Genomic DNA, 114764 nt, shown 5'->3' with positions numbered 1-114764 from the left:
TCGGGGTCTGGCTCGCCGGCCACCGTCACTTCCAGCTCGTAGTTGTGGCCGTGCCAGTTCGGATTGTTATCCTTTCCGTAGGTCTCCTCGTTCCACGCATCTGACTTCTCAGGATTATGAAGCCGATGGGCGGCATTGAAGTGGACCTTACGGGTGATGTAAACGGTGGACATAGCAAAAGGATGTTCAAAAAGAGCTGAGCGCAATCACCATGCCCGTGCGTACCGACCACTCCGCTTGGTGTTGTTTAGCAGGAATAAACGGGTGCATAGTTGTCAATCTGTTCGCACATGTATCGGAGGCGTCGCAAAACGGGCCACTCTGGGCCGACGGGGCCCTTGTGATTCGGCCGCCGCATCTATATTGTGGTGGCACGGCATCTGCACAAGAGGCCGTCCATTCGATCCCGCTCACGGACTGTGGACCGATCCCATGTCCGAGAAGACCATCTTCCAACGCATCATTGACGGTGAAGAAGACGCCGATATCGTCCACGAGGACGACCGGTGCGTGGCCTTTCACGATATCAATCCGGAGGCGCCCACGCACATCCTCATCGTTCCCCGCAAGCCGATTCCGTCGCTCGACGACCTGGACACGGAGGACAAAGACCTGGTCGGGCACCTATTTGTAGTGGCCCGGGAACTGGCCCAGGAGGAAGGGCTGCGTGATGGCTACCGCACGGTCATCAATTGTGGAGACGACGGTGGACAGTCGGTGTGGCACCTCCATCTCCATCTCCTCGGAGGGCGCCGCATGAGCTGGCCCCCAGGGTGATCGGGCGACGGCACCCCGCGAGAAGAGCGGGCGGCCGTCCGTCATTCGAGCGTCGATGTCTGTACATTTGTGCTTTGTCACCGTGACCACCTTGGGTGTGACAGGGGGCATTGGAAGTGGAAAGACAACGGTCTGTGGATTTCTGGAAGAGAAAGGAGCCCGCGTTTTCTACGCCGATATTGAGGCGAAGCGGCTCATGCGCGAGGATGCCGGCGTGCGGGCCGCCATCGTCGATGAATTTGGGGCCGAGGCCTACCGTGAAGATGATGCCCTGAACCGAGAGTACCTCGCCGAGCAGGTCTTCGGAGATGCCGGGCGCGTAGAGCAACTGAACGCCATCGTCCACCCCCATGTCTTCGACGCGTTCGAGGCGGCAAAGGAGCGGGCGATAGACGAGGAGGTGTCCCTGCTCGTCCACGAGGCAGCACTTCTCTTCGAGGCGGGTGGCGATGAGCATGTCGACGTTACGGCCGCCGTTGTGGCCCCGGAGGCCGACCGCATCACATGGGTGACGGCCCGCGACGACGTGTCTCCGGGGCAGGTCCGGGCCCGCATGCAGCATCAGCTCTCCCAGGACGAACTTCGCGGACGGGCCGACCACGTGCTCGAGAATGACGGAACCCTTAATGACCTGCGCCAGAAGAGCACAGAGTTATACTGGGCCGTCGTGAACGACCAATGAGCGTTTAAAAGTTCTCGTCCGTCTTCTAGAGGCGGGCAATCCGACCCGATGCATGCCCGGCCGGGTCGAGAACGTTCCCCTCACACCCGTGATGGACATCAATTCCGGACCGGTTAAGGAGGTATTATCCGAAAACCCGTACCTTGAAATCGAAAAGTTTACACGGTACTTTACATCAGAATCATATATGGCCTGCCATACAAGAGCCTTTGAGCGCCTGAAGGGCTTGCCGAGCCGCCAGAGACCCGTTCAGGAATGTCGAGCGGGCGAAGCTTTAGAAGCTGTTCGGCTCAGAGGGTGGCTTCCCACAAGAAATACTCATATCGGCCCGTGCAGGCATTTGTGGCACATTGTTTTCGGACATAGTTGTGGGCGGACGTCCGGCGCTCGTTCGACGAGCAGAAGCGCATGACTGTTGTTTTTTTGTCGTTTCCCCATCAAGGTATCTGGGGTACGGCGAGAGGCCCGCGTAGGCTGTAGACATTGACGGTTTCCAATTTCAGGGAGTGCGATGAGTAACGATTCGAGACAGCTCTCCGCCGTACTGCACGAGTTGAAGAACCCCATTCTGGCCATCGAGCGTCTGTCCGATATTCTGCTTGAGAACGATCAGCAGTTCTCCAGTGATACCAAGCGCAAAATTGAGTTGATCTACACGTCGGCGAAGGAGGCCTCCAGTTACCTTGACGATCTGGACTTTTCCTCCCCGCCGGTCCTTGCCGATGATTTTTCTTTCGCGCCGGTCGACGTTTCGGCCCTGGCCGAGCAGGTGGTCGAAAGCTTCCAGCCCCACGCCGAGTACAAGGATCAGACGCTGCGCCGGGCCGAGTTTGCCGACGACGCCATGGTCATTGGGGACAAGGTACGACTCCTGGAGGCCATGAAGAACATTGTGAACAACGCGCTCAAGTACTCGCCTCACGGCGAGACGGTCGACGTGCAGGTTCAGAAGACCGAGGAGGAGGTGCGTTTTGCCGTGTCCGACAGCGGGCCTGGACTCCAAGAAGACGACCTGGATCGACTGTTCAAGCCGTTTCAACGCCTTGGCCAGCAGCCTACAGACGGAGAGGTGTCGCTGGGGTTGGGGCTCTACCTCGTGAACGAGATTATTAGTCGTCACGACGGAGAGGTAGATGTCGAAACGGAGCAGGAGAGGGGGAGCACCTTTACCCTCATTCTTCCGGCGGCGTCCGTGTCCGCGAATCATTCGTAGGGGCGAGGCGGCCATGCCCGTGTCGGTCTCGAAGTCGAGGTTGTGCCCGTGCACGCCCGTACATACGTTTAAAAAAAGCGCACTTCTTTACCGCAGTTCTGAAGGTCGGGCATTCGTGTTCTGTCCGCGTCGTCTTTCTCATTGTCTCCGCGATCCACATGTCGGATCAGTCTACAAACCACATTCGGACCTTCCTCGTCGACGACCACCCGGCGATCCTGGAGGCGATTCGCAATCGCATCGACGATACCCTTGACGTAGAGGTGTGTGGAATGGCAACCTCCTCGGACGAGGCATTCCGAAAGATTGAGGACATGGCGCCGGATACTGCCGTCGTCGACATTTCACTGGAGGACGCCCATGGGCTGGACCTGGTACAAAACCTCCAGTCGCAGTGTCCGGAGGTGCAGGTCGTGGTATATTCGATGTACGACGAGATGGTCTACGCGGAACGGGCCATCCAGGCTGGGGCGTCCGGCTACTTGATGAAGGATCAGCCCACCGAAGACCTCATTGAGGCGATCCGGGTGGTGAACGAGGGGGAGGTGTTCCTGAGTCGAGAGATGGCCTCACAGATTCTGAACAAGGTGGCCCGTGGAGAGTCCTCCGAGCCGAGCTTCCCAATCGAGGAGTTCACCGACCGGGAACTGGCCGTCTTTCAGATGCTCGGGGAGGGGTGCAGTATTGAAGAGATTCAGGACCGGCTGAACTTGGCACGGAAGACCGTGGAGACGTACCGGCGGCGGGCGAAGGAGAAGCTCGGGTTTGACTCCGTGTCGAAGCTGCTCCAGTTTGCAGTACAGTGGGCGTCCGCACCGGGGGCTGGTAAGAAGGTCTCGGGAATGCCCGACGGAGACGAGGACACGTCTGCCGATGAAGAGACTTCGGGCGAAGACGCAGAGAAGAAAACCGACCAATAAGTTCGGGGCTCTGGATTCAGCGGGAGGCCTCCAAGAGACTCCCCGCCAAAGTCTCTGCGGTCGCCACCCCACCAGAAGTGAAAGGCTTGGCGCCCGGCAACGACGCATGGTGCTCCAACAGATTAAGTCAAGATAATCCGTTTCCGCAACATGCGCCTGCGCCGATACGGTAGACATTCCAGGCGCATATCTCTGTACTTAGATACTGCACCTGCCTTGTCTTCATGAGGGAGCACTCTACCAAAAATTTTGGCACGGTGCTCCGGTAAAGACAGTGCCATTGGATGAGCAGTGGCGTTTGCACGACGGGACGCTACGTTTTTCGCGTGCCACGTGAAAGGCTATTCCCCACCAGTAGACCCGCGGCCCGTTTGCAAAGCCCTTACAGACCCGTTCGGGCGAGGTCGGGTGGAATAGACGAGACGCAGACGGGTCGTGTATAGGAGGATGTGCGCGAGACGAGGGGCATTGGCAAACGTCCCTGAACGAGGAAGACCTGTACGCAACCCGTTCGACGTTACTCGCTTTCGCCGTCACTTGGGGGAGGAGCCACCGAGGCATCCATCCCAGTCTGAGATTTCCACATCACCAGTCATCCCAATTCTAGGCGAATGAGCTCCGAAGCGGTCCGCGATAAGACGCAGATTATCGTCGTTGACAAGCACCCAGCCATCCGGGAGGTTCTACGGTCCAGGATTGAGGACCGTCCAGAGATGCAGCTGGAGGCGGAATCTGCAAATTCGAAGGAGGCCCTCACCCTCGTTGAGCAACACGATCCCGACGTGGTGGTCGTGGAAATTTCGCTGGGCGACGCCGACGGGCTGACGCTTATTCAGGAAATTCGCTCCAAGGTGCCGGAGGTCCGCATCCTCGTCTTCTCGAAGTACAACGAGGACCTGTACGCGGAGCGCGCCGTCGAGGCAGGAGCCTCAGGCTACATCATGAAGACAGAGCCCACCGAGGAAGTGATGCGGGCCATCGAGCTCGTCAGTGAGGGACAGGTGTTTCTGAGTCGGCACGTCTCGTCCCGCATCCTGAGCCGGTTGGTGCGTGGCAGCGGCGATGCGGAGACGTCGCCGCTCGAAAAACTTACCGATCGGGAGTTGACCGTCTTTCGGAAAATCGGCGAGGGACACAGCGTGCGCCAGATTGCCGGCCAGCTCGACCTGAATCGGAAAACGATTGAGACCTACCGGCGACGCGCGAAGGAAAAGCTCGGCCACGACACCGTGGAGGACCTGCTACGGCACGCCGTACAGTGGGTGGAGCAGGGAACGCGCGAGCAGACAGACACAGAATAGTGCCCGCGACGGGGGGCAGCCCATCCCGCGGTGGCTCGTTCTCGCGGTGCCCACGCTCTTCTCCGAGGGGTTCGTTCACGTAGGCCTCAAGCAGGGTGGGCCAACATGAGGCTCGCAGGCTCACTGCACGCCGCTTGAGGCCAGAAGCAGCAGAAGGCTACACGTCGAACAGCGTGTCGAAGTACTGCTCGCCGCCGTCACAGACGATCATGACAACCGTTGCGTCCGGCTGCTCGTCGTGAATGTCCTGAGCGACGGAAAGGGCGGCCCCGGCGCTTGGCCCGATGGGCATTCCGTGGGTCTGAGCGGCCTCGCGGGCCTGTCGGAAGGCCTCCCCGTCGGCCACGTCGCGCATCTCGTCGACGTGATCGAACCACATGGTGGGAAGTTCGCCGCCCTTGCCCAGCCCCTCCACGCAGGTGTCGTAGGGAACCGCGTCGGCGCCATAAAACGAGGTGGAGATGTTAGAGTGCTCGGCGTCAACGCCCACAACGGTCACGTCTCGCCCCACGTCTTCGGCCTGCTCTTTAATGTGCCGGGCCGTTCCGCTCACAAGGCCGCCCGTGCCCATCGCGCTGACGAGGTGAGTGATGTCGGCGCCGGCCTGCGCCCAAATTTCGGGCCCCGTCCACTGGTAGTGGACCCCTGGATTGGACTGGTTGTGGTACTGGTCAACCAAAAACGCGCCGGTGTCCTCGGCGATGCGCTGGGCGACCGCTCGGTAGTGGTCGGGATGGTCCGAGTCCACGTCGGGACACGTTCGCACCTCCGCGCCGAATGCCTTCATGTAGCCGATCTTGTGCGGACTCGTCCCTTCCGGACACGTCAGCGTGCAGGGAAAGCCCAGCCGATTCGCAACGAGGGCGACGGCGCCCGCCGTGTTGCCGGAGCTAGCCTCCACGACCCGGTCGTGCGCCCCATTCTGAAGTGCCTCCGTCAAAATGCCCATGGCGATCCGGTCCTTCATCGAACGGGTGGGGTTCGCCGACTCCATCTTGCAAAGCAGTCGGCCATCCTCCGCCCCAGGATACGACAGCATGGGTGTGCCGCCGATCTGTCCCAGGATGGGATCGTCGGTAGGAAACGGGGACGGCGGTAGGGTGTCGGGCTGCGCGGAGCGGAGGGTCGCGTCGGTTGGCATAGAGGAGAACGAAATGAGCAGGAAGGCGGCGAAATGCTGCGAATTGGACCGGTCGGCCCGCCACGTGTTCGGTGCGGGGGGAAAATTCGGGGCGCATTTGTTCGGGGACCGGGACGACGGGCAGCAGCCCTCGTCGATCTGCGCGCAGACCTGTTCCAGGCGTGGACGGCCATTCGGGTACGCCCGGAACCGACGCGGGGTAATCGGGCCTCCACACGGTCTCCGTCCGAGAGCTGATCGCCCGGGTGTGTGACAACCGGTACCCCTTCACGGACCCCCTCAGTGATCTGTGCCTGAAGGCCGATCCACGAGGACTGTGAGCTGCGTGATCCCCCCTAATCCCGATGATCTGCTCGTTGCTCCGTAGAGGTCGCCGTCCGAATGAACGACTGGATGTTCGTCGTGACACTGTCTGGTCGATCATTGTCAATGTGTCATCGACGAAGCACGTGGCGGGAATGAAGCCTTCGAAACAGTATGTCAATCCAGCCAAGTGCTCGCACGCACATGGCCATGCAAGTTCTCTAAACCTAATGAGGAACTTCGCCTGGAAAACGGTGCTCCTTCTCCACTCGACACGACTGAGGGAATATCCGAAACCAGCTGACGCTATGTCAAAGTATTGAGGTGCACCCGAGAGGAGAGCAGATCGGTCCTCAGAGATCAGTCGGAAGCCATGACGTAGCGTCAAGACGGATGGATGTTCGGCGTGAGTCGAAGCGTCAGAACACCTGTACGTTGACAGCGTGTCGTGCGATTCTAGTGTAATATGTTCAATACTGCACTCCCCCCATGTCCATCGATGACCGACAGCGCGAAGACAAAAGACAGCGCCGCCACACCATCCTCGATGCCGCTGGGACCGTGCTCCGGGAAAAGGGACGGGACGACATGACGATGGCCGACATTGCCGAGGAGGCACAAATAAGTCGAAGTCTCCTCTACGTCTACTTCGAGGACATGGACGACATCGTGCTCGGGGTAACGCACCGGTGCTTCCGCGCAATGCGGGAGCGATTTGAGACCGCTGCGCAGCAACACGAGACGGGACGTGCCCAGATCCGGGCGATCGGTGACGCGTACGTCCGGTTTTCCCGAGAAAAGCCCACCCACTTTCGGCTCGTTGCCCAGTTTGAGTCTCGTGCCGCCGACCCTGACGCGTCCTCCGAGCGGGTGCGCCAGTGCCTTGCCGAGGCAGACCGGGGCTTACAGGTCATGAGCACCGCCATCCGGGCCGGCATTGATGACGGCTCGATTCACCCAGACCTTGACCCGCGGCAGACGGCCGTGACGCTCTGGGGCTCCACGCACGGGCTTATTCAACTTGCGGCCAACAAAGGAAGCGGTCTCGAGAAGCGATACAACTTGGATCCCGGCTCCCTCGTCGACAGCGGGCTTGACTTCCTCGGCCGAGCCCTTGCGGACTCTTCCGACGAAGACTCATCGTGACGAGTTGTCAAGTGAGCTCGTCGGTAACAAAGTGTCAACGTGCATACTGTCTGCTTCAGAATGGCGCGGGCAAGAGCCGAGAGGGCAAATATCTTATGCTCGTCCCGTGAAGCTGAAACTTGTCACTCTGTCAAGACATGGGGATGCAGAAAGCCCGGACCGGTCCGGGTCCCGAGCAGAAGGAATCTATTTCTCTTCGCCGAGCAAGAGTGAGAGCAGCGGTTTCGAGGTGCGTCTCGAGCCCTCTTGCTCGTCTGGAGGACTTTTCTTTGACGGAGTGTTATTCATGATGAGTCCTGGGTGCCGCGTCCCGAAGATGTATACCCCGGATGGATATAGGCCCTTTTCCCACAACTTGCCTTCCCGGATGTAGTACGAATCCGCCTTTCATTCTGTACAGGGAAGCGCCATGCTGTGTAGGCCCTGTCCGGATTTCGTGCTGGCTGTGGGGACCAGAGATTTCGCGCGTCGTTCACCAGGGTGGACGAGGGCGGCTCCGTGAACACGGGTGACGGTGAGATGCTGGACGCCCGACGCCGCTGTGCTTGGGGGAGTCGTTCCGGAGGCAACTCCGGACCGAAATCTGGACGAGCCATACCGTTGCCGCTGCGGGACGTAGCTGCGTGTGCCGCCTCAGAATGGAACAGGGCAACGATCTACTGTCCGTGAGGGGGCGGCTCTGTGCGATCGTTCAGGCAGAGGCTCCCACCAGGGGGCGAACAAAGGATCCCAACCGGACACGGGGGCTCTACTGTCTTCTGGCATCTACACCGGCTGTGCCAGAGAAGGAACGAGTCGATAGCACCTTCCAGAAGCCCCAACCGTCTTCGTGGACGATTGCGGAAGTCTGAGGGGCGGAACGAAATAAAGATCACAAAGTCGATGGACAGTGGGAGACCGAGCCAGACGGGCCGTGAACTCTCCCGAAAACAGTGATCTTCCCGTAGGCCTTGAGGACCGGGCACTCCAAGATTGCTTGCGCCCGTCGCCGGCAACGAGTACGTTTGAGATGCTGGAGTCTTGCTCCTCTCGCCCACGTCCCCCGAACCCACCCGTGCGGACATGATCCCCTCAATGGTTTGGACGGCCCTCGGCGCCTTCCTCGTCATCAACGCGATGCTGCTCTCGGCGTCGCTGCTGGTATTTGCGGAGCGGCGCGTCTCGGCCTTCATTCAGAACCGTCCAGGGCCGAACCGGGTGGGGCCGCTCGGCCTCCTGCAGCCGTTCGCCGACGTGCTCAAGTTTGTGCTAAAGGAGGACGTTCAGCCCGCGCAGTCGAACAAGTTCATCCACTCGATGGCGCCCGTCGTCATGGTCGTCATCGCCATGACCACCGCGGCACTGATTCCGTTTGCCGAGGGAGTCGTCGTGGCCGATCTGAACGTGGGCGTTATCATGCTGCTGGCGCTCACCTCCATTAGCGTCTACGGCGTGACGCTGGCGGGCTGGAGCTCCAACAGCAAGTTCTCGCTGCTCGGCGGGCTGCGGTCGGCGGCACAGATGGTCTCCTACGAGCTCTCGATGGGCCTGGCGGTCATCTCTGTGGTTCTCATCGCCGGGTCGCTCAACTTCATGGAAATCGTAGAGCACCAGAGTTCGGGGGGCGCGCTGCTGGGCTGGAACGCGGTGCGCAATCCGATCGGCTGTCTCATCTTCATCGTGACCGCCTTCGCCGAGACGAACCGTGCGCCCTTCGACCTGCCGGAGGCGGAGGAGGAACTGGTGGCCGGCTACCACACCGAGTACAGCGGGATGAAATTCGGCATGTTCTTCCTCGCCGAATACGTGAACTGGTTCATCGCCTCCTTCTTTATCGTGACGCTCTTCTTTGGGGGCTACCTGGTGCCCTTCGAGCCGCAGCTGATTGCCTTGTTTCCGGCGCTGGAGGGCTCGACCCTGCTCACCCTGCTTCAGTTCGTGAGCCTGATGCTGAAGGTCGGCTTCTTCTCCTTCCTCTTCATCTGGGTGCGGTGGACGTTCCCGCGCTTCAAGTACAACCAGCTCATGAAGGTGGGCTGGAAGTACCTGCTGCCCATTTCCCTCGCGAACGCCATCCTGATCGCCCTCGGCGTCGTGCTCTTCGGAGCGGTCGGCCTGTAGGGCCCAAGAGGCAAGAGAGTGACTGGGCGTGCAGGGGTCGGAATGCGGACTCCGGTCCGTACCTCCCTCTTCGACGGACGGCCGCTACCCGCGCTCTTTGGCGGTCGTTTCGTCCCACTCGTAGCCCGAGGTCAGCGACTCGTACTGCGGGTCCCGCTCGGCGGCCTCGTCGTGGGGCAGGCTGCCACGGTGCGAGCGCAGGTACGTGAAGGGCGTGTGGTGGAGAAAGTTGGAGACGCGCCCGGTGTAGACGTCGGCGTAGCGCTCCACCTGTCGCGCGAAGAGGCTCTTGTCCTTGCCGGTGCGCATGAGGGGGCCCCAGTTCTCGTTGACGAGTTGGCTGGAGGCCTTGGCGAGGGGGGCGATGTCCTCGTCGAGTGCGGTGAGACGCGTGCGGAGGGCCGACATCTCTTGTTCGAGGGCCTCGACCTCATGGCCGTCCGTCTCGCCGTAGCTCTCGTGCAGGCGCTGACGCTGCAGGCGTTTCGCCGAGAACTCCGCCTCCAGCTGCTCCTTCTGCTCCATCAGCCGCGAGAGACGGGCCTGCGCGTCGGCGAACGACCGGAACGCCTCGATCTCCTGCTCCAACTCCCGCACCACGAGGGCCGTGCGCCACCGCAGCACCTTCTTCGATACGTTGACGTCCACGAACAGGTGGTCGCCCACGTAGAGGATCTCCTCGCCCCGCAGCCCGAGAGTCCGCTCCACGAGTGGGGCGTTACCGCCCACGTACACGCTGTCCTCCTCCAGTGGGCCGTTCTTGTGCTCCCGCAGCAGGCCGTCGTCGCGCTCGATGCGGAAGGCCGGCATGTCGACCGAGAAGAAGTCCGGCTTCCGCGCACCCACGATAGACAGGTCGAAGAGGTCCCGCCACGTCATGTCGTCGGGGAGAAAGTCGTCGAAGGCGTACGCCAGCATCGGCTGGGCGTAGCTCCACTCGGAGTTGGTGATCAGCAGCAGCTTCTTCCCCGCACGCTTCTGGTCGAGAAGGGTGAGGGGCATTTGCGGGTCGAGGTTCACGAAGCGCTCCGGGTGCTGGACGATGGCCTCCTTGAGCCGCCCCTCCATGTGGGCCTCGTCGAGGGTCCGCTGTACGCGCTCCCACAGATCGGTGTAGCCCATGGAGCCCTCCAGCGCATTGGCGTCGAGCAGGTCCACCAGCTGCATGTACATGCAGGCCGACGAGATGGAGAAGAGGGTGTTGAGGAAGTGCCACCGGTCCTCCCCGAGGTCCACGAGCGTCCGCTGATACTCGTCGCGTTGCCGCTCGTAGCCGAGAGGATCGGTGCCGTGGAAGGCCCGCTTGACGTATCCGAAGCGGTTGGCCTTCACGACGTTGCCACGCTCAGCGTCGATCACGAGGCCGCGGATGGCCAGCTCCGGGTCGAACTGCAGATCATCCACCGGCCAGCCCTGTTCCTGAAGGCCCTCCCGGATGAACGTGTAGGCTCGTTTCTCCCACTTGCGCATGTGGTAGTGGATGAGCGTGTAGTCCATGTCGTACCCGATGGCCTGAATCCCCCGCAGGTTGAGGGTACGGTTGCAGAAGAGGCCCCGGGAGGAATCGGTGGCGTCCATGAAACGAAGCAGGTCGGAAAAAAGGCGCGGCGATGGGGTGGAACGTCTGACCGGATCTCCCACAAACGCGGGGGTCTCCGGATTGCTTCGTTACGAAACGATCAGGCGGGAAAATACAGGGCATCTCGGCGTTGACAGAATGTCAAAACGCCGTGCACTGGTCTGGCCAATCCGCACTGGGGCGCTCCCGGATCGGGCACCCTCCGCGGACGTGCTGGTACGATCCCCAGACTTCAGGGAAGGCCTTAGACCCTGTACCCCACGTACGTTCGGTCCACCGCCATGCACCGCCCCTCCGTCTACCTGATTGCCCTGCTCTTTACCACGGCGGGCACGGCCCACTTCGTGTGGCCGTCGGCCTTCGTGCGCCTCGTGCCGCCGTACCTGCCGGCCCCCCACGCGCTGGTGTACGCGAGTGGAGCCGCTGAACTGCTGGGGGCCCTCGGGGTGGTTGTCCCTGAACTGCGCGGGTACGCCGGGTGGGGCCTCATCGTGCTCCTGCTGGCCGTGTTTCCCGCCAACGTGCACATGGCCCTCCACCCGGCGGACTTTGGGCGCATTCCGGCGTGGGCGCTCTATCTGCGCCTGCCGCTCCAGTTCGCTCTCATCGGCTGGATCTACTGGGCCCTTGGGCTCCGAGTTGAGACGTGACGGGCCGGGGGGCTTGGGGGCGCCGGCGCGCCTACCCCTGCTGGTCGGTCGGCATCACGAGAAGCTCCTCCACGTCCACGTGCTCGGGGGCCGTCAAGGCGTAATGGATCGTGTCCGCGATGTCCGCGGACTCCATCATCTGCATCTCGTCCTGCATGTCTCCCATCCCCGCCAGAATGTCCTCGTCGGTGATGGTATTGGTTAGCTCCGTGTCGACGGCGCCGGGCTCGATGGACGTGACCCGGATGTTGTGGGTGGGCGCCAACTCGTTGCGCATGCGCTCCGACAGCGCCCGAACGAAGAATTTGGTGCCCGAGTACACGGCGCTTCCGGGGAAGGTGCGGCGCCCCGCCACGGAGGAAATGTTGACGATGTGCCCCTGCTCCTGCTCCATCATGGCGGGCAGTACGGCGCCCACGGCGTGGAGCACCCCTTTCACATTTACGTCTACCATCTGCTCCCACTCGTCCTCGTGGAGGTTCTCCATGAGGGAGAGGGGCATGATGCCGGCGTTGTTGACCAGGATGTCGATGCTCCCGAACGCGTCGAGGGTGGCGTCGGCGAGGGCCTGCACCTGGTCCCGGTCGGTCACGTCGGTGGGGCAGACGATGGCGGTGCCGCCCTCGGCTTCAATGTCGTCGCGGAGGGAGTCAAGGCGTTCCTCGCGGCGGGCGGCGAGCGCCACGGACGCGCCGTCCTGGACAAGGCGGTGCGCGGTGGCTTCGCCAATGCCGCTCGACGCTCCTGTGACGATGGCGGAGGTACCACTAAGGTCGGTCATGAAGAGAAAGCTGGAAATGAGTAAAACGAGCGGAGGGCACGTTCCTGGGCAAGATACCAGGGACAGAAGTACTGTAAGGAGAGATGGTAGCGGTAGGATCCGGCAGTGCCCGGACTTTGTGCAGGGATCATATCAGTGCGACAGGCCCCGGACGACGAGGCATTCCTCCGTTCCCCTGAGCCGGTGAGGCATGGCGGCGGAGCGGTGGTGCGGGAACCGTCGTCGGCGTCGAGTCTCGTTACCAGGGCCCAAGCGACCGTCGCTTCGCAACCGCTGGCACGATTGAGAGAGCCAGGTCCGCTCAGCGAAGATGCCGAGCCCACCACGTACCCCCGTCCCGGCTCGTGCCATCGAAGATGGATGCCACCGGGGTCACGAGGGCGGGCATCGCGGTTGGCCTCGCCCCAGGGGCATGAACGCCCCGGGACTGGAATGTCCCGCGACAGGAGCGCGACCGCAATGTGGATGAGTTCAGTGGGGCAATGCCCGTACAGACGGGGGCATGAGCAGACACACCCGGTAGTGACGCTGGGGGACGGGTCACCGTGGCGTAGGCGCGCCCCACGAGTCAGCGCCGTCCCCCCACCGACCCCCTATGCGGAGGGAGCCGCCGCGGCTTTCTCTCGCTCCTCCTTCTCCTCCTGCTTCAGCTGCTGGTTCAGCTCGTACATCTCGCGGCGCCCCGAGTAGTACTCACCATCGTAGCGCTCCAGCACCCGATCGCTCGGGGGCTTGCCGAAGGCGATGCCGACGAAGATGCCCACGATGGAAAGGGCGAGCCCGATCACGCCGTAGGCCAGGCCCGAATTGGTGAGCCACGTTGGCAACCACCCCAGCATTTCGTACTTGCCGAGGAAGAAGAACAGGAAGATGCCGACGGTGCCGAAGATGATGGCCAGGTAGGCGGAGAGCGTCGTCGGCTTTTTGGAAAACGCGCTGAACGTGGCGACGGCCGTTGTCGCCGAGATGAGCGCGCTCGATAGGAAGTACATGTCGAACAGCCCCGGGAACTCAAACGCCCAGAGAAGCGAGAGCCCAATGAAGCCGGCCGTGACGGCCCGCCCAGCGTTGAGGCGAGCGTACCCGCTCACGTCGTACCGCTCAAAGACGAGCGGCTCCAGCACGTCCTTCGTTAGGTTCATGGCGCAGACGTTCACGTAAGTGTCGACCGACGAGAGCGCCATCCCCATAAGGGCCACGATGAGCGCCCCGGCAACGATTGGATTGCTAAACAGCTCCGTGATCATCGACGAGAAGATGAAGTAGCCGAAGCTCCCGACCTCGCTCGGAATTTCGCCGCCGACAGGGGGGAACACGACCAGGGCAGAGATGGCGATGATGGTCGGCATGAGAACCACGATGGCGATGTTGAACGTCACGTTCCACCACATTCCCTTCTGGGCCTCTTCCTCCGTGGAGGTGGCCATCACGCGCTGCCACGCCCCCTGCAGGGTGATGAAGCCGGGCGTGTAGATCAAGACTGCGGCGAACATGTAGGAGTAGCCCGGCGAGTCCCAGTCCCAGAAGTGGTCGGCGTAGATGGGGGGCGTCTCGTTGATCTGAGAGACGATTTGTCCAAACCCGCCCGAGATGGACGCGGCCTCCATGATGCCAAACACCGAGAGCGCCACGAGCATGATCGCCGCGCAGACGAACTGGATCAGGTCCGTGCGCAGGACGGAGCGGAAGCCCCCGAGCGTAACGTAGATGCCGAACGTGATGCTCACGATGATGGCCATCGTCACGATGCCCACCTCCAGCGGCTTCGACAGCACGGCGCTCAGCACGTAGATCTCGGCGGCCAGCCACGTGAGGTACGCGAAGCTCTGCACGGGTCCCAGGAGCGTCTGCGTCATGCGGTTGAAGCGGAAGCGGAGGATCTCGGGAATCGAGACGCCTGGGAACCGCCGAAACAGCTTGGGCACGAACAGGAGCCCGACGGTGCACAGGATCCAGGGGATCGTGAAGATCCAGATGGCCCCGAGGCCGTAGGCGTACCAGAGGTACATCTGCCAGGTCATCCAGCCGAGCAGGAGCCATCCGGCCGCGAGGGAGGCCGCCGTCCACCAGCCCGGCACCGTTCCCTCGCCGATCCAGAAGTCGAAGGCTCGCTCGCCCCGGTCGTCCACGGTTCGGAGGCCAATGAACTGGTACGCGCCGATGGCCACCATGCCCGCCAGGAAGGCGCCCGCAAAGATCCAGTAGATCGCTAACTCACTCATCCGTTGAGAGTCGGTATGATTGGAAAGAATCCGTGCCGCACGACTGCTCGTGGTCCGGCGTACGCGGTCCGGCAGAAGAGGGAACCCCCATCTCTGCGAGACCACAACCAAACGTATAGGTTCTCTCGACGAGTAACCACCGTGTCGGGCGACTTGTCTCCCATATCTCGGATTGTTACAGACCTTCATACAGGTGTGAATATGAAGTGAGAGAATGGTAGGCTCAGTACGAGGTCTCGCTGCACAGCGTTATAAAAATATTCAACGTTTTCCTGCATCCGACTGCTCTGCTGCGTCGTCTTCGGTGTCTCTGACACGGAGGCCCCGGCTCGTTGACCCGAACCGTTCCAGTCGGTACGTTAGGAGCACACGCACTACTGCACAGACCCAAAATTCGACCGCCATGCCCACTGCAGCCATTACTGGTGCCGCCGGCGTCATCGGCTCCGTGACCGCCGAGGTCTTCGACGACGCGGGCTGGGACCTCGTCCTCATCGACTACGGGGAGGAAAACCGTGCCACCCTGGAGGCGTCCTTTCCGGATGCGCAGGTGTTCGACACCGATCTGACCGACGAGGACGCCACGATGGAGACGTTCGCGGATCTCTGGGAGGAGCAGGCGGCGCTCGACGCCGTCCTCGCCATTGCGGGCGGCTTTGCGATGCAACAGGCCGTTGAGTCGACGACCGACGACTACGCTCACATGATGGAACTCAACTTCCGCACTCTTTTCAACACGGCCCGTGCGGCGGTGCCCTTCCTCACGCGGGCGGACAGTAGCTTTCTGCTCGGCGTGTCCGCGCCAGCGGCATTAGAGGGCCAGGCTGAGGCCGGCCTCTACGGGGCGTCGAAGGCCGCCGTGGCGTCCTACATCAAGTCCCTGGAGCTGGAGGAAAAAAGCGCAGGCCTGCGCACGACCGTCCTCTACCCGATGGGGGTCGTCGACACGCCGGACAACCGCGAGGCGATGCCGGACGCCGACCCGTCCACCTGGGTCGACCCGCGCGAGTTGGCCGACGCGATGCTCTACACCGCCACCCGCAGCCCGCGTGGTCATGTGCCGGAGCTGAAAGTCCGCGCAACGTCATAGCGTCTCTCGTGACGGTCATTTGCCTCCTCGCTGACCCCGGCGGCACTGGCCTCGTTGACGGGACTCTTCCACGGAAGTAGTGTCTGAATGGACTGGATCGTTCTGCTGCCGCCCGTCGTGGCGATTGGACTTGCGATGTGGACTCGGCAAATCTACCTGTCGCTCTTCGCCGGGCTCTGGCTGGGCACCACCATCCTCACCGGGGGCAATCCGGTGTTGGGCCTCCGCGAACTGGCCAGCCAGATCGTGACGGTCTTCACGACCGAGAGCAACGCCCGCATCCTTGTGTTTTGTCTGCTGGTGGGTGGGCTCGTAGCGCTGGTTCAGGCCTCCGGCGGGGTGCAGGGCTTTATCAAGTGGGCGCGGGCCCGTGGCTGGGGGGAGAGCCGGCGCGGGGCCGAGCTACTGGCGTGGGGCATTGGCATGGTCATCTTCGTCGAGTCGAACATCTCGTCCCTCACCGTCGGGGCGGTAAGCCGTCCGCTGTTCGATCGACTCAATCTTCCCCGCGAGAAGCTGGCCTACTACTGCGACGCCACCTGCGCGCCCGTCTGCATGTCGATTCCGCTCAACGGGTGGGGGGCCTTCGTCCTGGGCCTGGTCGGGGCCCAGGAGCTGTCGCAGAACGCCGTGGCCGTGCTGGCCGAGGCGGTGCTCTTCAATTTCTTTGCCCTCTTCGCGATTGGGTTCTCGCTCGTGCTGGCGCTAACGGGCTGGGGCTTCGGGGCCATGCGACGGGCGGAGGAGCGGGCGGCGGACACCGGGCAGGTCCTCCGCCCCGACGCCCAGCCGATGATTGAGGAAGACGTGGCCCGCATCGAGCCGCCGGACCACGTGACGCCACAGGCGCGCAACCTGCTGCTCCCCGTCGCCGTCATGGTGGCGATGATCTTCGTGGGGCTGTACGTCACCGGCGGGGGCAATCTCATGGAAGGGAGCGGCTCGACGGCCGTGCTGTGGGCCGTGGGGACGGCCCTGGGGGCGGCGTTGCTGCTCTACGCCATCCCGCGTCCGCTCCGGGAGGGGCGCGCCACCCTGACGCCGGGCACGTCGATGGACTGGATCGTGAAGGGCGCGTCCGGCCTCGTACCCGTCACGCTGCTACTGGTGCTCGCGTTCGCGCTCGGGCAGGTGTCCCAGGCGCTCGAGATGGGCGACTACGTGGTGCAGATTGTCGGCGAGCAGGGCCCGGCCTGGTGGATGCCCGTGCTCGTCTTCGCGGTATCGAGCTTCGTGGCGTTCACGCTCGGGTCGTCGTGGACCGCCTTCGCGATTCTCATCCCTGTGGTGATGCCGCTGGCCGTCAAGGTGGCCCTCCCGTCGTCCCTCATGCTGGGGGCCGTGTTGTCCGGCGGCATTTTCGGGGATCACACCTCACCGCTCTCCGACACCTCCATTATCTCGTCGATGGCGGCGGCGTCCGACCACGTGGACCACGTCAACACGCAGATGCCCTACGCCCTTGTGCAGGCCGGGCTGGCCGCCGTCGCGTTCGTCGTGGCGGGCCTGCTCGCCGGATGATCTCGCCGGACGAGGAGGTTTCACTCACGCCCGATGGCGATCCTCCGCGATCGTGCGGAGCGCCTCCGTCGCCTCCGTGGGCAGGCCGAGGCGGGACGCGTCGTCGTCGAGCCGCGCCGGGGCCCGGTGGCCGCCGATGTAGCCGTTTGCGAGGGCCGCGGCGGGCGCGTCGGCAAAGGCCTGGTCCTCCGGATAGACGGCCCGCAACGGGTCGGCGACCGCGGAGTGGCGGCGGAGCTTGTGCTTCTGATGGTAGGGCTCGGCGCGGGTGAAGGAGGCGTCCGCGATGAGTTCGGTGCTGAGGGGCCCGTCGTGTTCGGCGGCGACGTCGGTCTTCGATGCACGAGCCTGCTCGGCCTGCTCGGGGGTGGCCGGGAAGAGGGCCGACTGGTACTGCCGCTTGAGCGGCGCTCGTGTGGGGGCGTGCGCGGCCCAGAAGAGGTCCAGCAGGTCCGTATAGGAAATGTGGGCCGGATCGTACTCCACGCGGACGGTCTCGATGTGGTCACCAATGTCTTCGTAGGTGGGATTGGGGGTCCCGCCGCCGGCGTATCCCACCGTGGTGCGCACCACCCCCTCCTGGGCACCAAAGAGAGCATCCGGGCCCCAGAAGCATCCCAGCGCGAAGGCGGCGTGGGCACAATCGGCTGGGGCACGGCGGTCCATGGGCGGTACGTCCATCGAGGCGTCGACGGGGGAGGTTGAAGAAGACATGGGGAATGGGGAGGGATAGGCAATAAAATACGAGAAACCACCGCGGCGGTCCCGGCGAGAGGTCGACGAGGCCACGGAGATGAGAGGGAGAAGCGCCGGCGCTACGCAGACTGGTCCGCCCGCACGAAGACGTTCCAGTTGCCGTGCCGCCGTGCTGCTGCCCGCAGCGTCGAAAGGGCACTGTCGGGCAGCCCGAGGCGGTCCCGATCGTCGGCGAGGCGGGCTGGGTCGCGGTAGCCCCCGATGTAGCCAGTGGCGAGTGTGGCCGCGGGGGACCGGGCCAGCGCTCGCTCGCCCGGAAGGCGGGCCCGGAGTGCGGCCGTCACGTCGTCGTACCGGCGGAGCACGTGCTTCTGGTGCCGGAGTGCGGCGGCACAAAAATCACCATCATCAACGATCTCGACACGCCCGGCCCGTTCGTCCTGCGCGACGGCGTCGGCCCGCGAGGCCCGCGCGTGATCCATCTGTTCTGGGTTCTGGGGCACGAGCAGGGGCTGGTATCGACGCTTGGCGGGCGTCAGGGTCGGATCGAACACGGACCAGAAGCGATCCAGGAGCGCGGTGTAGCGGAGCCGATCCGGATCGTACTCGACCTGTACCGCCTCAGCGTGGTCCCCAATCGTGGCGTACGTCGGGGCGGCAGACTGCCCTCCGGCAAAGCCGACCGTGGTGCGGACCACGCCGTCCAGCGCCCCGAAAGCGGCCTCCACGCCCCAGAAGCACCCAAGGGCGACGGTAGTGGCCTCGGTCGCTTCGGGGGCCGTCTGGTCCATCGGGGGCGGCTGCATCGATGCGTGGGGCGGGGGCGGCATCGTAAACGATGATCTACCCGTCGAACGTGCGAGCGGTGACGTTGATTGCACGGCCCGGCCGGAGTCCCTTCCGCCCGTGTGCATTGGTCGTTGTCCCAACAAAAACGCCGGCCCCTCCTAGAGGAAGGGGCCGGCGCACTCGGTCGGCGGCGATTCATCGCCGCCGTCTTGGTGGGGGCGTCAAGTGGCTTCCGACGCAACGTGTCAGGACTTGGACTTATGCCTGAAACGGTTCGTCGACTTCTGTGTCGGCAATGTGGTTTACGTAGTTGCTGATCGTCTTGATGCCGACGAGCGCAACAATCTCGTAGAGTTCCGGCCGCTCCAGGCCAAGATCGGCGAATTCCGCCTCGTCGGCGTCGGAGAGCCAGCCGCGCTTGCCGAGGATGCGGCGCGTGGCGCGGACGAGGCTCTTCAGGCGATCATCGGACGGAAGGCCGCCCTCGTTGATCGTTTCGGTCGTCTCGGCGTCGAGCCCAGCCTGCTGGCCGGCTACAGCGTGGGCCTTCGTGCAGTAGTGGCAATCGTTGTAGCTGGACGCGGCGAGAACGACGGCCTGCTGCTCGGCGCCGGAAAGGACACCCCCGTCCTCCACGATGCCCGTGGCGGTCAGGTAAGCGTCCGCGACGGCGGGGTTCTCCCCCGTGATTTCTGTGATGAGGTTGGGCACGAAGCCGAGCGCCTGCTCAGCCTTCTCGTGCACCTGTTCGGTGGCAGTCTCTTCAGCGGTGGTCGTAGCCATAACGCGGTTAGAGGAATGAATTTGTGGACGTGTGCGCGGGTATCGGAGCGTCTTCACCAATATACTTACTAGTAGGTAAGCACACTCAGGGCAACGAGAGGTTTCCTCTTCCGTTCGTCGGTGGAAGAGCTGCCGGCTACGTTACAATCGAGTCGACGAGACGGCGGAGCGTGTCGGCGTACGTCTCCGGATCCCGATGTGGGGTCGTGAGCATGGCGCCTTCAACCGCGGCCAGGAGCACGCGGGCCACGTCTCGGGGAGAGGTGCAGCCCTGCAGGCCCGCCCCGCTGGTTGTGCCGGCCCCGATGATCGTCGTGAGCCAGTCTTCTTGTTCGGCAAAGAATTGCTGGACCTCCTGGCGCACCTCGTTCGGAAGCGTCTCCGCGTCGGCCGCAAGAATCCCGCAGAGGCAGAGCCCACCGTCCTCCATGATGCCCGAAAAGAGATCGACGTACGCCAGGAGCCGCTCGCGGAGAGCCGCGTGCTGCTCGTCGAATGCCGCTCGTTTCTGGAGGCTCCCCTGGCGGTACCGGCGCACCAGTGCCTGTCCGAGGTCGGCCTTCGAGGGAAAGTGATAGTGAATGGCCGCCGTGGTGAGATCCAGTTCGTCGGCGAGGTCCCCGTAACTGACGGCGTTGTACCCGCGGCGCTGGATATGCGCCTCGGCCACGTCGAGAATCTGATTGGCGGTAGTGTCAGATTCTGTCGGCGCGCTGGATGGGGTCTGCATGTCGGCCGCGATTTTGATTTACCAGTCAGTAAGCTCCACGGCAGTGGACGTGCAGGTGTTGAGTGCGGTTCCTATGATGCGTGTGGTGCCGGGATCGTCCGTAGAGCTGCGAGGGAGCGTGCGCCCTCTGCTCAGGGAGACACTCGAAGGGCCGTCCCCCAGGCGTCACGGTGTAGGGCCCGTGCTCCTTCAGTTGACTTCGAAACGGTTGAAGAGCCGTTCCCGCCATCGGAGAGACCGGTGGAAAACAGATGCAGTGGGTACCGCCTGGAAAAGACGGTGCCGCCCACGAGTACTGCGAGGCCGACCATAGCGAGGAGAAAGACAGTTTCCCGGACCACTCCGTCGGGGACTCCAGTGCGGAGGAATGGCCGGAGGCGTCGGGGAACAGATCCTCGGGGCGTACAATCTCGTCGTTCTCGGCGATCACGACACACTGATCCACAAATTCTCGGCAGTTGGAGAGGGCAATGCTCCAGGCTTTTTGGGGAGACGGCTGTCTGTGGGCGCCTCCCCATCCGTCACGACCTGAGGCAAAGGCGCGATTCGGCGCCTGTTGGGTATATGCGGCGAAGTCAGGGCGGATCGTTTCGGGATGGTACGCGGGGGCGCTCCGCCCAAAGAGCGGGAGCGGTCCCCCGCAGACCATCACGAGGAGTGTGACGCTGAGATGCCCTGATAGACCCTTCGTTGTCGGTTTACTATCAGCCTGGATGCCCCCGCGTGGTTGACGAACGGCCCGGAAACGTGCCCACAAGAACCATACGGGGCACAATCAAGCCGGCGTCGGGGGATGCATTCGGAGACGAACACCGTGGCTCGGTACTCGGCGTCCGCGGGCGGTGCCGCGTGGGTCTTGCCACAAAGAGGTCTGGCTCGGGGGCCCCACGCGGAGCGGGGGCCTGGAGGCCGTAGAGGCGACATGTATGGATGGGGGCCCGGCCGGGACAAGGAAAATCAGTAGTTGTAGCCGGTCGCTTCGTCCTCGGTTGCCTCCACGCCGAGGCCATTGGTGATGCGGTTCACGAAGTTGAAGTACGACGTCACGAGCACAATGTCGAGCACGGCACGGTCGGACCACCCGACGTCGCGCAGGGTGTGCACGTCCGCCTCGGCCATGGCGCCGGGAGCGGTGGTCAGCTTCTCGGCCATGGCGCACGCCGTGCGGAGCCGATCGTCGAGGTCGTTGAGCGCGGTGTAGTCGTCGGCCAACTGGTGTACGCGATCCTCGTCGCGCCAGTAGGCCTGGAGTGCCTCGGCGTGGTGCCGTACACAATAGTCGCATTCGTTGGCGGCGGAGACGACCACGGCGATCGCCTCGCGGTCGGCCCGGCTCAGGGGAGAGGACCCAAACAGGACGGCGTCGTAGAGGTCAAGGTGCTCCTTCAGCGCCGCGGGGTTCTGGCTGTGTACCGTCAGGACGTTGGAGACCTTGCCCCGCTTTTCGGCGATCGTGTCGTAGAGGGCCTTCAGGTCGCCGGTGGCGTCCGCGGGGTCAATGACGTCGATCCAGGCCATGAGGTTGCGGGGGAGGGGGAAAGGGCAAGCACGCGGGGCCATGTGTTCCGGCTACGCCTTTACAGTTACGAGGCCCCGTACCGGTGCGCCGGGCAGGGAAAGCGGTGATTACCCACTCTCCAGAGCCCCGCCTGAAATGTGGAGGTCCGTCAACCGATCGTCCAAATGGTTCTCCACGATGAGCGCCCCGATGTTGAGCGCCGAGGTCGCGGCGGGCGAGGCGGCGTTGATGACGTTCACGACCCGGTCGGTTTCCCGGATCAGGAAGTCGTCGACGAGGGTGCCGTCGCGCCGAAGGGCCTGGGCCCGCACCCCGGCCCACGGGGCGGTGAAGTCGCTCCGTTGCACCTCGGGGATGAGCTGGCGGGCGGCCCGCAGGTAGACCCGCTTGCTCATGGACTGAAGCAACTCGCGGAGGCCCTTTCGCCAGTGGCGCGCGGACAATTTCTGGAAGCCCGGATACGTGAGAATCTCCAGGAGCTCCCCCCAGTCAATGTTCGTGAGGCCGTACCCCTCGCGGGCGAATGCGAGAACGGCAGTCGGTCCACACTCCACGCGCCCGTCGACCGTCGGGGTAAAGTGAACCCCCAGGAACGGGAAGGCCGGGTCGGGCACCGGATAGACGAGGCGCTCGCAGAGGGACCGCCGCTCCGGCACGAGCTCGTAGTACTCGCCGCGAAACGGCACGATCTTCGTGTCCAGGTCCTGGCCGCTCATCTCGGCGATGCGGTCGGCGTAGAGGCCGGCGCAATTAACGGCGTGGCGGGCCTGGACGGCGCCGGTCGTGGTGTCGACCGTCACGTGGTTCGGGGTCACGTGCAGGTCGCGCACGGCAGCCCCGGTCTGGATCGGGTGCCCGCGGGCCTCGACGCGATCCGCCAGGGCCTCGGCCGCTGCCTCGTAGTCGACGATGCCGGCCGCCGGCACGTGGAGCCCCGCCACGCCCTGCACGTGGGGCTCCAACTCGTGCAGGCGCTCCGGGCCGATGCGGGTACAGTCCACCTGGTTCTGATGGCCCTTCGCTTCGATTCGCTCCAGTTCGGGCACCTCACTCTCGTCGGTGGCCACGATGACCTTGCCACACATTTCGTAGTCCACGCCCTCGCGCTCGCAAAACTCGACGAGGGCGCGCTTGCCGGTCCGGCAGTTCTCCGCCTTCAGCGAGCCGGGTTCGTAAAAGATGCCCGAGTGAATGACCCCGGAGTTGTGGCTCGTCTGATGGGCCGCCACCCGGTCTTCCTTCTCCAGTATGGTGACGGCCGCGTCGGGGTACTGCTCCGTGAGGCGGTAGGCCGTGGCGAGGCCCACGATTCCGCCCCCAATGATTGCAACGTCGTAGGTCGGCATACGGCAACGATCGATGCTGTGAGAAGACCGTGAGGCGCCCCCGGACGGCCCCGAGGACGTGTTCCTCAAGGTACAAAGACGAAGCAAACTGAAAAGTGCGTGGCGCCCCGCGACGAGTGCCCATCGGTCTGCCGGGCGGGAGCGACAGAGGGCTACCAAGGAGGCAACACCCGAGCCCGCGGAGAGTTTAGACGGCGTGTCTTCGAATCAGCGTCCTCCGTCCCGTGCGCCAGCCTCTTCACTGCCTGTGTCTCGCGACTGGGCTCGCCTTCGGCGTGCTCTTCGCCGGCGGCGCCGGGTGTGGTACCACGGATGGGGCCCCGTCGGCGACCGCCGATACGCTTTCGCCGTCGGAGCCCGTCTTCGACGTGCGCTCCGTGACGCTGGATGCCCGAACCCGCCCCGACTCCAGCCTGCTCGTGCGGCTCCGCGACCTGGGCGTGACGCACCTTACCTTGGTGGCATTCGGGTGGCAGAAGGCGCCCGACGCGCCCACCGTCCGGGCCGACACGGGCGACGGCTGGTACAGCGAGTCGCACCGCGGCATCCGCACCCTCGCCCGCCAGGCCGACGCGCTGGGGATGGGCGTCATCCTAAAGCCGCACCTCTGGGTGGGGGGGTACGATGCGGCCCAGGACCGGAGCGACATCGGCTTCGATACCGAGTCCGGGTGGGCGGAATGGGAGGCCGACTACCGCCGCTTTCTCATGCTCTACGCCCGCCTCGCCGCGGAGGTGGACGCCGATGCGCTCGTGCTGGGGACCGAACTTACCCGGTCGGCGACCGAGCGCCCTGCCTTCTGGCGGGCCCTCGCGGAGGAGGCCCGCACCGTCTACGACGGAAACCTCACCTACGCGGCCAACTGGCACGAGGCGTACGAGAACGTCCAGTTCTGGGAGGTCCTCGACTACGTCGGCGTGCAGGCCTACTTCCCGCTTACAGACGCCGCGGACCCGTCGCTCGAGATGCTCCAGGCAGGATGGGGGTCCCACCGGGCGGCCCTGGCCAAGATCCACGAGCGCACCGGGCGCCCCGTGCTCCTGACGGAGGTCGGCTACCGGAGTGCTGAAGGGGCGGCGGCGCGGCCCTGGGAGTGGCCGGAGCGCGACGACGGCGCGGCGCCCGACCCATCCCTCCAGGCTCGCTGCTACCAGGCCTTCCTGTCCACCGTGGGCCGGGCGCCCTGGCTGAAGGGCGGCATTGTCTGGAAGTGGCACCCGCCGGCCGAGGTGGAGGGGCCAACCGCCTTCACCCCGCAGGGCAAGCCCGCCGAACAGGTCCTGCGCCGCTGGTTCACGGGCGCAGCGCCGCCACAGTCATAGACGGCCCCTCACTGGACGGCGACGCGTCCGCTCGACGCATTCTCATCTGCACAAACCCACAGTCCCGCATGGAATCTGCCCTATTCGCCCCCGACGCCTGGACGTCCGTCGACGGGTTTGACTTCGACGACGTGACCTACCACCGATCGGTCGATCACGGCACGGTGCGGATTGCGTTCGACCGCCCCGAGGTGCTGAATGCCTTTCGCCCGCCGACGGTCGACGAGCTGTACCAGGCCCTCAACCATGCCCGCCAGAGCGCGGACGTGGGCTGTGTGCTCCTCACCGGCAACGGCCCGTCCGAGAAGCATGGGAAGTGGGCCTTCTCGTCGGGCGGGGACCAGCAGATCCGGGGCAAAGATGGATATCAGTACGAGGGCGAAGAGGGGGACCCCGACGAGACGCGCCCCGGGCGCCTTCACATCTTGGAGGTGCAGCGCCTCATCCGCTTCATGCCCAAGGTGGTGATTGCCGTGGTGCCGGGGTGGGCCGTGGGCGGCGGGCACAGCCTGCACGTCGTCTGCGACCTCACGCTCGCTAGCGCCGAGCACGCCAAGTTCAAGCAGACCGATCCCGACGTGGCCAGCTTCGACGGCGGCTTTGGCTCGGCCCTGCTGGCCCAGCAGGTGGGGCAGAAGAAGGCGCGCGAGATTTTCTTCCTCGGCAAGACCTACTCGGCGGACGAGGCGGTCGACATGGGCATGGCCAACGAGGCGGTGCCCCATGAGGACCTGGAGTCGACGGCGCTCGACTGGGGCGAGACCATCAACGGCAAGAGCCCCACGGCCATCCGCATGCTCAAGTACGCCTTCAACATGGCCGACGACGGGCTCGTGGGGCAGCAGGTGTTCGCGGGGGAGGCCACGCGCCTGGCGTACATGACCGACGAGGCGCAGGAAGGCCGCGACGCGTTTCTGGAGGGCCGCGATCCCGACTGGTCCGACGTGCCATGGCACTACTGAGAACGGGCACAGAGGGCAGCGACGCGGCGATGCTGCTGTGCGTCTCGGCTGTCAGGGCCCGGGGTCTGAGGCAGGTTCGCCCCCGTGGGCTACCGGCGTGACTGATTCGGAGACCGGTGCGGTGGATGGACGGCGCGCGTCGGCGGTTGCATTCTGAGGAGGCTCTCATGTAGATTGTGCGCGGCCCTCGGCCCACATCCTGTTTCTGTAGCTTCTCTTCGATTCTGTGTTGTCGTCGATGAATCTCTCGATCGTTTGGGGTTTCCTCCCCTCCCGTCGCTCGCCTGCTCATTTATCCACGCGTTTGTTGCTCCTTACCGGCGCGGTGTTGGGGGCCGTGCTCGCGGTGCGACCCGCGGCGCCCGCGTTCGGGCAAGAGGCCGCCGATGAGGAGGGCCGCGTCGGCGGTCCAGGGGCGGCCAACTACGAGCTCGCCGAGCGCTTTGCCCCGTACAAGATCGAGGACATGGCCTACGACCTGACCGTCGATCCGCAGTGGATCGAGGGCCGAGAGGGGTTCTGGTACGACTTCGAAACTGCCGAGGGCACGCGCTACTGGATCGTCGACCCCGAGGACGGCACGCAGCGAGAGCTGTTCGACCGTGAGCGCCTGGCGTCCGAGCTCACGCGCATCACGCAGGACCCGTGGGACGCCAAGCACCTGCCCATCGAGAACATCCGCTTCGTCGACGAAAACACCCTTCAGTTCGACGTGACCTCCTCCCAGAAGGTGGAGGACGAGGTCGACGAGCAGCAGCAAGAGCAAGACATAGAGGACGCTGGGGCGGACGAGGAGACCGAGCAGAAGGTCTTCCATTTCGAGTACGACGTCACGACCCAGACGCTTCGTGAGCTCGAGGACTACGAAGAGCCGGATGACCATCCCGGCTGGGCCAATGTCTCCCCGGACGGTGAGACGGTCGTCTTTGCCCGCAACTACGACCTCTGGATGATGTCCGGTGAGGCGTACGAGAAGGTGCTCGATGCCCGCCGGGGTGAGGACGGAGAAGACGCGGAGGAAGCCGTCGAGGAGCTCGACCTCGACGAGACGCGGCTTACCGAGGACGGGGAGAAGTACTACAGCTACGCGGCCAACAACGACGGACGGGGGCAAACGGACCAGGAGAAGCAGGAGGAGCGCGGAGAGCGCAAGGCGGTCGACATCTCCTGGGCGAAGGATTCCCGCCGCTTTGCTCTCGTCCGGTCGGACCTGCGCGATGTCGAGGAGCTGTGGGTCGTGCACTCGACCGGCAACGACCGGCCCGAGCTGGAGACCTTCAAATACCCGATGCCCGGTGAGGACAGCGTCGGGCGCGACGAGCTCTGGGTCTACGACCTGGAGGCACTGGAGAAAACCCGGGTCACGGATACGAGCTGGACCGATCAGAGCCTCTCGATCATCGACGACCGGCAGTTTCGCTATCCCGGCTCCGAGGCGCCGCGCCGCCGGGTGTGGCTCTCGGAGGGATCCGGTGAGCTCTGGTACGAGCGCCACAGTCGCGACCGCACGGAGGCCGATCTGCGCGTGGCCGACGCCGAGACGGGCGAGGTGACGCGGACTGTCGTCGAGGAGCGGTTCAACAAGTACTTCCACACGCAACGCCCCGAACTGCTGTCCGACGGCGACGTGCTCTGGCTGTCCGAGCGGGACGGGTGGTCGCACCTGTACCGCTATGGGCCGGACGGCACGGTGAAGGAGCAGCTCACCGCGGGCGACTGGCACGTCGATGCGGTGGAGGCGATTGACGAGGAGGAGGGCGTCGTCTACGTCTCCGGCAACGGCCGGGAGGACGGGGAGGACCCGTACTACGATCATCTCTACCGGGTTGCGCTGGACGGGTCGGGCGCCGAGCTGGTGAATCCCGGCGACGCCGACCACAGTGTGGCGATGAACGAGTCGGCCCGGTTCTTCGTCGACAACCACAGCCGGGTGGATACGGCGCCCCAGGCCGTCCTCCGAGACGCCAAGGGAGAGGTGGTGACGGAGCTGCAGACGGCCGACCTGAGCAGCCTGAACGAGGCGGGCTGGCAGATGCCGGAGCCCTTTTCGGTGACGGCCGCCGACGGGGTGACGGACCTCCACGGCGTGATGTACAAGCCGTTCGACTTCGATCCGGAGAAGGAGTATCCGGTCATCACCTACGTCTATCCGGGCCCGCAGACGGAGGCGGTGCCGAAGGCCTTTGCCCCGAGCGGGGACGAGGTCGGCCTCGCCCAGCTGGGCTTTATCGTGGTGGTGGCGGGGCACCGGGGCGGCCACCCCGACCGCTCGCGGTGGTACCACACCTACGGCTACGGCAACCTGCGGGACTATCCGCTCGCGGACAAGAAGGCCACGATTGAGCAGCTCGCGGCCCGTCACGACTTCATCGACGGGGATCGTGTGGGCATCTACGGGCACTCCGGCGGCGGCTTTTTGACGACGACATCCCTGCTACAGTATCCGGACGTGTTCGACGTAGGTGTCGCCTCCTCCGGCAACCACGAGAACAACGTGTACAACCGCTGGTGGTCGGAGACGCATCACGGTGTGGAGCCGACCGAGAACGACTCCGGAGAGGTGTCTTTCGACATCTCCGTCGGAAAAAACTCGGAGCTCGCCGGCAACCTGGAGGGCGACCTTCTGCTAACGACGGGCACAATCGATAACAACGTGCACCCGGCCAACACCTACCGGATGGCGAAGGCGCTGATTGAGGCCGGCAAGCGGTTCGACCTCTTCGTCTTCCCCGGCCAGCGGCACGGGTACGGCAGCATGGGCGACTACTGGTTCTGGCTCCGGGCCGAGTACTTCGCCGAACACCTCTTGGGCGACGGGCGAGACCGCCCGAACGTGACGCCCCTTCAGCAAGAAGCACCTGCGAGCGAGCGGCCCTGAGGTTCGGGCCCGGAGGTGCTTCAGGGGTGAATTCCCGGACCCGGACGGATTCTACGTACCCTGACACTACTGAGCGAAGCGCGGTTCGCGGTTCACTGACGAGTTCCCAAGGGACCGCTGATCGGGACCACTTGAGCGAGAGGAACTGGATGTAACCGATCGTTTATCGTACTGCAAGGGACTCTAATCCTCTTGCGGGGAATCCCAACCGCCCTTCTCTGCTCGTCAGTGTGATTCAAGTCTCTTCTAACCATGTTGTACCGTGCGTCCACTCCATACTTTCGGTCACTCTTTCTTGCTGTGTTCATCTTGGGGTTTGGGGGCCTGGGCATGTCCCAAGTGCAAGCGCAGGAGACATCGGAAGAAACCGCGATTCCACTTGAAGAGGGAGCATGGGCCCTTCAGTTTGCGGCGGGGGAGAACCTCACACTTGCCTCCTTGATCGGGTCCACAATCTCGGCCAAGAAACACACATCGGCGGCCCGTGCGTGGCAGTTTGGGCTGGGGGTGAATACGTTCGTGGCATCCGGGCGCAACGAGGGCCGCTCTCGCGACCAGGGAGGCATCGAGATCACCACCCGCTACCTTGCGTATCCCCTGCTTGGAGATCAGGACTCAGAGACCGTCCAGCTTTTCTTGGGGGCCGGTCCTCTGGTTTCATTCGACCTAACCAGCATAGAGGGAACGGACGAGGATAGAACGAGGTGGCAGTGGGGCCTTGGCGCGTCCGGAACCATTGGGGCGGAGTGGTTCGTCCACTCGAGAATTAGCCTTAACGGGACGTACGAAACGTCCCTTCGTTTTCAGCAACATCGGGTGGCGTTTGAGGACCGGGAAGATCAAACAGAAAATTTCTTCCGGTTGAGCTCAGGCCGAGCGCGCCTTGGCGTGTCCGTCTACTTCTGAGTGGCAGGTGACCACTTGTCTGGGAAAAGGTGCACATTCAGTCGGTCTCCTTGGGTTCTAAAGGTCTTTAGATCTGACCAGAGGCGGGAATGTCCCGGGGGGCTTCGTGGATGCGCTTCGCCAGAGTGACTCTGCCCCGAATAGATTTCTTGATCCTGTACCGGACTGATCCCCGAGGGTAGAGCCACTGGGTCCGGGCACTACTGATGCATGAAGGGAAGGCGGGAGACGTGAAATACGGAGCGCGAGCGTCTCCATACGTTCGTCGTCCTCAGAACACCCGCGCTCCCATTTCCCCTCTCCTGGTCCGCTCAGTCGCGAATGTGAGATTGCCGTTGGGGGCTTTCGCCTTCAACACGTGGCCCCTACGTTCACGCCGGTGTTAGTGTCGGAGACCGTCGCGCCCGACCTCCGTCTCGTGCTCTCCCGGTCCAACGTAGCATCTATGTCCGTCTCCGCCGCCGACCTTCCTGGTCTCGATCCGGCCGACGACTTCTCGTTCCGCGACGGCCAGCTCGCCTTTCTCGCCAAGCTCGCGAAGGCGTATCAGGACGGCCGCACCGACCACCTCGGCGTCTTCGTTCCCGGCTACGGCAAGACGCTGACGGCCCTCGCCTCCTTCGCCGTGGCGCGGGCGATGGGCGTGAGCGACAAGCTCGTCGTGTTCGTACCGCGGAGCAACCTGCAGGAGCAGTACGCCGACGCCGACGAGATGGCGCGCATGCTGCGCTGGATCGGGGCGCCGCGCATGCCCTTCTGTGTGGCCGATGCGGACCGCGTGTTCGTCAAGAACCCGGAGATCCCGATCGTCATCGCCACCTACCAGTACGCCTGCGGGCAGTCGGGCAACCGCGACCTGCAGCGCTACTGCAACCAGGGCTCGCCGCTCTTTGTCCTCGACGAGATTCACCACCTCCCGGAGGAGGGCACCTGGTCGCAGGCCGTGGGGCGCCTGTCCTACGACTCGCTCATCGGCCTGTCCGGCACGCCCCTCCGGAGCGACGGCCAGCCCCTCTTCGGGGTGCCGCACGACGTGGTGACGGGCGACGACGGTCGGGAGCGGCTCCACTACCGCGCCCTCCACGAGGTGAGCCTGCGCGACGCCCACGCCGAGGGGCAGATCCTGAAGCGCATCGAGGCGCACGTGATCGACTACACCATTACGATGGTGGAGGAGGACACCGGCGAGGAGGTGGAGGTGAGCCTGGAGGACCTGAAGAGCGAAGTGGGACGGGATACGTCGAACCTCGACCGCTACTTTGCCCGCCGCAGTCTTCGCTTCCACGACGTCTATCTCGACACGCTGTTGGGTCCGGCCGTGGGGCGCCTCCAGAAGAAGCGGGCCGGCCAGATTGGTGCCGGGGATGGACGCAACCACCAGATGCTCGTCACCTGCATGAGCAACCGCCACGCCGCCGACGTGCTCGACTTTATGGAGCGGCGCTACGGCTGGCTTAGCGCCACCCGCATCGGGCAGGACGTGCCGCGCGACGAGCGGGAGGAGCGCCTGGAGGCCTACCGCAACGGCGAGGTGGACGTGATGGTGCAGGTGGACATGATTGGGGAGGGCACCGACATCAAGACCATCAGCGTCATCGCCAAGCTCGACCTCGTGAGTGCCCGTTCCAAGACGCTCCAGCAGATCTTTCGGGGCATGCGCTACTACGACGCGTGGGGGGAGGAGCCCAACGTGTGTGACGTGTTCACGTCCGGTGACCTGGGCCTTTCCGAAACGCTGGCCTGGATGACGCGAGAGGTGCAGGAGGGCCTCCGCCGACGAACGGAGGAGGGCACCTCGCCCGAAAAGTCCGAGCAGACCGACGACCGCTCCGAGTGGGCGCTGACGGGCGTCAACGAGGGCGAGATCGAGACCCACCGGTTGGAGCTCGAAGACAACGGACGGGACTCCAACCTCCAGGTGCAGCGCCAGCCCTTTGAGGAGCCGGACTCCGATACGCTCGACCTCTCGGCGCAGGAGGAAGAGCTCCGCCAAGAATGCTCGGAGCTTGCGACGCAGGTGGCCTACGCCCTGCAGAACCGTGGCATGGACGTTCACATGCGCGACGTGCACGCCAGAGCCAAGGATCGCTTCCGCAAGGCCCAGTCTGACATGAGCCTGAAACTGTTGAAGCGCAAAAAGAAATGGCTCAAGCGGTGCCTTCGGAGCAAGCGGCTGGTGTAGGCCCCGGCCTTGACAAAGACGGTCGGTTTACCCGATCTTAACAAGTGCAGGCAAAAGCCAAAGGCGGCGATACCCGGTCCGCCCACGCCGTGCAACCTCGTCAGTCCCCCGTCCCTTCTCCCGTTCGCCATGAATCGTCGCGTGACGCGTCAGATCCTAATTGCCCTCGGGGTCTTCGCCGGCATCATTCTCCTGTTCGTCGCCATCGCTCAGGTCACCGGATAAGGATGGGGAGCGCCGGGGAGGTCTGTTCACGCACCGGGCGGTTGTAGGTCCCAGAGCCGGTCCCACCGGAAGATGCCGGCGTTGTGACCGTCGTCCCACGTGATGCGGATGCCGACGCTCCCGGCGGGCTCGATTTCGAGATCCGTCCATTGCGGGGGGGCGTCGGACGGTCCGGCGTCGGGGGCGGGCGGATCAATCCGGTCAACTGCATCGCCCTGGCACTCGGCACACGGGCAGGCCGCCCGGAGGCGCGCGAGCGGAAACGTCGAGGTGTGTCCGTCTGACCAGTCCACCGTGAGGGTCTGGGCACTCGTGTCGACCTGGAGCCGGCTCGGCTCGGGCGTGTTCATTTGGGAGGGAACCGATTGCGTGTGGGGAGAAGAGACGGCAGGGCTCAGCGAAATAAAAATGCCGGACCCCTGTAGGGATCCGGCGTAGTATTATCTGACATAACCGACAAACCAACCTCACGGACCGTTCTGGCCGAGAGCGTGACTACTCCTCTTCCTGGAACGGATACACGTCTTGGAGCAGCGCCTGCAGCTTCGTCCGTCCACGGTTGATGCGGCTCTTGACGGTGCCCATCGGCAGGCCCGTAATCTCCGCAATCTCATCGTACGCGAGCTGCTGGATGTCACGCAGCACCACGACCTCACGGAAGGCCGGCGGGATCTCGTTCATGGCCTCCTGAATGTAGTGGTCCTGAATGGTGCTCTCCGCGTGCTTGTCCGGCGAGAACGACTCGTCCGGGATCTCCATCTCGTACTCCTCGTTGTCGCGGTTGACGGACTGGATCGACTGCATGCGCCGCCGCTTCCGCTTCCGGTACTCGGAGCGCGCCAGGTTTCCGGCAATGGTGTAGAGCCACGTCGAAAACTTAGCAATGCGCCGGTAGGAGTGCCGATTCCGGTGGACGCGCAGGAACGTCTCCTGAAGCAGGTCCTCGCACCGCTTTTTGTCACCCAGGAAGCGGTAGAGGTACTGCATCAAACGGTCGGAGTACCGTTCCACGAGGATGTTGAAGGCCTCCACGGTGCCAGCCTGAAACTGGGACATGAGGTCCTCGTCGCTCATCTCCTGAAGGGCCTCATGCTGGTTGAAGGCATTCTTGTCCGACGAGGCGGTCTTTTTGGTGACGACTTCTGCCTTGTCCTTCGCCATGTATGTGGGGGGTTGTTCTGTGTGGGAGGAGTGCCGAGCGTCAAGGAGTGACGTCCTGGAAGATATAATGTGGGAAGGATTCCGCTGAGTCGCAAGCGGAAAATGCCACAAATAAGCTACGTAGCTGCGTGTTCCCAAACGCACGGCGTCGCGTAATTATTGTGCGGCAAAATGCGGTCCAGGCGGGGGTTTTTTGGAAAGCAGCCCCCAAGATTGTGTGAAGGGAGTGCAACTTCCGTCATAACGACAGGAAATAAGGCAGAAAGGGAGCAGTGTGCCCGTCGATTCGTCGGGGCGTCAGGCGGAATTCGAGTGGCAATTCTCTGCTCTGTTCTTCTATTTGCAGCAGCGTTGCGCAAAATATTCAACACATATGTTCTTTGTACACACCCATGTGCGACCTTCCCGTGCGAATCCCCAGTGCCGTTCTCGTTGCAGGAGTGCTTCTTGGTTGGGCATGCCTAGTCCCTGTTACGGTGCAGGCACAAGACGATCCGGCCTCGGAAACAGCCCTTGTCATTCACGGCGGGGCCGGGTCGCTGAGTGCCGACGAGATGAGTGACGACCGGGAGGAGGCGTACCGATCGGCCCTCCATACCGCGCTGCAGGAGGGCAACGCGGTGCTCCGGGACGGTGGCAGCGCGCTTGAGGCCGTCCAAGCCGCCATCACGACCATGGAAACCGACACCCTCTTCAACGCAGCCCGCGGCGCGGTCCTCACGAGTGAGGGCGCAGTGGAGCTTGACGCCGCCATCATGGACGGGGCCACCCGAAATGCCGGGGCCCTCACGGGGGTGCAAACGGTTAAGCATCCGATCCGGCTCGCCCGGTCCATCATGGAGGAGTCCTACCACGTGATGTTCGCGCAGGAGGGGGCTGAGGCATTTGCTGAGCAGCAGGGACTTGATCTCGTGGACAACGACTACTTCATCACAGATGCCCGTCGCTCCGGGGAGGGCAAGGCGCCGGCCGATCCCCCTGAGGCACAAGGGCCGGACGAGAAGTACGGCACGGTGGGGGCCGTTGCGCTCGATGCGGAGGGCAATTTGGCGGCGGGGACCTCCACGGGGGGCATCTCGGACAAGGAGTTCGGGCGCGTAGGTGATTCCCCAATCATTGGGGCCGGGACGTACGCCCACAACGCGTCGTGTGCGGTGTCGGCCACGGGGCAGGGCGAGTTCTTTATTCGCGGCGTGGCGGCCCACAGTGTGGCCTCGCGCATGCGGTTCGGGGATCGTCCGCTCGGCGAGGCGGCACAGCGTACGGTCGACGAGATCGAAGAGCTTGGCGGGGTCGGGGGAGTTATTGCACTTGATCGCGACGGCAACATCGCTACGCCCTTCAGCACCGGCGGCATGTTTCGGGCCTACGTCGATCCGGACGGCAACACGGCGGTCCGCATCTTCGACGCGGCGGCCGACGAGTGAGGTGCGGGGGGCGAACGCTACGGACCTCCGCCTGAATTTCCGGGCGGTCCATTTCCGCCGGGCGGGTCGTCGGGCGGGCCTGTCTCGGGCGGTTTGCCGGTGCCGGGGCCGTTGCCAGGCGGGCCGTTACCGGGGGGGCCGTTCCCGACGCCGGAAGGGGGGCCGCCGCCGGGAAAGGCGCCCTGAAAAAGGCTCTGCAGAACCGATGCGGCGGGGGTCCCGCGCGTGATCGCCTGTGCAGTGCCCTGCGCAAGGGCGTCGACGGGGCGATTGCTGTTCTGGCGGGCACTTCGCAGGGCGGAGGGAAGCTGGCGGAGCGATTCGGGGCTATACCCGGCATCCAGGGCGGCGGTGACCAGTTGCGTGGTCGTTTCCGGCGATGCGCCGTTGCCCGGAAGATCTGGGAGTACGTTGACGGCCGCCGCCACTTCGGTCATCGACACAGGCCGGCGCTCCACCCCGTTCGGAAGCCCCGACAAAAATGACTCGACGTGCCCGGCGGCTACCCCTTGCTGGCGGGCCTCCGCGACTGCGGCGACCAACGAGGCCCGGTCATTTGTTTGAGGATTGGCCTCGGAGGGGGCATCCTCGGTGCCGAGAAGCTGACGCACCTCGTCGCGCCGTGCCCACTGGGTGACGAATTGTCCGGCCTGCTCGGTACGGGTGCGATACTGCTGGAGCACCGGCTGCATGCGGGAGGAGGGAACCTGCTTGGCGAGGCCCTCGAGCGTTTTGGAGAGCAGAGGATCCGTCGGGAGGTCTTGCTTTGCGAGGGCAACGGCCGGCTCCAACAACGCCGCCGCCGCGCCCTCACTCAACCCGGCCTGTCGGGCCCGCTCGGCCACGGTGCGCATTTGTTCGACATTCACCCCGGCGGCGGCCCCCTGTTCGAGGAGGGCCTGCACATCGGTCGGCTGGCCGAGTGCGCCCTGGAGCGGGACACTACCCCCGATCAGGAGGACCAGGAGGGCGGTGCCGAGCCCGGGCCAGAGGCCGCGGAGTGTCTGTATGGGACCGGGAAGGCGGGCCATGGGGCTAGGGAACTGTGCATACGCCGTTCGTGCCGCCGAATGCATCGCTGGCGGTGTCTGCGTAGGAGGGAAGGCTGAGCCACCTCCGTTCGTCGCCGTCGACGATGCGGATCCGGTACGCGTATTCGCCGGACGGCATCGACAAGGTCGTCGTCCAGGTGCCATCGTCGGTCTGCGTGAGGGACGTGCCGGGCAATGCCCATCCGTTGAAGTCACCCGTCACGTGAGGCGTCCCGGGGCCGTCGTAGGGAATTTGGACCTGCACTCCATCTTCGACCGCCCGACAGACGCGGCGGCGTGGAGGCGAGGTAGAGGTTCCGCCCAGTACGCGCTGGGCCCGGAGACGAACCCCAGCCGCGACGTGCGTGTCTGTACTCGACCCGTTGACGAGGCGTGCCGTTGATGCTCGGGCCTGGGCGAAGACCGTGACCGCCGTGCGGGGATGCCACGCCACTTTGAGGCCGCCCCGGCCGAAGCGGGAGCGGGGGGACCTCGTTTCGTACTGCACCTGCTCGACCCCCACTTGGGCCTCCACGGACCACTGGCCGGTGGGCCAGTACACCCCGCGCACAGACACGCCCATTCCCCCGAAGGTGGCCCCCGTGGTGGGGGTCCGTCCATTGCTCCAGTACGCACGTCCTTCCGTGCGAAACCGATCGGTAAGCCAGGACGCCACATTCAGCATGGCAAGCCTGCTGTCCTGACGAGCAGTGGCCCCCTGGTCCGTATCGACGTAGCGTTGGGTGAGGCCGCCACGCGCCGTAACGGTCGTGCTGGATGTGGGCGTCCATTGCACAGAGGGCAGCGCCCACCAGCTCTCCTCCGACGAGCCGAGGCGAAGGCGTGTCCCGCCGCCGCTGGCGCCTACCGACCACGACGGCGACAGGCGGTACCGCGCCTGGGCATGGCCCCGTACGAACTGGGGCATCCCGGCGCGGCGCGGATACAGTCGGGTCCGAACCGTGGCGGCGAGGCGCGTGCGGCGTGCCTCACGCGCAACCCCGACCCGCGGCGTCAAGGCCGCGAGGCCCGGGGTGGAGGACCGGTTGTTCCAGGAGCGAAGCACGGGATCGAGGTAGGTATTGGTTTGGTAGCCGCCGGTCAGGCCGAAGGTGGCGGTGCCGGTCCACTGCTGGGCCGAGCCAGACTGGGGCAGAAGCCCCAGGAGGCACGAAAGTCCGAGAAGAATCCGCCACATGGAATGAGCAACGTCAAATCAGAGAGCGTGCGGCGGCATGGCACGCTAAAGCTTGAGAACCGCGTTCTTCGCGCCGAACCCGTCGTCCTGTTTCACCGGGGCGAGCGGGTCGGTCACCCACCGTTCGCCATTGATGACGAACTGGTACTCGTGTTCGCCGCGAGACACCGGCACCAGGCCGGTCCAGACCGTCTCGCCGTTCACGATGTGTGGGGAGAGCGGAATGGGATTCCAGTCGCTAAAGTCGCCCGCCACGGCCACCGAGTCGGCCGTATCGTTCGTGTAAACGAACCGCGTCAATACGGTCCCCGCCCGCGAAGAGGCGGTCGCAGCGGGCTGGACCGACGCGGACGCCCCCATTCGCGAATTCGGAGAAACGGAGGACGGCCCCGACGGCCAGGCCAACCACCCGATCGCGACGACCAGGGCGAGGGTGGCCACCGTGTGGGCCGGGCGCACGGGGACGGTGATGAGGGGGCGTCTGATGGCCGCCCACCAGTCGCGAAGGCGATGGGCGAGCGGGCGAGGCGAGGCCTCCGCTTCGTCCAGCTGTTCCATCGTGCGCGTCGCGAAGTCCGAGGCCGGCTGTGGGGCCCGAGAGGCGGCCAGGTTCTGCGTCATTTGGAGCTCAAACTGGAGCAGAGAGCGGGCCTCCGGGTCGTCGGCGATGTGGTGCAGGGCCGCCTGGACCTCCTCGTCGGAGAGGTCCCCGTCGATAAACCGGCGGGCGATCGTGTCAGGATCGAGATTTTTCATGATAGGAGGCCAGCAAGGTTCGGAGCTTTTTGCGAGCGCGGTGCACACGCACTTTCAGTGCACTTACGGACACGTCGAGCCGTTTCGACATGGCCTTGTACGTCAGGCCGTCCCGGTACTTGAGTAGGAAGGGGGTCGCGTAGGTCGGCGACAGCTCGTCCAGGGCCTCCCACAACTGATCCCCGAGCTCGTCGGCGATGAGCTGCTCGTCCTGCGCCGCCGTTCCGTTGTCCAGAATGGCGGAGTCCTCCTGGTCCGAGCGGCTGAACGGGTAGGTATCCCGCCGGACGTTCTTGGCGTAGTCGCGCCCACGGTTGAGGGCAATGCCGTAGAGCCACGACGCGAACCGGTCCGGGGCCTGGAGGTCGTCGATCCGGCGGTAGGCCGTGAGAAACACGTCCTGGGCCAGGTCTTCGGCGGCCTCGGGGCCATCGGCGTACTGGTGCGCAAGATCGAACACCATGCCCTCGTACCGCTCGACGAGAACCTGGAAGGCCGACCGGTCCCCGTCCTGTACGCGACGGGCGTACGTGCCGTCCGGGGCGTCGTGGGACATGCGAAACGCGGGTCGGGCGAAACAACAGACGAAAGCGCTCTCTTTCGGCGCACTTGCCGATCATGAGGCCTGGCGCAGAATGTGTGCCACATTCGTCCGTCACGTCATTTTGCGCTCTCGATTGCCCAAATAGAGTATCGCCTGATGCTTTCAGGACCGTGGGCCGGCCGCCACTCCGGCGACCGGCCGCGCGTCGGTCCTTCAAAGGGACAGGCATCCAGGACGAAAACTAATTCTCACCACCGGTGATATCGACGCTTGCCTGGACCGTCGGCTTAAAGTTGTAGTCGCTCGTCTGTCCGGCGCGGCCTCGAGAAACAAAGGATTCTCCGGCGTCGAAGTCCAGGGTGACGTCCACCGTATCCATGGACGTGTCCACGGTCAGCGGCGAGTCGAAGTTGACCTTGATGCCAGTTTGTTCACCACTGGGAATGAAGAGGTTGGCCTGGGCCGTGTCGTCCTGGGTCGTCTCGTACCGTACGTCGAATCTGTCGGGATTGGCCGTCACCAAACGAACCTGGCTGTATGTGCCTGGCTCGATGTCGATCTTCCCCATAAGGGTGTCGACTGCTCCCTCCAGTTGGGTCAGGTCGGCCTCGAAGCTTTTCCCGCTCAGGACCGATAGGTTCACGTCGGTCGAGTCTTCGTTCGTCGTGTCGCCTTCGACAGGGACCCGACCAATGACGGACACGCTGTCGATAATCACGCTTGCTTTCGTAACGTCACCCGGAGCATCCGTCAGGCTCATCTGCAACGTCGTAGATCCATCGTCGGAGGTGGTCTCCATCGAGGTGCCAGCCGAGTCGCACCCGACCAGAAGTCCAACGGCGACGGCGAAGGAAAGCAGAAGGGAGAGGAAAAAACGATTCATGGGATTCAGTCAAATCGTGGAAGAGGGCGCGAATGCACGAAAGCAGCGATTTCGTTCGGGCACTCAGGACCCGGTTGCGTCTCGAACTCGGTCCTGGGCTCCCGGTCGCTGGGTCATTTGCGGACAGTGGACGAGCCTGTCCGGGCAGGGTTACAGGCAAAAGAGGTGAAGAAAACATGTAGAAATGGATTTTCCGCCCCGTAGACAGCCCCCAAACACAAAAAGCCCTCGCCGCCAGGGGCGACGAGGGCAGGAAACTGGGAATCAGCTCGCCCGGGGGCGAGCGAGAGACGGCGGTTAGCTAGGAGGCGACCGCAGGGGCATCCCGCTTCAGCGCTTCCACATGGGTCAGCTCCTCCCAGGGAAAGTCCGCGCGCCCAAAGTGGCCGTACGCGGCGGTTTCCTGGTAGCGAGGCTTCAACAGGTCAAGCCGGTCGATGATGGCGGAGGGGGACAGCTCGAAGTGCTCCCGCACCAGGTCGCAGAGCGCCGTGTCGGGCAGGACGCCAGTGCCGCTCGTCGAGACGTCGATCGACACGGGCTCGGCCACGCCAATGGCGTAGGCGAGCTGCACCTCGGCTTCGTCGCAGAGCTCCGCCGCGACCAGGTTTTTGGCGACGTGTCGGGCGGCGTAGGTGGCGCTCCGGTCCACCTTCGAGGGGTCCTTTCCGCTAAAGGCCCCGCCCCCGTGCGCTCCCTTGCCGCCGTAGGTGTCCACGATAATCTTGCGGCCCGTAAGGCCCGTGTCCCCGTGCGGCCCACCGGTCACGAACCGGCCCGTGGGGTTGACGTGGAGAATGAGGTCGTCGTCCAGAAGCTCGGTGGGAAGGGCGCGGGGGAGAAGCACGTCACGTACATCCTCCCGGATCTTCTTCTGGGGGACTCCCTCGTCGTGCTGGGTGGAGACCACCACGGTGTGCACCCGCCGCGGAGTCATGCGGTCCTCCTTGTACTCGATGGTGACTTGGCTCTTCGAGTCGGGCCGCAGGTAGGGCATCTTGTCCGTCTCCTTGCGGATGTGGGCGAGCTCCTGCACGAGCCGGTGGGAGAACGTGATGGGCATGGGCATCAACTCGTCGGTCTCCCGGCAGGCGTAGCCGAACATGAGGCCCTGGTCGCCAGCGCCCTGCTCCTCCCCGCCGTCGACGCCCTGGCTAATGTCGCCGCTCTGTTCGTGGAGGCTGCTGATGACCCCACATGATTCGGCGTCGAACCGGATGCGAGGGTCGGTGTATCCGATGTCACGGATGACCTCGCGGGCGATTTCCCGCGGTTCCACGCGGGCCGTGGACGTGATCTCGCCGCTAAGCACGACGAGCCCGGACGTCACGAGCGTCTCGGCGGCCACGCGGCTGTTCCGGTCTTCGGCCAGGTGGGCGTCGAGGATGGCGTCCGAAATTTGATCAGCAATCTTGTCGGGGTGGCCCTCCGAGACCGACTCGGAGGTGTAGAGGTAAGCCATGAACAACAATCAGTCCGTGAGAAAGACGCGCCGTCTCGAAAGAGCGGCTCCGCTCCCAGGAAGGAGCAAATGACTACGCTCAAAGCAGAGGAAGGAGGAAAGTTTCGAGAACCAGTCGATAACATAAGCCCCGGGGGTGTGATTGCCAACGCTGGATTGTAAAGACACGCCCAACACGGCCCGCGGTGGGATCGCACGAGTGCGAAGCTTGCATCAAACGTTGCGTCTCCACGGGTCCCATTGTAGTTTAGCGTGGCTGAATACCCCTTGCCCCAGCCCGCCCGAGTTGCATTCGGGCCTCGGTCCTCCCGACGGAGGCTTTCGTTTTTCGGGGCAAGGGACCACGTATTTACTCATCTGCCTACTTTTCACCAACGAACCTGCCAATCATGGCCAGCGACATCGAAGAGACGGTCAAGTCGATCATTGTCGACAAACTGGGCGTTGACGAGGACGACGTGACGTCGGACGCTTCCTTTACCAACGACCTGGGCGCGGACTCGCTCGACACCGTCGAGCTCATCATGGAATTTGAGAAGGAGTTCGACCTGACGATCCCGGACGAGGAGGCCGAAGAGATCGCGACGGTCGGCGACGCCGTGGGGTACCTCGAGGAGAAGGCGTAGTCCCTCTGCTCCTGCGTTCCGGTGGGCTCCGTTCCGGAAGAGCCGGACGGCTCGCCGGACGTTTGTATTTTGGGACACTCGGCCGGGTTGGGTGTGGGCCACGTACACTGTACAGGCAGTCGCAACTACACGAAGATATGGCAGGCACGTCACGTCGCGTCGTCGTTACGGGTATGGGGGCGCTTACCCCTCTCGGGCTCTCGGTGGACGAGTACTGGGACGGGCTCCGGGCGGGGGACAGCGGCGCCGCCACGATCGAGTCCTTCGATCCGGAGGGCCTCCGGGTCACCTTCGCCTGTGAGCTTGATGGCTTCGACCCGGAGGACCACCTCCCGGCCAAGCAGGCCCGGCGTGTCGATCCGTTCAGCCAGTACGCCCTCGTCACAGCGGACCAGGCGGTGGCGGACGCCGGCCTCGACCCCGAGGGGATGTCCCAGGACGAAAAGGATCGCGTCGGGGTTGTCTATGGCACCGGCATCGGGGGCATCAAGACCTTCCGGGACCAGGCGGAGGAGTTCATCGAGGGGGACGAAAAGCGCACATCGCCCTTCTTCATTCCGACGCTGATTCCCGACATCGCGGCCGGCCAAATTGCGATGGCGCACGGCTTTCGGGGGCCCAACCACGCGACGGTGTCGGCCTGTGCCACGGGCAACCACAACATCGGGGAGGCCTACCACATGATTCAGCGGGGCGACATGGACGCCGCCGTCTGTGGGGGCACCGACGCCTGCGTGACGCGGCTCGGCATCGCAGGCTTTGCGAGCATGCGGGCCCTCTCGACGCGCAATGATGACCCGACGCGGGCGTCGCGGCCGTTCGACGCGCACCGGGACGGGTTCGTGATGGGCGAGGGGGCCGGCGCGCTGTTCATCGAAGACCTGGAGCGGGCCAAAGCCCGTGGCGCCAACATCTACGCGGAGATTGAAGGCATTGGCATGTCCGCCGATGCTCATCACTTGACGGCGCCCGACCCGGAGGGCGGTGGCGTGCGTCTCGCGCTCAACCGTGTGCTCGACAATGCCGGCCTTGAGCCGACCGACGTCGACTACATCAACGCCCACGGCACGTCCACCCCCCTTGGCGACGAGGCGGAGACAGAGGCCCTCAAGAAGGTGTTCGGCGACCACGCGTACGATCTGAACGTGTCCTCCACGAAGAGCATGACGGGACACCTCCTCGGGGCCGCGGGCGCCATCGAGGCCATCGCCGTCATCCAGGCCCTCCGGCACAACATGGTCCCGCCGACGATCAACTTTGAGGAGGCCGACCCGGCGTGCGACCTGGACTACACGTTCAACGAGGTCGAGGAGCGGCCCGTGAGCGTGGCCCTGTCCAATGCCTTCGGGTTCGGCGGGCACAACACATCTCTCGCCCTCCGTGCCTACGACGAGTAACGCCCCGGCGTCTAGATTCCTCGTCGGCCCTTACCGGAAGACGATCTCGTCGACCAGTTCCGCCTCGAGCGTGCCGTTGAGGCGCTCGCGCCACTTGCGCCGGTTCATGTGCAGTTCTTGGCGCCAGGCGGCCGAGGTGATCTTCACGTACAGCGTCGAGTCCTTCATCCAGGCCGACTCGGTCACACTGTTGATTTTCTCGCCCGCGAGGCTTGCCCACGTCTCGACGACGCGGGCCTCGTCGACCTCCTCCTGAACGCCCAGTTCGTCGATGACCTCCTTGAGAACCTCTCCGAGGGAACGCGGGCCGTCGGTAGGCATGGGGACGACAAAATAATCAGGGGTGTGCGCGAGTTTATCCCTCCTACGCCGGACGCCTCAGCATGTGCCGGGGCGGCCAAAGCGAGGGCGTTACCTTCGTCCGGTGGTGGGCGGCCCTGTTGTCGTCAGGACTTGTCGCCTACATGATCGGTGTTCTCCCGTGTGCAACCCTGGTCTCTCCGGAATGACCGTCTCCTCTCTTGCTCGTTTGTTCGGGGGCGTCGCCCTCGCTGGGCTCTTGTCTGTAACCGGCCCCGCTGCTGCGCAGTCCGGGCCCCCCGCCCCCATGGACACCGTGGCGGTGGACCTCACGGAAACGATCATCCGTGCCCTGGAAGAGAGCCCGGAGGTGGACCAGCGCCGGGCCCAAAAGCAGTTTGCGACGGCCCGAAGTGAGGAGGCCCGCGCGAATCGGTTCCTCACCGACATCTCCCTGAGTACGGCGCACTCGTTTGCGCCGGGGCTGGACAATGTCCCCGACGACGTTTCGGGGGATCGGCTGTACCTGGAGCCCGGTGTGACCAACGACTGGTCGCCCGGTGCCCTCCGTCCGTTCAGCCGGTTTGAGATTGCGGTCCAGCAGCCCCTCTGGACCGGGGGCGAGCTGTCGGGCTCCATCGAGGCGGCCCGGCGCGGGGTCGACGTGGAGGCCGCTCGTGTGGAGCAGAAGGCCCTAGAGGTGGCGGTCCGGGCGGGCGAGACCTACTACGGCCTGATCCTCACGGAGGCCCTCGACCGCCTTGCCGACCAGACGCAGGAGGTCATCGACCGGGCGAAGCGGGAGATCAACCGCCTGCTCGACGAGGGCGACGAGGGGGTGAGCCAGTCGGACCTCTTCCAGACGCGCCTGACCGAGGAGGAAACCAAGCGCCGCATCGTCGAGATCGAGCAGAATCAGAAGACGGCCCGCGCGGCCCTGCGGCGCCAGCTGTTCCTGTCGGACCGGATGCACGTAGAGCCGGTGGCCGAGGAGCTACAGCCCCTCTCGTTCGCCATCCACCCCGATTCGCTTGACTACTACATCGGGCGGGCACTGCAGAACCGTCCGGAGGTGGAGCAGGCCGAGGCGGGGGTGGAGGCGCGCCGGGCGCTCGTGGACGTGGCCCGGTCCGAGTACTACCCCACGATCGGCGTGCAGGCCACCCTGTCCCAGAGCATCACGCTGCCGGAGCGCCCCAATCCCGACAATGCCTTCGTGGGCGACTCGTTCATGGGGACGGGCACGCGCAGCGGCATCGGCATCCAGCAGAACCTCAACTTCGGGCAGACGCGCGCCCAGGTGGAGCAGGCGGAGGCGGAGCTCGACGCGGTGCAGTACCAGCGCACCGCGGCCGAGCAGCTCGTGCGCTTTGAGGTCGAGGACGCCTACCGCTCGCTCCTCACGGCCAAGGCGGCCGTTGAGTCCCGCGACCGCTCCACCACCATCGCCGGCGAATGGCTCCGGACCGAACAGGTTAACTTCGACCTCGACCTAGGCAACACCGAGGATCTGGTGAAGGCGGTGCGGGCCGACCTGCAGGCGCAGGCACAGTATCTCCAGGCGGTGCGTCGGTACAACGTGGCCGTGCTCGATCTCCTGCGCGCCACCGGCACGCTCGCCGACCGGGCGCGGAGCGGTACGCTTCTTGATACCATGGATGCCCAGGAGTAGGCAGGGCCGGGTTCGCGCGCGAGATGCGCGACGGCCCGTCGGAAAACGCGACCGATTGTCCCCCCGCTCCGAACACGCACAGATTTTCGCTGAACAGTTCTATTCATCATTGACACTACCCCAATGACTCGTCTTCGCCGATCTCTCTCCGTCATGCTCACTGCGCTTCTGCTCCTGAGCGGGGGCGCATCCACCGCGTTCGGGCAGGGCGAAAGCGCCACAGCGGCCGAGATCCGGCAAATGCTGGAGCAACGAGACCAGGAGATCAAGTCCATTCTCGGCGAGGCGGACGACTACACCGCCGAGCAGCGCGCCCAGCTGAAGGAGCTGGTCAACGGCGTGATCGACTTTCGGGTGATGGGCCAGCGGGCCCTGGGGCCGCACTGGGAGGACCTAGGGGAGGAGCAGCGGGACGAGTTCGTCTCCGTCTTCCGCGAGGTGGTGCGCGCGCAGTCCATGAGCGACCTCGGGGTGTACAGTTCTGCGGTCACCTACGACCAGATCGACGTACAGCGCGACAGTGCCTTCGCGCGTACCCAGACGAAGTACGAAGGCCGCACCACGCCCGTCGAGTACGTCCTGGAACGCCGCGGGGAGGAGTGGCGGGCCGAGGACATTATCATCGACGGGGTGAGCACCGTGGAGGGCTACGCCCGCTCGTTCCAGACGGTCGTTCGGAAGCGGGGCTTCGACTCCCTCATGAAAAGCCTCCGCAAGAAGCGGGACGAGGTGACCGGCCCGTCCGAGGCCGGGCGCTAGCCCCAACGCCCCCGAGAGCCACGCCGGGCGCAGCGACGACGTTCGTGCCGCGTGCGGCGTGGCTCTGTGTAGAGGCTACGCGTCGGCACTCTCGTTTCCGTTGAGGGTCTGGTCAATCCGGGCGAGCACGTCCTGCAGGTGCATCTCGGTCGTTTCGTCGGTCGTGCGGCGGAGGCCCTGCTGGACGTCTTCCCGCAGCGTCTTGAGCTCAGCCCGGACGTACGGCCGGATGTCCGACTGGCTTACGTTGACCGGCGTATAGTCGATGTACTGCCGGTACTCCGGCGGCGGGGCGTCCACCTCCGCCGTCATCAGGTAGTCCAGCCGCTCCAGGTAGCCCCGCTGCAGGTTGCGCCGATACGGGTCGATGGCCGTGCCGGACTCCAGCTCGGCCCAGACGCCGCCCCGCAGGTCCCCAAACAGGTCGCCCACGCTGTACACGTCGTCTTCGCTCATCGCCTCCGCTTCCAGCATGCGGGCCATGCGCTCCGGGTCGAGCACGCCCTCGAGGACGCTCACCTGCGCCCCACGCACGCGCTCCAGCGCCCCGGCGTGCTCGATGCGGCGCAGCACGTCGGCCTCGACCATCCAGGTCGGCGTCTCGAACGCGTGGTCGAGGAGGAAGTCCACCGCCTGCTCCTGATCTGAGGCCGGAACCGGCTCGTATACCGGGCCCTCCTGGTCGTAGGTCTTTGGCGTCTCGTGCACGCCGCCGAGGTGCTGACTGACGTGGCCCATGTAGCGCTGCCACTGGTTTACCACCGCGCCGTATAGCTCCTCAAGGGTCCCGTAGCCCTCTCCGTCTTCACTGGTCCAGGTGACGAGGTTGGGGAGGATGCGCTTCAGGTTCGCGATGCCGAGCCGACTGGCCTCCATCGCGTTGCGTCCCAGGTCCTCGGACTGCGAGCGCGGGTCGATTGAGCCGGACGCCCCGAAGAAGTAGCGCGGGTCGTCGGCCCGCTCCACGATCATCTCGTCGAGCGTCTGGGCCTGCTGCTCCGGCGAGCCGCTGGGGCGGCGCGTGTATCCCCACTGCACGGACCACTCGTCGTAGGGGCCAATCTGGGGCATGAAGTTGTCGACGCCGTCGCCCGGCTGGGCCACATAGTTGAACCGGGCGTAGTCCATGATGGAGGGGGCGGTGCCGTGGTCTTCCGTGTAGGAGGGCGAGCGAAGAGAGTCGACTGGGACGGCGTTGCTGGAGCCCATGTTGTGGGGCAGCCCCAGCGTGTGCCCCACCTCGTGGGCGGCGACGAAGCGAATGAGCTCCCCCATCACCTCCGTCGAGAAGACCGGCTTTCGGGCCTCCGGATTGACCGCCGCGGTCTGGACGAAGTACCAGTTGCGCAGCAGGTTCATCACGTTGTGGTACCAGCCGATGTCGCTCTCTAGGATCTCGCCGGAGCGAGGGTCGTGGACATGCGGGCCGTAGGCGTTCTGGGTCTCCGAGGCGAAATAGCGGATCGTCGAGTAGCGAATGTCGTCCGCGTCGAAGGTGGAGTCCTCCCCTGGGCTCGGCGGGTCTTTGGCAATAATCGCGTTCTTGAAGCCGGCCTCGCGGAAGGTAGACCGCCAATCTTCGACGCCCTGCTTGAGGTAGGGGCGCCACTTCTCGGGGGTGGCCGGATCGATGTAGTACACGATCGGGTCCTTCGGCTCGACGAGCTCGCCCCGGGCGTACGCCTCCGGGTCTTCCGGTTCCAGTCGCCAGCGCGTGATGAAGCACTCCTCGGTCGCCCGCTGCTCGTCGGAGCTGTAGTTGACCTGTTCGACGCTGAAGTATCCCACCCGGTCGTCACAGAGACGGGGTTGCATCGGCTCCTCCGGCAGCAGCACCATCGAGTGGTTCATCTCCACCGTCAAGGTTTTCGTCGAGGCGTTGGACGGGGGATTTTCGGCCTGGTACGTCAGGACGGTCTCGATGTCCGTGTTCTGCGGAAAGCTCTCGACGTCCTTGATGTAGGTCCGGTCCCCGTCGAGCCGGCGGACCCGGTATTCCTCCCGCGCCGCGCTCGGAATCCCTATGGAGGGCACGTCGGAGGTGAAGAGGTCCGTCACCTCCGCGACGACGCCGGTCGAGTCCTCGTTGTGGGCCTCGATGGAGAAGGACTGGATGATGGGCTCCAGGTTGGAGTTCTGCACGGCCCGGTAGACGGGGTCGTCCTCCTCGGCCGTCTCTTCGTGGCTGACCACGCGGAGGTACAACTGGTCGCCGCGCCGCTGCCAGCGAAGCACCCGTGTGCCGGTTTTCTCGCCGCCATACCCGAAGCCGTCGGGCGTCCGGGCGGCGCGGGAGACCATCAGCAATTCCTGCCCGATGAGCGAGTCGGGGAGCTCGACGTACAGCTTGCCGTCGAAGCGGTGCGTCGTAAGCAGGCCGGAGTCGGTCCGGGCCGTGTCGGGGATGACGTCGCCGAAGGGCTTGAGGCCGTCCCCGCCCGTCTTGTTTTGGGCGGACGACTGGGCCTGCTCAGCGCTATCCGGGGTGGGCGCCGTCGTGGACTGAGAGCTCGCGCAGCCTACGAAGAGGCCGGCCAGCAGGAGCGCGGCGATGAGCAGCGGGCCGCGGGTGGAGGACATTGAGGGCATAGCAGTACAGGCGAGGAGGACATGCAGAGAAGAATGGAGACAGTTGCCCGAAGACGTAGGCACGGTTGCTCGTCGAAAAGCAATTTGAACTAATCACATAAAGCAAATCTCGGTGGACGAACGCAAACGCCAGGCGGCGGACTGCCGTGAATCGCACGCGGGAGGGATGAGTGGGAACGGTTGCCGTGTTGGGCGGGGCGAAGAGGGGGGAGGGGAAAGAAAAAGCGCTCGTGAAGCACGCTCGTAGAAAGCCCTTTCAAGTCGACCAAAACCGAACCCGGCCCCACAGACGGAGTTTGGAAAATCTGTTGCCGCCCACAGGCACGGGTCCCAGCCCCCTTTCCCTGATTCCTCCGGTCCCATGGCTCTCTCGTGCGATGCCATCATTTTTGATCTCGACGGCGTCCTTATCGACTCCGACGCGGTGATCAAGCGGCGCTGGAAGCGCTGGGCGGAGGATCGAGGCATTCCGTTCGAGGAGGTCGAGGCCGTCAACACGGGGCGTCCGGCGATTGAGGTGATTGAAGAAGTGGCCCCCCACCTCGACCCCGAGACTGAGATCGACCGGCTGGGGGACGAGATGGCCACCGATACGGAGGGACTGGAGGCGTTCGACGGGGCGAAGGCGCTCCTCAACCGTCTGCCCCAAGACCGGTGGGCCATTGCCACCAGTGGGCGCCACCACACGGCCACCTCGCGGATGGCGCACGTCAGGCTTCCGGAGCCGAAGGTGCTTGTGACGGCCGACGACGTGGACCAGGGCAAGCCGGATCCCGAGCCGTATCAGCAGGCCGCCGATCGGCTCGGGGTGGGGCCCGATCGGGCGGTCGTCCTCGAAGATGCCCCGGCGGGTGTAGAATCGGCCCGTCGAGCCGGCGCGTTGGTCCTGGGGGTAGCAACCTCAACCTCCCCCAGTGCCCTTGCGGAGGCCACGGCGGTGATCCCGCACGTCAGTGCGCTTGACGTGCGTACGGAGGAAGCCGGGCTCCAGGTGGATTGGGAGTCCAGGGAGGAGGCGTGAGGAGGTGAGTCATCCTCCTGCTTTGGGCGAGAACGTGGCGGGCGGCCACAGGGGGGCGTCCCAATCCGAAACGGCTCGTCCGGCGGAGGGCCGTCCTCGTCCCATTCCGTAGCTCGGGCACGGGACGGGACGTGTCGTTGCTGGAAGCGTGTGGAGGACACGTGTCCCGAAACCCGCCGCTCGGCCCGTGGCTACAAGCCCTGCGGCAGATGTTTGAACGGGTGCCCCTGGACGCGAATGCCGGACCTTCCGATCAACGACGTACTGCCGGACCTGACGGCCGCGCTTCGCGAGCGGACGGAGGCGGTGCTGCAGGCCCCGACGGGGGCGGGCAAGACGACCCGCGTGCCGCTGGCCCTGCTGGGAGAGGAGTGGCTTGGCGGCGATCGTCTCCTCATGCTGGAGCCGCGGCGGCTGGCGGCCCGCTCCGCCGCGCAGTACATGGCGAAGCAGCTCGGCGAGGACGCCGGTGAGACGGTGGGCTACCGGGTGCGCATGGACACACAGGTGAGCAGCCGTACCCGGATCGAGGTCGTCACGGAGGGCGTGCTCACGCGCATGCTGCAGGACGATCCCGCCTTGGAGGGCGTAGGGGCGGTGCTGTTGGACGAGTTCCACGAGCGCAACCTGCAGGCCGACCTCGGGCTCGCCCTCACGCTGCAGGCGCGCGAGGTCTTCCGGCCCGACCTGCGGGTGCTTGTCATGAGCGCCACGCTCGACACCGGGCCCATCGCGGGGCTCGTGGACGATGCCCCCCTCATCCAGAGCGAAGGCCGCAGCTACCCGGTGGACGTGCACCACGCCGATCAACCACTCAGCCCGGGGGATCGCATTGCGCCCCCCGTGGCGGCGACGGTCCAGGAGGTGCTCCGCGACACCGAGGGGGATGTGCTCGTCTTCCTGCCCGGAGCGGGAGAAATTCGGCGCACCGAATCGCGGCTGGAGGGCGATGTGCCTGGCGACGTGACGCTGCATCCCCTCTTTGGCAACCTGCCCCCGGCCGAGCAGGACGCGGCCATCGCGCCGAGCCCGGACGGCGAGCGCAAGGTCGTCCTGGCCACCGACATCGCCGAGACGAGCCTCACCATCGAGGGCGTCCGCGTGGTGGTGGACAGCGGCCTCCGCCGCGCCCCGCGGTTCGACGCCACGACCGGCATGACGCGCTTAGAGACAGTCCGCGTCTCGCAGGCCTCCGCCGACCAGCGTGCGGGCCGGGCCGGACGCGTGGCGCCCGGCACGTGCCACCGGCTCTGGACGAGGCGCACGCAGCACCACCTCGATCCGCACACCGCGCCGGAGATCGAGAACGCCGACCTCGCGCCCCTCGCCCTCGAGCTGGCGATGTGGGGCACGCCCGACCCGTCGGCGCTCCGCTGGCTCGACCCGCCCCCCGACGACACCTACCAGCAGGCACAAGACCTCCTGCGGCGCCTCGGGGCCGTCGATGGCGACGGCGCGATTACCGACCACGGCCGCGAAATGGCCGACCTCGGGCTGCATCCCCGCCTCGCCCACATGCTTCTCAACGCTCAGGCCCTGGGCCACGGGCCCGTGGCGTGCGACCTGGCGGCCCTGCTCAGCGAGCGCGACATCTTTAAGGGACAGGGCGAGGCGCCGGACATAGATCTCCGGTTGCGCCTGGAGGCGCTCCACCGCCTGCGCCGCGGGGAACGGCCCACCCCGAGCCACGCCCGAAGCTACGTGGTCCCCTACGGCGCCGTCGGCCATGTCCGCAAGGTGGCCGACCACTGGCGGGCCAAGCTGGGGGTCGACCGGGAGACGGAGGGCGACGTGGAAGTGGCGGGCCTGCTGACGGCCTTCGCCTACCCGGACCGTCTTGCGCAGCGGCGCGAGGGGCAGAGCGGACGCTTCCGGCTCCGCACCGGCCGCGCCGCCAAGCTGCCACGGCCCCAACTGCTGTCGGACGCCGATCACCTGGTGGCGGCCCACGTGGACGCCCGACGGCAGGAAAACCGCATCTTCCTAGCCGCGCCCCTCTCCGAAGACGAGATCGTCGACTACTTTGGTGAGCAGATCGAGACCGAAACGAGGGTGGCGTGGGACGCGACGCGGGAGCGAGTGCGGGCCCGCCGCCGCGAGCAGCTTGGCGCCCTTACGCTCACGGAGGGACCCGTTGAGGACCCCGATCCCACGGCGGTGGCCGAGGCGCTGGTGGATGGCATTCGGGAGGCAGGTCTGGACCTGCTGCCGTGGACCGACCACGCCCGTCAGCTCCAGCACCGCATTCAGTTTCTGCATCACCATCTGGGAGACGACTGGCCCGACGTGCGCGACGCGCCGCTGCTCGATACGCTGGGGGACTGGCTCCTGCCCCACCTGTACGGCATGAGGCGGGCCGACGACCTCCAGCAGCTCAACCTCCCTCAGATTCTGCGTGACCAGCTCTCCTACGACCAGCGCGACCGCCTGACGGCGTGGGCCCCCACCCACGTTACGGTGCCCAGCGGGTACGACCGGTCCATCGACTACTCTACCCCCGAGGCGCCCGTCCTCGCCGTGCGTGTCCAAGAACTGTTCGGGCTCACCGAGACGCCGCGCATCGCCAGCGGGCGTGTGCCCTTGACGCTTCACCTCTTGTCACCAGCCCAGCGCCCGGTCCAAATCACGCAGGACCTCGAAGGCTTCTGGCGAGGCACCTACCACGACGTGCGGAAAGACATGCGGGGGCGCTACCCAAAGCACTACTGGCCCGAGGACCCGATCAACGCCCCCGCGACCCACACCACGAAGGCGCGGATGGACGCGGACGTGTAGCGGAGCGACGCCCAGGTCTGTCTGACGGTTGCGTTTGCCCCCAAAGAGAATTGTAGTGGCTCGGTGGTCGAGACAGAGATGATGTCCCCGCGTTGCAATCGACGGAGAAAAAGACAAGACGAAGGAACCCTTTTCACTCGTCCCCGCATGAGGGCCGTGGCGCCGCCTACGCATCCCCGTCGGTCACTCAACGTTCCCTCCAGCGATCGCCCGCGTCATGACCACATCCCCCGACGACAACCGCGTCTGGCGTGTTTTCTACACCCGGGCCCGGGCCGAAAAGAAGTGCGAAACCCGCCTGGACGAGCGGCGCATCGACGTGATGGTGCCGAAGAAGACGGAGGTGCGGCAGTGGTCCGACCGCACGAAAGAGGTCACCGAGCCGCTCTTCCGCAATTACCTCTTTGCCCGGGTCGACGAGCGAGACCGCCTGCGCGTGCTCCGCACGAACGGCATCGTGCGCTGCGTGCACTTTGATGGCGAGCCGGCTCGCCTCCGCGAGGAGACAGTCGAGCGGCTCCAGAAGGCCCAGGCGGTGCCCGAGCGGCTCTCGACGGCGGATCTCCGCCCCTCGGTGGGGGAGACCGTCACGATTACGGGGGGGCCCGAGCGCCTGCAGGGCCTGACGGGGGAGGTATTGCAGCACCGGGGGCAGACCTACCTGCTGGTGCAGGTGCAGGCCGTGCGGCAGGCCGTCAAGATCGAGGTCGCGGCGGACTGGGTCCAGACGACGTCCAACACGTAGCGATCAGGCCTGAGGTGCAGCGGGGCGATTGGGGGCGGTCCGGCACCCGCACACCAGCGGTCCGTACAGCGGGGAGCGGATTCACTTTCAAAACCGTCCTGTCTGCTCCGGTGACCGTCAATGTCGTCCTGCCCCTTCCGCTCGATCAGGCCTACACGTACCGCGTGCCGGAGGCCCTAGCCGGGACGGTCCAGACGGGGGCACGGGTGCTGGTGCCGTTTCGCAACCGGCGCCTGACCGGCGTGATCGCGGGCGAGGGGCCGGCGGCCGAGACGCTCAGCTTTGAGGTGAAGGCGGTCCTGGACGTGCTCGACGACGTGCCGGTCTGCACGAACGAACTGTTGGAGCTGACGAAGTGGATCGCCGACTATTACGTCTGTCCCTGGGGGGAGGCGCTGAAGGCCGTCCTCCCGGCCGGCACCACCGTCGAGACGGAGCACCGCCTAGCCCGCACCGACGCCGCGCCGGACGCCTGGATGGACCACGAGGGAGGACGGGCCGTCCTCGACGACCTGGCGGAGCGCGGCGAGACGACCCTCGCGGCGGTCCGCAAGCGGGTGGGTCCCGCCGTGCCGCTCGCCCTTGTCCGCCGCATGGCCGCGGACGGCGTCGTGGAGGTGGAGACGGCCCTGTCCGACGAGCGAGTGGCGCCCAAGACCGAAACGCACCTCCGCTTCGCCCCCGCCTTCCAGCACAAGGACGCCCCGGACGACCTCGTCGAGCAGCTGCGCGGCAAGAAGCAGCGCGCCGTGATCCGGGCGCTGGCGGGCTTCCGGGCCGAGGGCACCCCCGAGCCGCGCCGGACCGACGTGATGGAACGGGCCGACGCGTCGTACTCGACCGTCCGCAGCCTCGTGGAGAAGGGCATGGTGGAACTGGTGGAGAAGGAGGTGATGCGCTCGCCCCTCGACGACCTGCCCGCGCCCGACCCGCCGCCCAACCACGACCTGCTGCCGGCCCAGCAGGATGCTCTCGACGCCGTCACCAGTGCCGTAGGCGCGGACCGCTACGGCACCTTCCTGCTCCACGGCATCACGGGGAGCGGCAAGACCGAGGTCTACATCCGCGCACTCAAGGCCGTCCGGGAGCGGGGGCGTACCGGCATTATCCTCGTACCCGAGATCGCCCTCACGCCGCAGACCGTCCAGCGCTTCCGGGCGCACTTCGGCGACGAGATTGCCGTCCTCCACTCCCAGATGAACATGGGCGAGCGCTACGACGCGTGGCGTCGTCTGCGCACGGGGGAGGCCGCCATCGCCATTGGCCCGCGCTCGGCGGTCCTCGCGCCGCTGGAGAACCTGGGCCTCATCGTGGTGGACGAGGAGCACGAGACCTCCTACAAGCAGTTCGACCCGGCCCCGCGCTACCACGCCCGCGACGTGGCGGTGATGCGCGCCCACCGCACCGACGCGGTGTGCATCCTCGGCTCGGCCACGCCCAGCCTGGAGAGCACCATGAACGCGCGCTGGGGCAAGTACGAGCGGCTCGAGCTGCCCGAGCGGGTGCCCGATGCGTCGGGGAAGACCGCCGCGCTCCCCGACGTCCGCGTCCTTGACCTCGCCCTGCAGCGCAAGAAGCATCAGCTGGACGGCGCCCTGGCCGATCCGCTCCGGGAGGCCATCCGCACGCGCGTGGATCGGGGCGAGCAGACGATCCTCCTCCAAAACCGCCGGGGCTACGCGCCGGTTCTGGAGTGCGAGGACTGCGGCTGGGCCCCCGAGTGCCAGAGCTGTTCGGTGAGCCTTACGCTGCACCGAAACGGTGGGGGGGAGCAGCTCCGGTGCCACTACTGCGGCTACGCCGCCCGCGTCCCGCACCAGTGCCCGGAGTGCGGCGGCCGCGACATCCGCCAGATCGGCACGGGCACCCAGCGCGTGGAGGCGGAGCTCGACGACGTCGTCCCCGACGCGACGATCCTCCGCATGGACCGCGACACCACTCGCGAGAAGCACGGCCATCACGACCTCCTCCGCCGGTTCGAGAACGGGGCCGACATCCTCCTGGGCACACAGATGATCGCAAAGGGGCTCGACTTCAGCCGGGTGACGCTGGTGGGGGTGGTCGACGCGGACGTGGGGCTCCTCTTTCCCGACTTCCGGGCGGAGGAGCGCACGTTTCAGCTCCTCACCCAGGTGGCCGGGCGGGCGGGTCGGACCCGTGAGCTGGCCGGCGAGGTGATTCTCCAGACCCGCAACCCGGACCACATGGCCCTCCGCTACGCGCAGGAGCACGACTACGAGGGCTTCGCGGAGGAGGCCCTGGCCGAGCGCCGCGAGCTGGGCTACCCGCCCTTCGGGCACGTGGCGACCGTCGAGTTTCGGGGGCCGGACGCGGATCGGGTGGAGCGCCTCGCGGAGAACTGGACCGAGCAGCTGCGGCAGCACGCGGGACCGGCCGGGGTGATGGGCCCCGAGCCGGCCTTCATTCAGCGCGTAAAGAAGCAGCACCGCTATCGCACCCTCCTGAAGGTGCGAGGCGGCAGCCCGGCGCCCCTCCAAACAGCCCTGCGCCGGACGCGCGACGCCCACGGCACGCCGCCCAATGGCTACCACGTAGCGGTCGACGTGGACACCCAGGACGTGTTGTAGGCGTCTCGAGACGGCGGGGCCGCCGCCGAGGCGATGCGTGAAATCGTCAAACCCATGCGTGATCTGTACAAACGGGAGACACGACGGCGCCAGATCTATGCATGGATTTGCGCAATATCTACCAGCACAGTTGTTTCGGATTTCCCATTCTGTAGAGGCGTCTTTGAAGGGGCCCGTGGCGATGCGAACGGGGCCGGAGAGGCGCGACGATCTCGTCCCCCCCTGTCCAAACGTGCCGTTCCGCGCTATGCCTGCTCGTGTGTCGAACACGGCGTGTCTGCTCTTCTCTGCACTTATTCTGGGCCTCGTGCTCAGCGGCTGCGACGCGACGGCCCCCGTCGGGCCGGACGCGGACGAGGAGGACGCCTCGTCGCTTTTCCAAAAAACCAGCGACCTGGGAGCGCGGATGACCGGCCTCCGCAAGACCGCCTCGCTGACCCGTGCCGCGTCCCCCGAGCCCTCCTCGACGAACGGGCCGGGGCGCGTTGCGCTCGCGAGTGTGACCCGGGTGGCCCCGCCCCGTGACACGATGCGGGTCGGCGCTCTCACCCACGCGGGCGGCACGATGTACATTGGATACAAGACGCCGGGGGCGGCCTTCGGAGGGGGCATCGACCGCCTCGATGCGAGCGCCCCGACGACGCTCCTCGCCCCGAGCAGTCTCGGCAGCGATATGCTCGACGTGGAGGACGTGGCGTACGACGACGAGGAAACGGCCATGTACGTGACTGGGGGACTGCGTCCCTCCGCGTACAACGGCGACCTTCGGGGCACCCCGGCCGCGCTGCTGAAGCTCGATGAGGTAGAGGCCCCGCGGGCGACCGTGGCGGGACTGGCCGGGTCCGTCGGAAGCGGCGTTGCCACGGCGCCGGAGAGGGACCGCGAGCATGATGTGTACGCCGTGTCGGATGAGGGGACCCTGTTTCGCTTCGATGCTGCCCTGAGCACCGAGACGCGCCGGGCGGTCTCCGGCGCAGCGCTGAAATCGGTGGCCGCTACATCGAGCGCGGTATTCGCGACCGGTCGGGACGGAGGGCTGTACGCGGAACAGATTGAGGGCGACGGGGCCTTCACGGAGGTCTCCGGTCTCGGCAACGGGCGCGTAGAACAACTGCGGGCGGGGAGCGGATCGGCCCTAAACGGGGAGCGCCTGTTTCTGGCACTCGGATCCCATGGGTTGGCCGTCCTCGATGCGGAGAGCGGCGATGCGCTGTTCCGCCGGTCGGGCCCAGCCTACACCAGTGTCTCTCTGCACGAGAGCGACCCGGCGGTGCCGAACGAGCCGTCCGGGTTCGTATACGCCGCCCGCCCGGACGGCCGCCTCGATGTGTATCGGGTGGACGATCGGGGGCTCGACGCGGGCGACGTCGGCACCGGGCTCCGCCTGGTCGGGACCATCGACCTCGTGGGACTGGCAGGGGTAGGGGCCCCGATCCGTTCGGTCGTGGGCGTCGGCTGTCACGTCTACGCCGCCGGTGCCAACGGGGGGGTAGTGGCGCTGACGATGGGCACGGTGCAGGGCTGCGGACGCGGGGGGCACCAGCTGCCCGCGGCGGCCGCCGACCGCGACGAGACGACCGAGCGAGAGGCGACGACCACGACGGTTCTGGAAAACGATACGGACGCGGACGGCGCGCTCGACGCCTCGACGGTGCAGGTTCGGCGCACGCCGGCCCACGGAACGGTGCGCGTCGACGAGTCGACCGGCGAGGTGACCTACACGCCCGAGCCGGGCTTTACCGGGACGGACGAGTACACCTACAGGGTCACCGACCGGGACGGGTGGACCTCTGGGGAGGCCACGGTCACGATTACGGTCGAGGCGCTGGCGCCCCCACCCCCGCCAGGCGGGTGAGAAAGTCGTCTCCGCACGACTGTTGCGTTTCGACGCACAACGCGGTCCCGAAAGGTCGGCCGTGAGCCACGGATTGATCATGACACGCCAGGCCTGGCACAATGAACGCAGGACTTCTTCCCCCACTCGTAGAGCCGCCGTCCGGACTGCGGACTCGGCCCTTGGTGCTCGTCGTGGACCGGAGCGCCAATCGCCGCCTGTTCCTGCAGACGAGCCTGCGGGAGCGATGTCGGGTCGTCACGGCATCGACCGCGGCGGAGGGGACGATGCACCTCCGTCGCCGCTCCCCGCGGGCCCTTGTTGCCGGGGGGCTACCCGGCAGCGCGGCACGGGAGGCGCTTCGGGCAGAACTGCAGGGGTCCGAGGCGCCCGCGACGCTGAAGCTGTGGGTGACGCGTCCATCCCCCGAATGGTCCGACGCGGCCCTCCGGCATCCCTTCACGCGGGCCAATCTGGTTCAGGCCGTCGCTCACCTACTTCCCGACGGGACGTTGCCCGACAGCGAACAGCCCGGGACGGACGTGTCCCAGGACCAGTCCCCTCCGCGGCAGTAGCGACGGCGGGGTCAGTCCGTCGTCCATACGCGCGTTCCGCGGGGCGGGAGAGAGAGGGCCAGGGGGGATGAGGACGCCGAGAGCGGTGCATCGGCGGACGGCGGCCAGGCGGCCGAAAGGGGCCCTGTGGGCAGGGCGGCAGTCTCAAGGACGACCTGCGCCGCATCCGGGCCGGCGTTGAAGGCGATGAGGGCCGTTGCGTCGCCCAGCGTTCGTCGAAGCACGAGCGTCCGCCCGCTGGCATGTAGGACCTCGACGCGACCCGTGCGCAGCACCTCGTGGCGGTGGCGCAGGGCAGTGGCCGACCGGTAGAACGAGAGCAGGTCCGTGTCCCAATCTGCTTCGTCGCGCGGAAACGCCTCGCGGCAGTGCGGATCCCCAGCCGCCGAGAGCCCGATTTCGTCGCCGTAGTAGATGCAGGGTGTGCCCGGCATCGTCATGAGAAAGAGGACGGCCTGGCGGAACGCGGCGGTGTTGTTGTTCAGAATCCACTGCGCCCGGGCCATGTCGTGGCTGTCGAGCAGGTTGAGTTGGGCACAGGTGGCCTCCCACCTGTAGAGCGCCAGAAGCCGGTCCAGTTCGTCGGCGAGGGCCGGGGCGTCGATTGGGTCGAACGTGAGATGGGCCTTCGAGTAGTCGCGCAGCGATCCGGCCCCGAAAAAGCTGAGGGTGACGTCGAGCAGCGGGTAGTTCATGAGGCCGTCGAACCGGTTGCCCTGGAGCCAGGACGGGGCCTCGTCCCAGATTTCGCCCACGAGGTAGGCCTCTGGATCGGCGTCCTTTGTGACCGTGCGGAAGGCTTCCCAGAAGCCGTCCGTCTCAATCTCGCGGGGCACGTCGAGGCGCCACCCATCGATCCCGAACTCGATCCAATGGCGGGCCACGTCGAGGAGAAAGTTCTGCACCGGTGGATGGTCGGTGTTGAACTCGGGCAGGGCGGGAATGCCGTACCAGGCAGCGTAGTTGTGAGGCTGATCGGAGGCGTAGGGGCGGAGGGGCCAGTCCTTGATCTTGAACCAGTCCACGTAGGGCGAGTCGGGCCCGTTCTCGAGGACATGGTGAAAGGGCCAGAAGCCGCGACTCGCGTGGTTGAAGACGCCGTCCAGGACGACCCGCATGCCTCGGGTGTGGGCCGCGTCGAGCAGTGCACGCAGGGCCTCGGTGCCGCCCAGCAGGGGATCCACCTCGTAGTAGTCGTAGGTGTGGTAGCGGTGGTTGGCCGCCGAGGCGAAGATGGGAGTGAGGTAGAGGGCCGTTACGCCCAGGGCGTCGAGGTAGTCGAGCCGGTCGATGACCCCGTACAGGTCCCCGCCCTGGACCCCCTGCTCCTCGGGCGGCGTGCCCCACGGCTTCAGCCGTACCGCGTCCTGCGCCTCCACCTCACCGCTCCGGGCGAAGCGGTCGGGGAAGATCTGATAGAAGACGGCGTGCTTGGCCCAGTCGGGAGTCGTCATGCGCTATCGAGAGACTACGCCGTGCTTGAGTCGATACAGCGGCGGAGAAGGGACCGGACGTGCTGCTGCTCGTCGTCGTTGGTGGTGTGGCCCAGCCCCTCGTAGATGCGGGTGGTGACGTCCGCGTTGAGGGCCCGCAGCACATCGGCGGTCACCACCACGCGCTCCCGAGGGATATAGGGATCCTGGTCGCTGCAGCCCAGAAAGACGGGGGTCGTATCGAGGGAGCCCGCGTAGTCGAACGAGGCGCCTTCGGGGCCGATGAGGCCGCCACTGAGCCCCACGACGCCGCCGTACCGCTGCGGGGTTTGGGCGACGTACGTGGTGGCGAGACAGGCGCCCTGCGAGAACCCGAGCAGGACGGTGCGCTCGGGACCGATTCCCACGTCCTGTAGCTGCCCAAGCACGTCGCCGATGGTCTCCAGGGCCGACGCGAGTTCCGGCTCGTTCTGGTCGCGGGGGGCCATGAACGACTGGGGGTACCACGAGCGCATCCGGGCCTGAGGGGCAAGGTGGGCGACGTCCGGCACGTCAAGGTCGTCGGCGAGCTGCAGCATGCCCTGGGCGGAGGCGCCGCGCCCGTGCAGGAGCACGAGCCCCGCCTGGGCGTCATCGAGCGCGGCCCCGCCGGTGTGCACGGGCTGGTCCTGGTGGATGACGTCGGTGCTCATGGAAGAGATGGAAGGCAAATGGGGACGAGGAATCCGGGCGGGTCAAGGGGCGGTGAGCGTCGGGAGGGCGCTCTCCAGGTCGGCACGGCGGGGCTCAAGGTGCTCCGGCAGCACGAGGGACTGGCCGAGCTCCGCCTCGCTCTCGTCGACGAGGAATCCGGGCCCGTCCGTGGCGATCTCAAAAAGGAGGCCCGATGTCCGGTCCGGGTCGCGGAAGTAGACGGAGCGGAAGTAGTGGCGGTCCTTCACGTCGGTCACCTGGAGGCCGTGCTCCCGCAGGCGAGACTGCCACGCCCGCTGGGCCTCCTCATCCGGTGCCCGAAAGGCGATGTGGTGCACCGTGCCCCGGCCCATGCGGCCGGACGGGTGGCGGTCGCGCACGAGCAGGTCCACCGCGGTGCCGACGCCCGTCCCGGGCCCCTCGAGGCGCACGACGTCGCCGTCCGTGCCCGCCCGGGTCCAGCCGAATACGTCTGTGAAGAGCTCCGGGGTCCGGTCGTCGCGAAAGACGGGCAGGGCGGGTGCGTGGAGGCCCCGAATCGCGAGGCCCGCGGGCACGGGGCCGTCGGTCCAGGGCGTGGCGTCCTCGGCGGCGTCGGTGCCCACCAATGCCAGTGATAGCCCACTCGGGTCCGAAAAGTGGAGGCGGCGTTCGTCGAGGCGGGTCTTCATCTCCGGCTCAATGCCGTGCGCGCCGAGGTGGTCGCGCCAGTCGGCCAGGGTGTCTTCGGGTACGGCAAACGCCACGGTGCGCACCATGCCCGCCCCGCCCCGTCCACTTGTGGCCTGCGGCCAGGGAAAGAAGGTCAGCGTGGTCCCGGGGCGCCCCGAGGCGTCGCCGTAGTAGAGGTGGTGTGTGGTCGGGTCGTCGAAGTTGACGGTTGTCTTGACCCGGCGCAGGCCGAGCACGCCCGCGTAGAAGTCGAGGTTGTCCTGCGCGTCGCCGGATAGGGCCGTGATGTGGTGAACGCCGGAGAGGGAAGCGTCGGGCATCGGGAAGAGGCGTCGAGGCAAAGTGAGTTCGGTCCCTCACGCCACCGAGGGGGCATCCGTCTGGTCAACGATGGCCAGGGTGCAACGGCTCGCACACACGAGTTGATCGTCTGCATCTCGAATCTTGACCGCCCACACCTGTGTGGTGGGCCCGGTGTGGAGCGGGGTGGCCGTGGCCGTCAGCGTCCCATCCCGCACGGGGCGCATGTGATTGGCGTTCACCTCGAGGCCCGCGGCTCCCTGTCCATCCGGCGTTGCCAGGAAGCCCCCGAGGCTGGCCGCCGTCTCGGCCAGGACCACGCTCACCCCTCCGTGCAGCAGCCCGAAGGGCTGATGATGATCGGGCGTCACCGGCATGGTCGCAACGACGCGCTCAGCAGTGGCCGTCTCGACCGTGATGTCGAGCAGGTCGGCGACGCCGCCGAGGGAATCGGGTAGGGAGGACATTGATGGATCGCGCCCGCTGGGCACAGAAGGCAAGCTCGTCACGGCAAGGACGACGGGGGCGGCCGACGGTCAGTCCTCAAACGCCGTGAGTGCAATGGTGGTGTTGTGGCCGCCGAAGCCGAAGGCGTTGGTGAGGGCCGCCGAGACGTCGCGTTCCACGGCCTCGTTGGGGGTGTAGTTGAGGTCGCAGTCCTCGCCCGGCGTCTCGTGGTTGATTGTCGGGGGCACCTGCCCGTCGCGGATCGCGAGGATTGACGCAATGGCCTCGGCCGTGCCGGCGGCGCCGAGCATGTGGCCGGTCATGCTCTTGGTGGCGGACAGGTTGAGGTTGTGGGCGTGATCGCCAAATACCTGCTTCACGGCGTCCGATTCGATTACGTCGCCGACGGGGGTGGAGGTGGCGTGCATGTTGATGTGCTGCACGTCGGTCGGGGCCAGGCCGGCGTCGTCGAGCGCCTTGTCCATGGCCAGGGCGGCCCCTCGTCCGTCCGGGTCGGGGGCGGCGTAGTGGTGGGCGTCGTTCGATTTGCCCACGCCCGCCACCTCGGCGTAAATGGGAGCATCGCGTTCGCGGGCGTGCTCCAGCGTCTCGAGCATGAGGGCGCCGGCGCCCTCGGCGGGCACGAATCCGTCCCGGTCCGCGTCGAACGGGCGGCTCGCCTTCGTGGGCTCGTCGTTTCGGGTCGACAGGGCCCGCATCGAGGCGAAGCCCCCCACGCAGAGCTCATTGATCGAAGCCTCCGTGCCGCCCACGAGCATGGCGCGGGCGTGACCCTGGCGCAGAAGCAGGAGCCCGTCGGTAATGGCGTCGTTGCCGGTGGCGCACGCGCTCACGACGCAGTGGTTGGGGCCGCGCAGCGTATGCTCCATGGCGACCAGGCCGGCGGCCATGTTGCTGATCATCATGGGCACGAAGAAGGGAGAGATGTGCCGCGCCCCGTTCTCGTCGAGGTCGAGCACCGAGTCGACGAATAGGTTGCTGCCGCCCACGCCCGTGCCGAAGATGACCCCAATGTCGTCTCGTGTCTCCGGGTCGAGGGCATCGGTGTCGAGGTCCGCGTCGTCGAAGGCCTGCTGGGCAACGGCCAGGGCGTACTGACTGAACGGGTCCTGGCGCTCGGCCAGCTTCGCGCTCATATAATCGGTGGGGTCGAAGCCCGCAATTTCGCACGCGATTTTGGTGCGGACGTCCGACGCGTCGAACTTGGTAATGGGGCCCGCCCCGCTCTTGCCGGCCCGCAGGCCGTCCCAGAACTCATCGACGGAGTGGCCGAGGGGCGTGAGGGCCCCGAGGCCGGTAACGACGACGCGGTGAGAGGGAGCGGTAGAATCCATGAAGCAGGCAGGCTGGTCGGTAGTCAGTGCAGGGAGGCGCGAGCGTGACGATGCCCTGCGGGGGGCTACGGGCAGGGCCGACGCTCGTGGAGACGAGACCGTGCGTGGGGAAAAGACCGTGACGGGGGCGGCTCCCCCCGCCCTCCAGGAAACGCATGTCGACGTACCCAGAACAGTGCCTTTGCTCTTCAGGCATCACTTTTTCCTCGGAACTGTGTAGTGTATCGTCCCACCTGCTCCGAAACAAGGGGTTCCGATGGGGTCATGCGGATTTAACCAAGTGAATTGGGGGTCTCAGGGCGGATAGGCGAAGAGAGCGGCACCCGTTGAACCGGCTGATCTGCAGGCGCTCGGCCGGCTTTCTTCTGAGCTTCGTATTCTTATATTGGGGGGTGACGGAGCGCCGGTTGGGCCCAGTGATTGCTCCCGCCTCCGCATGCTCTCTTACCCGACTCCTCACGAGTTGAATCCCGATACGTAATGTCTACTCGTTCTGCCTTTCGCTTTGATCCCCGGGCCATCGTGGGGTCCTTCCTCACTGGCGTGGTCTTCGTCGTGCTCTTTACCTGGATGACCGGAAATGCGTTTGGGGCCCCCACTTTCCCCTTGCTCGCCATGATCTCCGGCTTTATCCTCGCGGGGGCGACCTATGGGGCCCTGAGTGAGGGCGAGACGGTGCTGGAGCCGGCCCTGGCGGCGGTACTGGTGGCCGTCGCGGCCTACTTTATCATTTCGGCGCTCGGCCTGCAGGCGTTCGATTCCCTCGTGAGTGACGGGGCCTTCACGTACACGATGGTCGTCGCTTTCCTCAACGGGCTCGTCCTCACGTTCGGGGGAGCATGGGCCGGAGAGACGCTGCAGCGGACCTACGCCGAATCGGAGTCCGCGGCGCTGTCCTGGGACTGGGTCATGGCCGGAACCATCCTCGGATTCGCCGTGAGCCTATTCCTGGTGAACTTCGTGATTTGGGTCTTCGGCCTCTTCGGAAATCCGGCGGCTGCCATTGACGCGCCCTACGCCTGGGTGATGCTGCTTGTCGTCTTTTTGGGGCTGGAGGCCACCGGATACGTCTGCGCGTTCCGCTCGCCGGGGGACACATCGTACGAGGCGGCCGTCGCGGGCCTCATCACGCTCGTCCTCCTGATCGACGTCTTCGTCGTCGCACTTGGCGGCGCCAACATTCTCTCTTACGGGCGCATGGCCCTCGTTCTCGTCATTGGCCTCGTCGCGTCCCTCGTGGGAGGGTACATTGGAGAGCGGCGACAGGCGCAGGTGGGGTCGGGGCGTCCGTCCGAGGCATAGCCCCAACGGCCCCGAGGCCGTCGTTGGGGACGATCGGCTACGGAAACGCCGCGAAGGCCGGGCATTCGTCCGGGGTAAGCGAAGGCGGACACTGGATCGTGACGTCCCGGGTGGCCTTCACGTAGCTGGCAAAGACGCCGGTGCCGCCCTCCACGTCCTCAATGACATTCGGAATCTCCCCGGGGCCGAGCCCGCCGCCCGGCCCGCCCGGCGACTGGGCCTGCTGGGAGCGGATGAGGTTGAACAGGTTGTCGTCAATGACGTGGACGCCGATCTCGTTCGGGCCGTAGAAGGCCACAGAGATCCATGGGAGGGCCGTGGTAATCCGCCCGTTCGCGTCGCGGGTGAAGTTCGCCTCGTTCCGCACCCCCGAAGAGGTGGTGCGGTAGGTGCGGATGCTGTCCTCGTCTGAGTCGTAGAGGTCTGCGTAGAACGGCGTCAGTCCCCGGCGCAACTGAGACTCCGGCCGCCCGAAGTCGGCCAGAGAAGTGGAGGTGATCACGAGCACAGCCTGCTGCTCGCGGTCACTTTCCGGCGGGGTGATCGTGAAGGCGGGCTGCCGGGTGGTGTCCCCGTGCACTGCCGTCGTATTCTTGGCATCCACGATCGAGATCGTGTCCGGTACGGTGGTGGTGGCGGTCAGGGTCGCCTCGTCCGTGGTCACGGACAGCTCGTAGGTCGTGCGGGGGCGCACTCGCGACGCGGCGTCGGGCCGGTATATGCCCGGCTCTCGCTCGCTGAAGCCGACTGTTTCGGTGGGCGTCCCCCCGTCGCTCAGGCGGCGCACCTCCACGGTTGCCCCCCTCACAGCCGTCTCGGAGGCCACGTAGGCTTCGTTCGTGCCGACACTGCGGGTGAGGCGGACCGGGGGCATGGACGCGCCGCCCTGTAGATAGGCCTCCACGACGACCTGTGTCTCGGGGGTGGGGGCGGTGGTGGTGTCGCAGCCGACGAGCCCAGCCGTGAAGAGCAGGGGCAAGAGAAGAAGAACCAGACGGCGCATGGATGCAGAGAAGTAGTTGGGGGGCACGCAGGGGGCGAGACACGCCGCGCCGGGTCAGAACGTGAGGGAGAACGAGACATTCGGCACCGGAATGGGAATTTGGGGCGTCACGGATCGGTCGAGCGTGCCGTCCGACTCGTTCTCGAACTGGTAAAACCAGACGTTGCGCCGCCCATAGGCGTTGATGGCCTGCAACTGCAGTTCGTACTCGGCAATCCCGAAAAATTGCCCGGTCCGGGCCACGCCCACGTCAAGCCGGTGGTAAGGGGGCAGGCGTGCGTTGTTGAAGGGACTCACGAGCACGTTCTGGGCTCCTCCCACGCCCGGGCTGAACGAGAAGGGACTGTTCACCAGCTCGTAGCGTTGCTTGGGCTGCGTGTAGGCCTGGCCGGTGGCGTAGTTGAAGGTGCCGGACGCCCGCCACTGGTCGGTGAAGTGGTAATTGAGGGCGAGCGTGAGCTCGTGCGTGCGGTCGAAGTTGGGCGGGTAGTACTGCGGTGTGCCCGCTTCGGACGGGTTGACGTTTGGGAAGCGCCGCTCGGTGCGGCTGAGGGTGTAGCTCAGAAACCCGTTTAGGCGGCCCTCTGGACGCCGGATGAGCACCTCTGTGCCGTAGGCGCGCCCGTCGCCTACCTGAAAGCGATCGGCGTACGGCACGCCCGCCGCGTCGGGCAGAAAGGGGTCCAGCTCGAACAGGTCCCGCATGGTGCGGGCGTAGCCCTCGACCTCGAGGCGCCACGCGTCCCCCAACTGGGCGTTGACGCCCAGGGCAAACTGGTCTCCGTAGGAGGGGAGCAGGCCCTCGTCGGTCATGAGCCAGGAGTCGAAGGCCGTGAAGAGCTGACTCGTCTCCAGCGTAAGAAACTGGTGGTAGCGGCCGTAGGCGGCCTGCAGCTGCACCGACGATGTGAGGTCGTGCTTGACCGAGAGCCGCGGGGCGAGCCGCAGGTAGGTCCCCTCCGAAAAGTAGGTCGCCCTCAGTCCGCCCCGGATCGTCCAGTCCGAGGCCGGGGTGTAGGTGTCCTTCAAGTAGAGGGCCGCCTGCTCGCCCTGCAGGCGCTGGTTGAAGGTTTCGTTCCCGTCGAACGTGCTCCGCAACTGGAACGTGAGGCGACTGGCGTGCAGCCCGGCCTCCACGGTGTGCTGGTCGCCCGGGACGTATTCCACGCCCGCCTTCAGTGACGCGTCGCTGACTTCGTTCGTCTGGGTGAAGCGGGTCCCGCCGAGCTCAAACACCGGCGTGCTCTCGTAGCGGGAGCCCGCGACCGTGAGCGTCGAGAACAGCTGATCAGAGAAGAGGTGGGTCCAGTCGGCGCTGAGGGTTCGGTTGCCGTAGCCCACGTCGAACTCCTGCCCGTCGCCGGGCCGAAGAAGGAGCTGGTCCTGCCCGCCGTACACGGCCAGCGAGAGGTCGTCATTGGGCCCTGCGTCGTAGGTGGCCTTCGCGTTCACGTCGTAGAAGTAGAAGGTGTCGGGGAGCCCGTCCACGTCGTCCAGCGCCGCGAGCAACGGTTCGAGCGTGGAGCGGCGCACGGCCACCATGTAGGAGCCCGCCGGGTCGTCGTCGCGTCCGCCGTAGGGCCCTTCGATATAGCCCCGGGTCGCCAGCGTGCTCAGGCTAAGCCCCCCGGTGGTCTCGCGCCGATTTCCGTCCTTGTTGTAAATGTCGACGACGCTCCCCAGTCGCCCCCCGTACTCGGCCGGATAGGTGCCCTTGTAAAGCTGCACGTCCTTGATGGCGTCGGGGTTGAAGGTGGAAAAGAACCCGAAGAAGTGGGTCGGGTTGTAGACGGTCGTGCGGTCGAGCTGGATGAGGGTCTGGGCCGGCCCGCCGCCCCGGATGTACAGGTTGCTGGAGTAGTCCGAGGCCGTGGTGACGCCCGGCAGCAGCGCGAGAGAGCGGAAGAGGTCCGGCGTCAGGACGGAGGGGAGTTCGGTGATCGTCGCGATGGGGAGCTTGTCGAGCCCCATGCGCTGCTCACTGGCGTCGTCCTGTTCGCCGGTCACGACGACCTCCTCCGTCTGCAGATCGGCGGGCGCGAGCTCTACGTCGAGGCGCTTTGTCTCGCCGGCCCCCAAGGTGACCGTCTCCGTGTGGGTCTGATAGCCGAGGTAGGAAACCACGATCGTCTGCGGGCCGGGCGGGAGGGCCCGGAGCGTGTAGTACCCGTCGTTGTTGGTGGCGACGCCCCGGCTGGTGCCCTCCACAACGACGTTGGCCTGAAGCAGAGTCTCCCCTGTCTCCGCGTCGCGCACGTATCCGTTGAGACTGGCACGCTCCTGCCCAAGCGCGGGGGGCCCCGAGAGGCTCAAGACGACGGCACAGAGGCCGAGGAGAGCGACGGCGCGAACGTGACGCATACGGATAAGAGATCTGGACGGAGTGTGCGACCCTCCCCAACAGATCACTCAGGCACGTGGTGCGGCGGTGGGGAACGAATTGCCCACGCAGGGCGATAGCGGCGTCGCGTGCTCGTAGAATCACGTTGGAAAAAGCGGTCCGCAACTCCCCGTTCCGGCGACCGGGCTGGCTTGAACGGCGAATGGGGCGCGTTGGTGGGCGGTCGCCCCGCCCGTAGTGGTTTTGATATCGCCGCATGTGCGGCTAGCTCTTCTCGCCGACCAGCGGATAGCCCGCCCGCCGCCATCCAGCGTGGCCGTCCTCAAAGTCGATCACGTTTTTGTAGCCCTTCTCTTCAAGGGCCCGGGCGGCCTTGGGGGAGACGTCACACTCCGCATTGGCGCAGTACACCACGACGGGCGCGTCCCTGTCGGGCACGAGCGTCTCCACCTGTTCGATGTCGTCAACCGGAACGTTGACGGAGCCTGGAATGTGCTTCGCCACGTGGGCCTCCCGCGGCAGGGTGGTGATGAGAACCGGCGGGTGCTCGCTTTCGAGCGTGTCCTCGAGGTCATCAGCGGAAACAGTTTTCAGTGACTCGGGCAAGTCGACGGAGGAACGGGATAGAGCAGCGAGGAGGACGTGTCTATGGGTAACACTCCGAAATCGGCGGCGTCCGGCGCAGGATCCTCCGTCGCCGCAGGGAGGCGAGGCGTTACACGTCTTCAAAAAGTCTCTGGAAGGGAGGCGGATCTGCCCCTCAGTGCAGTCGTTGATCGCCGCCGGTTCATCGTTGCATTCATCTCCGTCCCTGACATGCGTCCTTCTCGACTGCTTCTTCCGTGCTTGCTTGTTCTATTGGTGGTCACGCCCGCCCGGGCCCAAGACACGTCCGACGTGGCGTTCCGGGTGCAGATGGCCGACAGCGTCGTGGTGACGGCCTCCCGCATGGCCTCGGCGGCGCAGGAGACGGGGCGCCGCGTGAGCGTGTACACGCAGCAAGACATCCAGTCCCTGTCCGTCAACAGCGTGGACCAGCTGCTCAACGTCGCGGCGGGGCTGGACGTGAAGAGTCGGGGCGGCTTTGGCGTGCAGAGCGACCTCACGATGCGGGGCTCCACGTTCAACGGCGTCCTTCTGCTGCTGGACGGAGCGCGCATCAACGATCCGTACACGGGCCACTTTTTGATGGACCTGCCGGTGCCCCTCTCAGAAATTGCCCGTGTAGAGGTGCTTCACGGCCCGGCGACGGCCCTCTACGGCCCCGATGCCCTGGGCGGGGTGGTCCATCTCATCACGAAGACGGCCCTCCGCGGGACGGATGTGCAGGCGGACGGAACCACGGCCCGGATTGACAGCCGGTACGGAAAGAACAATTTCTACGACATGGGGGCGGCGGCCCGCACCGCAGGGGACCAGACGGCCGTGAGCGCCGCGGCCTCGGTACAGGGAAGCGACGGCCGAAGTGTGTCGGCGGACCAGCCGCCAGAGGGAAGCAATCTCTCGAGCACGGTACAGACGGATTTCGAGCGACGGACGGCTACGGCCGCTGTGTCACGGGACCTTGAGGGCGCAACGCTCTACACCCGAGCCGGGGTGGACGACCGCGAATTTGGGGGATACCACTTCTACTCGGACTTTTCCACGGACCGAGCCCGAGAGGCAACCTCGACGTTCTGGGTGCAGAGCCGTCTGGCAAGTGCCGGGGAGGGCAACACGCCCTGGCAGATCCAACTCTTCGGCAAGCAGCACCGCGACCGGTATACATACAATCCCAATGTGGGCGCCAATACCCACATCAGTCGCCGCCTTCGGGTGCAGGGACAGGGGTCGCGCACGTGGAGCAGCGTCCGGGTGACCGGCGGCGCCTCCGCCGGCCTCCGCAGGGTCGACAGCAACCGGGACGGGGTGCACGGCGACCAGTCCGTCGGGACCTTTGTGAGCCTGCGCTGGCGTGCCACCTCCCGTCTCACGATCAACCAGAGCACGCGCGTCGACTACGACCCCACGTACGGGACGGAGCCGACCCCCCAGTTGTACGTGGCCTATAACCTCGGGCCGACGACGCTCCGTGCGGGTGGGGGGCGCGTGGTGCGGGCCCCGAACTTCCTGGAGCGCTTCATCGATTCGCCCAGCAACCAGGGCAACGCCGACCTCACGGCCGAGACCGCCTGGTCGGGGGAGGCAGGCGTGGACGTGCGCCTGCCCGCGAATCTGTCGCTTTCCGCGACGGGCTTTCACCGCAGGACCGACAACGCCATCGACTATCTCCGGAATGAGACGGAAACGGTGTTTGAGGCCCAAAATCTGGACCGTACCACCACCACAGGGCTCGAAACCGAGTTGTCGTTTGACCGGGCCCTCGGTGCCGTGGGCGTAAGTCTCGACGCGGCCTACACGCTCCTCGACGCCAGCCTCGACGGGCAGAAGCCGCCTTCCGCCTACAAGTACGGCCTCAATGAGGCTCGTCACCAACTGCAGGGCAGTGCGTCGGTGCGGGCCGGGGCCGTGACGCTGGGCTTGCAGGGACTGTGGAAGAATCGACTGCGCGATGCGTCCCTGGCGACCGACCGCTACGGGCTGGTGCACGGGCGCCTGGCCTACAACACGCGCCTCTCCGGCGCCCGCACCACGCTGTCCGTCGAGCTCCGCAATGCCTTCGACCGGCAGTACAGCGAGATCTTCGACGCGCCGATGCCGGGCCGTACGCTCCTGGTCGGGGCGGAGGTGGCGCTGTAACAGAGCGCGTGGCGGCCTACCCGCCGAAGTCAAGCCCTACAGCTCGGTGAGGAAGAGTATGCCGAGTGTGGCGCCGAGGAAGAGAGGGGCGCCCCACGTCGAATCGTTGGGGCAAGGCGTTGTCGGCCATAGAGGGGATATGGGACGCCGAACGGACTTACGAGGACTCACCAAGGCCGCCCCACTGCGACGAGGCGGGCGGTACGTGGTCGTGCAGCACGTCGCGGGCCTCTCGGTCGTCCGCGTCGCCCACCACGGCCCGCATCCGCTCCTGAAGCGAGTACATCGACCACGCGCCCTGAAGAAGGATGTGGAGCGTGCGGAGCGACGGCTCGGCGAGCGTGATGGACACGGGACCGGCGTCGGTTCCGGCCTGGAGCTCCCACCGATCCTGCCCTTCTGCGTCGCGCACGGTTTCCCAGGCGTGCTTGATCGTGTCGGTCAGCACTTCCAGTTCGTCCTCGTCCACCAGCAGCGTGTGCTCGCGGAACGTAATTTGGATGCGATCGCAGCATGCGCACTTCAGGACGTCGCCGTATCGGGTCTCGAACAGTCGGTCGGGGCCGTGGAGATTGTGCATGGGTATGGGACGTGGAGAAAGTGGTTGTGGAGAGCGCGAGGCAGAAGGTATAAGAAGGCGTAGGGTCGGGACTACGGCGCGGACGGCTGGCCCTCGAGGATGGAGCGCCAGTCGGCCCGCTCCGACTGGCCGTCCTTGCGCTCGCCGAAGAGGCGGGCAATGATGCCGCCGTTCGCGTCCATCAGTTCCAGGGAGGTGACCCGGCCGTCGGTCGTGGGCTTCTGTACCACCCAGGCCTGGTCGATTCTCTCCTCGTTGAGACGGAGCTGGAAGTCCGGGTCGAGCACGTTGTACCACGGCGGCGTGGCCTTGAGCGTCTGGACGGGGCCGGTGTGGATCTGGAGGCAGCCCGGGCTCCCCACGAACACCATGATGGGCGTCTCCTGCTCGGCGGCAGCCTGGAGCGTGTGGCGCAGGGCCGTGTCCGGCACGCGGCGGGTAAAGCGCCCCTCCCCCAGCCGCAGGGCCTGGCCCCGCGAAACGTCGTACTCGCTGAGGAGCGGGAAGAAATCGTGTGTGTCCTCCAGTTCGCTCCAATCGTGCAGAAACTCCTCTACGTCGATGTCTGAATCGGGCGCAGTCTGGGGGCCACTGCCTCCCTCCGACTGGGATGTCGCTGATGTATTATCCTCTCCCCGCGCAATGGACTGCTCCGGGGACTGGTCGTCGTGGCGGTGCGCGTCCACGAGCGCGTCGTAGGCGTCGCGGTCGCTCTCACGCGTCAGGAACACCCTGTGGACCGCAGTGCCGTCGCGATCAAAAAATTGGAGGCTCCGGCGCACGTCGCCTCGCTCCCCGTCCCGGGGCGTCTCCACGGCGAAGCCGAGATGCCAGTGGTCCATAAATAGGCGCAGGTCGATGTTGTCCTCCAGCACGAGGCCCAGGTTGTGAGTGCCGGTAAACTCGATGTCGCGGTAGACCCCCGTCGTTTCGTGGACGGCGGCGTCGTTGCGGGTGAGCGCCGTCACCGGGCCGAGTGTGTGAAGGCGGCTCAGGAGGGCGCGCCAGCCGTCGCGGAGGCGCGTGACGTGCTCGCCACAGCCGGTGGCCACGAGCTCCGCCTCGCTCACGCCCATTCGGTCGGCGGCGGTGCGGATGCGGACATCGGGGTGGCGATCCCGAAACGCGTTCCAGCGCTGTTTGAGGTCGGGGGCAGAGGAGGGGGAGGTCGGCATGGCAGCAATGGGTTGGAAGCGTTAGAGTGAGTTGGGATCGGAGACCATCGCCTCGGCCTCGGCGCCGTCGGGGACGATGAGGGGGCACGACTCCGTGGGGTGCGCGAGGACGCACACGGGCCATCCGAACACCTCATCGATGCACGGGGGCGTGAGCACCGACGCCGGGGCGCCCTGGGCGTGGACGCTCCCGTTCCCCATCACGACGACGTGGTCGGCGAACTGTGCCGCGAGGTTGAGGTCGTGCAGGATGGCGAGCACGCCGGTGCCCTGGTCCGCGAAGGTGCGGGCCGTGCGCAGTACATTCTGCTGGTGGGCAAGGTCAAGGCTGGCGGTGGGCTCGTCGAGCAGCAGGTATCGGTGTCCGTCGTCCGGGGAGGTCCAAATCTGCGCCAGTGCCCGAGCGAGGTGGACCCGCTGCTGCTCACCGCCGGATAGTGTCGGAAAATCGCGGTCCGCGAAGCCGGCCATCCCCACGGCATCGAGGGCGTCCTCGGCGATGGCCCAGTCCTCCGGGCCCTCTCGGCCCTGCACGTGCGGCGTGCGGCCCATGAGCACAACCTCCAGTACCGAAAAGGAGAAGTGAAGCCGGGAGGCCTGAGGCAATACGGCCCGCTGCCGCGCCTGCTCCTGCTCGGGGAGTGCGGAGAGCGGACGATCATCGAGACGAACGGTCCCCGCGGAGGGGGCGAGCTCGCCGCTAGCCACGCGCAGGAGCGTCGTCTTGCCCGCCCCGTTCGGGCCCACGACCGCCGTCACCTGGCCGGGCCGCACGGCGGTGGACACGCGCTCGATGAGCGTCGCGTCCCCGATTTGCACCGTAATGTCGCGGAGGGTAATCATGGTAGAACCGCATTGGCGCGTCGGTCATCTCGACGACGCGCGTTCAGGAGATTCGTGCAATTGGCGATGGGGGCCGAGAGGTCTGTCGGGTGGGTTTGGGAGTCAGAACTGGACCCCGGCCTCGAGAGGCTGGTCGCCGCGCGTATGATGGTCGTCGTGGCTACCAGTGAATAGGTGTGCCATGTCCTCTGGGCAGAACGAGGAGCGCTCGGCCCCACGGTCGAGATGCGCCAGGACATTGCGGCCGGTGCGCGGCCTCCCGTGTCCCGACGGTGCGTGTGGATTCGGACTGTGCGTAACGTCGAATGGCTGTGTCCACGCGCGGTCGAGCCCTGGCGCGAGTCCCCGCTCCCGGACGCGCTGCACGAGGTACTGTGCGGCGAGGTGCTCACCCTCTGTCCCCGTCTCATGCCCCCGGACCAGATCGGCCGAGAGGTAGTCCACGTCGATCCGCAGGCTGTAGAGCGCAGGCAGACTGGCGGACGGCGCGGGCTGGGCGCACATGGCATCGGTCGGGAAGACGCTCATGAGGGTGAGCGGGGCGGGTGTGTTGCGAGAACAGCGAAACAGCGTTGCGGAGTGTGTGGCGGTGGTCAGAACGAGTACCCAGCCCCCCGGTCGCGCAGGAGGAGCCACAGGAAGAAGGGCGCCCCTACGAGGGCCGTCACGATGCCGATCGGCAGTTCGGCGGGGGCCACGATGGTGCGGGCCAGCACATCGGCCCCGATGAGCAGCGCGCCCCCCAGAAGCGCCGAGCCGGGGATGAGGATTCGGTGGTCCGGCTTCACGGCCAGGCGCAGCAGGTGTGGCACGACCAGCCCGATGAAGCCGATGACGCCGCTCACGGCGACGGCGGCGCCCACCACGAGGGCCGCCAACGTGACGACGAGCTTCTTCGTCCGCTCGATGTTGATTCCCAGGTGGTAGGCCTCCCCCTCCCCCAACAGCAGAGCGTTGAGCGGACGCGCCAGGAAGGGCGCTGCTATCATGCCGCCGAGGAGGCACGGCCCCACCACCGCAAGCTGCGTCCAGGTGGCCCCGCTGAGGCTGCCCAGTGTCCAGAACGTGAGGTCACGGAGCTGGTCGTCGTCCGCGATGAATGTCATGAGGCCGGTTCCGGCCCCGGCCAGCGCGTTGATGGCAATGCCCGCTAGGAGCATGGTCGCCACGGAGGTCTGCTCGTTTCGCGTGCCGAGGCGGTAGACAATTACCGTTGCCCCCACCCCGCCCCCGAACGCGGCCGCCGGCAGCAGCACGGCCCCCAGCGCGTCGGCCCACGCGCCGAACAGTGTGCTTCCCAGCACGATCGTCACCACCGCCGCCAGCGCGGCTCCACTCGATACCCCGATGAGGCTTGGGTCCGCCAGCGGGTTGCGGAAGAGGCCCTGCATCACCGCCCCGCTCACGGCGAGCCCGCCCCCCACACCCACCCCCAGCAGCACCCGCGGCAACCGGATGGCCGTGAGCACGAGGGCCTGTCGGTTTTCGTAGGACCACGGCAGCGAGAGGCCGACCTTGTCGCCGAGGATGGCCAGGACCTGTCCGGGCGAGATGGCCACGGCCCCGACCGCCAGGCCCGCCGCGATGGCTCCGAGGAGCAGTGCAACGAGGCCCGTCAAGACCCGCCACTCACGTCCCCGCTGCCGCGCCTGTCTTGACGACGTGGCGTCGGACGGGCGGGGAGGCCCCTGCGCGTCGTTGTGCGTGTCCGTCCCGGAATCTGCCGTGACCGTGGAGGAATCCATGCCGCGCTATTGCTGGGACGTAGACGACGAGACGGTCGACTCGAGGGCGGGGTGCAGTTTCTCCGTAAGCCTCGTCACCGCCGTTCCGAGCCGGGGACCGAACCCGAGCAGGAGCAGGTCGTCCATCGCCACCACACGGTCTCTCTCCCCCGCGGGCGTGAGCGGGATGCCCGGCTGCTCCATTAGTCCCTCCACGCCGCCGATGCTCTCCAGGCCCCGTGTGAGCATGAGAATCACGTCCGGCTCGGCGCCCACCACCGCCTCGGCGGACATCGGCTTGAACCCCTCGAAGCCGGTGACTGCATTTTCGCCCCCCGCCAGTTTGATCATCGCCTCCGCCGAGCTGCCCTCCCCCGCCACGCTCATCGATCCGCTGCCCCGGGCGTAGATAAAGAGCACCTCCGGCGTCGACTCGGCGCGCCGACGGAGCGCGCGGGCCCTCTTCAGGTCCGCCTCCATGTCCCGGATCAGCGAGTCGGCCCTCGCCTCGCGCCCGATCAGTCCGGCGATCCGTCGAATCTTCTGCTTCGTCCCCGCGACGCTCGACGTGTCAGACACCAGCACGGTGTGGACGCCCGCGCTCCGAAACTGGTCGAGGACGGCGGGCGGGCCGGTCCCGTCCAGCGCCAAAATCAGCGATGGGTCGAGCGAGAGGACGCCCTCCGCCGGCACCTGCCGGAAGTAGCCCACGCTGGGCTTCTCGGTGGCCGCGTCCGGGTAGACGCTCGACGCGTCGACGCCCACCACCCGATCGCCGGCGCCCAGCGCGTACACGATCTCGGTGACGGAGCCGCCGAGTGTGACGATGCGGCTGGTATCGGTGGGGGATTGCCCGTGGGCAGCGGTGATTCCCAGCAGTCCCCCCACCGCGAGGAGCAGGCACAGCCTCTTCGCGGTGGACGAAAGGAGTCGATGCGTGGGGGAACAGGGTGAGGTCATGAGGCCGGGGGGGTGTAGAGTGAATGGGTGGAGGGCACACGTAGGCGCTACTCGAAGCGCGTGCCGCCGTCCTGGAGCACGTACTCGAAGGTGTAGTGGCGCGACTCGGCGCCGCTCTCGGCCGGATTGTCGGGCGCGCCCTCGTAGTAGCTCTGGATGCGGATCTTGGCGTACGACTCGCCGTCGGCGGTGCGCACGACGATGGTGCGGCCTGGCGTTGGACGGACGATGTGGTTGCCGTTTTCGTTGTAGTTGTACCAGTCCCCCACGGCGTGACGGGTGAGGCTGTCGGGAGTCACCTTGGAGACCTCCTGAAAGGCGCTCTCGGCCACGTACGCCGCGCCGTCGCCCGGTCCGTTCGCACCGCCGTTTACGATGACGTCGGTGCTCCGGAACGCGATGTCCCACGCGGTGGAGGCCGAGTCGGCGCGGTTCATCTCGTCGGAGTGAAGGACGACGGTGCTATCGCGCAGATCGAAGAAGGCGAACTGATTATACCCCTTCAGGCGTCCTCCACCGCTGGTCGTGTCGGGATCTGCGGGCAGGTTCTCCACGCGGGTCATGGTGAGCGGGGCGTCGTTCTCGCCGTTCTCGCCGGACACGCCGGTGCTGTCGCAGCCGGTAAGGACGAGGGTGCCACCGAGAAGCAGAATCGAAAGAAGGGGGGAGATGCGTCGCATGGTGCGGGTCGAAATTCGGTTGGAAACGAGTGTGCTCGTGTTCATCGTGCGGGTTCGAAGTGCGTGAGCGCGTTCAGAATTGGGCTTGGAGCTCGGCAAACCAGGTGCGCCCCGAGATCGACGGGACGCGGCGCGGATTCGTGTAATCGAGGAGGTTCTCGCCGCCCAGTCGCAGGGTATAGGCGTTCAGCAGCGTCTTGGACACCGTGACGTCCCAGCGCGTGCGGGCCTCCACGTATTCGCGGTCGATGTCGACGATGCCGTTGCCGTTGCGGTCGGCGTAGCCGGCGCGGCCCCGGAGCGTCCCGCGCACGCTGGCCATGAGCCCGAGCGGCAGGTCCATGTGCCGGAGCTGCACGGTGCCGGCGTGGGCCGGTCGCCCGGGCAGGCCGGCGTAATCGTCAGGCGTGACCTGCACGTCCCGCCCGTCTTCTCGCCGGTAGGTATCGCCGGCCTCGAGCTCGTCGAGCACCTGCCGGTCTTTCGCCTCCTGGTAGTCGTAGCCGAGCTGTACGCGGAGGGCAGAGGTCGGACGAAGGGTGAGGCGGGCCTCCACGCCCCGAGTGTAAATCTCGTTGCGGTTGACGTAGGAGAACACACTCTGCCCATTGGTCTTGCGGGCCACCGGGGCTGTGTCGATCAGGTTGGACACCTCGTTGTGATAGGCATCGACGCGGAGGGTGGCGCCCTCCCACGGGGAGGCCGTGAGGCTGGCGTTGAAGGCCCAAGAGGTCTCGGGGGAGAGTGGGTCGCCGAGGGCGGCGGCAGTCCGGAATTGCTCGTCGATCTGGTTCTGGTCCCGGAGGCGTTGGAGGCCGTCCTGGACCTCCGTGACGCCGAAGACGCTGTATCCGGCCTGGGGGTTGGTGAAGTCGAGGTAGAGCTGCCGGAACGCCGGGGCCTTGTAGCCGCTGCCGACCGATGCGCGGAATGAGAGGCGGTCAAGTGGGGCGTAGCGGACGGCCAGCTTGGGGCTCAGGCGGGAGGCGTAGTCGCTGTTGGCATCGAACCGCAGGCTGCCTGTCACGTCGAGTGCCTCGGTCACGCTCCACTCGTCCTGTGCGAAGCCAAAGCCGCCGGCCCGCCGTCCCGTCTTCCGGTCGGCGTCCATGCGATCGAAGAGGACGCCGCCCCCCGCTGTAAAGAGGTGATTGTCGCCGAGCGCCCCGCGCAGGACGACCTCCGTCTCCCCGTGGTACTGGTCGAGCGTTGAGGCGCTGCGGGTCGTGCCGTTGTCGGCGTGGCGGAGCGACTGGTCGGTGTGGTAGCCCGTTCCGTAGAGGGTGCCCGTGAGGGCCCACTCGGTGCTCAACTGCTGCTCCAGTTCGGCGGCCGCGTTCCAGTCCAGTTGCTCGTTGCGTTGGGTGTGGGGAATCGCGTCCTGGCCGACCCCCACCGAGTAGTCTTGGGTCTGCGTGGCGAGCCGTCCGCGGAGCGAGAGGGTTGTGCCCGAGGACGCCGCGTACTGCCCCTGAGCCTGCACGGTGTAGTCGACGTATCCGGGGCGGGTGGGAGCGAGACCCACGGGGGACAGGTCGTAGCCGCCCGTCCGGTACCGATCGATGAACACCGATCCCTGCCACGGCCCGCTCGTCCCATCCAGCCGGGCACTCAGGTCGACGGTGCCGTGCGTGCCGTACCGGGTGCGCACCTCGCCCCCCAGTTCGTCGGCCGGAGGGGCGGTGATGAAGTTGATGACCCCTGCCAGGGCCTCGCTGCCGTACAGCGACGAGGTGGGGCCGCGCACGATCTCGACGCGCTCCACGTTGGCGGTCGTGAGCCGGCGCAGGTCGAGCGTGCCCGCCGTGCGCCCGACGAGCGGCTCTCCGTCAACGAGAATCAACGTGTACTCGGCGCCGAGCCCGCGCATCTGCAGGCCCGCCCCGTGATCGTCGGTGAGGGTGATGCCGGGCTGATCGGCCAGTAGGTCCGTGGCCCGGGCGGCGCCCTGGGCGTCGATCTCCGACCGGTCAATGACCGAGATCGGCATGCCCACGTCGTCGGCCGATCGCTCGGCGCGGGTGGCGGTGACCACCACCTGGTCCATGTCGAGTTGCCAGAGCGAATCGGCGGGGGCCGTCGTGTCGGCGACTGAGCGAACCGGGCCCGACTGGGCCTGTGCGGGGGGCACGAGGAGGGGCAGCAGGACAAAGAGAGCGACCAGTGGGAGGCGGAGTGAGGCCGTGACTCTGTCGATAGATCTTATTTAGACTAGTTCTAAACAAGCAACGCAATTCAACGCTACCGGTTGCGAGGCGCACTTGCAAGGTCACGTCCGGCCCACGGGTGTGAAGATCACGTGGACGTGCGGCGCTAGTCGAGACGGTCTCGGAGCGTTCGGGCCCGTCGCCGGCTCATGGAGAGCGGATCGGCTTCGCCCTCCACATGCACGGCGTAGGTCCGGTCGGCCCCGCGCTCGACGGTGGTCACGCGTTCAACGTTGATAATCGTGGAGCGGTGGATGCGGGCGAAGTGGGCGTCGGGCAGGCGCCTGGTCCATACCGAGAGCGTCGTGGACGTGAGGGCCGTGGTGCCGTCCGTAAGGTGGAGCTCGGTGTAGTTCCCGGCTGCCTCAATGAAAACAATTTCGCGAATGCGAATGAAGCGGGGGCGGCGGCCTTCCTCGTAGAAGAAGAGGTCGTCGTACTGGAAGGCGTCCGGGTCGGCCTCTTCGTCTTCGGGGAGGGCCGTTTCTACCTGACGGGCGCGCTGCAGGGCTTCGGTGAGACGGTCCGGGTCGACGGGCTTGAGGAGGTAGTCGACCGCGTTCACCTCGAAGGCACGGACGGCGTGCTCGTCGTAGGCCGTGACGAAGACCACCTGCACGGCGGCATCAATCCGATCGAGCAGGTCGAAGCCCGTCTCGCCCCGCATCTGCACGTCGAGAAGCACCACGTCGGGGTCCTCCGTGCGGATCTGCTCGGCGGCCGCCTCTACGCTTCCGGCCTCGCCCGCCACCGCGACGCCCTCCATGTCGCCGAGGGCACTGCGGACGGACCGACGTGCCAGCCGCTCGTCGTCGACGATAAGAACCTGGAGGGGATCAGGCATGGGGGGCAAGAGCGTCCGTGTCGATCTCGATGCGGGCCCGCACCCAGCCGTCCTCCTCGGTCAGGGTGAAGTCGTGCTGCTCGGGGTACTGGGTCTGGAGACGGGTGCGGACGTTGTCCAGGCCCGTGTCGGTGCCGTCTGGGCCGGGGGGTGAATCGCGCCAGTGCCCCGTGTTAGCCACCTCCACTACGAGGCCCTCCTCCGCAACCGTGCCGGTCACCCGGATGCGCAGCGGCGTGGGGCTCGTGTAGGGGCCGTGCTTGACGGCGTTCTCCACAAGGGGCAGCACCAGGAACGAGGGCACCGCCTGCTGCGCCGCCTCGTCCGTCACGTCCACCTCCGTCTGCAGGTCGTCCTCAAAACGGATCTTCTCGACGGACAGGTAGTGCTCGGCGGCCGTCACCTCGTCGCGGAGGGGGGTGTTGAGGGCCTCGTCGTCGAGCAGCGTGTAGCGGAGGAAGCCCGACAGCTCGCGCACGGCGGTCTTCACACGGGCGGGGTCCTCGTCGGCCAGGGCGCCAATGGTGTTGAGGGCGTTGAAGAAGAAGTGGGGATTGAGCTGGTAGCGGAGCATTTGCAGCTGGGCGCGCTGCGCCTCGGCGTCGGCCCGCAGTAGGCGCCGTTCCTGCCGCTGCTGCGCGTACCACTGCGCGAGGCCGAGGTAGAGGCCGCTCCAGGCGAGCATGACGATGGGAAAGGTGGCAGGGCCGGACAGGATAGAGCCCTCGCCGGGCCGGAGGGAGGCGATGCCGCTGACGGGCGCGATGAACGGATTCGCCCAGTCGACGCCCCACGCCTTCCCCTGATACCAGAGCAGCCCGACGGACAGCCCCCCGACGAGGAGGATGAGGCCCTGCCAGGCGGGCCGCCGCTGGCGCAGGCCGACGGTCCAGTAGAGCGCGCCGAGGCCTGTGCTCAGAAGCAGCCCGCTTCCCGCCGCGATGAGGGTTTGCTTCCACAGAAGATCCGCAAAGGGCTGGTGAGGACGGAGCGTGAGGTAGTAGGCGATGCCGTAAACGATCCATACGGCTCCTTGCAGGCCCCCGAGGGCCGCGGGACGTAGCGGCGGTGTACCGGAGGGGGACGACGCGGACTCGGGCACGGGGGGGGAGGGGGACGTTTGGGTAGACGCGTGTCCAAGAACCCCATTAAAGTGCAAAATGGAAACCGCATCGAGAGCCGTTTCGCTCCTCGGTTGGTGAACGGGCGCTGTCGGTGGCGAACGGGGCATCCTATCGGGTGAGCGACCGTTCCAGAATGTGCATCAAGCAATAAAAGACACAAAAAATAAGAACGGGTGTGGGGAAGCGCCGAGCCTGTCGACGAGACGCCTGGGGCAAAATCTATCCCTGTTGGGTTCTCTTCGCATCATCTCGTCACAATTCGCATCCGGTCTCATGTCGTCCCGGCTCTGGTCTTCCGCGAAGAGGCAACAGAGAGCGAAGGCCACCCTGTCACGAAAAAGCAGTAGCATCTTGGAGCGTGGTCAGGAGGCCGTCCCATCCTATGCACTTGCAGGCGCCTGCCCAATTTTGGCTTTTGGCGGGTGTGTTGTCGTATTTAGGTTAGGGTTTATGTTGGTATCTTTTCTTTAAGTCGCCTTCCAGTAACCTATATTCGTCTCATATTTTCCTGGCGGCGCATTTTGCTTCTTCTCGGGGTTGGTCTCGCGTTTCTTGGGGATGCCACGGTCGCCGCACAGGAAGCCGTCGTGGGGGCATGGTCTGGGGCTCTGAAGGTTCAGGGCATGGAGATTCGGGTGGTCTTCCATGTCGAGCAGGGGGCGGACGGTCTCACCGCCACGATGGACAGCCCCGATCAGGGGGCGACCGGCATCCCGGTGTCCGACGTGACCGTGGCGGGCGACAGCGTGGCGCTCTCAGTGGACCGCATCGCTGCCACCTACGAAGGCGCGCTGGTTGAGGGCGGCGCCAAGATTGAGGGGACGTGGACACAGGGCGGGCAGTCGTTTCCATTGATGCTCACGTCCGCCGACGAGGCGGAGAGGACCCCGCCGCCCCGTCCCCAGCACCCGGAGCCGCCGTACCCGTACGTCGCGGACAGTGTGACCGTCCAGAACGAGTCGGCAGGCCTCACGCTGGCGGGGACCCTCACGCGCCCCGAGGGGGAGGGGCCGCACCCGGCAGTGGTGCTCGTCTCCGGCTCCGGGCCGCAAGACCGCAATTCGGAGGTGTTCAACCACAAGCTCTTCCACGTTCTCGCCGACCACCTGACGCGCCAGGGCATCGCGGTCCTCCGCTACGACGAGCGGGGCGTAAGCGCGTCCGGGGGCCGCTTCGACGGCGCCACCTCCGAGGACTTCGCTGGCGACGCAGCGGCTGCCGTCCGGTTCCTAAAGAACCGCCCGAACGTTGACGCGGAGGCAACAGGCCTGGTCGGAATGAGTGAGGGCGGCCTGGTGGCCCCGATGGTCCACACCCGGTTCGAGGCGGTCGGTTTCCTCGTGCTGATGGCCGGGCCGAGCGTGCCGGGACACGAGATCCTGGTGGAGCAGGGGGCAAAGATCGCGTCTGCCCAGGGAGCCCCGTCGGCGGTTGTCGATTCCGTTCGAACCATGCAGCGACAGATGATGGAGGCAATTCGTACGGCGTCCGACTCGGCCGAGATGGCCGAGCAGGTGCGGACGATGCTCGAAGCGCGAGGTCTCCCCGACGCACAGGCCGAGTCGCAGATCGAGCAGATCACAAGTCCCTGGGGCCGATTCTTCGTCCGGTACGACCCGGCGCCCGCGCTTCGGCAAGTGGACGTGCCCGTTCTGGCGCTCTACGGGAGCACAGACCTCCAGGTGCCGCCCGGTCAGAATGCGGATCCGATGCGTACGGCTCTTCGAGAGAGCCCGAGCGGCGATGTGACGGTGCGCGTACTGGACGGCCTCAATCACCTCTTCCAGCCCGCCGAGACGGGCCTCCCGACCGAGTACGCCCAGATCGAGACGACGATGGCACCAACGGCCTTGCAAATGGTCTCGGGGTGGATTTTGGAGCGAACACGATAGGTGCAGGCAGAGAGCTCTCGTTTCGTGTGTCAACACAACTCGCATACCCTTTCCTCTCAACAACTCAATCCCATGCGATCATCGCTTCTCATTGGCGGACTTCTTGCCCTCGTCCTTGTCGTCCCGCGTCCGGTTTCTGCCCAGTCGAACGAGCAGGCCGTGGAGGCGGCCAAGGAGGCGGCGCAGGAGTGGCTTGCGCTCCTCGACGCCGACAAATACAAAGCGACCTGGGAGGAGAGCGCGGCGCTGATCAAGTCACAAATGACCGCGGAGCAGTGGGCTGCTCAGATCCGGCAGGCGCATACGACACTGGATAGTTTGCGCTCCCGTTCGCTCGTGGCGGCCCGTTACACGACGAGCATGCCCAATGCGCCAGAGGGAGAGTACGTCATGGCGCAGTACGAGACGTCGTACGGAGACAAGGAAACTGTCGAGACGGTACCCCTGAAAAAGGACGACGGGACGTGGCGGGTGGCCGGATACTTCGTGAAGCCGCGGGGGCAACAGTAGCCCCTGAAGCCCGATCTGAAACTGATTTCGCCGACGCGATGCGATACCGACACACGCAGATTGGATACGTGACGGGGGGCGTCATGCTGGCAGCCCTGGTCCTCATCTACTACGCCTTCATGGTCGAAGATGGGGCACTCGGGGTGTTCGGCTACACGATGCTCGGCGCGTTCGGGCTCCTTGCCGTCCTTTTTTCCAGCCTGACGGTGACGGTCACCGACCGAGAGCTGATGTTCTATTTCGGGCCGGGCTTTTGGACGCGCCGGTTCGCCCTCGATGACATTGTCGGCGTGGAGGTCGTCCGCAATTCGGCGCTCCACGGCTGGGGCATCCGCTACACGCACCACGGCTGGCTCTACAACGTGTCCGGACTCCAGGCCGTGGAGATGACGGTTCGCGGGAACGGACAGATCCGCATCGGGACCGATGAGCCCGACGCCTTGAAGCAGGCATTGGAAGAAGCGACTGCCCGATGAGTATGTACTGCGCACGTACACTTCTGAGCGCGATTGTGCTGGGCCTGCTCGTCGGGGGAGAGAGCCCGGAGGCGGCACGCGGGCAGCCGGTGCCGGCCGTCGACTCGGTGGGGCAGGTTCTCGTCGAGGATCACCCGGGAGGCGCCGTCGTCGGGTTACTGCGCGAGGACACGACCGCCGTCCACGGTTTCGGGGCCGTCGACTCGACTGGGCGCCGCCCGGCGGCCCAGACCCTCTTCGAAATTGGCTCCATTACCAAGACGTTCACGGGGGTGCTTCTGGCCGGCGCCATCGAGCGGGGTGCGGTAACGATGTCGACGCCGGTGACGACGCTTCTGCCGGATTCGGTGACCGTTGGCACGGCCGAGTCCGTGAACGTGACGCTCGGGCACCTCGCCACGCACCGGTCCGGGCTGCCCCGCCTCCCGTCCAACCTCAGGACGGTCATGGACTCGCCCCGGGACCCGTACGCCGCGTACGGCGACAGCGCGCTCTACGCGTTCCTCGACGGTCATGCCCTTTCGCGGGCGCCAGGAGCACAATACCAGTATTCGAACCTCGGAATGGGACTGCTCGGGCACGTCCTCGCCCGTCGCGCCGATACGACTTACGCCCCCCTCGTCCGCCGGCACATCGCCGACCCACTCGGCCTCTCCGACACGTGCGTCCGCTTGACGGACGCCCAGCGCTCGCGCTTCGCCCAGGGCCACACCCGCGACGGGACGCCTGCCTCCCCCTGGCACTTCGACGCACTGGCCGGGGCAGGCGCGATCCGGTCTACGGCAACCGATATGCTTGCATTCCTCCGCGCCCACCGCCGGGCCCTCGCGGCAGATTCAGGGACGACTACGGCGTTGCAACGGGCGATGCGGCGGGCTGCTACGATTCGGGCCGCCACCGACCGCGAGGACACCCGCATCGGCCTCGCCTGGCACCAATCGACCCGCAAGGGACACGAGGTGCTGTGGCACAACGGCGGCACCGGGGGCTTCCGGAGCTTCGTGGCGCTCGACTGCGAGACCGGCCACGGCGTGGTCGTGCTCGTCGGCGCCGCCCTCTCGTCCCGACGGGTGCTCGAAGCAGGCAGGGCCCTTCTCCGTGGGCTGCGATCCGACTGAACAGACAGCATATCAGTGCCATGTTCGTCAGTCACGGTGCTCACGCATGTTCTGTTGGCTTTCTGCACCCTTCGCACCCTTCACCGCAACGGTCGTCGCTTCCGCGTCCGCAGCGACATGCTCCACGCCTCTCTGTAACAGCGAGTGCCGCACGCCCGTGCTTTTATCCTCCGGGCCCGAAACAGTCTTGCCAGCCTCCTCGCTTCAATCGACGATTGTTCGCGTTCTCCCATCGACCCGTTGCCCGATCATGTCTCGTTTCCGAGTGCTGCGTTTGCCTCTCGCCGCCCTTCTCGCTCTTCTCTTTACGGCCGTCGCCGGGCCGGCCGCGGCCCAGCCGGCCGACGCTACACTCGATGAGGTCGAGTATGGGCAGTGGGAACGGCTGGGCGGCGCCACCCTCTCGCCCGAGGGCACCTGGATGGCCACCCCCATCCGCCGCGTGAACGGCCACCACGAGCTGCGCATCCACCACACGCAGCGCGACACCAGCCGCACCGTCGCCTACGGGCGCAGCCCGACCTTCTCGGCCGACGGGCAGTGGCTCGCGTACTCGATGGGAATGTCGGAGGAGAAGCGCAAGATGTTGCGGAAGCAGGAGAAGCCCGTCCGCCGCAAGCTGGGCCTGCTGAACCTGGCGACCGGCGACACGACCGTCGTGCCCGCGGTGTCGGACTTTGCCTTCAGTGACGGCGGGCGCTACCTCGCCATGCGCCGCTATCCGCCCCAGGAGGCCCCCGACGACCTGCGCGGGGCCGACCTGCTGGTCCGTGACCTGGAGGCCGAAACCTACACCAGCTTTGGCAACGTGGCCGACATGGCGTGGCAGCACGAGGCCCAGCACCTGGCCCTCACCATCGACGGCATGACCCAGACCGGCAACGGCGTGCGCCTCTACGACGCGGCCACTGGGCAGCTCCAAACGCTCGCCTCCACGCCCGCCGAGTACACCGGCCTCTCATGGCGGGCCGGCGGGGACGACCTGGCTGCCCTACGGGCGCGAGACGCCGACAATTGGGAGCACAAGACTCACGTGGTGCTTGCCTGGACCGGCCTGAGCGACGGGGCATTTGAACGTCGACAGTTCGACCCGGCGACCGCCACGGCCTTTCCCGACTCGCTCCGCATCGTGGACTACCGCACGCCGAAGTGGGCCGCCGAGAGCGACCGCCTCTTTTTCGGTGTCCAGAAGCGGGCAGCCATCGTGCCGGACTCGGCCCAGGCCGACTCTGCGGCCGCCGACTCCCTGGAGGAGTATGGCCCCGCCAGCGTGAAAGTGTGGCACACCAGCGACGTCGACATTATCCCGCGGCAGGAGGTGCAGGCCGAGCAGGACCGTCAGGACAACCACCTCACCGCGTGGCACCTTGGTGAGAGCGGGGAGGCCCGCTGGACGCGCCTCGGCACCGAAGTGACCGAGGACGTGCAGGTCCTCCACGGCGGCGATCGGGCCGTGGGCCTCGACCAGACGCCCTATCGCGACGAGCGCATGTTCGGACCGGTTTACCACGACCTCTATGCGATCGACGTGGCGACGGGGGAGCGCGAGCAGGTGGCCGAGAAGGTTCAGTTCTTCGAGGGCCCGAGCCCCAACGGCCGCTACCTGCTTTGGCTCAAGAACGACCAGTACCATGCCTACGACCTCCAGCAGGAGACTACCGCCACGATTACCGAGGATGTGCCCGTCCCCGTCGTGGACGTGGACGACGACCACACCGTGGAGCAGAAGCCGCCCTTCGGCGTCGCCGGGTGGACGGCGGGCGACCGGTCGGTGCTCATCTATGGCGAGTACGACGTGTGGCAGGTCGCGCCGGACGGCTCCAGCACCGAGCGCCGTACCAGGGGCCGGGCCGACTCGGTGCGGCACCGCTACGTGGACTTGAGGGACGAGGCACCGGGCGAGCCCGACGTGATTCCGCGCACGAAGCCGATCTACTGGAACCTCTACGACGAGTGGACAGAGGAGCACGGCTACGCCCGGGCGTCGGCGCTTACGGGGGACCCGGAGCGCCTCGTGTGGCGGCCGAAAATGGTCGACGGCCTCACGAAAGCCGACTCCGCCGGCGTCTACGCCTACCGCGTGGAAGACTTCGAGGACTCGCCCGACTACATGCGGGCCGGCCCGCAGCTTGCCGACGCCCGGCAGGTGACGAACACGAACCCGTTCCAAGACGACTACGCCTGGGGCCGCTCCGATCTCGTCTCCTTCCGCAATGCGGACGGGGAGAAGCTACAGGGCGCGCTGTTTTACCCGGCGGACTACGATCCGGAGAAAAGCTACCCGATGGTCACCTACATCTACGAGACGCGCTCGCCGCAGGCCCGCAGCTACGTGGTGCCCACCCGCGAGCACCCGTACAACACCACCGCGCTCACACAGGAGGGCTACGTCGTCTTCCAGCCCGACATTACGTACCGCCCTCGCGACCCGGGCAACTCGGCGGTCGACGCCATCGTGCCGGGCGTAAAGGCCGCCGCCGAAACGGCCGCCGTGGATACCTCTCGGATGGGGCTAGTGGGGCACTCCTGGGGCGGATACCAGACCACCTTCACCGCCACACAGACCGATCTCTTCGCGGCGGTGGTGGCGGGCGCGCCCCTCACCAACATGGTGTCGATGTACAACTCCGTCTACTGGCGGAGCGGTGGCACCGACGCCCGCATTTTCGAAATCAGTCAGGGGCGGATGGGCGTGCCGCCCTGGGAGGACATGGACGCCTACGTGGCAAACTCGCCTCTCCACCACATCGAATCGCTCAACACGCCATTCCTCATGGCCTTCGGCACTGACGATGGGGCGGTGGAGTTCAACCAGGGTGTCGAGTTCTACAACGCAGCCCGCCGGGCCGACAAGGAGCTCGCCTTTCTCGTCTACGACGGCGAGAATCACGGCATTAGCCGGAAGGAGGAAAACACGGTCGACTACCGGAATCGGGTCATGGAATGGTTTGACCATTACCTGAAAGGCGACGCGGGCCCGGAGTGGATTCAGGACGGTGTGCCGTACCTCAAGCAGGTGGAGCGGCAGGAGGAGGCCGCGGCCTCTGCCCGTCGTTAGCATTGTCTTCTCCGCTCATTCCGCCGGCCCACCGCCGTCACGCCTGGTCTGAGCATGTCTGCGTGAAGCGCGTGGCGGGCGCGGTCACTGCGGTTCTCCCACAGACCGCCTCCGCACCGCGCCTGGATTGGGGGGGGGATCGTTGAACAAAAACGAGCACTTGCGCAGGTCCGGGCGGGTGCATCTGGAGAAGAGGCAAAAGCAAAGCCTGGCCGGAGGGGACATCCCGTCCGGCCAGGCTGCTTTGCTCGGTCTTCTGGTGGGGCCCCGAGGCTACTCGAACTCAATCTCGGAGATGCCGTCTTCGAATTCGTACTCGGCCTCGAACTCCACCGGCTTCTCACCCGTGTCGTAGTCGGATTGCGAGAGGTCCACGAGGGTGCCGTCCGTGCGTGTGAACCACGGGCCCGGATCGAGCCGCACGACGAGTTCGCGCGAGAATCCTTCGCCGGTCACCTCGAGGGGTGTTTGCAACTCCCGCTCGACCTCAATTTCGGCTGCGAAGTACGCCGTAAAGGCGGTCGGCGAGCCGTCGGCGGGCATAAAGGTGCCGACGACGACCATGCTCGCGTCCTCGGGCCAGTTCGGGAATTCGTCTCCGTTGCGGATGTCCGACAGCAGGGCTTGGGCATTCCCCTCCTCGTCGTCGAGGTCGTCGACCTCAAACTCAAATTCGTTGTAGCTTCCTTCGGGCACGTCCCCGGCCGCCACGGGCGAGATTTCAGATCCCTGTAGCGGAAGATTCAGAAAGCTGGGGCGCTCGACCTCAACTTCGCGCTCGATTTCCACCTCCGTGCTGTCGTTTCCGTCATCGTCGCCGTCCTGGTCCTCCCCGTCCTGCTCCAGCTTCACCTTGTCGACGATCAGGCGGATGTCGTGGATATTCAGAGTGTCGCCGTTTGCTCCGGAAAGCACCAGGGAGTCGGACTCGGCCTTGGCGAACGCGTTGGTCGACGACGTGGAGATCGAAGAGGATGTCGAAAAGCCCACCTGTATCTCGCCATCCCCACTGGTGGATGGACCGGCGGAATCGCAGGCGGTGAAGGAGAGGGCTATCGCGAGGACGAGGGCCAGCGGACCCAGTCGGGACAGTAGGGGTGCGGATTGCGTCATGGTCTGCAGTACTGTTTGATGAGAGCAGTGCGGTAGGGCCTGAGCTCGTTCTGCACGACGAGATTTCTCCGTCCAGGGAGCTTGGGGCCGTAATCGAGTTGAGTGCGTCTGCCCTGTACAAAAGACAAAGCGTATTCCGGGCCGCTCCGCCTTGCATCGATTCACGGGATCAATACAGTTTCCCGGTTCTTCGGCGACGCAGGACGGAGGGGGCAAGCGAAAACACGCGGAACGATGACGGTGGAGCGGTGGGACTGTGGCGCGTCTGTTTCAGGGGTGTCTCAGGGAACGTCTGGTTGAGACGTCCGGGCGCGTTCCCGTGTCCCCCGAAAACTCCTGAGAGGGGCGATCTCGGAGGGGAAGTTTTCCCAAAACGGGGCCCCTCTTCGTCGCCGTGACGAACGGAGGCCCCGTCTTCACGTTAGGGGAAGGCGCTCAAGTGCTTTCCCCACCCGTCGCCTTTGTGTTCTCCTCTGCCCTCTACCACGAATTTCGCGCCACCCTTCGTCTAGCGGGACCCGTCGTGGCGGCCCAGCTGGCGCACATCTCCATGAGCTTCGTGGATACGGTGATGGTGGGGCGCCTGGGGCCGGAGGCATTGGCGGGTGTGGCACTCGGGCACACGGTCTTTTTCTTTTTCGCGATCATGGGCATGGGGATGGTCCGGGCCGTGGGGCCCCTGGTGTCGCAGGCGGTGGGCGCGGAGGCCCCGGTGGCTGCGGGGCGGAGCGTGCGGCAGGGACTCTGGCTGGCCGGGGGACTGGGCGCCGTCATTCTCCTAATCCTGAGCACCATTGAGCCGGTACTGCGGTGGACGGGGCAGGAGCCGACGGCGATCGATGGGGCCACGGCGTACCTCAACGCCATCCGGTGGGGCATTCTGCCGTTTCTTGGGTTTGCTGCGCTACGGAGCTTCGTGGAGGGCCTGTCGCGTCCCCTGCCCGTGACGATCATTGCGTTCATCGGCGTGGGGGTGAACATCGCGGCCAACGAAGTGCTCATGTTCGGGTACTGGGGGCTGCCGGCGCTGGGGGTGGCAGGGACGGGATGGGCGAGCACCATCGTCTTCTCGGTGCTCTTCGGCCTGCTGGCCCTGTTCGTGCATCGTACGGAGCCGTTCTCGTCCTACGAGGTGTTTACACGGCTCCGGGAGCCGGACGCGGCCTACCTCCGTGAGCTTGTATGGGTGGGGGCGCCGATGGGAGCGTCCCGGGGCGTGGAGTCGAGCCTGTTCATGGTCACGACGGTAATGATGGGCACGTTGGGGACGACGGCACTCGCGGCCCACCAGGTGGCCCTGCAGTGTGCGGCGTTCGCGTTCATGGTGCCGCTCGGCATCGGGATGGCGGGCACGGTGCGGGTGGGGCAGGCGGCCGGGGCACAGGACGAGGCGGGGGCGCGCCGCGCCGGCGGAATGGCGATGGGGCTCGCCACCCTCTTCATGGTGGGCACGGCCACGCTCTTCTGGACCCTGCCGCGACCCATCGTGGGGCTTTACCTGGACCTCTCTGATCCCGGCAACACCGAGGTGATTGCACTGGCGGTCCAACTGCTGGGGGTGGCGGCGGTCTTTCAGTTGTTCGATGGCCTGCAGGTGGCGGCCCACGGGGCCCTGCAGGGCCTCAAAGACACGCGAGTGCCTATGGGCATTGCGGTCGGGACGTACTGGGGGATCGGGCTCGTGACGGGCTACCTGTGGGGGGTGCGCGGTGGGGGCGGCCCCGAGGCCCTCTGGTGGGGACTGGTGACGGGACTCGCCGCGGCGTCCGTCCTCCTGCTTGCACGCTTCCACCGCCAGGTGGGGAAGGCCGTCAGAGAAGAGGCCGTGCCGACTGGTTCCAACGGAGCGGCGCCCCCGGCGTCGGCGGTAGAGGTGCCGGTAGAGGAGGAGACGCGGTCGGGCTAACGCCTCAGCGTGTCGCCGTTGTACGGGCGGGGACTTCCGGCCTGCGACGAACGGCCGACTGGCATTCAGCGTCATTTCTGCTCCTCACACACCCACGTTCCAATGATCGCTCGCGTATGGCGAGGGTGGACGGCCCCGGACGACGCGGACCGGTACGAGCGGCTGCTCCGAACCGAGATTCTGCCCGATATTGCGGCCCAGAGCGGCGAGGGCTTTCGCGGGGCGGAGGTGTATCGACGGCCGGACGGGGACGACGTGGCGTTTATGACGGTTCTGCGCTTCGCCTCGATGGACGCGGTTCGGCGTTTTGGGGAAAAAGATCCGCAGGACGCCCACGTGCCGCCCGCCGCTCGTGCCCTGCTTCGCCGGTTTGAGGATGAGGTAGCCCACTACGACGTGGTCGTCGACAGCCGCGAATAATCAGCCCTACATTCACCCGCCCAAATTGCAATGCACGTTGAAACCCTCGGCGACGGTCGTCCGGAATACACCATTCTGGCCTGTGTGCACGGCGACGAGACCTGTGGCTGGCACGCGTTCAATCGCCTCAAGGCAGGCGACGTGACGCTGCAAGCCCCGGTCAAGTTCGTGCTTGCCAACGAGCGGGCGTTCAAGCTTGGCTACCGGTTCTGCGATACAGATCTGAACCGGGCCATGCCGGGCGATGCGTCGAGCGAGCAGCATGAGGTGCGTCTCGCGGCGCGCCTCCGACGTGAACTGGAGGACACCACCGTGATCGACTTCCACTCCACCGAGTCACGAGGCTGCCCGTACGCGATCGTGACGGGTGAAGACAAGGCCTCCTGGCGGCTTGCCCGGTCGACTGGGCTCGATCGCCTCGTCGACATGAGCCACGTCGGCGGGGGGGTGACGGAGCCCGTGACGGGCGTGGCCATCGAGTGTGGATACTACGACGACGAGGGCGCGGCGTCCAGTGCGCATCGCATTCTCCTGCACTTCCTGGCCGCCGAAGGACTCATCGACCGCCCCTACGTCCGCTCCACCCCAACGGTGTACGAGGTGGTTGGGGACGCGTCGGGGCGGGGCTTTGAGTTCGTCGCCGAGAACTTTCGGCGTGTGGAGACCGGGGAGGTCTTTGCGACGAAGAACGGGACCGTGCGGCGGGCGGAGGAGGCCTTTTATCCGGTGCTCATGTCGACGTACGGGTACGAAGACCGCATTGGATTCATGGCCCGACGGGCTGATGCCATCGCAGAATGACGCTCTGCCACGGGGGGCTTGCCGCCGGGGGCTCTGCACTAGGCCCGTCCACGAGGTGGGGCAACCTCGCCCCGAGGATGCCGCGCCCGCGTGACGTTTGTGTCCGCAGAGGGCCTACGAGGTCTTCGCCGGGGCCTCGTCCGAGAGGCGCCGGAGGTAGATCGAGAAGGTCGCCAGCGAGGCAGCTAGAAACAGCGTGCTGATCAGTCCCATCGCAGTGCAGGGCCTTGTGGGCGAGGCTGAATGCGCAGGAACCAATCTTGTCATGCTCGATGACGCTCTCGTCCCAAATCCGGAGCGACCGGGGTAAATATCTAGATTATCCCGAGTCTTTTTGGTAATCCCATGGAGCAAGTCGATTCGTGTGATGCCGTCAGCCGGTGTCCGGAGAAATCAGTGGACTACCGGACGACCGTGAGTTTTCGGGTCCGGGTGGTGCCACCTGCCCGCATCCGCACGAAGTACATGCCCGGGGCGAGGCCTGCTGTCGAGAGTCGCTCCCTGTGGCGCCCTGCCTCAAACCGGCCGCGTACGGGCGCCTTCACTGAACGGCCCAGAAGGTCGTAGACCGTAATCTGCACCGCTGTGGCGTTGGAGAGACCGAACTGAAGTGTGGCGTGCTGTCGGGATGGGTTAGGGAAGGGGGGGCGAAGGGTGATCTGCTCGGGGGCGCTGAACTGGAGGTCCGTCTCGTTGGCGGTGTGGGCGGTGCCGGTCGTGTCTACGTGCTGGAGGCGATAGCTCAGCGAATCGATTGCGTACGGCGGGTCCTCGTCGGTGACCTGGTAGGATTGAGGCCCAGTCGTGGTGCTCTTGGAGAGGTTGCTCTCGACGAACGCGATTTGCTCCCACTGCGCCCCAGTGGGCCTGCGCTGGACGCGGAAGCCTGTGTTGTTGATCTCGGAGGTTGTTTTCCAGGACAGGCGGATGCCCGAGTCGGTGGGCTCGGCCGAAAAATCGGTGACCTCCGCGGAGCCTGCTTTGGGCGTGAGGCGGAGCGCAAATCGAGCGTTCCCGGGGGCGTCGATGGAGCCGGCGTCCTTGGCGAGCTCGAAGGTGTAGGGCGCCTCGCGCAGGTCTGTGACGGCACCGGTCTGGCGGTCGACCAGCTCCACGGTCCACGTGCGGGGGACGAGGGCGCGCTCCGACTCGGGCCACCGCACGGTGGCCGTGCCCGTCGTGCCGACCGACCGTGCCGAGAGCGGGTAGGAGAGGGTGTCGTTCTGCCCCGGTGGGGGCTCACTGGCAAGGGTCCGGCGGACCAGTGCGCCGTCTCGTTGGAGGGGGCTACTCAGCGTGGCGTACGTGTTCTCGGTCGGGGGCGGGAGCTGGGTGGCTTCGTACGCGTCCCAGCCCGGGTCGGCGTCCCCACGGAAAAGAAAGGTGGCGTCGTTCCGGGCAAGCGTGTCCGTCGCGCCTTCCACGACGAGGGATAGGTCCAGCCGGGCCCGTTCGCTCTGGGTGTCCGAGAGCAGCGCGGGCTTGCTCCCGATGAGGTCGCCCGAGTCGGACTGGCGTCCGTCCGCACCGAAGGTGAGACGGGTCTGGCCGCGGCCGCCCCGGGCACGCTCGACGAAAAAGCCCTGCCACGCTGGGATGGTGTCGTTGGGGCCTCCCTGCGTGATCAGGGTCCACTGCCCCTTGCCCGAAGGGTCCCAGACCTGTACCGTGTTTTGGAAGCCGCGCTCGGAGAGGGCGCCTCCGGCCAGGTTGTCGAGGTCGAAGGCGACGTCGTACGGATTCCCGAGCAGGTGAAGGGAGCGGCCGGCATCGAGCCCGTCGATCGTTACGTCCGTAGTTTGGTCTTCGTTGAGGTCGGGAATCTTGAGGGTCAGTCCGTCGGCGAGAATCGGGTCGACCTCGTCGTCGAAAAAGTACAGGATGAAGCCCTTCCCACGTGGCAGTGCCGCAGAGGAGTCCGTGGCCGGCGACCACCCCGTGCCGTCCCAGGTGTACAGCAGGGCCCCCGAGTTGACATCGAACGCGAGGTCATCTTCGAAGGCGCGTCGGGTCACGTTCGAGGGCGGGGCGAGCAGGCGCCAGCCCGTGTCGTTCCCCGTCCCGTCCGTTCCTCGAATTGTGGTCCGGTGGGTGGACGGGTCGACGGCGACCCGAAATGTTGCCGCGGTGTCACGTGCTCCGGCTTCGTCCCCTACGGCGAACGAAAACTGGTCATTGTCGGGGCTGGAGGCGGTGTGGTTGTACCGGACGGATCCCTCTCTCAGATCCGTCTGGGTGAAGGAGGCAGTGGGGCTACCGCCCACCAGGAGCTCCCCCTGCGTCGGGGCCTTGGTGACCACGTACGTGAGTGTCGAGGGCGTCTCGTCCGGATCGGAGGCGCTGAGCTCGCCGGTTGTCAGCGTCGCGGATCCGCCCGGCGACAGGGCAAGGCCGGAGTTTGTCTCAAGGACGGGCGGCTCGTTTACGTCGTTGACCCGGAGGGAGAACTCCCTGCTATCGTTGGGACTGGGGGTGATGTCCGGGTCATTTACCGCGACGGTGACGGAGTAGCTGCTCGTGGCCTCGGCGTCGGCCGATTCGGTGAGCACGAGCGCATTCGCGTCGGTGAGGGAAAATGAGCCTGCGTCGGACCCGCCGAGAGAGAGCTCGTTCCCGCCGAGGCCATCGTCGGCGACCGAAACGGTGGCGACCTCGGTCGGGGGACTGTTGTTTTCCGCGATCGAGGCGTCGGACGGATCGAGTGAGATGGTCGGAGCGTCGTTCTCGGAATTCACCGCGATCGAGAATGTCGCTTCCGGAGTGCGCTTTCCGCCCGCATCTTCGACGAAAAGCGAAAGGCTGTCGTCATCGGCGTTGGGGGCGGTGTGGTCGTACTCAACCCGTCCTGCGCCCAGGTCCGCCTGCGTGAAGGATGAGGCGGGACTGCCGTCGACCACGAGTTCCCCCTGCGTCGGCCCGTCGGTCACCCTGTAGGTGAGGGCCGAGGGCGGGTCGTCCGGGTCGGAGGCACTGAGCTCGCTGGTTGTGAGGAGCGTGGCCCCGCCTTCAAGGATCGTTATTCCGGTACTCGTGTCGAGGGTCGGGGCTTGGTTCGGGGCATACTTCAAGGTGACGATCGCGTCGGGCGCACTCGCGCCCACCACGAGGGAGTCGCGCCCGTTCATGGCCTTGTCGTACACGCCCCCGTCCGGGACATTCTGAATTGTGCCGGTGACGCCCTCGGGCAGGTCCCAGGCAATGGTGAGGTCGGTCCCACTCTCCGCCTGGAAGCGAATCTCGTGCTGCTTGGTCCCCTCGAACTGCGCGTCGCCCGGCCGAACGTCCTTCAGAAGTCCCTCTCCGAAGCCGGACGCGGAAACATTGTCGTCGACGAGGCGGACGTCAAAGACGCCGGACGGAGGCACAGGAGGCTGTTCCTGTTCCCCAAGTGCCGGGTCGATGCCGTTCGTGGCCTCCGGGGCGAGGCCGAGGGTCAAGGCGAAGGTCTCCCCCTCCCCGTTGCGTACCGTGAGGGGGATTTGGGGGGCTGCGTCCTGCGCGTGAGAGACGCCGAGGGGAAGGCCAAGCCCGCCAAGCAGGACGAGGACGAGGATCGCACGGATCGCTCGTCGGCCACAAGTCAGAAGATGAGTGCCCATCATAGCACGGGTGGAGCCCGACTGAGAGAAGCAGGAGACGCTCTCCAGGCCGTTTAAGTCCCTCGCTTCCCGGGGGCGCCGCCGGAGGACGGTGCACCCGGCTGAGACGACCGGAAGAGAGAACGACCTACACGATGCTCCTGACGAACCTCGGCCGTTCTACCCCAATGCGAAGACAAGAACCCTGCCAGTGAGGAGCCATCCCGCCATGACGGAGATGCCTCCAGGGCCACGAACTGCGAGAGAGTCCCCTCGACGGCGCTTTTGAGTGGCCTCTAAGAAACGACGAGAGACCCGAGATCTCCGATACACGGAGGGCGAGGGAGCGAGGCATACACTGAGATTCAGGCTCCTTCTCGCACGGTTACGTTCGAGGGATGGGTGACCTCCAGGGTGACGATTTCCCCGAAGTCGAGCGCGACGAGGCATTCGTCCTCGAGCGTTCCACTCTGGTCCACCGACTGGTACTTATACAGCTTCTTCTCGCTGATCGTAGATGGCTCGTGCTGGTAGGTCGTAAAGTCCTGGGCCATCTGTCGGGCCGTGGATTCCGGCACGCCTTCAAGGTTGCGATGGTGGAACGAAGACGCACTCGGGCGCGAGGTTCGAGTCGGACTCTCAAACGTGATGTTTACGGTCGAGGCAGATTTGTTCATGACGCCTGGGGGGTGCGGAGAAAAGACCACGGGCCGCAGCACCGATCAGGGATCCCACGTTGCTTCGTTCTGTGGGGAGTCCCTGTGTGGGGGCGAGTCTGTCGAGCCTCGTGGATGATTCGTGAGGATGTCTGCTTTTCAGTTCCGACCTACGGTGGGAGACATTTCCGTCTCGTTGCTGAACGAGAACCAGATGAGCATCGCCTGGTCCGTCGGGCCGAAGGGACAATCGGCTTCGCGGTATTCTTCCCATCCACGGCGGTAGGCATGTCGGCCGGCCCGGCGCAGGTTGGGTGGAAGGTCCTCGTCGGGCGACTCTTCGGGGTCAGAGTCGGTGACAGATCCGAACGGAAGGAAGGAGCCGTTGAGAAACATTCTGGTCAATCCACTGGGCAAAAGATGGCGTTTTGGAATGCTTCGGAAAGCCAGTTGGTGGAACGAGCCATCCGGGATGTATCTGTCAGACAGTTCTTCAGTTGCAGGTATCGACGGCTGACAGGGAAGGCTTAAATGCACGGATGGCTGTGGTCCTGGGGGGAGACCGATGACCTCCGGCCTCGACTCCTGCCTGATTGCGACCAGTGATCGGTGACAGCCTCCGGCTTCGCAACAAGAGGTCGGTGCCCCGAGAAAGATCCGTGGGTTGGTTGGTGAGAAGAGGTTGCTAGAACCGTTCCAGGTGGTGAGAAGGGGCGATGAAGGCTCAAGAGATACACCCCTTTTGGGACGAGAGAGGGCTGGAGAAGCACGATGTGTGCTATTCTGCGAGAAAAAGGCGGGGCTGCGGGGGGCACTCGTCGATGATGCCCCGATACCGCCCCGACGGGCATCTATCGCCGGACGCTGATCGTCCCCGTGCCCGATCCCCATTCAGGGCAATCCGTGGCGAGGTGAGGAAAATCTACCGTCTCGCTGGGAAACTATCTCCCGGCGAGAGTGCCGTGCTGGACAGTGAGAGGCACGGGCGCAGTCCGGCGTGACTGCCTGATGGACGGGTGGGGAGGGATGAACCATCTGGGGAAGTTTGGGTAAACATATTTAGCTCACTACCCACTCACGCGGCCTCCTCAGCCTCCCATGACGCTCTGCCAGCGGTCTAGTGGACGACGATGCCTGATCCTTGGCGCGTGGCTTCTCGTGGTTCTGTGGGGGGGCGGGACTGCCACGACGCTACAGGCTCAGTCGCAGGCCCCTGATGACCCAAGTCCACACAGCGAGGCAACGCTCGTTAGCGGGCAGGACGTGATCGTGCCGGGGGAGCCGTTGACGGTGGGCCTGCGGTTGGAGATGGAGGAGGGGTGGCACAGCTACTGGAAGAACCCGGGAGCGTCCGGGGAGCCGACATCCATCGACTGGGCGCTGCTGGAAGGCTACGAGACGAGCGGGTTCCAGTGGCCCTACCCGCACCGAATTGAGTTCGGGTCCCTCATCAGCTACGGGTACTCCGACGAGGTCCTGCTGCTGACCACCGTTACTCCGCCGGACACGCTGACGCCGGGCGCGACGGTCGCTCTCGGCGGACGCGCCGAGTGGCTGATCTGTGAGGAAATTTGCCTGCCCGCGCACTCGGATGTGGAGGTGACGCTGCCCGTGGCCGACGAGGCCCCCGAGAAATCCGGGCGGGCCTCCACCTTCGAAGCGGCGCGAGCGAAGCATCCGAAGCGCGTGAGTGACTGGTCGGTGGGGGCGGGGCGCAGTGGAGACCGCTACACCCTGATTCTGGGGGCGCCGGACGGGGCGCGGCCCGACTTGGAAGGGGCATACTTCTTTCCGTCGGAGAAGTCCGTCGTTGATCCGGGGGCGCCCCAGCCCGTGACACAGGACGGAGACACCTACACGATCTCACTGCAGCAGTCGGACTACGCCCAGGCGCCGGCCGACCGGCTGCGGGGCGTGCTGGTGGCGCCTGAGGGCACGAGCTGGGCCCCAAGCAGCGAGGTGCGCGCCATGCAGGTAGACGTGCCGGTTGACTCGACGCTTTCAGCGGCCGATGCGATGGGGGCCGGTGCCTCGTCTACTGGTGGGGGGCTCTCGCTTCCATGGGCCCTTGCGTTTGCCCTCGTCGGCGGGGTGCTGCTCAACCTGATGCCCTGCGTGTTTCCGGTCCTGTCGGTCAAGATTCTTGGATTCGCCGAAGAGGCAGGGGGCGAGGCGGGCGCCATGCGGCGCCATGGGCTGCTCTTTGGGGCGGGGGTGCTGGGATCGATGTGGGTTCTGGCCGGGGGACTTCTGGCCCTGCGGGCGATGGGCAGCCAGATTGGGTGGGGCTTTCAGCTCCAGTCGCCCATCTTTATTGCCCTCATGACGATGCTGTTCTTCGGCATCGGGTTGAACCTGCTCGGGGTTTTCGAGGTGGGCACGACCCTCATGAGTTGGGGCGGTCGGATGGAGACGGCGGCGTCCGGAGGGGGCAACCTGGGCGCCTTCCTGACCGGTGTGCTCGCCACGGTCGTTGCGACGCCCTGCACGGCACCGTTCATGGGGGCGGCCCTCGGCGTAGCACTCACGCTTTCGACGGTGGGGGCGCTACTGATCTTTACGGCTCTCGGCGTCGGCATGGCTACGCCGTACGTCGTTCTTTCCATGACCCCGGCCCTCCTCGATCGCCTGCCCGACCCGGGCGCCTGGATGGAGACGCTGAAACAGGCCTTCGCCTTTCCCATGTTTGCGACTGCCATCTGGCTCGTGTGGGTCTTCGGGCAGCAGACGAGCAACGGCGGGGTAGCCTTTTTGCTCGCCGGGCTCCTCTTGCTGGGCGTGGCGGCCTGGATCGTGCACCGCTGGTCGGTGCCGCAGCTCTCGCGGACGACCATGCTGGTCACGCGGGGGCTTGCGGGGGCCGCGCTGGTGGGCGGCATCGCCATCGCGGTCATCGGGGCCGGGGCGGCGCCCGCCGAGAAGGCCACGCCTCCCTCCGAGGACGTGTCAGGGACGGCCACGACGTGGCGCTCCTACTCCCCAGAAACCATCGAGTCGTTCCGGGCGGAGGGCCGTCCCGTCTTCGTGGACTTCACCGCTGCCTGGTGCCTGACCTGCCAGGTCAACAAGCGCCGCGTATTGACGGCCGAATCGATACAGAGCGCGTTCGATGAGAAAAACGTGGCGCTCGTGCGGGCCGACTGGACGAACCGCGACCCGCAAATCACCCGCGCCCTCGAATCGCACGGCCGGAGCGGCGTCCCGGTCTACGTGCTGTACGCGGGCGACGGCTCCGAGCCCGAACTGCTGCCGGAGGTGCTCACGGAAGGTGCGGTTCTCGATGCCCTGGACGGCCTCTCGTCGACGGTCGCCACACACGAGTCCCACTGATTGAAGTGTAGCACCACGGTCGCAACCTGCACCGTCGTTCCCACTTTGGTTCATTCCGTTTCCCTAACACAACCACCCGTGTACTCATGACTGCACGCCTACTCCGAGTTACCTGTACGACCCTCGTTCTCGGATTGCTAACGGCCGTTGCGCTTCCCACGATGAGTCTGGGGCAGACTGATCAGGCTGAAGTCGGAGAGCCTGCCCCCAACTTTACCCTAATGGCCGCAGACGGCGACGAACACAGCCTGGCTGACTTCGAAGGCCAGCACGTCGTGCTCGAATGGCTCAACTTCGGATGCCCGTTCGTCGGAAAGCACTACGGCAGCGGTAACATGCAGCGGCTCCAGGAAACCTACACCGATGAAGGCGTCGTGTGGCTCTCGATTGTCTCCTCGGCGCCCGGTAAGCAGGGCTACTACCCCCCCGAAGAGATGGTCGAGCAGAAGAAAAAGCACGATGGCAACATGACCGCCATTTTGATGGATCCGGACGGGGAGGTCGGAAAGACGTATGGCGCGACGGTCACGCCGCACATGTATGTCATTAGTCCGGAGGGAGAGTTGCTCTACCGTGGAGGCATCGACGACAAGCCGACTACGGACGAGGCCGACATCGAAGGGGCCACGAACTACGTCCAGATGGCCCTCGACGCCACGATGAACGGGGAAGACGTGAGCCCGAAGCGCGCGGAGCCGTACGGGTGTACCATCAAGTACGCCTCGAAGTAAGCGGGTATGCCGGGACTTCACTTCTGCCGACCGGTCGTCTCGGGCCGGTCGGCTTTTTTATGTATCTCGCCCCTTTTCGGGACTGAGGGGGCACCGACTATTCGGATGAACGAACTGTGTACCGATTGTGGATAACTTCCCTCTCTGCAGGCGAGAGGTCTACAGCTGAAACAATAACAGAGTTTATTCGCCAGGGATGAGGGCCTCGGCGGGAGACTTGGGCCATCTTTATATATCTGTTATTGTCGTCTCCCGGAGGGAGCTGTGGATACGTTGTGGATAACCGTGGTCGGGGCTGAGACGATGTCCCTCTTTTCTCGTCGGTGTACTTCCGTTATTTTCCGTATCTCAGCCCAAGAGTCTCGGGGCGTGTCTCGTATCAGGACGGCCCGGGCGGTCGCGGCCTTTAACCTCTGTCTGGAAAGTGGAGGCCACGTCGCAGGTTACGCGCCGTCCGCCGAAGAAATCTTTGATGCCGTGTTGACCCGAACGGCGTTTGTCTCGTCCCCGGTGCGGACCGGTTTTTGTGCGGGAAATGCGTAGGTTCTCCGAAGACGCTGTCCCGAGAATGAACCGGGCAGGAACTCGTTGCGTTTGTGCGCGACGGTTCTCACGTTGTAATCGTCGCAAGTACCCCCTGCAGTCTTCCGTTCCGTCGGGGCAGCGTCTACACATCTCCAAAGATCGACACGAATTACACCAGTCTGGTATGGACATCACAGTTATTGGTACCGGGTACGTCGGACTTGTCTCGGGCACCTGTTTCGGAGAAATGGGTCACGACGTCACGTGCGTTGACGTCGACGAAGAAAAGGTTGCTCAGCTGTCCGACGGCGAGATTCCGATCTACGAGCCCGACCTGGATCGGTACTTCGAGCGGGCGCGAGCGGAGGACCGGCTCCACTTCACGACGGATTTGTCGGAGGGGCTCACCGACGCGAAGATCGTGTTTTTTGCCCTCCCGACGCCGCCGGGCAAGGACGGCTCGGCCGATCTCTCGTATGTGTTGGACGCGGCGGGCGACGTGGCCGATCTGTTGGTGGAGGCGGACGACCCGGGGCACCGAATTGTCGTCAACAAGAGCACCGTACCGGTGGGCACCGGCGATCGGGTGGAGGATGTATTCGCGGACCGTGGCCTCGAAATCGGGGAGGAGGTGGACGTCGTCTCCAATCCCGAGTTCTTGCGGGAGGGATCCGCGGTGGAAGACTTCCTGAAGCCGGACCGCGTCGTGATTGGTACGGAAAGCGACCAGGCGGCCGAGAAGATGCAGCGGCTCTACGAGCCGTTCGTGCGGCAGGGGAATCCCGTCCTCGTCGTCGACCGTCGTTCGGCGGAGATGATCAAGTACGCAGCCAACTCGCTTCTGGCCACGCGCATCTCGTTCATGAACGAGATCGCAAACGTCTGCGAGCGGGTCGGGGCCAATGTGGACAAGGTGCGCCTCGGCATTAGCAAGGACCACCGCATTGGGCCGCACTTCCTGTACGCTGGCATTGGCTTCGGGGGCAGTTGCTTCCCGAAGGATGTACAGGCCCTCGCCCGGAAGGGGCGGGAGAAGGGGTATGACTTCCAAATCCTGGACGCCGTCCTCGACGTAAACGACCAGCAGCGTCGACGGCTGGCCAAGCAGGTGGAGGACTACTTCGATGGCGATTTGGACGGGCGGCGGATTGCCGTCTGGGGCCTGTCGTTCAAGCCCGGAACCGACGACACCCGAGAGGCACCCTCGCACGTCATCATCAATTACCTCCTGAAGAAGGGGGCCGACGTGGTGGGGTACGACCCCGAGGCCATCGAGACGACAAAAGAGACGTTCGGCGACCAGATCACGTACGCCGATGGCATGTATGAGGCGGTCGACGGGGCGGAGTCGCTTCTGATTTGTACGGAGTGGCACGAGTTTCGCCGGCCGGATCTGGGCGCGGTGCGGGAGCACCTGGAGACCCCGCTCGTCCTCGATGGACGTAACCTGTACGATCCCGCCCGAATGGCCGAGATGGGCTTCAAGTACCACAGCATCGGGCGGCCGAGCTACGCGCCGGAGACCAATCAGGCAGCCATTGAGGAAGCCATCGTCGAAAATGGGCAGCCGTAAGTACGCTGCGCCCTAACGTTTCCTTTCCCACGCTTTTACGCCAACGCTCATGCCCCGCACCCTTATCACTGGCGGCGCCGGCTTTCTCGGTTCTCATCTGTGCGACCGTTTCATCGAGGAGGGCCACTCGGTGATCTGCATGGACAACCTCATTACGGGCGATACCGAAAACATTGAGCACCTGTTCGAGCTTGGACAGGACCGCTTCCGGTTCGTCGAGTACGACGTGACCGACTACCTCCACGTCAACGGCGAGCTTGACTACGTTCTCCACTTTGCGAGCCCCGCCGCGCCGGATGACTACCTGGAGTATCCAATTCAGACGTTGAAGGTGGGCGCCCTCGGCACCCACAAGGCGCTTGGCCTCGCCAAGGCGAAGGATGCCCGCTTGTTGATCGCGTCCACGAGCGAGGTGTACGGCGATCCGCAGGTCCACCCCCAGTCGGAGGACTACTGGGGCAACGTGAATCCGGTGGGCAAGCGGGGGGTCTACGACGAGGCCAAGCGGTTTGGGGAGGCGCTCACGATGGCCTATCATCAGTACCACGGGGTCGAGACTCGCATTGCGCGGATCTTCAATACGTATGGGCCGCGCATGCGCGCGGACGACGGCCGGGCCCTGCCCAATTTCATGTCGCAGGCGCTGCGGGGCGACCCCCTCACCGTCTACGGCGATGGCAGCCAGACGCGCGCGTTCTGCTACGTCGACGACCTCGTGGAGGGCCTCTACCGGCTCCTGATGAGCGACGCGACCGATCCGGTCAACATCGGAAACCCCGACGAGATTACGATCAAGGAGTTTGCCGAAGAGATCATCGAGGTGACCGGGTCGGAGAGCGAGATTACCTACGAGCCCCTTCCGTCCGACGACCCTCAGGTGCGCCAGCCGGACATCTCGCGGGCCAAGGAGAAGCTCGGGTGGACGCCGGAGGTGGACCGGCGGGAGGGCCTCCGCCGCACGTTGGAGTACTTCCGGGCGGAGGTGGAGCTTCCGACGGCCCCCGCCGGCGACTGAGCGACGACGCGTGCGCCTGTGCGGCTCAGAGGGCATCCCCTGCCCCCTCGGTGATCCGGACCACGCGCTGGGGAAGCGGAATGTCGATGCCCGCCTCGGCAAACCGGGATAGGGCCTGCCGATACACGTCGTCCCGGACGGCCCGCTTTCCACGGGGGGCGTCGATCCAGAGAAGCACCTGCAGGACGATGGCGCTGTCCCCGAGCGACGCCACATTGACCTCCGGGGCTGGAGTGTGAAGAACACGGTTGGTCCCCCTAAGAATGTCGTGGAGAAGCGATGTGGCCCGGTCCAGGTCCGTTCCATAGGCCACTCCAATCGTCAATTCGATTCGGGTTTTGTGCTCGGGGAGCATGTGGTTGACGATGATCTCTTTGCCCAGCACGTCGTTGGGGATCATCACGATCTCGTTGTTGCGGGTGCGGATAACGGTCTTGTGGAGGTTGATCTCCAGCACGTCCCCGATGTAATCACCCACCTCGATCCGGTCCCCCACCCGAAAATTCCGATCGGCCGTAAGGGTAACGCCCGCGAGCACATTTGAAAGGATCGTCTTGGCGGCCAGGGCCACGGCCAGTCCGGCAATGCCCAGGGAGGCGAGAAAGGCAGTTACCTCAATGCCCAGTTCGCGCAGCGCAATCAGAAGGCCCGCGATCCAGATCACGTAGATCGCCGTCAGGTCCAACAGCCGCACCACACGCTCGTCGACGTCCGTGTCGGTCCGGCGGGCAAGGGGCAGTCCATATTCGCGGACCAGGTTTTTGACCAGGCTGGCCAGGATCCAGGTGCCCGTGAGCACGAACAGGGCGCGCTGGGCACCGTCCCATTGGCTGAACTGCTCGCGCACCTGAGGAAGGCGATACAGGGCGTAGTTCACCGAGCCGAGGGCGACCAGAACGCTGATCGGAGGGCCGAAAATCCGGAGCAGTATGCCGTCGATCTGGTACCGTCCGCGGTCGGCTCGTCGGCTCAGCCACCGGATGGCATGATACAGTAGGTACGCCCCCAGGCATCCCGCCGCGACGATCGTGAGGGAGACGACGAGGCTCTGAACAGAAATCCCATTCATAAGCGTGTAGGTCCGCGAGGGTGGGCCGAGTGTAGGATGCGTGCCGGAGCCAGAGGCAAAAAAAGCTGGCAGATCCCCCACCTGTGTGTTGAGAGGAGGGGACGTGTAAGAATACACGGAGGCACAGAGACAATCGAGCCCGTTCCCTAAATTGACGATCTTCCCGCCATGCACCACGATGGTTCTCTTCGAACTGGACGGTGGACCTTCCTGAAAGCCCCTCTCGTTTTGGGGACGCTCTTCCTACTGATGGGGGGATGCAACAGTGTAGGTCCCGATACGACCGACGAGGCGGGCTTCGACACCAAAGTGAAAACGCAAACGATCGCGACCGGGACCGTGGATACCGAGAAAATCGACCAGGGGGGATACAGCAACATCGTCGAGGGCACGCGGGTTGTCCTCCGGAGTGAAGAGGACCTCGCTGCCTTCTGGGCGAAGCTGCACGGAGGCTCGAACAGCGCGGGTGGGGACACGCCCCCGGATCCGCCTCAGGTCGATTTTGAGACGCAGGCGGTCGTGGGCATCGTGCTGGGCGAACGGTCAACCGGCGGGCATTCGGTTGACATTGACCGGGTGATGGCCAACGAAGATGAGGGCACGATGCGCGTCGAGTTCACCGAGACCATGCCGGACGACACATGTGCGGTCTCGCAGGTGCTCACGTCCCCGTACGTCCTCGCGACGGTAAATCTGCAGGATGAGCCGGTAGACTCGGACGACGAGGTGACGTTTTCCCGCTCGGAACAGACAGATTCTTGCTGAGCGGGTGGAAGTGGACGAAACAGCTTCCGAGGACGCGCTCCGTACCGACCTCCATCAGAGAGTGGCGCCGACGTGCCGGAAGAGAATCAGGTCGGCTGCCGGGGGCCGACCGAACGAAAAAGCACCGTGACGACGGAGAAGAGGTGGGCCTGCGGTGTAGGCATCTGCGGGCCCACAGATGGTTCCTGAACAGGTGAGGTACGTTTCGCTCGGAGCGGTGACGAGTGTTCTACGACTCTGCCTCGTTCGTCGCGGCCTTCTTTGCGGTCGTCTTGTCGGCGGAGTCCGCCTCTTCCCGGTCCGAGTCGTCGGCTCGGTTCGGGCAGTTCTCGCGGATGCAGTGGCCGTACATGTTCAGCGAGTGGTGCTTGATCTCAAACTCGTAGATGTCGGCCACCATCTCCTGAATGCTCTGGAGCCGCGGGTCGCAGAACTCGAACAGCTCGTTGCAGTCCATGCAGATGAGGTGGTCGTGCTGCCAATAGCTGTAGGCCCGTTCGTACTTGGCCTGGTTCTTCCCGAACTGGTGACGCACCACGAGGTCGCACTCCAGCAGTAGCTCTAGGGTGTTGTAGACCGTGGCGCGGCTCACCTCGGTCCCGTCCTGCTTCAGCCGGACGTACAGCTCGTCGGCGTCGATGTGGTCTTCCGTCTGGTAGATCTCTTCCAGAACGGCGAAGCGCTCGGGCGTCTGTCGCTTGTTGCGCTTTTTGAGGAAGGCCTGGAAGATGGAGCGGACCTCGTCGATCTTCTGTTGGGGAAGGGTCGACATGCCACTGGTGGGCCTGTGTTCGACAGCAGAAGGGGACGTCAGATCGTGGGGCTGAGAGAGCAGGTGCGTCCCCGACGCAGCGGGCCTGCTCACGTTTCAGATGAACCGGTGGCGGTATGGGGGGTTCCGGGGGTGCCGTCCAGCAACGTGCCCACGTCACGCCGAATTTCGGCGTGCAGGGCGTCGATGGACCGGTGTCCATCGAGCCGACGAATGCGGGCGGAGTGCTCGTCGGCGAGCGCATCGTAGGCCGCCGCAACGCGGTGATAAAACGCCGTGTCCTCGGCCTCCATGCGGTCGCCGGCCGCGTCATCTTCGGTGCGCCGAGCACGGGCGGTCTCGGGGTCGGTTTCCACGAGGTAGGTGCGGTCGGGAACGAGGCCGTCCGTCACGCGGTGGTGAAAAGACTGGAGCCACTCCGGGTCGGCGACGTTCCGGCCGGCCCCCTGATAGGCCGTGGTCGAGTCGTAGAAGCGGTCGCAGATGACAATCCGGCCCGCCTCCAACGCCGGACGGATGCGCTCAGTAACCAGTTGCGTCCGGGCGGCCGAGAACAGAAGCAACTCTGCCATCGGATGGACGTTTAAGTCAGGCTCTAATAGAACAGAGCGAACCTGCTCAGACAACTCGGTACCCCCGGGCTCGCGGACGAGAAGGGTCTCGTGCCCGTGCTCCTGGAGGTATTCGTCGAGCCGACGGGCCTGCGTGCTCTTCCCGCTTCCGTCAATGCCTTCGAAGGTAAGAAGCAGCATCGTGACCCCAAGACATGAGAATTGATTTCGTGTCCGAACGGGCATCCGTCCCACGACGACCGGCCGTAGCACGCAGGCGTCGTCTTTGCAAGTTCCTCCGCGGAGGCATTATACTTTAGGAGCGGATGTCGGCCGTGGCCGTCGGCACGACGATTCGGTGACGACCGTGTACACTTCCTACTCACGTACTGGTGTGGTATGAACACGTTCGACTTTGGCTTCGATGACTCCGAGGACTCCTCGCATGAGGACCCCCTCGAAGATCTCGTGGCCGCGTACGAAAATGACCCGTCCGCGTACTTCGACTCCGGCGACCTCGAAGAGATTGCTTCGTTTTACTTCGAGGAGGGAGAGATGGAGAGGGCCCTCGAGGTCATCGACCGCCTCATCGAGCTTCACCCCTATACCTCCGATGCCTGGATGCGGCGCGGCATTCTCCTGAACAACTTGGGCCGCCCGGAAGAGGCCCTGGAGGCCTACGAACAGGCCCTCGACGTGAACCCGACCGACACCGAGACGCTCATTAATCTCGGAATTACGCTCGACAGTCTGGGGCGGGTGGACGAGGCCTTGGAGGCCTACGACGAGGCGCTCTCAATTAACCCGCTGCACGGGGAGGCCCTCTTCAACCTTGGGGTCACGCTGGAGCGGGACGAGCAACTGGAGGCGGCGGTGGAAGCGTTCGAACGGTGTGCAGACGTCTATCCGGAGCACCCGGAGGTGTGGTACGAGCTGGGCTACTGCTACGACCGGCTCGGCGAAGACGAGAAGAGCGTGGAGGCGTACGACAATCACCTCGACATCGACCCGTACTCGAAGGATGCCTGGTACAACCGGGGCATTGTGCTCAACCGGCTGGGTCGCTTCGGGGAGGCGGTAGAAAGCTACGACATGGCCCTTGCAATCCACGATGAGTTTGCCTCAGCCTACTACAATCGCGGCAACGCGGAAGCGAACCAGGGGGACCTGGAGGCGGCCATCGAGAGCTACGAGCGCGTGCTGGAGCTCGAAGGCCCGGACGCGGCGACCTACTACAACCTCGCGCTTGCATACGAGGAGCAGGGCGACCTCCGCGCAGCGCGCACCTACTACGAGAAGACGCTCGACCTCAAATCGAACTATCCGGAGGCGTGGTACGGTCTCGGTTGTTGCTTCGACACGGACGAGCGTCCGGAAGAGGCGCTCGAATGCTTCCGCTACGCCGTGAACCTGGACGCGAACGTGCCGAAGTTCTGGACGGCGCGGGCCGACTGTGCGTACAAGCTGGGGAAGCTCGACGAAGCACTGGAGTCCTACCAGCACGCCGTGCGGCTCGATGAATCGAACGAGCATGCCTGGACGGGCTACGCCGAGACGCTTTTGGAGAAGGAGCAGCCCGAGGAGGCGTTGGAGGCGTACCGGCAGGCCCTGGAGCTCGACCCGAAAAGTGCCAATACATACTTCCGCCAGGCGAAGGCCCTTCTGGCGCTCGGGCGGGCGGACGAAAGCATCCGGGCACTTAAGACGGCCTTTCAGCTCGACCCCGCAAAGAAGGAGGAGTTTCAGAAGGCCTACCCCACCCTTTACGACAACGATCGCGTCCGGCGGCTTCTTGACCTCGATTCGTAGCCCTCCTGTCCGGATTGTTGCAACGAGCGCCGCGTCCGCGCCTGCGGCTTCTTGCCGAATCCACCCGTCCCCTGCATGCCCACCGCCCCGTTCACCTTCGTCCGCTACGTGTTGTACGGCGTGCTGATGGGCGGTGCCGACGTGATCCCGGGCGTCAGCGGTGGCACGATGGCCCTCATCGTCGGCATCTACGAGCGGTTGGTAGGGGGGCTCAGTTCGGTGGTGTCGTTTGGGGGAGCGGCACTACGCCTCGACCGTACGGCTGCTTGGCAACACTGGACGGCGGTGCCGTGGCGTCTCATCGGGCCTCTCCTGGGCGGCATCGTGGTTGCCATTCTTGGGGGGGCGAGGGTGATTCCCCCTCTGATGGAGGCGTACCCGGCGCCCATGCGGGGACTCTTCTTTGGGCTCGTGGCCGCGTCGCTCCTGATCCCCGCCCGTCGCATCGAGCGGGTCACGAGCGTCCGGGTGGGCATCGGCCTCGCCTGTGCCGCCGGGGCGTTTTTCTTGACCAGCCTCCCTGCCCTTGCCGTGTCGGACCCAAGCCTAATTCGGGTCTTCTGTTCGGCCATGGTTGCAATCTGTGCCATGATTCTTCCCGGCGTGAGCGGGGCGTTCTTGCTGGAGGCGCTGGGCATCTACGCCCCCACGCTCGAGGCGGTCAATGCGCTCGATTGGGGGTACGTGCTCACGTTCTGTGCCGGGGCGGCCGTAGGGATCGGCGCGTTTGCGAAACTGCTCGACCTGCTTCTTACGCACCGCCACGACGCGACGATGGCGGCGCTCGTGGGCCTGATTGCCGGGGCGCTCCGGGCCCTCTGGCCCTACGGTGGGGCCGAACGTGTCCTGCGGGCCCCCGAGGCCGGTGAGCCGATCGGGGCGGTCGTGCTTCTCGCCCTGGTCGGGTTTGGGGCCGTGCTCGCGCTCTTGGCCTGGAGCCCATCGGCCGCCGGGAAAAAGCCTACTACCTCCGCTTCGTAGCGTCACGTCCGGGTCTGCCTCGCCGCCGCTCCCCCCGATGCGCTCTCTTCTTCTCTTCGTTGGTCTTGCTGCTGTCCTCCCCGGGCTGGGCGGGTGCGCCACGACACAGCTTCCCGGGGCATCTCCCGCGTCGCGCCTGGACTCTCTCCGGGCCGAGAATGCCACGTTGCGTAGCCGCCTTCGTCGCGTGGAGGACTCACTGAGGTTCCGCGACGACGTGGCGACGGGGCAGTACTACCGCGACCTGCGTGTCCTAAAGGACCGACTGAACCGCCGGACCTACGAGGCACAGATACGCCGGCAGGGAGGGCGCACGGTGCGCGTGCTTCCGGCCGACTCATTGTTCGAGTCCAGCACGGCCACCCTCACGGCGGCGGGGAAAAAGCGGCTCCGGGCCATGACTGGCCACCTGGAAATGGCCTACGCCACGCGGTCGGTCCGGGTCGAGGGGCATGCCGACGACACGCCCTTGAGCGAAGACCTACAGGAACGGTTCGCATCGAACTGGGAGCTCTCGGCGGCGCGGGCCACGGCGGTCGTTCGCTACCTCATTGCCCACAGCGCCCTCGCCCCGTCTCAGTTTGCCGCCCTCGCCTACGGAGCCACGGACCCGGTCGCGTCCAACGCGACGGCCCGTGGGCGCCGCCGCAATCGGCGGGTCCGCATTGCCGTCCTCCCGCCCCCCCAAGACTACTCCCGGTCCGTCGAGACATCCTGGTGAACGGCCCGATACCGTCCGACAAAATGAAGATAGCTCCGCGTCCCGTCCTCGTCCGGGTAGACACCAAAGCCATCGATCCGGTACTCCGGGCCTGTGGGCGTATCGACCACGCGCTCCCGAAAACTCTCGACGACCCCGGTGTCGGTCTTCCGGTGCCAGACGATGGCCCCGTCGGACACCTGGCCGCGATACGTGATGGTCGCGCCGTCGGGCGGGTCGACCTCACAGATCAGCGTCCCGTCGTCGGTCACGTAATTGCGCGCTGTCTTCCGGACGACACGCCCGTCCGGATACCGATCCACCTGGGCGCCCACTTGCACGTCGTCCTCCCATCGGTATCGGTGTTCTGCCGAGAGGGAGTCGACCTGTTCCCCGTCGCGGGCATACACCACAAACGGTCCTCTCCAGTGGCCTGTGAGCGACTCCAGTGCCGCCCGGGGAGACTGTGCTCGTGCGGACCGCCCCTCAACGGCAAAAAGCAGGAGGCCCAGCGTCACGAGCGTTCGCTTCAGCACGTCCCATCCGGTGAGTGGAGGGCGGAAAAGCAGGTCAGCGGCAGGTCCAGATCCGGCCCGATTCCATCCGATACGCATTGGCCAACGTCAGAGTGATGAAACGAGCAGCTCAAATTGTTGGACTCGTTGTCGGCGGGGTCCTCCTCGGCGTCGCCGGGTTTTTCGTCTGGGCGAGTTCCGGGGCGCTGTCCGGGGACGAACTCGCGCAGGTTCGAACCTACACGGCGGAGCCCGACACGACACAGCCGGACACGCTCACGGTGACGACCTATAACATCGGCTACCTCTCGGGCATGAGAAACAACGAGCCGGTGGTGCGCCCCGACAGCCTGTTCTACGCGAATATGGACCAGGCCGTTGGCTTCCTCCAAGAGGCGGCCCCCGACATCGTTGGCCTCCAAGAGATCGACTTCGGAGGGGCTCGGGCCGCACACGTCCACCAGCTCGACACCCTCGCCGCGCGTCTCGGGTACGCGGGCGCGGCACAAGCCGTGAACTGGGACGAGCGGTACCTGCCGTTTCCGTACGGCCGGCCCGCCGTGCATTTTGGGCGCACCCTGTCCGGACAGGCCGTCCTCAGCCACCGTCCCGTGCGGCGGCACGCCCGGACGACACTTCCGCGTCCGTCGCAGCCGTTCTTCCGGGACGCGTTCTATCTTGACCGCCTGGCGCAGGTCGGAGTGGTCGATGTGGGTGGCCACCCGCTTGCGGTCATCAACGTGCACCTGGAAGCCTTTGACGTTGGAACGCGCGAGAAACAGGCCCGCATCGTCAACGACCTCTACCGTCGCCTCGCCAGCAATGGCATCCCGGCGCTTCTGCTCGGCGACTTCAACAGTTCCCTCTCGTCCGACGGGGAGACTGGACAGGCAGGAGCGAAGGATGCGACGATGCAGTACGTGCTGGACGGCACAGACCTGCGTTCGGCCGTCAATACCGCCTCGGCCGACACGGCGAGCGCCACTTATCCGGCCGACACTCCTGCCCGAAAGATCGACCACATCTTCTATCCCCCTCAATTCTTCGAGGTGGTGGGCACGAAGCGATGGTGCGGCGCGCCCCGTCCCCCGTCCGACCACTGCGCCGTGACGGCCTCGCTGCGCCTCACGTCTCCGGCCGAATGGCCGTCCCACGAGGCTCTTCCGTCCCTGGGGGGTCAGTCGAGCAAGTAGCCGACACATCCCTCCGGGACACCGCAGCCCTTGTGCCCGCCCACGATCCCCCAGAAGCCTACGCCGTTTCCAATTCGCGCGCCTGCTCCTCTCCCGAGGCACTCCAGTCGGTGGCCTCGGCCACGTGCTGACACTGGTGGCACCGGATGTCGCGGTTCTGAACCTGGCAGCAGGGGCGCTCGGAGGCCGGCGTCGGGGTCTCCGCGTTCGGCAACTGAAGCTGAGCGGCCGTCATGTCCGCCAGCGTCTCGATGAACTTGGGGTGGCTGTTGAGGCCCGGCATGACCTCGTAGTGCTCCGGGATCGGGGCGCCCTCTTCCTCGAGATCCTCCGGAATCTCGATGGCCAGCTCGTAGCTCGTCTCGATGTGGTCGGTCACGAACGCCACCGGGATGACAAGCACGTTCTCGTCCTCCTCGGCCAGTTCCTCCACCGTGTCGTCCGTCGCGGGCGTCAACCACTCCGAGGGCCCGACCTTGCTCTGGAAGGCCGTGCTGAAGTCGTGGTCGAACCCGCGGTGCTCCATCAGGTGCTTGACCGTCGAGTGGACGAGACAGCAGTACGGGTCCTCCCGGTCTTTCATTTCCGAGAGGGGCGTGCCGTGCGCGCTGAAGAGAAGGTGCACGTCGTCGCGCACATCGTCGGGGAAGCGCTCCAGGCCCTCGTCGATTCGGTCGCTCAGTGCCTCGATGTACTTCGGGTACGTGGCGTACTCGAAGACCGAGGTTGTGGGCCAGGCCGGAATTTCGCCCGCCTTCTCCAGCTCATGCCAGTATACGAGCGAGGCCCCGGTCGTCGTCTTGGAGTACTGGGGATAGAGGGGGAGCAGCACGACCTTGTCGACGTCGTCCTCCTGCATCTGCGCCGCCGCGTCTTCGCTGAACGGCTCCCAGTAGCGCATCGCCATGTACGTTTTAAACGTGGCGCCCGTCTCCGCGGCGTACTGCTCGTTGAGGGTCTGTTCCAGGTTGTCGGCCTGGTCGCGGGTGAGCGGATTGATGGGCGAGCCTCCGTCGTCGCTAATCTCCTTGTAATCCTCCGCGACCGACTTGGACCGGAAGTACGAGATGACCTTGGAGAATGCCTGCCGCACGCGGCCCCGCGCCTGAAAATAAACGACCTCCGAGAAGTCGATGATCGCCGGGTCCATGAACAAATTGTAGAGGAACGGCTCCACGGACTCCTCGCCGTCGGGGCCGCCCAGGTTGAGGAGCACGACCCCTACTGTATCGCCCGACTCCACGCCGAGCTTGGCCGATGGGAAAAACTCCCCCTCCACCAGCCGGGGATCACTGTTGTACTCCTCACGGTCGTAGCGCTGTATAAACTCGTAGGGCGTCATTGGGTACAACGGTCGCTTGGAAAAGGGCTGTCACAGTAGCAAATGAAGAACGAAAGTGCCGGTCGAAAGACTCGACCGGTACCCCGATCGTTGCAAATGCGTTTCGAGATCGTAGCAACGAAGAAGGGGCGGGTTCGGTCCCGGATTCTCCGTCGATCTGGCCCCGACGCAATTGGGGGGGCGGGGCAATAAGAGTCTATTGCCGCGGGTGTACGGGAAAGGAGCAAAAACATCTGATGCGCCACCGGATACGCCTGCTGAGACCCGCGTGTGCTTGCGTCCATCCGGAGTGTGCTCTCCATGATCCTCTCCCGGCGCCGATTCCTTGCCCTTGGTACGGCGGGGGCCGCTACTGTCGCCCTGTACCCCGAACGCGCACTGTCGGCGGTCGGCCGTGCCGAATGGGAGGCCGGCGCTCCTCTGCCCCGAGCAACCCAGGAGGTCTACTGCACGACGTGGAACGGCCAGATTGTAGTCGCGGGCGGACTTCGCTCCGGGGCCGATAGCAATCGCCGGTTCACGACGCTGAAGGAAACAGCCTTCTTCGATCCGTCAACGGAGACGTGGACACGTGGGCCAGCCCTTCCGTCTCCTCGCCATCACATCGTGCTCGCGGAGACAAACGGCACGGTGTATGGGTTCGGGGGGTTTGTGGGGAAGACCCTGCGCGACGGATTCCAGTTCCGGCGCGATATGTACTCGTTTGATGGGGACCAGTGGGCCCGCATCGGGACGATGCCCAGGCCACTTGGCGAGACGGTTGCGCTCGCGGTGGAGGGGCGGGTTCACCTCATGACGGGCAGTCTTCACCCTAACGACGGAGCGTCGGAGGGGGCATCGCGTGCCCACCTGGTGTACGACCCCGGCGCTGACGCCTGGAGCGACGCGCGCCCGGTCCCCACGCGCCGGAGCAGTGCCACGGGGGCGGTCATTGACGGGCATATGTATGTCGTGGCCGGACGCCGGACGGACGGCGGGGTCACCAACCTGGGGGCGGTGGAGCGGTACGATCCGGCGACGGACACGTGGGCCGAATTGCGTCCACTGCCCCAGCCGTCTGGGGGACTGGCAGGGGCTGCGCTCGATGGCATGCTCTATGTCTTCGGCGGGGAGTACTTCTCGGAGGGTGGGGGCGTGTACGAACATACATGGGCGTACGACCCGGACGCGGACGCCTGGACACAACATGTCCCGATGCCGACGCCGCGGCACGGCCTTGCGGGGGCTGCCCTCGAGGGCCACATATACGCCATCGGAGGCAACACTGCCGCCGGCATTGGAGCCGCCACCTCGTCCGCCGTTGAACGCCTGTCTCCCACCGCCAACTGATACGTCTCTCCTCACTTCCCAGCTGCCATGACCATTGACGTTTACGCCGACATCGCGTGCCCCTGGTGCTACGTGGGGCGCGCCCGATTGGAACAGGCGCTCGAGCGGCGCCCCGAACTCGACGCGACCCTCCGCTGGCGTCCCTTCCAACTCCAGCCGGGCCTGCCGCCCGAGGGGCGCGACTTTCGTTCCGTGGTCGAAGAAAAGTTCGGCGACTGGGGCCGCGTGCAGCAGATGTTTGACCGAGTTCGAGAAATGGGCGAAGCGGATGGGCTCAGGTTCGATTTTGAGGCAATCGACGTGGCACCGAATACGAGCGATGCGCACCGGCTCATTCTCTGGGCCCAGGATCAGAGCTCCGGAAGAGAGATGGCCACTGCGCTGTTTCGGGCATACTTCTCGGACGGCCGAAACGTCTCGGTCCCCAGCGTGCTCGTAGACTGTGCCGCGGCCGCGGGCCATGACGCTGAGGCGGCACGGTCGCTGATTGAGGGAAGCGAATGCGCCGATGCCGTTCGCGAGGCACAGCACCGGGCACAGCAAAAAGGCATCACGGGCGTGCCGTGCTACGTCTTCGGCCAAGAACATGCCGTGATGGGGGCGCAATCCGTCGAGGCGTTGGTCGAGGCGCTCGATGCGGCCATGCCGGAAGCATCCGCAAGGGAATAGAGGACGTGGGGGGGCTCGTGGGGTGGGTAGAAGGGGCCTTCGCGGTTTGATCCCTCGCCTTCGACATTCGGCCCGTCATGTCGTACCTTCGAGTCAAGACGGACAACCGTTGTGTTTCGCCTTCTCCTTCATTGTCAAATCGACCACGTCGAGCCAACACATGGGTCGAACGCGCATCATGTCTCCGGAGCGAGTCCGCCGCACGCTCCGGCGCCTTGCCTACGAGATTATCGAACGCAACCGCGGGGCCGAGTCGCTTGAGCTGTTTGGGATACGACGGAGTGGCGTCCCGCCGGCCCGGGTGGTGGCGGACGAAATTGGGGAGGTGGAAGGAAACGCCCTGGAGCCCTACGATCTCGACGTGACGCCCTTTCGAGACGACCGGCCCGACTTGGATCCCCCCGCGGCGGCGCCCCATGACGTGGACGTGACGGGCCGGGACGTGATTCTCGTCGACGACGTCGTGTTTACGGGCCGTACGGCGCGGGCCGCACTCGACGCTATTCTTCAATGCGGGCGCCCGCGTAGCATTCAGCTCGTCGTCTTGGTTGACCGCGGGCACCGGGAGTACCCCATCCAGCCGGACTTTACCGGTCGCCGCCTCCAGACGAAGCACAAAGAAGAAGTCGTCGTAGAGGCCGATGGAGAGTTTGCGGTGTACGTGGAAGATTGAAGAGTCACTTTCCCTCCGGTGCTAGTTGCGGGCCGTGGTGTCCTGCGCAATAGAGTCCGGCTCGGGCACTGCAGTGGAGTCGTCGGTCGTAAAGAGACGGATTTCGGTGCCGGCACGCACCTTTGTGTCTGGGGCACGGCCCTGGCGTTGGACGAAACGCCGAGA

The 114764-nt window shown here is 65.6% G+C and carries 97 protein-coding genes (2 of these 97 cut by a window edge); 48 read left to right on the top strand and 49 right to left on the bottom strand.

Annotated elements, in window-relative coordinates; translation table 11 throughout:
* A protein-coding gene (locus tag OJB03_RS12185) for a 6-pyruvoyl trahydropterin synthase family protein (RefSeq protein WP_263787844.1) crosses the window boundary here: on the bottom strand, positions 1 to 173 show its beginning. Its footprint begins 241 nt before the window's first position; the window shows 173 of its 414 coding nt (coding positions 1-173); it begins with the start codon at positions 171 to 173; the stop codon falls past the left edge of the window.
* A gap of 259 nt (positions 174 to 432) precedes the next feature.
* Between OJB03_RS12185 and OJB03_RS12180 the strand changes: the two genes are divergently transcribed.
* The 5 genes from OJB03_RS12180 to OJB03_RS12160 all read left to right on the top strand — a co-directional run bounded on the left by OJB03_RS12180 (position 433) and on the right by OJB03_RS12160 (position 4893).
* Positions 433 to 777, top strand: coding sequence for a histidine triad nucleotide-binding protein (locus OJB03_RS12180; protein WP_263787843.1), 345 nt, complete (start codon positions 433 to 435; stop codon positions 775 to 777).
* 82 nt (positions 778 to 859) lie between these two features.
* Positions 860 to 1459 (top strand): dephospho-CoA kinase, encoded by a 600-nt coding sequence (gene coaE, locus OJB03_RS12175; protein WP_263787841.1) that lies wholly within the window; start codon positions 860 to 862, stop codon positions 1457 to 1459.
* Between the two features lie 511 nt (positions 1460 to 1970).
* Positions 1971 to 2672, top strand: coding sequence for a sensor histidine kinase (locus OJB03_RS12170; protein WP_263787840.1), 702 nt, complete (start codon positions 1971 to 1973; stop codon positions 2670 to 2672).
* 158 nt (positions 2673 to 2830) lie between these two features.
* Complete coding sequence (locus OJB03_RS12165; RefSeq protein ID WP_263787838.1) at positions 2831 to 3592, top strand: response regulator transcription factor; 762 nt, start codon at positions 2831 to 2833, stop codon at positions 3590 to 3592.
* 611 nt (positions 3593 to 4203) lie between these two features.
* Positions 4204 to 4893, top strand: coding sequence for a response regulator transcription factor (locus tag OJB03_RS12160; protein ID WP_263787836.1), 690 nt, complete (start codon positions 4204 to 4206; stop codon positions 4891 to 4893).
* Positions 4894 to 5050: 157 nt separating this feature from the next.
* Here the strand turns inward: OJB03_RS12160 and OJB03_RS12155 are convergent, their stop codons facing one another.
* Positions 5051 to 6034, bottom strand: coding sequence for a PLP-dependent cysteine synthase family protein (locus OJB03_RS12155; protein WP_263787835.1), 984 nt, complete (start codon positions 6032 to 6034; stop codon positions 5051 to 5053).
* 792 nt (positions 6035 to 6826) lie between these two features.
* On the opposite strand from OJB03_RS12155, the gene OJB03_RS12150 reads away from it, so the two are divergent.
* Positions 6827 to 7483: a TetR/AcrR family transcriptional regulator gene (locus OJB03_RS12150; RefSeq protein WP_263787833.1), complete on the top strand. Its 657-nt coding sequence runs from the start codon at positions 6827 to 6829 to the stop codon at positions 7481 to 7483.
* A gap of 1062 nt (positions 7484 to 8545) precedes the next feature.
* Positions 8546 to 9583 (top strand): NADH-quinone oxidoreductase subunit NuoH, encoded by a 1038-nt coding sequence (gene nuoH, locus OJB03_RS12145; RefSeq protein WP_263787830.1) that lies wholly within the window; start codon positions 8546 to 8548, stop codon positions 9581 to 9583.
* Between the two features lie 84 nt (positions 9584 to 9667).
* On the opposite strand, the gene OJB03_RS12140 is transcribed toward nuoH, so the two are convergent.
* On the bottom strand, positions 9668 to 11161 hold the full coding sequence (locus OJB03_RS12140) for an HAD-IG family 5'-nucleotidase (protein ID WP_263787827.1): 1494 nt from the start codon (positions 11159 to 11161) through the stop codon (positions 9668 to 9670).
* A 282-nt stretch (positions 11162 to 11443) separates the two neighbouring features.
* On the opposite strand from OJB03_RS12140, the gene OJB03_RS12135 reads away from it, so the two are divergent.
* Positions 11444 to 11812 (top strand): DoxX family protein, encoded by a 369-nt coding sequence (locus OJB03_RS12135; protein ID WP_263787825.1) that lies wholly within the window; start codon positions 11444 to 11446, stop codon positions 11810 to 11812.
* A gap of 31 nt (positions 11813 to 11843) precedes the next feature.
* Here OJB03_RS12135 and OJB03_RS12130 read toward each other — a convergent pair whose 3' ends face one another.
* Positions 11844 to 12593, bottom strand: coding sequence for an SDR family oxidoreductase (locus tag OJB03_RS12130; protein WP_263787824.1), 750 nt, complete (start codon positions 12591 to 12593; stop codon positions 11844 to 11846).
* A 593-nt stretch (positions 12594 to 13186) separates the two neighbouring features.
* Positions 13187 to 14815 (bottom strand): sodium:solute symporter family protein, encoded by a 1629-nt coding sequence (locus OJB03_RS12125; protein WP_263787822.1) that lies wholly within the window; start codon positions 14813 to 14815, stop codon positions 13187 to 13189.
* 403 nt (positions 14816 to 15218) lie between these two features.
* Here OJB03_RS12125 and OJB03_RS12120 point away from each other — a divergent pair, with 403 nt between their 5' ends.
* On the top strand, positions 15219 to 15905 hold the full coding sequence (locus OJB03_RS12120) for an SDR family oxidoreductase (RefSeq protein ID WP_263787820.1): 687 nt from the start codon (positions 15219 to 15221) through the stop codon (positions 15903 to 15905).
* Positions 15906 to 15992: 87 nt separating this feature from the next.
* Positions 15993 to 17426 carry a Na+/H+ antiporter NhaC family protein gene (locus OJB03_RS12115; RefSeq protein WP_263787818.1) on the top strand — a complete coding sequence of 478 codons (1434 nt, stop codon included), beginning with the start codon at positions 15993 to 15995 and terminating at the stop codon, positions 17424 to 17426.
* Positions 17427 to 17450: 24 nt separating this feature from the next.
* On the opposite strand, the gene OJB03_RS12110 is transcribed toward OJB03_RS12115, so the two are convergent.
* The 6 genes from OJB03_RS12110 to lhgO form a co-directional block, all read right to left on the bottom strand.
* Positions 17451 to 18140 carry a peptide-methionine (S)-S-oxide reductase gene (locus tag OJB03_RS12110; protein ID WP_263787816.1) on the bottom strand — a complete coding sequence of 230 codons (690 nt, stop codon included), beginning with the start codon at positions 18138 to 18140 and terminating at the stop codon, positions 17451 to 17453.
* A gap of 101 nt (positions 18141 to 18241) precedes the next feature.
* Positions 18242 to 18952, bottom strand: a complete 711-nt coding sequence (locus tag OJB03_RS12105) for a peptide-methionine (S)-S-oxide reductase (protein WP_263787814.1) — start codon at positions 18950 to 18952, stop codon at positions 18242 to 18244.
* A 217-nt stretch (positions 18953 to 19169) separates the two neighbouring features.
* Entirely contained in the window at positions 19170 to 19694 is a 525-nt protein-coding gene (locus tag OJB03_RS12100) for a carboxymuconolactone decarboxylase family protein (protein ID WP_263787812.1), read from the bottom strand.
* Positions 19695 to 19830: 136 nt separating this feature from the next.
* Positions 19831 to 20424 (bottom strand): TetR/AcrR family transcriptional regulator, encoded by a 594-nt coding sequence (locus OJB03_RS12095; RefSeq protein WP_263787809.1) that lies wholly within the window; start codon positions 20422 to 20424, stop codon positions 19831 to 19833.
* A gap of 957 nt (positions 20425 to 21381) precedes the next feature.
* On the bottom strand, positions 21382 to 21942 hold the full coding sequence (locus OJB03_RS12090) for a peroxidase-related enzyme (protein WP_263787806.1): 561 nt from the start codon (positions 21940 to 21942) through the stop codon (positions 21382 to 21384).
* Between the two features lie 108 nt (positions 21943 to 22050).
* The gene (gene lhgO / locus OJB03_RS12085) at positions 22051 to 23289 is read right to left on the bottom strand and encodes an L-2-hydroxyglutarate oxidase (RefSeq protein WP_263787804.1); all 1239 of its coding nucleotides are present in this window, start codon (positions 23287 to 23289) and stop codon (positions 22051 to 22053) included.
* A gap of 224 nt (positions 23290 to 23513) precedes the next feature.
* Here lhgO and OJB03_RS12080 point away from each other — a divergent pair, with 224 nt between their 5' ends.
* The 5 genes from OJB03_RS12080 (at position 23514) to OJB03_RS12060 (ending at position 31539) form a co-directional block, all read left to right on the top strand.
* Positions 23514 to 24611, top strand: a complete 1098-nt coding sequence (locus tag OJB03_RS12080) for a glycoside hydrolase family 113 (RefSeq protein WP_263787802.1) — start codon at positions 23514 to 23516, stop codon at positions 24609 to 24611.
* A 68-nt stretch (positions 24612 to 24679) separates the two neighbouring features.
* On the top strand, positions 24680 to 25573 hold the full coding sequence (locus OJB03_RS12075; protein ID WP_263787800.1) for a 1,4-dihydroxy-2-naphthoyl-CoA synthase: 894 nt from the start codon (positions 24680 to 24682) through the stop codon (positions 25571 to 25573).
* Positions 25574 to 25877: 304 nt separating this feature from the next.
* A complete protein-coding gene (locus OJB03_RS12070) occupies positions 25878 to 28451 on the top strand; it encodes a S9 family peptidase (RefSeq protein ID WP_263787799.1) in 2574 nt (857 codons plus the stop codon).
* Between the two features lie 330 nt (positions 28452 to 28781).
* On the top strand, positions 28782 to 29357 hold the full coding sequence (locus OJB03_RS12065; RefSeq protein WP_263787797.1) for a hypothetical protein: 576 nt from the start codon (positions 28782 to 28784) through the stop codon (positions 29355 to 29357).
* 445 nt (positions 29358 to 29802) lie between these two features.
* Positions 29803 to 31539: a DEAD/DEAH box helicase gene (locus OJB03_RS12060; protein WP_263787795.1), complete on the top strand. Its 1737-nt coding sequence runs from the start codon at positions 29803 to 29805 to the stop codon at positions 31537 to 31539.
* A gap of 251 nt (positions 31540 to 31790) precedes the next feature.
* On the opposite strand, the gene OJB03_RS12055 is transcribed toward OJB03_RS12060, so the two are convergent.
* Together OJB03_RS12055 and OJB03_RS12050 are read right to left on the bottom strand one after the other, a co-directional pair.
* Positions 31791 to 32114, bottom strand: a complete 324-nt coding sequence (locus tag OJB03_RS12055) for a DUF971 domain-containing protein (protein ID WP_263787793.1) — start codon at positions 32112 to 32114, stop codon at positions 31791 to 31793.
* 145 nt (positions 32115 to 32259) lie between these two features.
* Positions 32260 to 32925, bottom strand: coding sequence for an RNA polymerase sigma factor (locus tag OJB03_RS12050; RefSeq protein ID WP_263787791.1), 666 nt, complete (start codon positions 32923 to 32925; stop codon positions 32260 to 32262).
* Positions 32926 to 33401: 476 nt separating this feature from the next.
* Here OJB03_RS12050 and OJB03_RS12045 point away from each other — a divergent pair, with 476 nt between their 5' ends.
* Complete coding sequence (locus OJB03_RS12045) at positions 33402 to 34352, top strand: isoaspartyl peptidase/L-asparaginase family protein (protein ID WP_263787789.1); 951 nt, start codon at positions 33402 to 33404, stop codon at positions 34350 to 34352.
* Between the two features lie 17 nt (positions 34353 to 34369).
* Here OJB03_RS12045 and OJB03_RS12040 read toward each other — a convergent pair whose 3' ends face one another.
* From OJB03_RS12040 to metK, 6 genes are all read right to left on the bottom strand, one after another.
* Positions 34370 to 35383, bottom strand: a complete 1014-nt coding sequence (locus OJB03_RS12040) for a hypothetical protein (RefSeq protein ID WP_263787788.1) — start codon at positions 35381 to 35383, stop codon at positions 34370 to 34372.
* Between the two features lie 4 nt (positions 35384 to 35387).
* Complete coding sequence (locus OJB03_RS12035) at positions 35388 to 36581, bottom strand: glycogen-binding domain-containing protein (RefSeq protein WP_263787785.1); 1194 nt, start codon at positions 36579 to 36581, stop codon at positions 35388 to 35390.
* A gap of 45 nt (positions 36582 to 36626) precedes the next feature.
* Positions 36627 to 37337 carry a hypothetical protein gene (locus tag OJB03_RS12030; protein WP_263787783.1) on the bottom strand — a complete coding sequence of 237 codons (711 nt, stop codon included), beginning with the start codon at positions 37335 to 37337 and terminating at the stop codon, positions 36627 to 36629.
* Positions 37318 to 37893 carry an RNA polymerase sigma factor gene (locus OJB03_RS12025; RefSeq protein WP_263787781.1) on the bottom strand — a complete coding sequence of 192 codons (576 nt, stop codon included), beginning with the start codon at positions 37891 to 37893 and terminating at the stop codon, positions 37318 to 37320. The genes OJB03_RS12030 and OJB03_RS12025 overlap by 20 nt, the downstream gene beginning before the upstream one ends.
* A gap of 229 nt (positions 37894 to 38122) precedes the next feature.
* Positions 38123 to 38764 (bottom strand): DUF4382 domain-containing protein, encoded by a 642-nt coding sequence (locus tag OJB03_RS12020; protein ID WP_263787779.1) that lies wholly within the window; start codon positions 38762 to 38764, stop codon positions 38123 to 38125.
* Between the two features lie 301 nt (positions 38765 to 39065).
* Positions 39066 to 40226 carry a methionine adenosyltransferase gene (gene metK / locus OJB03_RS12015; protein WP_263787777.1) on the bottom strand — a complete coding sequence of 387 codons (1161 nt, stop codon included), beginning with the start codon at positions 40224 to 40226 and terminating at the stop codon, positions 39066 to 39068.
* 389 nt (positions 40227 to 40615) lie between these two features.
* Between metK and OJB03_RS12010 the strand changes: the two genes are divergently transcribed.
* Both OJB03_RS12010 and fabF (OJB03_RS12005) read left to right on the top strand, forming a co-directional pair.
* Positions 40616 to 40852, top strand: coding sequence for an acyl carrier protein (locus tag OJB03_RS12010; protein WP_011405458.1), 237 nt, complete (start codon positions 40616 to 40618; stop codon positions 40850 to 40852).
* Between the two features lie 137 nt (positions 40853 to 40989).
* Positions 40990 to 42249 carry a beta-ketoacyl-ACP synthase II gene (gene fabF, locus OJB03_RS12005; RefSeq protein WP_263787773.1) on the top strand — a complete coding sequence of 420 codons (1260 nt, stop codon included), beginning with the start codon at positions 40990 to 40992 and terminating at the stop codon, positions 42247 to 42249.
* 30 nt (positions 42250 to 42279) lie between these two features.
* Here the strand turns inward: fabF (OJB03_RS12005) and OJB03_RS12000 are convergent, their stop codons facing one another.
* A complete protein-coding gene (locus OJB03_RS12000; protein ID WP_263787772.1) occupies positions 42280 to 42570 on the bottom strand; it encodes a DciA family protein in 291 nt (96 codons plus the stop codon).
* A 184-nt stretch (positions 42571 to 42754) separates the two neighbouring features.
* On the opposite strand from OJB03_RS12000, the gene OJB03_RS11995 reads away from it, so the two are divergent.
* Positions 42755 to 44221, top strand: coding sequence for a TolC family protein (locus OJB03_RS11995; RefSeq protein ID WP_263787769.1), 1467 nt, complete (start codon positions 42755 to 42757; stop codon positions 44219 to 44221).
* Between the two features lie 123 nt (positions 44222 to 44344).
* Positions 44345 to 44980: an MlaC/ttg2D family ABC transporter substrate-binding protein gene (locus OJB03_RS11990; protein ID WP_263787768.1), complete on the top strand. Its 636-nt coding sequence runs from the start codon at positions 44345 to 44347 to the stop codon at positions 44978 to 44980.
* 75 nt (positions 44981 to 45055) lie between these two features.
* Here the strand turns inward: OJB03_RS11990 and OJB03_RS11985 are convergent, their stop codons facing one another.
* Positions 45056 to 47569, bottom strand: a complete 2514-nt coding sequence (locus tag OJB03_RS11985; protein ID WP_263787766.1) for a zinc-dependent metalloprotease — start codon at positions 47567 to 47569, stop codon at positions 45056 to 45058.
* Between the two features lie 361 nt (positions 47570 to 47930).
* Between OJB03_RS11985 and OJB03_RS11980 the strand changes: the two genes are divergently transcribed.
* From OJB03_RS11980 to OJB03_RS11955, 6 genes are all read left to right on the top strand, one after another.
* Positions 47931 to 48590 carry an HAD family hydrolase gene (locus OJB03_RS11980; protein WP_263787764.1) on the top strand — a complete coding sequence of 220 codons (660 nt, stop codon included), beginning with the start codon at positions 47931 to 47933 and terminating at the stop codon, positions 48588 to 48590.
* A gap of 237 nt (positions 48591 to 48827) precedes the next feature.
* Positions 48828 to 51365 (top strand): ATP-dependent helicase HrpB, encoded by a 2538-nt coding sequence (hrpB, locus tag OJB03_RS11975; protein ID WP_263787762.1) that lies wholly within the window; start codon positions 48828 to 48830, stop codon positions 51363 to 51365.
* A 217-nt stretch (positions 51366 to 51582) separates the two neighbouring features.
* A complete protein-coding gene (locus tag OJB03_RS11970) occupies positions 51583 to 52110 on the top strand; it encodes a UpxY family transcription antiterminator (RefSeq protein WP_263787760.1) in 528 nt (175 codons plus the stop codon).
* A 110-nt stretch (positions 52111 to 52220) separates the two neighbouring features.
* Positions 52221 to 54698, top strand: coding sequence for a replication restart helicase PriA (gene priA, locus OJB03_RS11965; RefSeq protein WP_263787757.1), 2478 nt, complete (start codon positions 52221 to 52223; stop codon positions 54696 to 54698).
* A 247-nt stretch (positions 54699 to 54945) separates the two neighbouring features.
* On the top strand, positions 54946 to 56553 hold the full coding sequence (locus OJB03_RS11960) for an Ig-like domain-containing protein (protein WP_263787755.1): 1608 nt from the start codon (positions 54946 to 54948) through the stop codon (positions 56551 to 56553).
* A 101-nt stretch (positions 56554 to 56654) separates the two neighbouring features.
* A complete protein-coding gene (locus OJB03_RS11955; protein ID WP_263787753.1) occupies positions 56655 to 57107 on the top strand; it encodes a hypothetical protein in 453 nt (150 codons plus the stop codon).
* 11 nt (positions 57108 to 57118) lie between these two features.
* Here the strand turns inward: OJB03_RS11955 and OJB03_RS11950 are convergent, their stop codons facing one another.
* The 5 genes from OJB03_RS11950 to fabF (OJB03_RS11930) form a co-directional block, all read right to left on the bottom strand.
* A complete protein-coding gene (locus OJB03_RS11950; RefSeq protein WP_263787749.1) occupies positions 57119 to 58561 on the bottom strand; it encodes a glycoside hydrolase family 13 protein in 1443 nt (480 codons plus the stop codon).
* Positions 58562 to 58575: 14 nt separating this feature from the next.
* On the bottom strand, positions 58576 to 59232 hold the full coding sequence (locus OJB03_RS11945) for an alpha/beta hydrolase (protein ID WP_263787747.1): 657 nt from the start codon (positions 59230 to 59232) through the stop codon (positions 58576 to 58578).
* 42 nt (positions 59233 to 59274) lie between these two features.
* Positions 59275 to 60225 carry a ring-cleaving dioxygenase gene (locus OJB03_RS11940; protein ID WP_263787745.1) on the bottom strand — a complete coding sequence of 317 codons (951 nt, stop codon included), beginning with the start codon at positions 60223 to 60225 and terminating at the stop codon, positions 59275 to 59277.
* Between the two features lie 36 nt (positions 60226 to 60261).
* Positions 60262 to 60672 carry a hotdog fold thioesterase gene (locus OJB03_RS11935; RefSeq protein WP_263787744.1) on the bottom strand — a complete coding sequence of 137 codons (411 nt, stop codon included), beginning with the start codon at positions 60670 to 60672 and terminating at the stop codon, positions 60262 to 60264.
* Between the two features lie 69 nt (positions 60673 to 60741).
* Positions 60742 to 62007 carry a beta-ketoacyl-ACP synthase II gene (fabF, locus tag OJB03_RS11930; protein ID WP_263787742.1) on the bottom strand — a complete coding sequence of 422 codons (1266 nt, stop codon included), beginning with the start codon at positions 62005 to 62007 and terminating at the stop codon, positions 60742 to 60744.
* A gap of 480 nt (positions 62008 to 62487) precedes the next feature.
* Here fabF (OJB03_RS11930) and OJB03_RS11925 point away from each other — a divergent pair, with 480 nt between their 5' ends.
* Positions 62488 to 63309 carry a hypothetical protein gene (locus OJB03_RS11925; protein WP_263787740.1) on the top strand — a complete coding sequence of 274 codons (822 nt, stop codon included), beginning with the start codon at positions 62488 to 62490 and terminating at the stop codon, positions 63307 to 63309.
* Between the two features lie 37 nt (positions 63310 to 63346).
* On the opposite strand, the gene OJB03_RS11920 is transcribed toward OJB03_RS11925, so the two are convergent.
* The 3 genes from OJB03_RS11920 to OJB03_RS11910 all read right to left on the bottom strand — a co-directional run bounded on the left by OJB03_RS11920 (position 63347) and on the right by OJB03_RS11910 (position 67259).
* On the bottom strand, positions 63347 to 64312 hold the full coding sequence (locus OJB03_RS11920; protein ID WP_263787738.1) for a DUF4249 family protein: 966 nt from the start codon (positions 64310 to 64312) through the stop codon (positions 63347 to 63349).
* 54 nt (positions 64313 to 64366) lie between these two features.
* Positions 64367 to 66673, bottom strand: a complete 2307-nt coding sequence (locus OJB03_RS11915) for a TonB-dependent receptor (RefSeq protein ID WP_263787736.1) — start codon at positions 66671 to 66673, stop codon at positions 64367 to 64369.
* A 244-nt stretch (positions 66674 to 66917) separates the two neighbouring features.
* Positions 66918 to 67259: a rhodanese-like domain-containing protein gene (locus OJB03_RS11910; protein WP_263787734.1), complete on the bottom strand. Its 342-nt coding sequence runs from the start codon at positions 67257 to 67259 to the stop codon at positions 66918 to 66920.
* Positions 67260 to 67499: 240 nt separating this feature from the next.
* On the opposite strand from OJB03_RS11910, the gene OJB03_RS11905 reads away from it, so the two are divergent.
* On the top strand, positions 67500 to 69392 hold the full coding sequence (locus tag OJB03_RS11905) for a TonB-dependent receptor plug domain-containing protein (RefSeq protein WP_263787732.1): 1893 nt from the start codon (positions 67500 to 67502) through the stop codon (positions 69390 to 69392).
* Positions 69393 to 69549: 157 nt separating this feature from the next.
* Here OJB03_RS11905 and OJB03_RS11900 read toward each other — a convergent pair whose 3' ends face one another.
* The 10 genes from OJB03_RS11900 to OJB03_RS11855 form a co-directional block, all read right to left on the bottom strand.
* Entirely contained in the window at positions 69550 to 69972 is a 423-nt protein-coding gene (locus OJB03_RS11900; RefSeq protein WP_263787730.1) for a hypothetical protein, read from the bottom strand.
* Positions 69973 to 70043: 71 nt separating this feature from the next.
* Positions 70044 to 71147, bottom strand: coding sequence for a hemin-degrading factor (locus tag OJB03_RS11895; RefSeq protein WP_263787728.1), 1104 nt, complete (start codon positions 71145 to 71147; stop codon positions 70044 to 70046).
* 21 nt (positions 71148 to 71168) lie between these two features.
* On the bottom strand, positions 71169 to 71987 hold the full coding sequence (locus OJB03_RS11890; RefSeq protein WP_423816379.1) for a heme ABC transporter ATP-binding protein: 819 nt from the start codon (positions 71985 to 71987) through the stop codon (positions 71169 to 71171).
* Positions 71988 to 72092: 105 nt separating this feature from the next.
* Complete coding sequence (locus OJB03_RS11885) at positions 72093 to 72518, bottom strand: zinc-binding metallopeptidase family protein (protein WP_263787723.1); 426 nt, start codon at positions 72516 to 72518, stop codon at positions 72093 to 72095.
* A 65-nt stretch (positions 72519 to 72583) separates the two neighbouring features.
* Entirely contained in the window at positions 72584 to 73735 is a 1152-nt protein-coding gene (locus tag OJB03_RS11880; protein ID WP_263787720.1) for a FecCD family ABC transporter permease, read from the bottom strand.
* A gap of 6 nt (positions 73736 to 73741) precedes the next feature.
* On the bottom strand, positions 73742 to 74674 hold the full coding sequence (locus tag OJB03_RS11875; RefSeq protein WP_263787719.1) for a heme/hemin ABC transporter substrate-binding protein: 933 nt from the start codon (positions 74672 to 74674) through the stop codon (positions 73742 to 73744).
* A 47-nt stretch (positions 74675 to 74721) separates the two neighbouring features.
* Positions 74722 to 75354: an HmuY family protein gene (locus tag OJB03_RS11870; RefSeq protein ID WP_263787717.1), complete on the bottom strand. Its 633-nt coding sequence runs from the start codon at positions 75352 to 75354 to the stop codon at positions 74722 to 74724.
* Between the two features lie 73 nt (positions 75355 to 75427).
* Positions 75428 to 77485 carry a TonB-dependent receptor plug domain-containing protein gene (locus OJB03_RS11865; protein ID WP_263787715.1) on the bottom strand — a complete coding sequence of 686 codons (2058 nt, stop codon included), beginning with the start codon at positions 77483 to 77485 and terminating at the stop codon, positions 75428 to 75430.
* Positions 77486 to 77667: 182 nt separating this feature from the next.
* Entirely contained in the window at positions 77668 to 78405 is a 738-nt protein-coding gene (locus tag OJB03_RS11860) for a LytR/AlgR family response regulator transcription factor (RefSeq protein WP_263787712.1), read from the bottom strand.
* Positions 78398 to 79507, bottom strand: a complete 1110-nt coding sequence (locus OJB03_RS11855) for a sensor histidine kinase (RefSeq protein ID WP_263787709.1) — start codon at positions 79505 to 79507, stop codon at positions 78398 to 78400. The genes OJB03_RS11860 and OJB03_RS11855 overlap by 8 nt, the downstream gene beginning before the upstream one ends.
* A gap of 543 nt (positions 79508 to 80050) precedes the next feature.
* Between OJB03_RS11855 and OJB03_RS11850 the strand changes: the two genes are divergently transcribed.
* The 5 genes from OJB03_RS11850 to OJB03_RS11830 all read left to right on the top strand — a co-directional run bounded on the left by OJB03_RS11850 (position 80051) and on the right by OJB03_RS11830 (position 86583).
* The gene (locus tag OJB03_RS11850; protein WP_263787707.1) at positions 80051 to 81421 is read left to right on the top strand and encodes an alpha/beta hydrolase family protein; all 1371 of its coding nucleotides are present in this window, start codon (positions 80051 to 80053) and stop codon (positions 81419 to 81421) included.
* A gap of 72 nt (positions 81422 to 81493) precedes the next feature.
* Positions 81494 to 81931: a DUF4019 domain-containing protein gene (locus OJB03_RS11845; protein ID WP_263787705.1), complete on the top strand. Its 438-nt coding sequence runs from the start codon at positions 81494 to 81496 to the stop codon at positions 81929 to 81931.
* Between the two features lie 38 nt (positions 81932 to 81969).
* The gene (locus OJB03_RS11840) at positions 81970 to 82407 is read left to right on the top strand and encodes a hypothetical protein (protein ID WP_263787702.1); all 438 of its coding nucleotides are present in this window, start codon (positions 81970 to 81972) and stop codon (positions 82405 to 82407) included.
* A gap of 2 nt (positions 82408 to 82409) precedes the next feature.
* Positions 82410 to 83525 (top strand): serine hydrolase domain-containing protein, encoded by a 1116-nt coding sequence (locus OJB03_RS11835; protein ID WP_263787700.1) that lies wholly within the window; start codon positions 82410 to 82412, stop codon positions 83523 to 83525.
* Positions 83526 to 83775: 250 nt separating this feature from the next.
* Positions 83776 to 86583, top strand: a complete 2808-nt coding sequence (locus OJB03_RS11830) for an alpha/beta hydrolase family protein (RefSeq protein ID WP_263787698.1) — start codon at positions 83776 to 83778, stop codon at positions 86581 to 86583.
* 273 nt (positions 86584 to 86856) lie between these two features.
* Here the strand turns inward: OJB03_RS11830 and OJB03_RS11825 are convergent, their stop codons facing one another.
* Positions 86857 to 87696, bottom strand: coding sequence for a hypothetical protein (locus OJB03_RS11825; RefSeq protein WP_263787696.1), 840 nt, complete (start codon positions 87694 to 87696; stop codon positions 86857 to 86859).
* A gap of 463 nt (positions 87697 to 88159) precedes the next feature.
* Here OJB03_RS11825 and OJB03_RS11820 point away from each other — a divergent pair, with 463 nt between their 5' ends.
* The 3 genes from OJB03_RS11820 to OJB03_RS11810 all read left to right on the top strand — a co-directional run bounded on the left by OJB03_RS11820 (position 88160) and on the right by OJB03_RS11810 (position 90823).
* Positions 88160 to 89602, top strand: coding sequence for an MATE family efflux transporter (locus OJB03_RS11820; protein WP_263787694.1), 1443 nt, complete (start codon positions 88160 to 88162; stop codon positions 89600 to 89602).
* 102 nt (positions 89603 to 89704) lie between these two features.
* On the top strand, positions 89705 to 90022 hold the full coding sequence (locus OJB03_RS11815; protein ID WP_263787692.1) for an antibiotic biosynthesis monooxygenase family protein: 318 nt from the start codon (positions 89705 to 89707) through the stop codon (positions 90020 to 90022).
* 30 nt (positions 90023 to 90052) lie between these two features.
* The gene (locus OJB03_RS11810; protein WP_263787690.1) at positions 90053 to 90823 is read left to right on the top strand and encodes a M14 family metallopeptidase; all 771 of its coding nucleotides are present in this window, start codon (positions 90053 to 90055) and stop codon (positions 90821 to 90823) included.
* Positions 90824 to 91224: 401 nt separating this feature from the next.
* Here the strand turns inward: OJB03_RS11810 and OJB03_RS11805 are convergent, their stop codons facing one another.
* From OJB03_RS11805 to OJB03_RS11795, 3 genes are all read right to left on the bottom strand, one after another.
* On the bottom strand, positions 91225 to 94425 hold the full coding sequence (locus OJB03_RS11805; protein WP_263787689.1) for a cadherin-like domain-containing protein: 3201 nt from the start codon (positions 94423 to 94425) through the stop codon (positions 91225 to 91227).
* A 341-nt stretch (positions 94426 to 94766) separates the two neighbouring features.
* Positions 94767 to 95078: a hypothetical protein gene (locus tag OJB03_RS11800; RefSeq protein ID WP_263787687.1), complete on the bottom strand. Its 312-nt coding sequence runs from the start codon at positions 95076 to 95078 to the stop codon at positions 94767 to 94769.
* A gap of 138 nt (positions 95079 to 95216) precedes the next feature.
* A complete protein-coding gene (locus tag OJB03_RS11795; RefSeq protein ID WP_263787685.1) occupies positions 95217 to 95453 on the bottom strand; it encodes a hypothetical protein in 237 nt (78 codons plus the stop codon).
* A 702-nt stretch (positions 95454 to 96155) separates the two neighbouring features.
* Here OJB03_RS11795 and OJB03_RS11790 point away from each other — a divergent pair.
* The 4 genes from OJB03_RS11790 (at position 96156) to OJB03_RS11775 (ending at position 102231) form a co-directional block, all read left to right on the top strand.
* Entirely contained in the window at positions 96156 to 98387 is a 2232-nt protein-coding gene (locus OJB03_RS11790; RefSeq protein WP_263787683.1) for a protein-disulfide reductase DsbD family protein, read from the top strand.
* Between the two features lie 86 nt (positions 98388 to 98473).
* On the top strand, positions 98474 to 99118 hold the full coding sequence (locus tag OJB03_RS11785) for a thioredoxin family protein (protein WP_263787681.1): 645 nt from the start codon (positions 98474 to 98476) through the stop codon (positions 99116 to 99118).
* A gap of 709 nt (positions 99119 to 99827) precedes the next feature.
* Positions 99828 to 101216, top strand: coding sequence for a UDP-glucose dehydrogenase family protein (locus OJB03_RS11780; RefSeq protein WP_263787679.1), 1389 nt, complete (start codon positions 99828 to 99830; stop codon positions 101214 to 101216).
* A 49-nt stretch (positions 101217 to 101265) separates the two neighbouring features.
* Positions 101266 to 102231: a UDP-glucuronic acid decarboxylase family protein gene (locus OJB03_RS11775; RefSeq protein ID WP_263787677.1), complete on the top strand. Its 966-nt coding sequence runs from the start codon at positions 101266 to 101268 to the stop codon at positions 102229 to 102231.
* A 25-nt stretch (positions 102232 to 102256) separates the two neighbouring features.
* On the opposite strand, the gene OJB03_RS11770 is transcribed toward OJB03_RS11775, so the two are convergent.
* Positions 102257 to 103300 carry a mechanosensitive ion channel family protein gene (locus OJB03_RS11770; RefSeq protein WP_263787675.1) on the bottom strand — a complete coding sequence of 348 codons (1044 nt, stop codon included), beginning with the start codon at positions 103298 to 103300 and terminating at the stop codon, positions 102257 to 102259.
* A gap of 168 nt (positions 103301 to 103468) precedes the next feature.
* Here OJB03_RS11770 and OJB03_RS11765 point away from each other — a divergent pair, with 168 nt between their 5' ends.
* Positions 103469 to 104065, top strand: a complete 597-nt coding sequence (locus OJB03_RS11765; RefSeq protein ID WP_263787672.1) for a protease complex subunit PrcB family protein — start codon at positions 103469 to 103471, stop codon at positions 104063 to 104065.
* Positions 104066 to 104294: 229 nt separating this feature from the next.
* On the opposite strand, the gene OJB03_RS11760 is transcribed toward OJB03_RS11765, so the two are convergent.
* Together OJB03_RS11760 and tmk are read right to left on the bottom strand one after the other, a co-directional pair.
* A complete protein-coding gene (locus OJB03_RS11760) occupies positions 104295 to 104837 on the bottom strand; it encodes a Fur family transcriptional regulator (RefSeq protein ID WP_263787670.1) in 543 nt (180 codons plus the stop codon).
* A gap of 89 nt (positions 104838 to 104926) precedes the next feature.
* Complete coding sequence (gene tmk / locus OJB03_RS11755; RefSeq protein WP_263787668.1) at positions 104927 to 105589, bottom strand: dTMP kinase; 663 nt, start codon at positions 105587 to 105589, stop codon at positions 104927 to 104929.
* A gap of 198 nt (positions 105590 to 105787) precedes the next feature.
* On the opposite strand from tmk, the gene OJB03_RS11750 reads away from it, so the two are divergent.
* The 3 genes from OJB03_RS11750 to OJB03_RS11740 all read left to right on the top strand — a co-directional run bounded on the left by OJB03_RS11750 (position 105788) and on the right by OJB03_RS11740 (position 108899).
* On the top strand, positions 105788 to 107197 hold the full coding sequence (locus OJB03_RS11750) for a tetratricopeptide repeat protein (protein WP_263787666.1): 1410 nt from the start codon (positions 105788 to 105790) through the stop codon (positions 107195 to 107197).
* A gap of 75 nt (positions 107198 to 107272) precedes the next feature.
* Positions 107273 to 108178, top strand: a complete 906-nt coding sequence (locus tag OJB03_RS11745; RefSeq protein WP_263787664.1) for a DUF368 domain-containing protein — start codon at positions 107273 to 107275, stop codon at positions 108176 to 108178.
* A gap of 37 nt (positions 108179 to 108215) precedes the next feature.
* Positions 108216 to 108899: an OmpA/MotB family protein gene (locus OJB03_RS11740; protein ID WP_263787662.1), complete on the top strand. Its 684-nt coding sequence runs from the start codon at positions 108216 to 108218 to the stop codon at positions 108897 to 108899.
* Here OJB03_RS11740 and OJB03_RS11735 read toward each other — a convergent pair.
* Positions 108869 to 109492: a hypothetical protein gene (locus OJB03_RS11735; protein ID WP_263787660.1), complete on the bottom strand. Its 624-nt coding sequence runs from the start codon at positions 109490 to 109492 to the stop codon at positions 108869 to 108871. The genes OJB03_RS11740 and OJB03_RS11735 overlap by 31 nt on opposite strands.
* Positions 109493 to 109509: 17 nt before the next feature.
* Between OJB03_RS11735 and OJB03_RS11730 the strand changes: the two genes are divergently transcribed.
* Positions 109510 to 110586, top strand: coding sequence for an endonuclease/exonuclease/phosphatase family protein (locus OJB03_RS11730; protein WP_263787658.1), 1077 nt, complete (start codon positions 109510 to 109512; stop codon positions 110584 to 110586).
* A gap of 58 nt (positions 110587 to 110644) precedes the next feature.
* Here the strand turns inward: OJB03_RS11730 and hemH are convergent, their stop codons facing one another.
* Positions 110645 to 111928, bottom strand: a complete 1284-nt coding sequence (gene hemH / locus OJB03_RS11725) for a ferrochelatase (protein WP_263787655.1) — start codon at positions 111926 to 111928, stop codon at positions 110645 to 110647.
* A gap of 300 nt (positions 111929 to 112228) precedes the next feature.
* Here hemH and OJB03_RS11720 point away from each other — a divergent pair, with 300 nt between their 5' ends.
* From OJB03_RS11720 to pyrR, 3 genes are all read left to right on the top strand, one after another.
* A complete protein-coding gene (locus OJB03_RS11720; protein ID WP_263787654.1) occupies positions 112229 to 113257 on the top strand; it encodes a Kelch repeat-containing protein in 1029 nt (342 codons plus the stop codon).
* A gap of 27 nt (positions 113258 to 113284) precedes the next feature.
* Complete coding sequence (locus tag OJB03_RS11715; protein WP_263787652.1) at positions 113285 to 113926, top strand: DsbA family oxidoreductase; 642 nt, start codon at positions 113285 to 113287, stop codon at positions 113924 to 113926.
* A 160-nt stretch (positions 113927 to 114086) separates the two neighbouring features.
* Positions 114087 to 114599, top strand: a complete 513-nt coding sequence (gene pyrR, locus OJB03_RS11710; RefSeq protein WP_263787649.1) for a bifunctional pyr operon transcriptional regulator/uracil phosphoribosyltransferase PyrR — start codon at positions 114087 to 114089, stop codon at positions 114597 to 114599.
* 21 nt (positions 114600 to 114620) lie between these two features.
* Here the strand turns inward: pyrR and OJB03_RS11705 are convergent, their stop codons facing one another.
* On the bottom strand, positions 114621 to 114764 hold the end of the coding sequence (locus OJB03_RS11705; RefSeq protein ID WP_263787648.1) for a PASTA domain-containing protein. The gene runs 723 nt beyond the window's last position; the window shows 144 of its 867 coding nt (coding positions 724-867); the start codon falls outside the window, past its right edge; its stop codon occupies positions 114621 to 114623.

The sequence above is a fragment of the Salinibacter grassmerensis genome (assembly GCF_947077765.1).
Classification (GTDB): domain Bacteria; phylum Bacteroidota; class Rhodothermia; order Rhodothermales; family Salinibacteraceae; genus Salinibacter; species Salinibacter grassmerensis.
The sequence above is the reverse complement of the archived record's forward strand: the minus strand, read 5'-3'. Positions and strand labels throughout refer to the sequence as shown.

Excerpts from the sequence above, each read along its gene's own strand:
- OJB03_RS12180 (WP_263787843.1), top strand. The coding sequence starts at position 433 with ATGTCCGAGAAGACCATCTTCCAACGCATCATTGACGGTGAAGAAGAC.
- OJB03_RS12170 (WP_263787840.1), top strand. The coding sequence starts at position 1,971 with ATGAGTAACGATTCGAGACAGCTCTCCGCCGTACTGCACGAGTTGAAG.
- OJB03_RS12165 (WP_263787838.1), top strand. The coding sequence starts at position 2,831 with ATGTCGGATCAGTCTACAAACCACATTCGGACCTTCCTCGTCGACGAC.
- OJB03_RS12160 (WP_263787836.1), top strand. The coding sequence starts at position 4,204 with ATGAGCTCCGAAGCGGTCCGCGATAAGACGCAGATTATCGTCGTTGAC.
- OJB03_RS12155 (WP_263787835.1), bottom strand. The coding sequence starts at position 6,034 with ATGCCAACCGACGCGACCCTCCGCTCCGCGCAGCCCGACACCCTACCG.
- OJB03_RS12150 (WP_263787833.1), top strand. The coding sequence starts at position 6,827 with ATGTCCATCGATGACCGACAGCGCGAAGACAAAAGACAGCGCCGCCAC.
- nuoH (WP_263787830.1), top strand. The coding sequence starts at position 8,546 with ATGATCCCCTCAATGGTTTGGACGGCCCTCGGCGCCTTCCTCGTCATC.
- OJB03_RS12140 (WP_263787827.1), bottom strand. The coding sequence starts at position 11,161 with ATGGACGCCACCGATTCCTCCCGGGGCCTCTTCTGCAACCGTACCCTC.
- OJB03_RS12135 (WP_263787825.1), top strand. The coding sequence starts at position 11,444 with ATGCACCGCCCCTCCGTCTACCTGATTGCCCTGCTCTTTACCACGGCG.
- OJB03_RS12130 (WP_263787824.1), bottom strand. The coding sequence starts at position 12,593 with ATGACCGACCTTAGTGGTACCTCCGCCATCGTCACAGGAGCGTCGAGC.
- OJB03_RS12125 (WP_263787822.1), bottom strand. The coding sequence starts at position 14,815 with ATGAGTGAGTTAGCGATCTACTGGATCTTTGCGGGCGCCTTCCTGGCG.
- OJB03_RS12120 (WP_263787820.1), top strand. The coding sequence starts at position 15,219 with ATGCCCACTGCAGCCATTACTGGTGCCGCCGGCGTCATCGGCTCCGTG.
- OJB03_RS12115 (WP_263787818.1), top strand. The coding sequence starts at position 15,993 with ATGGACTGGATCGTTCTGCTGCCGCCCGTCGTGGCGATTGGACTTGCG.
- OJB03_RS12110 (WP_263787816.1), bottom strand. The coding sequence starts at position 18,140 with ATGTCTTCTTCAACCTCCCCCGTCGACGCCTCGATGGACGTACCGCCC.
- OJB03_RS12105 (WP_263787814.1), bottom strand. The coding sequence starts at position 18,952 with ATGCCGCCCCCGCCCCACGCATCGATGCAGCCGCCCCCGATGGACCAG.
- OJB03_RS12100 (WP_263787812.1), bottom strand. The coding sequence starts at position 19,694 with ATGGCTACGACCACCGCTGAAGAGACTGCCACCGAACAGGTGCACGAG.
- OJB03_RS12095 (WP_263787809.1), bottom strand. The coding sequence starts at position 20,424 with ATGCAGACCCCATCCAGCGCGCCGACAGAATCTGACACTACCGCCAAT.
- OJB03_RS12090 (WP_263787806.1), bottom strand. The coding sequence starts at position 21,942 with ATGGCCTGGATCGACGTCATTGACCCCGCGGACGCCACCGGCGACCTG.
- lhgO (WP_263787804.1), bottom strand. The coding sequence starts at position 23,289 with ATGCCGACCTACGACGTTGCAATCATTGGGGGCGGAATCGTGGGCCTC.
- OJB03_RS12075 (WP_263787800.1), top strand. The coding sequence starts at position 24,680 with ATGGAATCTGCCCTATTCGCCCCCGACGCCTGGACGTCCGTCGACGGG.
- OJB03_RS12065 (WP_263787797.1), top strand. The coding sequence starts at position 28,782 with ATGTCCCAAGTGCAAGCGCAGGAGACATCGGAAGAAACCGCGATTCCA.
- OJB03_RS12060 (WP_263787795.1), top strand. The coding sequence starts at position 29,803 with ATGTCCGTCTCCGCCGCCGACCTTCCTGGTCTCGATCCGGCCGACGAC.
- OJB03_RS12055 (WP_263787793.1), bottom strand. The coding sequence starts at position 32,114 with ATGAACACGCCCGAGCCGAGCCGGCTCCAGGTCGACACGAGTGCCCAG.
- OJB03_RS12050 (WP_263787791.1), bottom strand. The coding sequence starts at position 32,925 with ATGGCGAAGGACAAGGCAGAAGTCGTCACCAAAAAGACCGCCTCGTCG.
- OJB03_RS12040 (WP_263787788.1), bottom strand. The coding sequence starts at position 35,383 with ATGGCCCGCCTTCCCGGTCCCATACAGACACTCCGCGGCCTCTGGCCC.
- OJB03_RS12035 (WP_263787785.1), bottom strand. The coding sequence starts at position 36,581 with ATGTGGCGGATTCTTCTCGGACTTTCGTGCCTCCTGGGGCTTCTGCCC.
- OJB03_RS12030 (WP_263787783.1), bottom strand. The coding sequence starts at position 37,337 with ATGAAAAATCTCGATCCTGACACGATCGCCCGCCGGTTTATCGACGGG.
- OJB03_RS12025 (WP_263787781.1), bottom strand. The coding sequence starts at position 37,893 with ATGTCCCACGACGCCCCGGACGGCACGTACGCCCGTCGCGTACAGGAC.
- OJB03_RS12020 (WP_263787779.1), bottom strand. The coding sequence starts at position 38,764 with ATGAATCGTTTTTTCCTCTCCCTTCTGCTTTCCTTCGCCGTCGCCGTT.
- metK (WP_263787777.1), bottom strand. The coding sequence starts at position 40,226 with ATGGCTTACCTCTACACCTCCGAGTCGGTCTCGGAGGGCCACCCCGAC.
- OJB03_RS12010 (WP_011405458.1), top strand. The coding sequence starts at position 40,616 with ATGGCCAGCGACATCGAAGAGACGGTCAAGTCGATCATTGTCGACAAA.
- fabF (WP_263787773.1), top strand. The coding sequence starts at position 40,990 with ATGGCAGGCACGTCACGTCGCGTCGTCGTTACGGGTATGGGGGCGCTT.
- OJB03_RS12000 (WP_263787772.1), bottom strand. The coding sequence starts at position 42,570 with ATGCCTACCGACGGCCCGCGTTCCCTCGGAGAGGTTCTCAAGGAGGTC.
- OJB03_RS11995 (WP_263787769.1), top strand. The coding sequence starts at position 42,755 with ATGACCGTCTCCTCTCTTGCTCGTTTGTTCGGGGGCGTCGCCCTCGCT.
- OJB03_RS11990 (WP_263787768.1), top strand. The coding sequence starts at position 44,345 with ATGACTCGTCTTCGCCGATCTCTCTCCGTCATGCTCACTGCGCTTCTG.
- OJB03_RS11985 (WP_263787766.1), bottom strand. The coding sequence starts at position 47,569 with ATGCCCTCAATGTCCTCCACCCGCGGCCCGCTGCTCATCGCCGCGCTC.
- OJB03_RS11980 (WP_263787764.1), top strand. The coding sequence starts at position 47,931 with ATGGCTCTCTCGTGCGATGCCATCATTTTTGATCTCGACGGCGTCCTT.
- hrpB (WP_263787762.1), top strand. The coding sequence starts at position 48,828 with ATGCCGGACCTTCCGATCAACGACGTACTGCCGGACCTGACGGCCGCG.
- OJB03_RS11970 (WP_263787760.1), top strand. The coding sequence starts at position 51,583 with ATGACCACATCCCCCGACGACAACCGCGTCTGGCGTGTTTTCTACACC.
- OJB03_RS11960 (WP_263787755.1), top strand. The coding sequence starts at position 54,946 with ATGCCTGCTCGTGTGTCGAACACGGCGTGTCTGCTCTTCTCTGCACTT.
- OJB03_RS11955 (WP_263787753.1), top strand. The coding sequence starts at position 56,655 with ATGAACGCAGGACTTCTTCCCCCACTCGTAGAGCCGCCGTCCGGACTG.
- OJB03_RS11950 (WP_263787749.1), bottom strand. The coding sequence starts at position 58,561 with ATGACGACTCCCGACTGGGCCAAGCACGCCGTCTTCTATCAGATCTTC.
- OJB03_RS11945 (WP_263787747.1), bottom strand. The coding sequence starts at position 59,232 with ATGAGCACCGACGTCATCCACCAGGACCAGCCCGTGCACACCGGCGGG.
- OJB03_RS11940 (WP_263787745.1), bottom strand. The coding sequence starts at position 60,225 with ATGCCCGACGCTTCCCTCTCCGGCGTTCACCACATCACGGCCCTATCC.
- OJB03_RS11935 (WP_263787744.1), bottom strand. The coding sequence starts at position 60,672 with ATGTCCTCCCTACCCGATTCCCTCGGCGGCGTCGCCGACCTGCTCGAC.
- fabF (WP_263787742.1), bottom strand. The coding sequence starts at position 62,007 with ATGGATTCTACCGCTCCCTCTCACCGCGTCGTCGTTACCGGCCTCGGG.
- OJB03_RS11925 (WP_263787740.1), top strand. The coding sequence starts at position 62,488 with ATGTCTACTCGTTCTGCCTTTCGCTTTGATCCCCGGGCCATCGTGGGG.
- OJB03_RS11920 (WP_263787738.1), bottom strand. The coding sequence starts at position 64,312 with ATGCGCCGTCTGGTTCTTCTTCTCTTGCCCCTGCTCTTCACGGCTGGG.
- OJB03_RS11915 (WP_263787736.1), bottom strand. The coding sequence starts at position 66,673 with ATGCGTCACGTTCGCGCCGTCGCTCTCCTCGGCCTCTGTGCCGTCGTC.
- OJB03_RS11900 (WP_263787730.1), bottom strand. The coding sequence starts at position 69,972 with ATGCACAATCTCCACGGCCCCGACCGACTGTTCGAGACCCGATACGGC.
- OJB03_RS11895 (WP_263787728.1), bottom strand. The coding sequence starts at position 71,147 with ATGCCGACCTCCCCCTCCTCTGCCCCCGACCTCAAACAGCGCTGGAAC.
- OJB03_RS11885 (WP_263787723.1), bottom strand. The coding sequence starts at position 72,518 with ATGAGCGTCTTCCCGACCGATGCCATGTGCGCCCAGCCCGCGCCGTCC.
- OJB03_RS11880 (WP_263787720.1), bottom strand. The coding sequence starts at position 73,735 with ATGGATTCCTCCACGGTCACGGCAGATTCCGGGACGGACACGCACAAC.
- OJB03_RS11875 (WP_263787719.1), bottom strand. The coding sequence starts at position 74,674 with ATGACCTCACCCTGTTCCCCCACGCATCGACTCCTTTCGTCCACCGCG.
- OJB03_RS11870 (WP_263787717.1), bottom strand. The coding sequence starts at position 75,354 with ATGCGACGCATCTCCCCCCTTCTTTCGATTCTGCTTCTCGGTGGCACC.
- OJB03_RS11860 (WP_263787712.1), bottom strand. The coding sequence starts at position 78,405 with ATGCCTGATCCCCTCCAGGTTCTTATCGTCGACGACGAGCGGCTGGCA.
- OJB03_RS11845 (WP_263787705.1), top strand. The coding sequence starts at position 81,494 with ATGCGATCATCGCTTCTCATTGGCGGACTTCTTGCCCTCGTCCTTGTC.
- OJB03_RS11840 (WP_263787702.1), top strand. The coding sequence starts at position 81,970 with ATGCGATACCGACACACGCAGATTGGATACGTGACGGGGGGCGTCATG.
- OJB03_RS11835 (WP_263787700.1), top strand. The coding sequence starts at position 82,410 with ATGTACTGCGCACGTACACTTCTGAGCGCGATTGTGCTGGGCCTGCTC.
- OJB03_RS11830 (WP_263787698.1), top strand. The coding sequence starts at position 83,776 with ATGTCTCGTTTCCGAGTGCTGCGTTTGCCTCTCGCCGCCCTTCTCGCT.
- OJB03_RS11825 (WP_263787696.1), bottom strand. The coding sequence starts at position 87,696 with ATGACGCAATCCGCACCCCTACTGTCCCGACTGGGTCCGCTGGCCCTC.
- OJB03_RS11815 (WP_263787692.1), top strand. The coding sequence starts at position 89,705 with ATGATCGCTCGCGTATGGCGAGGGTGGACGGCCCCGGACGACGCGGAC.
- OJB03_RS11810 (WP_263787690.1), top strand. The coding sequence starts at position 90,053 with ATGCACGTTGAAACCCTCGGCGACGGTCGTCCGGAATACACCATTCTG.
- OJB03_RS11805 (WP_263787689.1), bottom strand. The coding sequence starts at position 94,425 with ATGATGGGCACTCATCTTCTGACTTGTGGCCGACGAGCGATCCGTGCG.
- OJB03_RS11800 (WP_263787687.1), bottom strand. The coding sequence starts at position 95,078 with ATGAACAAATCTGCCTCGACCGTAAACATCACGTTTGAGAGTCCGACT.
- OJB03_RS11795 (WP_263787685.1), bottom strand. The coding sequence starts at position 95,453 with ATGTTTCTCAACGGCTCCTTCCTTCCGTTCGGATCTGTCACCGACTCT.
- OJB03_RS11790 (WP_263787683.1), top strand. The coding sequence starts at position 96,156 with ATGACGCTCTGCCAGCGGTCTAGTGGACGACGATGCCTGATCCTTGGC.
- OJB03_RS11785 (WP_263787681.1), top strand. The coding sequence starts at position 98,474 with ATGACTGCACGCCTACTCCGAGTTACCTGTACGACCCTCGTTCTCGGA.
- OJB03_RS11780 (WP_263787679.1), top strand. The coding sequence starts at position 99,828 with ATGGACATCACAGTTATTGGTACCGGGTACGTCGGACTTGTCTCGGGC.
- OJB03_RS11775 (WP_263787677.1), top strand. The coding sequence starts at position 101,266 with ATGCCCCGCACCCTTATCACTGGCGGCGCCGGCTTTCTCGGTTCTCAT.
- OJB03_RS11770 (WP_263787675.1), bottom strand. The coding sequence starts at position 103,300 with ATGAATGGGATTTCTGTTCAGAGCCTCGTCGTCTCCCTCACGATCGTC.
- OJB03_RS11765 (WP_263787672.1), top strand. The coding sequence starts at position 103,469 with ATGCACCACGATGGTTCTCTTCGAACTGGACGGTGGACCTTCCTGAAA.
- OJB03_RS11760 (WP_263787670.1), bottom strand. The coding sequence starts at position 104,837 with ATGTCGACCCTTCCCCAACAGAAGATCGACGAGGTCCGCTCCATCTTC.
- tmk (WP_263787668.1), bottom strand. The coding sequence starts at position 105,589 with ATGCTGCTTCTTACCTTCGAAGGCATTGACGGAAGCGGGAAGAGCACG.
- OJB03_RS11750 (WP_263787666.1), top strand. The coding sequence starts at position 105,788 with ATGAACACGTTCGACTTTGGCTTCGATGACTCCGAGGACTCCTCGCAT.
- OJB03_RS11745 (WP_263787664.1), top strand. The coding sequence starts at position 107,273 with ATGCCCACCGCCCCGTTCACCTTCGTCCGCTACGTGTTGTACGGCGTG.
- OJB03_RS11740 (WP_263787662.1), top strand. The coding sequence starts at position 108,216 with ATGCGCTCTCTTCTTCTCTTCGTTGGTCTTGCTGCTGTCCTCCCCGGG.
- OJB03_RS11735 (WP_263787660.1), bottom strand. The coding sequence starts at position 109,492 with ATGCGTATCGGATGGAATCGGGCCGGATCTGGACCTGCCGCTGACCTG.
- OJB03_RS11730 (WP_263787658.1), top strand. The coding sequence starts at position 109,510 with ATGAAACGAGCAGCTCAAATTGTTGGACTCGTTGTCGGCGGGGTCCTC.
- hemH (WP_263787655.1), bottom strand. The coding sequence starts at position 111,928 with ATGACGCCCTACGAGTTTATACAGCGCTACGACCGTGAGGAGTACAAC.
- OJB03_RS11720 (WP_263787654.1), top strand. The coding sequence starts at position 112,229 with ATGATCCTCTCCCGGCGCCGATTCCTTGCCCTTGGTACGGCGGGGGCC.
- OJB03_RS11715 (WP_263787652.1), top strand. The coding sequence starts at position 113,285 with ATGACCATTGACGTTTACGCCGACATCGCGTGCCCCTGGTGCTACGTG.
- pyrR (WP_263787649.1), top strand. The coding sequence starts at position 114,087 with ATGGGTCGAACGCGCATCATGTCTCCGGAGCGAGTCCGCCGCACGCTC.